The organism is Sinorhizobium garamanticum (assembly GCF_029892065.1).
In the GTDB taxonomy this organism is placed as follows: Bacteria; Pseudomonadota; Alphaproteobacteria; order Rhizobiales; family Rhizobiaceae; genus Sinorhizobium; species Sinorhizobium garamanticum.
Genome location: NZ_CP120373.1, coordinates 1,069,209 through 1,184,551, shown reverse-complemented (window position 1 = coordinate 1,184,551; position 115,343 = coordinate 1,069,209). Strand labels below are relative to the sequence as shown.

General features: G+C 62.0%; 100 protein-coding genes and 1 tRNA gene (2 of these 101 cut by a window edge). 49 read left to right on the top strand and 52 right to left on the bottom strand.

Going from position 1 to position 115,343, the window contains the following annotated elements:
- From PZN02_RS05670 to deoA, 9 genes are all read left to right on the top strand, one after another.
- Window positions 1-526: the 3' portion of a glycosyltransferase family 2 protein gene (locus PZN02_RS05670; protein ID WP_280660627.1), read on the top strand. Its footprint begins 473 nt before the window's first position; 526 of the gene's 999 nt are visible here — the last part of the coding sequence; its start codon lies off the left edge, out of view; its stop codon occupies window positions 524-526.
- A complete protein-coding gene (locus tag PZN02_RS05665; protein WP_280660625.1) occupies window positions 523-2,697 on the top strand; it encodes a glycoside hydrolase in 2,175 nt (724 codons plus the stop codon). Before PZN02_RS05670 ends, PZN02_RS05665 begins: the two co-directional genes overlap by 4 nt.
- Before the next feature lie 201 nt (window positions 2,698-2,898).
- Window positions 2,899-5,157 (top strand): heavy metal translocating P-type ATPase, encoded by a 2,259-nt coding sequence (locus PZN02_RS05660; protein WP_280660624.1) that lies wholly within the window; start codon window positions 2,899-2,901, stop codon window positions 5,155-5,157.
- A gap of 239 nt (window positions 5,158-5,396) precedes the next feature.
- A complete protein-coding gene (locus tag PZN02_RS05655; protein WP_280660623.1) occupies window positions 5,397-6,932 on the top strand; it encodes an ABC transporter ATP-binding protein in 1,536 nt (511 codons plus the stop codon).
- Window positions 6,929-8,062, top strand: coding sequence for an ABC transporter permease (locus PZN02_RS05650; RefSeq protein ID WP_280660622.1), 1,134 nt, complete (start codon window positions 6,929-6,931; stop codon window positions 8,060-8,062). The genes PZN02_RS05655 and PZN02_RS05650 overlap by 4 nt, the downstream gene beginning before the upstream one ends.
- Window positions 8,063-8,066: 4 nt before the next feature.
- Window positions 8,067-9,038, top strand: a complete 972-nt coding sequence (locus PZN02_RS05645; protein ID WP_280660621.1) for an ABC transporter permease — start codon at window positions 8,067-8,069, stop codon at window positions 9,036-9,038.
- Window positions 9,039-9,043: 5 nt separating this feature from the next.
- Window positions 9,044-9,436, top strand: coding sequence for a cytidine deaminase (locus PZN02_RS05640; RefSeq protein WP_210239195.1), 393 nt, complete (start codon window positions 9,044-9,046; stop codon window positions 9,434-9,436).
- Complete coding sequence (locus tag PZN02_RS05635) at window positions 9,433-10,230, top strand: purine-nucleoside phosphorylase (RefSeq protein ID WP_280660619.1); 798 nt, start codon at window positions 9,433-9,435, stop codon at window positions 10,228-10,230. The genes PZN02_RS05640 and PZN02_RS05635 overlap by 4 nt, the downstream gene beginning before the upstream one ends.
- Window positions 10,231-10,238: 8 nt before the next feature.
- Window positions 10,239-11,555, top strand: coding sequence for a thymidine phosphorylase (gene deoA / locus PZN02_RS05630; RefSeq protein WP_280661396.1), 1,317 nt, complete (start codon window positions 10,239-10,241; stop codon window positions 11,553-11,555).
- On the opposite strand, the gene PZN02_RS05625 is transcribed toward deoA, so the two are convergent.
- From PZN02_RS05625 to PZN02_RS05595, 7 genes are all read right to left on the bottom strand, one after another.
- Complete coding sequence (locus tag PZN02_RS05625) at window positions 11,548-12,072, bottom strand: retropepsin-like aspartic protease family protein (RefSeq protein WP_280660618.1); 525 nt, start codon at window positions 12,070-12,072, stop codon at window positions 11,548-11,550. The genes deoA and PZN02_RS05625 overlap by 8 nt on opposite strands.
- Window positions 12,073-12,227: 155 nt before the next feature.
- Window positions 12,228-12,857, bottom strand: a complete 630-nt coding sequence (upp, locus tag PZN02_RS05620; RefSeq protein WP_280660617.1) for a uracil phosphoribosyltransferase — start codon at window positions 12,855-12,857, stop codon at window positions 12,228-12,230.
- Window positions 12,858-12,960: 103 nt separating this feature from the next.
- Window positions 12,961-13,929: an adenosine deaminase gene (locus PZN02_RS05615; protein WP_280660616.1), complete on the bottom strand. Its 969-nt coding sequence runs from the start codon at window positions 13,927-13,929 to the stop codon at window positions 12,961-12,963.
- Window positions 13,926-15,149, bottom strand: a complete 1,224-nt coding sequence (locus PZN02_RS05610; protein WP_280660615.1) for a phosphopentomutase — start codon at window positions 15,147-15,149, stop codon at window positions 13,926-13,928. The genes PZN02_RS05615 and PZN02_RS05610 overlap by 4 nt, the downstream gene beginning before the upstream one ends.
- A gap of 134 nt (window positions 15,150-15,283) precedes the next feature.
- Window positions 15,284-15,871, bottom strand: a complete 588-nt coding sequence (locus PZN02_RS05605; RefSeq protein ID WP_280660614.1) for a TadE/TadG family type IV pilus assembly protein — start codon at window positions 15,869-15,871, stop codon at window positions 15,284-15,286.
- Window positions 15,872-15,878: 7 nt separating this feature from the next.
- Entirely contained in the window at window positions 15,879-16,505 is a 627-nt protein-coding gene (locus PZN02_RS05600; RefSeq protein WP_280660613.1) for a TadE/TadG family type IV pilus assembly protein, read from the bottom strand.
- A 112-nt stretch (window positions 16,506-16,617) separates the two neighbouring features.
- Window positions 16,618-17,031: a pilus assembly protein N-terminal domain-containing protein gene (locus PZN02_RS05595; RefSeq protein ID WP_280660612.1), complete on the bottom strand. Its 414-nt coding sequence runs from the start codon at window positions 17,029-17,031 to the stop codon at window positions 16,618-16,620.
- A gap of 252 nt (window positions 17,032-17,283) precedes the next feature.
- Between PZN02_RS05595 and PZN02_RS05590 the strand changes: the two genes are divergently transcribed.
- From PZN02_RS05590 to PZN02_RS05545, 10 genes are all read left to right on the top strand, one after another.
- Window positions 17,284-17,466: a Flp family type IVb pilin gene (locus PZN02_RS05590; RefSeq protein ID WP_280660611.1), complete on the top strand. Its 183-nt coding sequence runs from the start codon at window positions 17,284-17,286 to the stop codon at window positions 17,464-17,466.
- Window positions 17,467-17,594: 128 nt separating this feature from the next.
- Entirely contained in the window at window positions 17,595-17,777 is a 183-nt protein-coding gene (locus tag PZN02_RS05585; protein WP_280660610.1) for a Flp family type IVb pilin, read from the top strand.
- A gap of 155 nt (window positions 17,778-17,932) precedes the next feature.
- Complete coding sequence (locus tag PZN02_RS05580; RefSeq protein ID WP_280660609.1) at window positions 17,933-18,445, top strand: A24 family peptidase; 513 nt, start codon at window positions 17,933-17,935, stop codon at window positions 18,443-18,445.
- 134 nt (window positions 18,446-18,579) lie between these two features.
- Window positions 18,580-19,392: a Flp pilus assembly protein CpaB gene (gene cpaB, locus PZN02_RS05575; RefSeq protein ID WP_280660608.1), complete on the top strand. Its 813-nt coding sequence runs from the start codon at window positions 18,580-18,582 to the stop codon at window positions 19,390-19,392.
- Between the two features lie 91 nt (window positions 19,393-19,483).
- A complete protein-coding gene (locus PZN02_RS05570; RefSeq protein ID WP_280661395.1) occupies window positions 19,484-20,953 on the top strand; it encodes a type II and III secretion system protein family protein in 1,470 nt (489 codons plus the stop codon).
- Between the two features lie 56 nt (window positions 20,954-21,009).
- Complete coding sequence (locus tag PZN02_RS05565) at window positions 21,010-21,708, top strand: CpaD family pilus assembly protein (RefSeq protein ID WP_280660607.1); 699 nt, start codon at window positions 21,010-21,012, stop codon at window positions 21,706-21,708.
- A gap of 20 nt (window positions 21,709-21,728) precedes the next feature.
- Entirely contained in the window at window positions 21,729-23,015 is a 1,287-nt protein-coding gene (locus PZN02_RS05560; RefSeq protein WP_280660606.1) for a CpaE/TadZ family protein, read from the top strand.
- Window positions 23,016-23,040: 25 nt separating this feature from the next.
- The gene (locus tag PZN02_RS05555; RefSeq protein ID WP_280660605.1) at window positions 23,041-24,507 is read left to right on the top strand and encodes a TadA family conjugal transfer-associated ATPase; all 1,467 of its coding nucleotides are present in this window, start codon (window positions 23,041-23,043) and stop codon (window positions 24,505-24,507) included.
- 62 nt (window positions 24,508-24,569) lie between these two features.
- Window positions 24,570-25,580, top strand: coding sequence for a type II secretion system F family protein (locus PZN02_RS05550; RefSeq protein WP_280660604.1), 1,011 nt, complete (start codon window positions 24,570-24,572; stop codon window positions 25,578-25,580).
- Between the two features lie 70 nt (window positions 25,581-25,650).
- A complete protein-coding gene (locus PZN02_RS05545) occupies window positions 25,651-26,574 on the top strand; it encodes a type II secretion system F family protein (RefSeq protein ID WP_425336285.1) in 924 nt (307 codons plus the stop codon).
- A 264-nt stretch (window positions 26,575-26,838) separates the two neighbouring features.
- Here the strand turns inward: PZN02_RS05545 and PZN02_RS05540 are convergent, their stop codons facing one another.
- Window positions 26,839-27,660 carry a tetratricopeptide repeat protein gene (locus tag PZN02_RS05540; RefSeq protein WP_280660602.1) on the bottom strand — a complete coding sequence of 274 codons (822 nt, stop codon included), beginning with the start codon at window positions 27,658-27,660 and terminating at the stop codon, window positions 26,839-26,841.
- Window positions 27,661-27,791: 131 nt separating this feature from the next.
- Here PZN02_RS05540 and PZN02_RS05535 point away from each other — a divergent pair, with 131 nt between their 5' ends.
- The 3 genes from PZN02_RS05535 to PZN02_RS05525 all read left to right on the top strand — a co-directional run bounded on the left by PZN02_RS05535 (window position 27,792) and on the right by PZN02_RS05525 (window position 30,600).
- Window positions 27,792-29,183: a leucyl aminopeptidase family protein gene (locus PZN02_RS05535; RefSeq protein ID WP_280660601.1), complete on the top strand. Its 1,392-nt coding sequence runs from the start codon at window positions 27,792-27,794 to the stop codon at window positions 29,181-29,183.
- A gap of 203 nt (window positions 29,184-29,386) precedes the next feature.
- Window positions 29,387-29,737, top strand: a complete 351-nt coding sequence (locus PZN02_RS05530) for a MarR family winged helix-turn-helix transcriptional regulator (protein WP_280660600.1) — start codon at window positions 29,387-29,389, stop codon at window positions 29,735-29,737.
- A gap of 8 nt (window positions 29,738-29,745) precedes the next feature.
- Entirely contained in the window at window positions 29,746-30,600 is an 855-nt protein-coding gene (locus tag PZN02_RS05525) for a C40 family peptidase (protein WP_280660599.1), read from the top strand.
- Window positions 30,601-30,787: 187 nt separating this feature from the next.
- Here the strand turns inward: PZN02_RS05525 and PZN02_RS05520 are convergent, their stop codons facing one another.
- From PZN02_RS05520 to PZN02_RS05500, 5 genes are all read right to left on the bottom strand, one after another.
- Entirely contained in the window at window positions 30,788-31,747 is a 960-nt protein-coding gene (locus tag PZN02_RS05520) for a 2-hydroxyacid dehydrogenase (protein ID WP_280660598.1), read from the bottom strand.
- 11 nt (window positions 31,748-31,758) lie between these two features.
- Window positions 31,759-33,387, bottom strand: coding sequence for an ABC transporter ATP-binding protein (locus PZN02_RS05515; RefSeq protein ID WP_280660597.1), 1,629 nt, complete (start codon window positions 33,385-33,387; stop codon window positions 31,759-31,761).
- A gap of 8 nt (window positions 33,388-33,395) precedes the next feature.
- Window positions 33,396-34,538: an ABC transporter permease gene (locus tag PZN02_RS05510; RefSeq protein WP_280660596.1), complete on the bottom strand. Its 1,143-nt coding sequence runs from the start codon at window positions 34,536-34,538 to the stop codon at window positions 33,396-33,398.
- The gene (locus tag PZN02_RS05505; protein ID WP_280660595.1) at window positions 34,538-35,617 is read right to left on the bottom strand and encodes a microcin C ABC transporter permease YejB; all 1,080 of its coding nucleotides are present in this window, start codon (window positions 35,615-35,617) and stop codon (window positions 34,538-34,540) included. The genes PZN02_RS05510 and PZN02_RS05505 overlap by 1 nt, the downstream gene beginning before the upstream one ends.
- A gap of 178 nt (window positions 35,618-35,795) precedes the next feature.
- A complete protein-coding gene (locus PZN02_RS05500) occupies window positions 35,796-37,643 on the bottom strand; it encodes an extracellular solute-binding protein (RefSeq protein WP_280660594.1) in 1,848 nt (615 codons plus the stop codon).
- 204 nt (window positions 37,644-37,847) lie between these two features.
- Here PZN02_RS05500 and mepA point away from each other — a divergent pair, with 204 nt between their 5' ends.
- The 6 genes from mepA to PZN02_RS05470 all read left to right on the top strand — a co-directional run bounded on the left by mepA (window position 37,848) and on the right by PZN02_RS05470 (window position 43,907).
- Window positions 37,848-38,915, top strand: a complete 1,068-nt coding sequence (gene mepA / locus PZN02_RS05495; RefSeq protein WP_280660593.1) for a penicillin-insensitive murein endopeptidase — start codon at window positions 37,848-37,850, stop codon at window positions 38,913-38,915.
- Window positions 38,916-39,040: 125 nt separating this feature from the next.
- Window positions 39,041-39,421, top strand: coding sequence for a methylglyoxal synthase (locus tag PZN02_RS05490; protein ID WP_280660592.1), 381 nt, complete (start codon window positions 39,041-39,043; stop codon window positions 39,419-39,421).
- A gap of 47 nt (window positions 39,422-39,468) precedes the next feature.
- Entirely contained in the window at window positions 39,469-40,488 is a 1,020-nt protein-coding gene (locus PZN02_RS05485; RefSeq protein ID WP_280660591.1) for a glucokinase, read from the top strand.
- A 112-nt stretch (window positions 40,489-40,600) separates the two neighbouring features.
- Window positions 40,601-42,406 carry an ABC transporter ATP-binding protein gene (locus PZN02_RS05480; RefSeq protein ID WP_280660590.1) on the top strand — a complete coding sequence of 602 codons (1,806 nt, stop codon included), beginning with the start codon at window positions 40,601-40,603 and terminating at the stop codon, window positions 42,404-42,406.
- Window positions 42,407-42,425: 19 nt separating this feature from the next.
- Window positions 42,426-43,244, top strand: a complete 819-nt coding sequence (gene dapB, locus PZN02_RS05475) for a 4-hydroxy-tetrahydrodipicolinate reductase (protein ID WP_280660589.1) — start codon at window positions 42,426-42,428, stop codon at window positions 43,242-43,244.
- Window positions 43,245-43,271: 27 nt separating this feature from the next.
- Window positions 43,272-43,907, top strand: a complete 636-nt coding sequence (locus PZN02_RS05470; protein ID WP_280660588.1) for a 2,3-bisphosphoglycerate-dependent phosphoglycerate mutase — start codon at window positions 43,272-43,274, stop codon at window positions 43,905-43,907.
- Between the two features lie 181 nt (window positions 43,908-44,088).
- Here PZN02_RS05470 and PZN02_RS05465 read toward each other — a convergent pair whose 3' ends face one another.
- Together PZN02_RS05465 and PZN02_RS05460 are read right to left on the bottom strand one after the other, a co-directional pair.
- Window positions 44,089-44,961, bottom strand: coding sequence for a bifunctional helix-turn-helix domain-containing protein/methylated-DNA--[protein]-cysteine S-methyltransferase (locus PZN02_RS05465; protein ID WP_280660587.1), 873 nt, complete (start codon window positions 44,959-44,961; stop codon window positions 44,089-44,091).
- A 112-nt stretch (window positions 44,962-45,073) separates the two neighbouring features.
- On the bottom strand, window positions 45,074-45,571 hold the full coding sequence (locus tag PZN02_RS05460) for a DUF2244 domain-containing protein (RefSeq protein ID WP_280660586.1): 498 nt from the start codon (window positions 45,569-45,571) through the stop codon (window positions 45,074-45,076).
- A gap of 22 nt (window positions 45,572-45,593) precedes the next feature.
- On the opposite strand from PZN02_RS05460, the gene nth reads away from it, so the two are divergent.
- On the top strand, window positions 45,594-46,364 hold the full coding sequence (gene nth, locus PZN02_RS05455) for an endonuclease III (RefSeq protein WP_280660585.1): 771 nt from the start codon (window positions 45,594-45,596) through the stop codon (window positions 46,362-46,364).
- Between the two features lie 26 nt (window positions 46,365-46,390).
- Here the strand turns inward: nth and PZN02_RS05450 are convergent, their stop codons facing one another.
- Entirely contained in the window at window positions 46,391-46,984 is a 594-nt protein-coding gene (locus tag PZN02_RS05450; protein ID WP_280660584.1) for a TetR/AcrR family transcriptional regulator, read from the bottom strand.
- A gap of 65 nt (window positions 46,985-47,049) precedes the next feature.
- On the opposite strand from PZN02_RS05450, the gene PZN02_RS05445 reads away from it, so the two are divergent.
- The 3 genes from PZN02_RS05445 to PZN02_RS05435 all read left to right on the top strand — a co-directional run bounded on the left by PZN02_RS05445 (window position 47,050) and on the right by PZN02_RS05435 (window position 49,163).
- Window positions 47,050-47,475, top strand: a complete 426-nt coding sequence (locus PZN02_RS05445; RefSeq protein WP_280660583.1) for a VOC family protein — start codon at window positions 47,050-47,052, stop codon at window positions 47,473-47,475.
- Between the two features lie 125 nt (window positions 47,476-47,600).
- A complete protein-coding gene (locus PZN02_RS05440; RefSeq protein ID WP_280660582.1) occupies window positions 47,601-48,593 on the top strand; it encodes an adenosine kinase in 993 nt (330 codons plus the stop codon).
- Between the two features lie 48 nt (window positions 48,594-48,641).
- Window positions 48,642-49,163: a P-loop nucleotide/nucleoside kinase family protein gene (locus PZN02_RS05435; RefSeq protein ID WP_280660581.1), complete on the top strand. Its 522-nt coding sequence runs from the start codon at window positions 48,642-48,644 to the stop codon at window positions 49,161-49,163.
- Between the two features lie 59 nt (window positions 49,164-49,222).
- On the opposite strand, the gene PZN02_RS05430 is transcribed toward PZN02_RS05435, so the two are convergent.
- On the bottom strand, window positions 49,223-49,774 hold the full coding sequence (locus tag PZN02_RS05430) for an SH3 domain-containing protein (protein WP_280660580.1): 552 nt from the start codon (window positions 49,772-49,774) through the stop codon (window positions 49,223-49,225).
- Window positions 49,775-49,958: 184 nt separating this feature from the next.
- On the opposite strand from PZN02_RS05430, the gene PZN02_RS05425 reads away from it, so the two are divergent.
- Entirely contained in the window at window positions 49,959-50,963 is a 1,005-nt protein-coding gene (locus PZN02_RS05425; RefSeq protein WP_280660579.1) for a 2-hydroxyacid dehydrogenase, read from the top strand.
- Window positions 50,964-51,020: 57 nt separating this feature from the next.
- Here the strand turns inward: PZN02_RS05425 and PZN02_RS05420 are convergent, their stop codons facing one another.
- The 6 genes from PZN02_RS05420 to PZN02_RS05395 all read right to left on the bottom strand — a co-directional run bounded on the left by PZN02_RS05420 (window position 51,021) and on the right by PZN02_RS05395 (window position 60,043).
- Window positions 51,021-51,488 carry a GNAT family N-acetyltransferase gene (locus tag PZN02_RS05420; protein ID WP_280660578.1) on the bottom strand — a complete coding sequence of 156 codons (468 nt, stop codon included), beginning with the start codon at window positions 51,486-51,488 and terminating at the stop codon, window positions 51,021-51,023.
- A gap of 9 nt (window positions 51,489-51,497) precedes the next feature.
- Window positions 51,498-52,262: a molybdopterin-synthase adenylyltransferase MoeB gene (locus PZN02_RS05415; protein ID WP_280660577.1), complete on the bottom strand. Its 765-nt coding sequence runs from the start codon at window positions 52,260-52,262 to the stop codon at window positions 51,498-51,500.
- Between the two features lie 241 nt (window positions 52,263-52,503).
- On the bottom strand, window positions 52,504-53,628 hold the full coding sequence (gene recF, locus PZN02_RS05410) for a DNA replication/repair protein RecF (RefSeq protein ID WP_280660576.1): 1,125 nt from the start codon (window positions 53,626-53,628) through the stop codon (window positions 52,504-52,506).
- 594 nt (window positions 53,629-54,222) lie between these two features.
- Window positions 54,223-55,365, bottom strand: coding sequence for a molecular chaperone DnaJ (gene dnaJ / locus PZN02_RS05405; RefSeq protein WP_280660575.1), 1,143 nt, complete (start codon window positions 55,363-55,365; stop codon window positions 54,223-54,225).
- 264 nt (window positions 55,366-55,629) lie between these two features.
- On the bottom strand, window positions 55,630-57,552 hold the full coding sequence (dnaK, locus tag PZN02_RS05400) for a molecular chaperone DnaK (RefSeq protein WP_280660574.1): 1,923 nt from the start codon (window positions 57,550-57,552) through the stop codon (window positions 55,630-55,632).
- 262 nt (window positions 57,553-57,814) lie between these two features.
- A complete protein-coding gene (locus tag PZN02_RS05395; RefSeq protein ID WP_280661394.1) occupies window positions 57,815-60,043 on the bottom strand; it encodes a transglycosylase domain-containing protein in 2,229 nt (742 codons plus the stop codon).
- A gap of 312 nt (window positions 60,044-60,355) precedes the next feature.
- On the opposite strand from PZN02_RS05395, the gene PZN02_RS05390 reads away from it, so the two are divergent.
- From PZN02_RS05390 to PZN02_RS05380, 3 genes are all read left to right on the top strand, one after another.
- Window positions 60,356-61,144: a hypothetical protein gene (locus PZN02_RS05390; protein WP_280660573.1), complete on the top strand. Its 789-nt coding sequence runs from the start codon at window positions 60,356-60,358 to the stop codon at window positions 61,142-61,144.
- Window positions 61,145-61,571: 427 nt separating this feature from the next.
- Window positions 61,572-62,462 (top strand): DMT family transporter, encoded by an 891-nt coding sequence (locus tag PZN02_RS05385; RefSeq protein WP_280660572.1) that lies wholly within the window; start codon window positions 61,572-61,574, stop codon window positions 62,460-62,462.
- 93 nt (window positions 62,463-62,555) lie between these two features.
- The gene (locus tag PZN02_RS05380; protein ID WP_280660571.1) at window positions 62,556-63,047 is read left to right on the top strand and encodes a hypothetical protein; all 492 of its coding nucleotides are present in this window, start codon (window positions 62,556-62,558) and stop codon (window positions 63,045-63,047) included.
- A 110-nt stretch (window positions 63,048-63,157) separates the two neighbouring features.
- Here the strand turns inward: PZN02_RS05380 and PZN02_RS05375 are convergent, their stop codons facing one another.
- The 3 genes from PZN02_RS05375 to PZN02_RS05365 form a co-directional block, all read right to left on the bottom strand.
- Window positions 63,158-64,108 (bottom strand): lysylphosphatidylglycerol synthase transmembrane domain-containing protein, encoded by a 951-nt coding sequence (locus PZN02_RS05375; RefSeq protein ID WP_280660570.1) that lies wholly within the window; start codon window positions 64,106-64,108, stop codon window positions 63,158-63,160.
- 440 nt (window positions 64,109-64,548) lie between these two features.
- The gene (locus tag PZN02_RS05370; RefSeq protein ID WP_280660569.1) at window positions 64,549-65,940 is read right to left on the bottom strand and encodes a M20/M25/M40 family metallo-hydrolase; all 1,392 of its coding nucleotides are present in this window, start codon (window positions 65,938-65,940) and stop codon (window positions 64,549-64,551) included.
- A gap of 166 nt (window positions 65,941-66,106) precedes the next feature.
- Window positions 66,107-66,547 carry a MarR family winged helix-turn-helix transcriptional regulator gene (locus PZN02_RS05365; RefSeq protein WP_280660568.1) on the bottom strand — a complete coding sequence of 147 codons (441 nt, stop codon included), beginning with the start codon at window positions 66,545-66,547 and terminating at the stop codon, window positions 66,107-66,109.
- A gap of 551 nt (window positions 66,548-67,098) precedes the next feature.
- Here PZN02_RS05365 and polA point away from each other — a divergent pair.
- The gene (gene polA, locus PZN02_RS05360; RefSeq protein ID WP_280660567.1) at window positions 67,099-70,113 is read left to right on the top strand and encodes a DNA polymerase I; all 3,015 of its coding nucleotides are present in this window, start codon (window positions 67,099-67,101) and stop codon (window positions 70,111-70,113) included.
- Between the two features lie 49 nt (window positions 70,114-70,162).
- Here the strand turns inward: polA and PZN02_RS05355 are convergent, their stop codons facing one another.
- From PZN02_RS05355 to PZN02_RS05315, 9 genes are all read right to left on the bottom strand, one after another.
- On the bottom strand, window positions 70,163-70,795 hold the full coding sequence (locus tag PZN02_RS05355; protein WP_280660566.1) for a TetR family transcriptional regulator: 633 nt from the start codon (window positions 70,793-70,795) through the stop codon (window positions 70,163-70,165).
- 53 nt (window positions 70,796-70,848) lie between these two features.
- Entirely contained in the window at window positions 70,849-74,007 is a 3,159-nt protein-coding gene (locus tag PZN02_RS05350) for an efflux RND transporter permease subunit (RefSeq protein ID WP_280660565.1), read from the bottom strand.
- A 10-nt stretch (window positions 74,008-74,017) separates the two neighbouring features.
- On the bottom strand, window positions 74,018-75,226 hold the full coding sequence (locus tag PZN02_RS05345; protein ID WP_280660564.1) for an efflux RND transporter periplasmic adaptor subunit: 1,209 nt from the start codon (window positions 75,224-75,226) through the stop codon (window positions 74,018-74,020).
- A 377-nt stretch (window positions 75,227-75,603) separates the two neighbouring features.
- Window positions 75,604-76,614 carry an ABC transporter ATP-binding protein gene (locus tag PZN02_RS05340; protein WP_280660563.1) on the bottom strand — a complete coding sequence of 337 codons (1,011 nt, stop codon included), beginning with the start codon at window positions 76,612-76,614 and terminating at the stop codon, window positions 75,604-75,606.
- A 16-nt stretch (window positions 76,615-76,630) separates the two neighbouring features.
- A complete protein-coding gene (locus PZN02_RS05335) occupies window positions 76,631-77,644 on the bottom strand; it encodes a Gfo/Idh/MocA family protein (RefSeq protein ID WP_425336284.1) in 1,014 nt (337 codons plus the stop codon).
- 47 nt (window positions 77,645-77,691) lie between these two features.
- A complete protein-coding gene (locus tag PZN02_RS05330; RefSeq protein ID WP_280660561.1) occupies window positions 77,692-78,531 on the bottom strand; it encodes a carbohydrate ABC transporter permease in 840 nt (279 codons plus the stop codon).
- Window positions 78,532-78,544: 13 nt separating this feature from the next.
- The gene (locus PZN02_RS05325) at window positions 78,545-79,495 is read right to left on the bottom strand and encodes a carbohydrate ABC transporter permease (RefSeq protein WP_280660560.1); all 951 of its coding nucleotides are present in this window, start codon (window positions 79,493-79,495) and stop codon (window positions 78,545-78,547) included.
- Between the two features lie 422 nt (window positions 79,496-79,917).
- Window positions 79,918-81,177, bottom strand: coding sequence for an ABC transporter substrate-binding protein (locus PZN02_RS05320; protein WP_280660559.1), 1,260 nt, complete (start codon window positions 81,175-81,177; stop codon window positions 79,918-79,920).
- Between the two features lie 54 nt (window positions 81,178-81,231).
- Window positions 81,232-82,128 (bottom strand): N-acetylmuramic acid 6-phosphate etherase, encoded by an 897-nt coding sequence (locus tag PZN02_RS05315; RefSeq protein ID WP_280660558.1) that lies wholly within the window; start codon window positions 82,126-82,128, stop codon window positions 81,232-81,234.
- 197 nt (window positions 82,129-82,325) lie between these two features.
- Between PZN02_RS05315 and PZN02_RS05310 the strand changes: the two genes are divergently transcribed.
- Genes PZN02_RS05310 through nagA form a run of 4 tightly spaced genes read left to right on the top strand, consistent with a single transcriptional unit; the run spans window position 82,326 to window position 86,192 of the window.
- The gene (locus PZN02_RS05310; RefSeq protein ID WP_280660557.1) at window positions 82,326-83,210 is read left to right on the top strand and encodes a glucosamine kinase nucleotide-binding domain-containing protein; all 885 of its coding nucleotides are present in this window, start codon (window positions 82,326-82,328) and stop codon (window positions 83,208-83,210) included.
- Window positions 83,207-83,971 carry a GntR family transcriptional regulator gene (locus tag PZN02_RS05305; RefSeq protein ID WP_225105919.1) on the top strand — a complete coding sequence of 255 codons (765 nt, stop codon included), beginning with the start codon at window positions 83,207-83,209 and terminating at the stop codon, window positions 83,969-83,971. Before PZN02_RS05310 ends, PZN02_RS05305 begins: the two co-directional genes overlap by 4 nt.
- Window positions 83,972-84,012: 41 nt before the next feature.
- Complete coding sequence (locus PZN02_RS05300; protein ID WP_280661393.1) at window positions 84,013-85,035, top strand: SIS domain-containing protein; 1,023 nt, start codon at window positions 84,013-84,015, stop codon at window positions 85,033-85,035.
- Window positions 85,032-86,192, top strand: coding sequence for an N-acetylglucosamine-6-phosphate deacetylase (nagA, locus tag PZN02_RS05295; RefSeq protein WP_280660556.1), 1,161 nt, complete (start codon window positions 85,032-85,034; stop codon window positions 86,190-86,192). Before PZN02_RS05300 ends, nagA begins: the two co-directional genes overlap by 4 nt.
- Window positions 86,193-86,347: 155 nt before the next feature.
- Here the strand turns inward: nagA and PZN02_RS05290 are convergent, their stop codons facing one another.
- Window positions 86,348-86,617 (bottom strand): hypothetical protein, encoded by a 270-nt coding sequence (locus PZN02_RS05290; RefSeq protein WP_280660555.1) that lies wholly within the window; start codon window positions 86,615-86,617, stop codon window positions 86,348-86,350.
- On the opposite strand from PZN02_RS05290, the gene PZN02_RS05285 reads away from it, so the two are divergent.
- Window positions 86,616-87,338, top strand: a complete 723-nt coding sequence (locus tag PZN02_RS05285; RefSeq protein WP_280660554.1) for a hypothetical protein — start codon at window positions 86,616-86,618, stop codon at window positions 87,336-87,338. The genes PZN02_RS05290 and PZN02_RS05285 overlap by 2 nt on opposite strands.
- A 7-nt stretch (window positions 87,339-87,345) precedes the next feature.
- Here PZN02_RS05285 and PZN02_RS05280 read toward each other — a convergent pair whose 3' ends face one another.
- The 3 genes from PZN02_RS05280 to PZN02_RS05270 are packed head-to-tail and all read right to left on the bottom strand — an operon-like array spanning window position 87,346 to window position 90,349.
- Complete coding sequence (locus PZN02_RS05280; RefSeq protein ID WP_280660553.1) at window positions 87,346-88,083, bottom strand: copper homeostasis protein CutC; 738 nt, start codon at window positions 88,081-88,083, stop codon at window positions 87,346-87,348.
- Window positions 88,080-88,991, bottom strand: a complete 912-nt coding sequence (locus PZN02_RS05275) for an ROK family protein (protein ID WP_280660552.1) — start codon at window positions 88,989-88,991, stop codon at window positions 88,080-88,082. The genes PZN02_RS05280 and PZN02_RS05275 overlap by 4 nt, the downstream gene beginning before the upstream one ends.
- The gene (locus PZN02_RS05270; RefSeq protein WP_280660551.1) at window positions 88,988-90,349 is read right to left on the bottom strand and encodes an amidase; all 1,362 of its coding nucleotides are present in this window, start codon (window positions 90,347-90,349) and stop codon (window positions 88,988-88,990) included. Before PZN02_RS05270 ends, PZN02_RS05275 begins: the two co-directional genes overlap by 4 nt.
- Before the next feature lie 262 nt (window positions 90,350-90,611).
- Between PZN02_RS05270 and PZN02_RS05265 the strand changes: the two genes are divergently transcribed.
- The gene (locus tag PZN02_RS05265) at window positions 90,612-91,343 is read left to right on the top strand and encodes a sulfate transporter family protein (protein WP_280660550.1); all 732 of its coding nucleotides are present in this window, start codon (window positions 90,612-90,614) and stop codon (window positions 91,341-91,343) included.
- A gap of 151 nt (window positions 91,344-91,494) precedes the next feature.
- Window positions 91,495-91,704: a SlyX family protein gene (locus PZN02_RS05260; protein WP_280660549.1), complete on the top strand. Its 210-nt coding sequence runs from the start codon at window positions 91,495-91,497 to the stop codon at window positions 91,702-91,704.
- Between the two features lie 203 nt (window positions 91,705-91,907).
- Here the strand turns inward: PZN02_RS05260 and PZN02_RS05255 are convergent, their stop codons facing one another.
- The 3 genes from PZN02_RS05255 to PZN02_RS05245 form a co-directional block, all read right to left on the bottom strand.
- Entirely contained in the window at window positions 91,908-92,900 is a 993-nt protein-coding gene (locus tag PZN02_RS05255) for a BMP family lipoprotein (RefSeq protein WP_280660548.1), read from the bottom strand.
- A gap of 340 nt (window positions 92,901-93,240) precedes the next feature.
- Window positions 93,241-93,894 (bottom strand): peptide-methionine (S)-S-oxide reductase MsrA, encoded by a 654-nt coding sequence (gene msrA, locus PZN02_RS05250; protein ID WP_280660547.1) that lies wholly within the window; start codon window positions 93,892-93,894, stop codon window positions 93,241-93,243.
- Window positions 93,895-94,037: 143 nt separating this feature from the next.
- Complete coding sequence (locus PZN02_RS05245) at window positions 94,038-94,355, bottom strand: hypothetical protein (protein ID WP_280661391.1); 318 nt, start codon at window positions 94,353-94,355, stop codon at window positions 94,038-94,040.
- A gap of 274 nt (window positions 94,356-94,629) precedes the next feature.
- Here PZN02_RS05245 and PZN02_RS05240 point away from each other — a divergent pair.
- The 4 genes from PZN02_RS05240 to glgB all read left to right on the top strand — a co-directional run bounded on the left by PZN02_RS05240 (window position 94,630) and on the right by glgB (window position 103,941).
- Window positions 94,630-94,719, top strand: a tRNA-Ser gene (locus PZN02_RS05240).
- A 457-nt stretch (window positions 94,720-95,176) separates the two neighbouring features.
- Window positions 95,177-98,410: a maltotransferase domain-containing protein gene (locus PZN02_RS05235; protein WP_425336283.1), complete on the top strand. Its 3,234-nt coding sequence runs from the start codon at window positions 95,177-95,179 to the stop codon at window positions 98,408-98,410.
- 21 nt (window positions 98,411-98,431) lie between these two features.
- Complete coding sequence (treS, locus tag PZN02_RS05230) at window positions 98,432-101,737, top strand: maltose alpha-D-glucosyltransferase (protein WP_280661390.1); 3,306 nt, start codon at window positions 98,432-98,434, stop codon at window positions 101,735-101,737.
- Window positions 101,734-103,941: a 1,4-alpha-glucan branching protein GlgB gene (glgB, locus tag PZN02_RS05225; RefSeq protein ID WP_280660545.1), complete on the top strand. Its 2,208-nt coding sequence runs from the start codon at window positions 101,734-101,736 to the stop codon at window positions 103,939-103,941. Before treS ends, glgB begins: the two co-directional genes overlap by 4 nt.
- A gap of 136 nt (window positions 103,942-104,077) precedes the next feature.
- On the opposite strand, the gene PZN02_RS05220 is transcribed toward glgB, so the two are convergent.
- The 4 genes from PZN02_RS05220 to PZN02_RS05205 all read right to left on the bottom strand — a co-directional run bounded on the left by PZN02_RS05220 (window position 104,078) and on the right by PZN02_RS05205 (window position 105,424).
- Window positions 104,078-104,299 carry a hypothetical protein gene (locus PZN02_RS05220; protein WP_280661389.1) on the bottom strand — a complete coding sequence of 74 codons (222 nt, stop codon included), beginning with the start codon at window positions 104,297-104,299 and terminating at the stop codon, window positions 104,078-104,080.
- A gap of 67 nt (window positions 104,300-104,366) precedes the next feature.
- Complete coding sequence (locus PZN02_RS05215) at window positions 104,367-104,819, bottom strand: HdeD family acid-resistance protein (protein WP_280660544.1); 453 nt, start codon at window positions 104,817-104,819, stop codon at window positions 104,367-104,369.
- Between the two features lie 144 nt (window positions 104,820-104,963).
- Window positions 104,964-105,254, bottom strand: a complete 291-nt coding sequence (locus tag PZN02_RS05210) for a glycine zipper 2TM domain-containing protein (RefSeq protein WP_280660543.1) — start codon at window positions 105,252-105,254, stop codon at window positions 104,964-104,966.
- Window positions 105,255-105,292: 38 nt separating this feature from the next.
- The gene (locus PZN02_RS05205) at window positions 105,293-105,424 is read right to left on the bottom strand and encodes a hypothetical protein (protein ID WP_280660542.1); all 132 of its coding nucleotides are present in this window, start codon (window positions 105,422-105,424) and stop codon (window positions 105,293-105,295) included.
- A 296-nt stretch (window positions 105,425-105,720) separates the two neighbouring features.
- Between PZN02_RS05205 and gltS the strand changes: the two genes are divergently transcribed.
- Complete coding sequence (gltS, locus tag PZN02_RS05200; RefSeq protein WP_280660541.1) at window positions 105,721-106,926, top strand: sodium/glutamate symporter; 1,206 nt, start codon at window positions 105,721-105,723, stop codon at window positions 106,924-106,926.
- A gap of 141 nt (window positions 106,927-107,067) precedes the next feature.
- On the opposite strand, the gene PZN02_RS05195 is transcribed toward gltS, so the two are convergent.
- The 6 genes from PZN02_RS05195 to PZN02_RS05170 form a co-directional block, all read right to left on the bottom strand.
- Window positions 107,068-107,622 carry an HdeD family acid-resistance protein gene (locus tag PZN02_RS05195; protein ID WP_280660540.1) on the bottom strand — a complete coding sequence of 185 codons (555 nt, stop codon included), beginning with the start codon at window positions 107,620-107,622 and terminating at the stop codon, window positions 107,068-107,070.
- 103 nt (window positions 107,623-107,725) lie between these two features.
- Window positions 107,726-110,869, bottom strand: a complete 3,144-nt coding sequence (locus tag PZN02_RS05190; RefSeq protein ID WP_280660539.1) for an efflux RND transporter permease subunit — start codon at window positions 110,867-110,869, stop codon at window positions 107,726-107,728.
- Complete coding sequence (locus PZN02_RS05185; protein ID WP_280660538.1) at window positions 110,866-112,023, bottom strand: efflux RND transporter periplasmic adaptor subunit; 1,158 nt, start codon at window positions 112,021-112,023, stop codon at window positions 110,866-110,868. The genes PZN02_RS05190 and PZN02_RS05185 overlap by 4 nt, the downstream gene beginning before the upstream one ends.
- 49 nt (window positions 112,024-112,072) lie before the next feature.
- Window positions 112,073-112,645 (bottom strand): HdeD family acid-resistance protein, encoded by a 573-nt coding sequence (locus tag PZN02_RS05180; protein WP_280660537.1) that lies wholly within the window; start codon window positions 112,643-112,645, stop codon window positions 112,073-112,075.
- Between the two features lie 65 nt (window positions 112,646-112,710).
- A complete protein-coding gene (gene arcA, locus PZN02_RS05175) occupies window positions 112,711-113,970 on the bottom strand; it encodes an arginine deiminase (RefSeq protein ID WP_280660536.1) in 1,260 nt (419 codons plus the stop codon).
- Window positions 113,971-113,984: 14 nt separating this feature from the next.
- Window positions 113,985-115,343 carry the 3' portion of a basic amino acid/polyamine antiporter gene (locus PZN02_RS05170; RefSeq protein WP_280660535.1) on the bottom strand. It continues 75 nt past the right edge of the window, so 1,359 of the gene's 1,434 nt are visible here — the last part of the coding sequence; the start codon falls outside the window, past its right edge; it ends in the stop codon at window positions 113,985-113,987.

Genomic DNA, 115,343 nt, shown 5'->3' with positions numbered 1-115,343 from the left:
GGACGTCGGCTATCTTTCGGACCGGAATCTTCACGGCTACGAGGAGTTCGAGCTCGGTGTGCGGCTTCGAAGCGCCGGATGGGCTCTCCATCGTCTCGACCGTTGCTTCGTCCAGCATTTCGGTCACACCGTCAATTCCTACCGGCTGCTGGTCCGCCGCTGGAAGAGCAAATATCTCTATGGCATCGGCGAATTGCTGCGCGCTTCGCTCGGCAAGCCCTATTTCCTTCAGGTGCTACGGGAACTGCCGGAACTGAAACTGTGGGCGCTTGTCTATCTCTGGTGGGCGCTTTGCCTCGGCCTGATCCTGTTCCTGCCCGACAAAGGCATGGCGATTGCTTCGGTCTCGGCGATGTTTGCGGCCGTTGTCCTCCTGGTCAGCCTCAAGAAGGGCGACCTCGGCATGGGCCTCTACACGGTCGTGGCCTGGTTCTTCCATGCCGCGGCCCTGCCCGCCGGCTTGGTGAGGTCGCGGCAGCAGCCGGGCGCGCCGATCGAGAGCAGAATCCTCGACAAACCCGCATGAACAGCCGCTCACTGCTCGCTGCCGCGACGATATTTCTCGGCTGCCCAGCATTTGCCGCCTACGCCTCCGACCAATGGCTGCCGGTCCGTGAAACCTCGCTTGAGATGCGCGCGGGCAGTCCGCTCGACTTCTCGTCCATTTTGCCGAACGAGACCATCGATGCGGGCCACCGGCTGATTGCCGGTCCTAACGGTCAACTCGCCTTTGCTGAAGCGCCGGAAAAACCGGTCCGGATGCTCTGCGCCTCGCTCGCCTGGAGCCCGGCCTCCGGCGGCTTTCCGGATCATGACGGCGCCGACCGCTATGCCCGGCAACTGGCGCTGCATGGCTACAATATCGCGCGGCTGCACTTCACCGATGCGAGCCTGATGTTCGGCCGGCAGGAGGATTTCGACTTCGATCCGGAAACGCTTGACCGCATCCACTACCTGCTTGCCGCTCTCAAGCGCAACGGCATCCACTGGATCGTTGACGGCCTGTCGTCGCCGCGCGGGGCTCACGGCGGCTACGACGATCGCTGGGACGCCAACGGCGATCTGAAGCTCCTGCTTCATTTCGATGAGGAAGCTTTTGCCCACTGGACAATGCTGCAGCAGAAATTCCTGGCGCGGGTGAACCCCTATACGGGCGTGGCGCCGATCCGTGACGACGCCCTAGCGCTGGTGATCCTCGCCAACGAGAACGGCATCGAATTCGACGCCGTCGTGCATGATCGCCCGGGCAAGCCGCCCTATGATGCGGCTCTGGCCGCGCCCTTCAACCATTGGCTTGCGAAACGCTACCCGTCGACCGAGGCGCTCGCGGAAGCCTGGGGCGATCTTGAGGACGACGAACGGCTTGAGGCGGCCTCCGTGAAATTGCCCGCCGACCGTTACGCCGATAGTCCCCGCATGCGCGATCTGCAGGCCTTCATCACGGAAGTCGAGCGATCATCGGCGGCGCGGATGAGCAAGACCCTGCGCGACCTCGGATATAGGGGGCTGATCAGCACCTACAACAACTGGCCGACGGTGCAGACGGGCTTGAGCCGGCGCGACCTCGAGGCCGTGACGATGAATACCTATCACGACTGGGTCGGCGGCTATTCTCCAGGCAGCGCGCTCCTGCAGACAAGCTCGATCGCGGACAACGTCAACTATGTGCGGATGATCGCGGCTGCGCGCTGGCTCGGCAAACCCTTCGTCGTCAGCGAATACGATCATCTTTTCTGGAACCGGTATCGTTACGAGGCGGGGCTTGTGATGCCGGCCTATGCGGCGCTGCAGGGCTGGGATGTGCTCTGCAGGCACGGCCATGGGCCGATCACGCTCGCCTACGGCGAACCCTACCCCCACAAGAAGGCGATGCTTCCTTATGCGATTGCGCTCGATCCGATCGCCCGGGCGGGTGAAACGCTTGCGGCACTCGTCTACCGGCGTGGAGACGTCGCGACCTCGGGTATCACGATCCCTTTCGCGGTTCACGGCGAGGAGGATCTTGGCGAGGACATGCAGGCGCGCGAGCCGGAGCAATTGACCGATCTGGCGCTGGTCGGTCGCATCGGGCTCAAACGCTCGGACCCGTCGCGGCTCGACATCGGCGTCGCGCAACCGCGGACCCAGAACAGCGCGGATATTCTCGCCGAGTTCCGCGACATCGGCATCCTCCCCGCCGGCAATGCCACGGACGTCGAAAGCGGGCTCTATGAAAGCGACACGGGGGAGATCGTGCTGCAGCGCGCCGCCGGGCAGTTGCGCGTCTCGACCCCTTTGACCGAAGCCGCCGCGTTTTCCTCCCTTCGTGAGCCGATTGATCTCGGTGTACTGCGGATAGAACGGTCAGACGGGAACGCACTCGTCGCGCTGTCGGCGCTCGATGCGCCCGCGACGCTCGCCGACAGCCGGCGTTTTCTGCTGATCTTTGCGACCGATGCCCAGAACACCGGCATGATCTTCCGTGACAGCGAAGAAAAGTTCATCGAGGATTTCGGCAGTCTGCCGGTCCTGATCCGAAGGGGTGAGGTCGACCTCAGGCTCTCGAGAACGGCGGGGAAATGGAAGCTCTCGCCTGTCGGCCTCGACGGCACCGTTCGCCCCGCGGTCGAAAACGGGAAGGGCGCCATCTCGTTCCGTCTTTCGAACCACACGCCCGGCGGGCCGACGACCTATTTTCTTCTGGAGCTCGAAGACTGATCCGCTGATAGGCCGTCTCGTAAGTCGGAGCGGGATGAGGAAAAGTGTAAACGGTTGTCCGCCCGCATCCCGCTCCAACTTACCAGAACCGAGCGCGACTGTTCACGTCCGCAACCAGGGGACGCCAGCGCGCATTTTTGCGCTTGTACCTCTAGCCGCTAGAGGTCGTAGCCTGCTTCTTGATTTCGCAAGGAGCAAGGAATGGCGGGCAACGTTCGGGAAAGCAGATATCGCGTCGAGGGCATGGACTGTGCGTCCTGCGCAGCAAAGATCGATACCGCCGTGCGGCGCGTGGGTGGTGTCCAAGACGTCAGCGTGTCGGTGACCGCCGGCACGATGACCGTTCGCCATGCGGATGGGCACGAAATCGGTCCGGCGATCGTGCGCAAGGTGGGCGGTCTCGGCTACGGGCTCTTGCCGCTGGCCGGCGCGACAACCGCTGAAACAGCCAGCGCGCGCGATCATGGCTGCTGCGGCCACGCGCACGGGCACGACCACCAGCGGTCAGCGGGTGAACTACCCCATCTGCCTTTCGGCACCGTGCGATCTGGGCTCGGCGAAAGTCATAGCCATGACCATGGATCTACTGCTGTCGGCCCCTGGTGGGGGACCACCAAGGGACGGCTTGTGGTTGCGTGCGGCCTCGCGCTCGCGGTCGCCTATGGTGCCGGCAAGTTTCTTCCCGCGACCGGGCCTTGGATTTTCACGCTCGCCATGCTTGTCGGCCTCGTGCCGATCGCAAGGCGTGCACTGATGGCAGCACTTGCCGGCACGCCCTTCTCGATCGAGACGCTGATGACCGTTGCCGCCGTCGGCGCGGTCTTTATCGGCGCCACGGAGGAAGCGGCGATGGTCATCTTTCTCTTCCTGATCGGTGAACTCCTGGAGGGCGTCGCCGCCAGCAAGGCGCGGGCGAGCATCCAGTCGCTGACGGCGCTCGTGCCGAAATCGGCGCTGATCGAGATTGACGGCCGGACTAGCGAGGTTCCGGCCGAGAGTCTGCCGGTCGGGGCGACGATCCTCGTGCGGCCGGGAGACAGAATTCCCGCGGACGGTGCGATCGTTTCCGGCGAAAGTATGGTCGATGAAGCGCCGGTGACCGGGGAAAGCACGCCCGTTCGCAAGGAAGAGGGCGACAGCGTATTCGCCGGCACCGTCAATGGCGACGGTGCGCTGCGTGTGCGCGTCACCGCCGCTTCCGCCGACAACACCATCGCACGCGTCATCCGGCTGGTCGAGGAAGCGCAGGAGATGAAGGCGCCGACAGAGCGCTTCATTGACCGCTTCTCCCGCTACTACACGCCGGCGGTCGTCATCGCCGCCGCTCTGGTTGCGTTGATGCCGCCGCTCCTTTGGGGTGCCGCTTGGGACGAATGGATCTACAAGGGGCTCGCGATCCTGCTCATCGGTTGCCCCTGCGCGCTGGTGATCTCGACGCCGGCGGCGATCGCCGCGAGCCTCTCGGCCGGCGCGCGGCGTGGTCTTTTGATGAAGGGAGGCGCCGTCCTCGAAAGCATCGGCCGGATCACCGCTGCCGCCTTCGACAAGACCGGTACGCTCACCGAAGGCAAGCCGAGGGTCACCGATGTCGTCGGCTTCGACATGGCGGAAGCGGATGTCCTTCGCTATGCGGCCGCGCTCGAGCAGGGGTCCAGCCATCCGCTTGCGCTGGCGATCCGCACCCGCGCCGATGCGGACGCGCTGCTGCTGTCCCCGGTCGCAAGTGCCAAGGCGATCGGCGGCAAGGGTGTCGAAGGGTCAGTCGACGGGGTCGAGCTTTTCCTGGGGTCGCCACAGGCAGCCGACGAGCGCGTGCCACTCTCCGCGGCTGAGAAGCGGCGGATCGCGAGCCTTCACGACGAGGGAAAAACCGTGTCCGTGCTGGTTGTCGATGGCCGGGCAGCCGGCGCGCTTGCGATGCGCGACGAGCCGCGCGCCGATGCGGCAAAGGGCGTGAAAGCGCTGAGCGACGCCGGTATCCGCGTGGTGATGCTGACGGGCGACAACCGCCGCACGGCGGAGGCGATTGGTCGCCCCTTCGGAATGGAGATCCATGCCGGCCTCCTGCCGGGGGATAAGCAGAGCATCATTCGTCAGCTGAAAGCCGAGGGGCTTCAGGTTGCCAAGATCGGTGACGGTATCAATGACGCGCCGGCGCTGGCGGCTGCCGATGTCGGCATCGCCATGGGCGGTGGAACGGATGTTGCCCTTGAAACCGCCGACGCCGCCTCGTTGCACGCGCGCATTTCCGACATCGCCGCCATGGTCAGGCTTTCGCGGTCGACGATGCGCAATATTTACCAGAATATCGGCATGGCGCTGGGCCTGAAAGCCGTCTTCCTCGTCACGACGATCGCTGGCGTTACGGGACTCTGGCCGGCGATTCTGGCGGATACCGGCGCCACCGTTCTGGTGACCGCGAACGCCTTGCGGCTCTTGCGGCCGCCCGCCTCAATGTGAAGCCCGCCTCAACGTGAAGAATGCGCCCGTCGCCGTTTTGCGGCGACAATCACCTGATAGGGCTGTGTATTATTCACGCTGGACTCTCACCAGCGATCCGGTGAGAGTATAAGGAGATCACGATTGAGGGCTTTCGCGCCCGAAAATCGATGATAAACTTATACCAAATGGTAAAAAAATTGCCGGCACGGTTTGGGAAGAAAACCGAAGCAGGCAAGATTGGGGATCGCAGGGCCAATATGGATGATATTGCCATCGAGTTGCGTGGGATCGACAAGAGTTTCGGCCCCGTCCACGCCAATAAGAATATCAATCTCAAGGTTCGCAAAGGCACGATCCACGGCATCATCGGGGAGAACGGCGCCGGCAAGTCGACCTTGATGTCGATCCTCTACGGCTTCTATCAGGCCGATAGCGGCGAGATCATCGTGGATGGGCGGCCGGTCTCGATCCGCGACCCGAATGCGGCAATCTCCGCGGGCATCGGCATGGTGCACCAGCATTTCATGCTGGTCGAGAACTTCACGGTGCTCGAAAACGTCATGCTCGGTGCCGAAGACAGCCAGATCCTCAACAAGGGCATCGCCAAGGCGCGGCAAGAGCTGAAGCGGCTGGAGAAGGAATATGCGCTTGAGGTCAATCCGGATGCGCTGATTGAGGAACTGCCGGTCGGTCTCCAGCAGCGTGTTGAAATCCTGAAGGCGCTCTATCGCAAGGCCGACATCCTAATCCTAGACGAGCCGACCGGCGTGCTGACGCCGGCCGAAGCCGATCACCTCTTCCGTATCCTCGGACAGCTGAAGGATCAAGGGAAGACGATCATCTTCATCACGCACAAGCTTCGCGAAATCATGGCGATCACGGACGAGGTTTCGGTGATGCGTCGCGGCGAAATGGTCGCAACCCGCACGACCGGCGAGACGTCAGTCGAAGAACTTGCGGAACTCATGGTTGGCCGTCGCGTGCTGCTGCGCGTCCAGAAGGGCGAGGGCACGCCCGGCGACGTGAAGCTTTCGATTCAAGGCCTGACGGTCAAGGACAGCCGCGGCGTGACCATGGTCGACGACGTCTCCTTCGACGTTCGGGCGGGCGAGATCGTCGGCATTGCCGGCGTGGCCGGCAATGGCCAGTCGGAACTGCTCGAAGCGATCGCCGGCATCCGCAAGGCGACCTCCGGAACGGTGCTGCTCAACGGCGAGTCCGTCGATGTGACGGGCCATAGGGATCCCGCCGCGCTCAGGGCTCGCGGGCTGGCGCATGTGCCGGAGGATCGCCATCATGTCGGCCTGGTCCTGAAGTTCGAGGAGAGCGAGAATGCCATCCTCGGCTACCACAACGACCCGCGCTACCTAAACGGTACCTTCTTGAATATCGATGCGATCCGCAAGGATGCCGAGGAGAAGATCGCCAAATATGACATCCGCCCGCCGAACGCGCGGTTGAAGACCGCCAATTTCTCCGGCGGCAATCAGCAGAAGATCGTGCTTGCGCGCGAAATGGAGCGCGGACCGGACGTGCTGATCATCGGCCAGCCCACTCGCGGCGTCGACGTCGGCGCCATCGAATTCATCCACAAGCGGATTATCGAGATGCGCGACCAGGGCAAGGCCGTCCTGCTCGTCTCCGTCGAACTCGATGAGATCCGCGCGCTTTCCGACCGCATTCTCGTGATGTTCGCCGGGCGTGTCGTCGGCGAGCGCAGCCCCGATGCGACCGAGGGCGAACTCGGCCTCTTGATGGCCGGTGTCGAGGGCCGCAAGGAGGCCGCAGAATGAGCACCCCTTTTGCGAAGCTTCCCGTCTGGGTCGAATACGGTCTGGTCCCGCTGATCAATCTTGCCGTCGCCTTCATCGTCGCCGGACTTGTCGTGCTGCTCGTCGGCGAAAATCCGTTCGAGGCGGCCTATCACCTGATCAACGGCGCCTTCGGTCGCGGCGAATATATCGGCTTCACGCTCTACTACGCGACGACCTTCATCTTTACCGGTCTTGCCGTCGCCGTGGCGTTCCACTGCGGGCTCTTCAATATCGGCGGCGAGGGGCAGGCCTATGTCGGCGGCATCGGAGTGGCGCTCGCCTGCCTCTGGCTGGATCAGACCATGCCCTGGTATGTGGTCTTCCCGATCGCGATCGTCGGTTCGGCCTTCTTCGGCGCGCTCTGGGCGTTCCTGCCCGGATGGCTGCAGGCAAAGCGCGGCAGCCATATCGTCATCACCACCATCATGTTCAATTTCATAGCCTCGAGCCTGATGGTCTACCTATTGACGCGCGTCCTGAAGCCGCTCGGGTCGATGGCGCCGCAGACGCGGACTTTCGCCGAGGGCGGGCAACTGCCGAAACTCGACTGGCTGCTGTCGATCTTCGGTCTGAACATCGGTACGGCGCCGTTCAACATCTCCTTCCTTTTGGCGCTGGCGGCGGCCTTCGCCGTCTGGGTGCTGATCTGGCGCACGAAGCTCGGCTACGAGATGCGGACCATGGGCCACAGCCCGTCCGCGGCGCGCTATGCCGGTATCCGCGAAAGTCGCATCACCGTCATCGCCATGATGCTCTCGGGCGGGCTTGCCGGTATGATGGCGCTGAACCCGATCATGGGCGAACAGTTCCGCATGCAACTGGACTTCGTCCAGGGCGCAGGTTTCGTCGGCATCGCCGTGGCGCTGATGGGGCGCTCCCATCCGGGCGGCATCATTCCCGCCGCCGTCCTCTTTGGCGTACTTTATCAGGGCGGGGCGGAAATCGCCTTCGAAATGCCGTCGATCTCGCGCGACATGATCGTCATCATCCAGGGCCTCGTTATCCTTTTTGCCGGCGCGCTCGAAAACATGTTCCGCCCCGCGATTACACGTGCCTTCGCGATGCGGGGCCAGCGCGCGGCCGCCGTCGTGCAGACCAAGGGAGCCTGAAGCCATGGATTTCTTCCACGTCCTCGTCGTGCTCCTGGAATCGACGATCCGGGTCTCCGTGCCGCTGGTCTTTGCAGCGCTCGCCGGGCTCTTCACCGAGCGGGCCGGCGTGTTCGATATCGGTCTCGAAGGCAAGATGCTCGGTGCAGCCTTCGCCGCCGGCGCCGCCGCCGCTGTCACCCAATCGGTCTGGATCGGCCTCATCGCCGCGATCCTGATCTCGGTGCTCCTGTCGCTCGTCCACGGTTATGCCTCGATTACCCAGCGCGGCAACCAGATCGTCTCGGGCGTCGCGATCAACTTCATCGTCGCCGGTTCCACCGTCATCCTTGGCGAGGCCTGGTTCCGCCAGGGCGGCCGCACGCCCGCGCTTGCCGAAGGCGCCAGGTTCCAGATCGTCAATTTCCCCGGGGCCGACGCGATCCGGGAGGTGCCGATCCTCGGGCCGATCTATGCGGATCTGCTTTCCGGGCATTTCCTGCTCACTTACCTTGCCTTCGCGATGGTGCCGATAAGCTGGTGGATCCTCTATCGCACGCGTTTCGGCTTGAGGCTGCGCGCTGTCGGCGAGAATCCGGGAGCGGTCGATACGGCCGGCATATCGGTGATCTGGCTGCGCTATCGCGCGGTCATCTGCTGCGGGATTCTCTGCGGCTTCGCCGGCGCCTACCTGTCGCTGGCGATGACGGCCGGGTTCGTCAAGGGCATGACGGCGGGCAAGGGCTACATCGCGCTTGCCGCCCTCATCTTCGCCAAGTGGCGACCCAAGAACGTCATGCTCGCTTGCTTGCTCTTCGGTTTCCTCGATGCCCTTGCCATCCGTTTGCAAGGCGCGCCGCTGCCGCTTGTCGGCCAGGTACCGGTGCAGTTGATGCAGGCGCTGCCTTACATTCTGACGGTCATCCTGCTTGCGGGCTTTATCGGCAAGGCCATTCCGCCCAAGGCGGGTGGCGTACCTTACGTGAAGGAGCGCTAACCATGATGGAGAACGATCTGTTCATCGCGGCGCGGGAAGCCATGGCAAAGGCGCATGCGCCCTATTCCAAGTTCCCGGTGGGTGCCGCCATCCGCGCGGAGGACGGCAAGATCTATACCGGCGCGAATATCGAAAACCTGTCGTTCCCGGAAGGCTGGTGTGCCGAGACGACGGCGATCAGCCACATGGTCATGGCCGGTCAGCGCAAGATCATGGAAGTTGCCGTCGTCGCCGAGAAGCTCGCCCTCTGTCCGCCCTGCGGCGGCTGCCGGCAGCGGTTGGCGGAGTTCTCCGGCGCAAGCACGCGCATCTATCTTTGCGACGAGACGGGTGTGAAGAAAACGCTGGCGCTCTCCGACCTTCTTCCGCACAGCTTCGAAACAGAGATCCTCGGATGAACGACGCGGCGGAATTCCTGAAGACCAAGCTCAGCGGGTTTGCACCGCGATATGGGATTGTGCTCGGCTCCGGGTTGGGTGCGCTGGTCGAGGCCGTGGAGGAACCGGTCCGCGTCCCCTATGCAGAGATCCCGGGCTTTCCCCTGGGGGGCGTCTCGGGCCATGCCGGCGAGTTGGTGGCAGGCAAGCTTGGTGGCGTGCCCGTCGCAATGCTCTCCGGCCGGGTGCATTACTACGAACGCGGCGACGCCAATGCGATGCGCGCGCCGATCGAGGCGCTAAAGCGGCTCGGCATCCGAAGCCTCATCCTGACCAATTCGGCCGGATCGCTGCGGGAGGATATGCCGCCGGGCTCGGTGATGCGCATCGCCGATCATATCGGCTTTTCCGGCTCCAACCCGCTGATCGGCGTCGAGAGCGACGACCGTTTCGTCGGCCTGACGAATGCCTATGACGCAGAGCTTGCCGAGCGGATGCAAAAGGCTGCAGCCCGTCTCGCCATTCCGCTCCAGAGCGGCGTCTACATGTGGTTCTCCGGCCCGAGCTTCGAGACACCGGCCGAAATCAGGATGGCGCGCATTCTCGGGGCGGACGCCGTCGGCATGTCCACCGTTCCCGAAGTCATCCTGGCGCGCTTTTTCGGATTGCGCGTTGCCGCTGCCTCCGTGATCACCAATTTCGCCGCGGGCATGACCGGCGCGGAACTCAGCCACCACGAGACGAAGGATATGGCGCCGGTCGGCGGCACGCGGCTGGCCGCGATCCTCAAAGAGATGATTGCAAGCGAAGCCTGAACGGCGGCCTGACCATGCTCCCACAGGAAGTGATCCGGCAGAAGAGGAACGGCGGCCAGCTCGACGCGGCCGAGATCGCCGCCTTCGTCAAAGGCATTGCCGACGGTTCCATCTCGGAAGGCCAGGTTGCCGCCTTCGCGATGGCCGTCTGGTTTTCCGGCATGAGCCGCGACGAATGCGTGGCGCTGACGCTGGCGATGCGCGATTCCGGCGACACGCTCGACTGGAGTGCTCTCGGCCGTCCGATCGTCGACAAGCATTCGACCGGCGGCGTCGGCGACAATGTTTCGCTGATGCTGGCACCCATCGTTGCCGCCTGCGGTGCCGCGGTGCCGATGATTTCCGGGAGAGGCCTCGGTCACACCGGCGGCACGCTCGACAAGCTCGAATCGATTCCAGGTTACGACATCCAGCCTGCCCCGGCGCTCTTTCGCAAAGTGGTCGACGAGGTCGGTTGCGCCATCATCGGTCAGACGGCGAACCTCGCGCCGGCGGACAAGCGCCTCTACGCCATCCGCGACGTGACTGCGACGGTCGATTCGGTGCCGCTGATCACCGCTTCCATTCTCTCGAAGAAGCTTGCCGCGGGGCTCCAGTCGCTGGTGCTCGACGTGAAATTCGGCAACGGCTCTTTCCTCACCGATGCCGACGAGACGGAGATTCTCGCGCGCTCGCTCGTCGATGTCGCGAACGGTGCCGGCGTGCGCACATCCGCGTTGATCACCGACATGAACGAGCCGCTTGCGGATGCGGCTGGAAATGCCCTCGAAGTCGACAACTGCCTTGCTTATTTGCGCGGCGAGAAGAAAGGCACGCGCCTTGACGCAGTGGTCATGGCGTTTGCAGCGGAAATGCTCGTCGCCGCCGGTCTGGCGCCCGGTCCGCAGCAGGGCGAAGCGATGGCGCGCCACGCGCTTGAAAGCAGTGCCGCGATGGAACGTTTCGGCCGCATGGTCCATCTGCTCGGGGGACCGGCGGATTTTGTCGACCGGCCGCAGGCCTATATAAGAAAGGCGCCGGTTGTGGTGCCGGTGGAGGCAAGCCGGGACGGCTATCTTGCGACCTGCGAGACGCGCGAACTGGGAATGGCGGTGATTGCGCTTGGCGGCGGACGGACTCGTCCCGACGACAGGATCGATCACAGCGTCGGGCTTGCGGGTCTGCGCCCGCTCGGGACGAAGGTGAGCAAGGGCGAGCCCATCGCATTCGTTCATGCAGCCGATCGCAAGACGGCCGAAGACATGGCGAAAAGGGTCGCGGCGCTCTACACGATCGCGGGCCAAAGACCGGATCCGCGTCCGATCATTGTCGCCCGCATCACCTGACGAGATGCAGCGCGCCATTCTCGACGCGATAGGACGATAGCCGGCTCAGGAAACTCATGCCGACGAGCATGCCGGAAAGCGCCTTGTCGGGAAGGACCATGGCATCGACATTCTTGAGCGTGATGCCGCCGATCTCGACGCGATCCAGACTGACATAGGCTGCCTCGACGATTCCGTTGGCCGTCTGCACCCGCGCACTGAAAGCGAGGCCGGCGACGGAAATGCCGAAGCGGCGGGCGGCCGAAGTGTTGATGGCGATCGTGCTCGCGCCAGTGTCGACCAGGCCCCGTTCCGCGCGTCCATTGACGCGAAACGTGCCGAAGAAATGGCCAGTTGGATCGGCTTCGAGAACGATGCTTTTGCCGCTCGCATACTTGGCGGCGCTAACGGGCGCGGCGCGCTGAGCGTCTTGCGCCGTCGCTTCGTTCTGTCGTTCGAGATAGGTGGACGCGAGATCGGGAACAACCAGTGCGACAAGAGCGAGGCCGCCGGCAAAGACAAGTAGACGTGTAATCATTGCTCAGGCCTCCGGCCGTCGATTGTGTAGTCTGCGTCGAAGGTGACCACACGCGCTCCACCATCTGAACAGATGATGGCTAACGGGATGCAAAAAAGCCGCCGGAAAATCCGGCGGCCGTGTAGATGCCCGATCCTGTGGTTAAGAAAGGGAAACTATTTGGTCCCATACATGCGGTCACCCGCATCACCCAGACCGGGCATGATGTAGCCCTTTTCGTTGAGGTGGCTGTCGATCGCGGCCGTAAAGATGGCGACATCCGGATGGGCGGACTGAAAGTTGCGGATGCCTTCCGGCGCCGCGAGCAGGCAGAGAAAGCGGATATTCTTCGCACCGCGCTCCTTCAGCTTGTCGATGGCGGCGATCGAGGAATTGCCGGTGGCGAGCATCGGGTCGACAACGATGACGAGACGCTCCGAGAGGCTTTCTGGCGCCTTGAAATAATACTCCACCGGCTGCAGCGTCTCATGGTCGCGATAGACGCCGATATGCGAGACGCGCGCCGAAGGCACGAGTTCCAGCATGCCTTCGAGCAGGCCGTTGCCGGCGCGCAGGATCGAGGCGAAGACGAGCTTCTTGCCCTCGAGAATGGGCGCGTCGGTCTCCATCATCGGCGTCTCGATGCGCTCCATGGTGAGTTCGAGGTCGCGCGTCACCTCGTAGCAAAGCAGCGTCGAGATTTCCTTAAGCAGCCTGCGAAAGCCTGCCGTCGACGTTTCCTTCTTGCGCATGATGGTCAGCTTGTGCTGCACAAGCGGATGATCGATCACTGTGACGCCGTTCATGGCTCTTCCCTCGAAATTTGCGTATCTGCCTCTTTTTCCATGGAAAGAGCCGAAGCTGCAAGGGTATTGCAGTGCTCTTTCCGGTCTTCCCCGATCGGAACGCTCAGAGAGCGGCCAACAGCATCTGCCTTGTCGGCTCGTCGACGAAGGCGGCCTCGATCGCCGTTCTCGTCATCCCGTTTATCTCGCTGTCCTCGAAACCCATGACCGTCGATGCGATGTCGTATTCCTGCGCCAGCGACGTGTGGAAGAACGGCGGATCGTCGGAGTTGAGCGTGACGCGGACACCAGCCGTGTACAGCGCCTTGAGCGGATGCGATGCGAAGTCCGGGAAGACCTTGAGCGAAATGTTGGAGCCGGGGCAGACTTCAAGAACGACGCCTTCGTCCGCCAGCCGCTTTACAAGGTCCTCGTCCTCGATCGCCCGCACACCGTGGCTGATCCGAGTTGGCCGCACGTGATCCAATGCGTCGCGCACGCTGAAAGCGCCGGAAAGTTCGCCGGCGTGAATCGTCAGCCCGAGGTCCGCGTCGCGGACGATATCGAAGGCGCGAGCAAATTCGGCAACGCTGTGCATCCTTTCCTCGCCCGCCAGATTGAAGCCGGTAACGAGCGGATGCCGCAGCCTGGCCGCATATTCTGCGGTCCTGATGACTGCCTCCGGCCCGAGGTGGCGGATGCCGGTGATCAGCATGCGCGATTCTATCCCGGTCTTCGCCTTCGCCGCATCCATGCCGGCGGCAAGACCTTCAATGTAGGCGTCAGCGCCGAGGCCGACCGTGTTGCCATGGTCCGGCGAAACAATGATCTCGCTGTAAATCGTGCCTGCTTCGGCGAGCTCGGTAAGGTAAGCCTCGGCCAGAAGCGCGTAGTCGCCTTCAGTCCGGAACAGCGATGCGACGCTGTCGTAGCACCTGACGAAACTGGTGAAATCGTCCCAGACATAGGCTTTGTCGCGGATGATCGCACTGGTATCGACCCCGTATTTTCTGGCCTGCCTCAACGCAAGTTCCGGCGGCGTTGCGCCCTCGATATGGCAATGCAGCTCGGCTTTCTTCAGATGAAAGGTCAAATGAGGCTTCTCCCATGCGGGCCCGGTGCGATGCCAAGGTGTCTGGCGACGGTCTCGCCGATATGCGCGAATGTGTTTGCGACGCCGAAGGAGCGGCTGCGCAAAGAGGGGCCGAACATCAGCACAGGCACGCGTTCGCGCGTGTGGTCGGTTCCCCGCCAGGTCGGGTCGCAACCGTGATCGGCCGTCAGGATGACGATATCGCCGGGTTTGAGGCGACGGTCGAGGTCCGGCAGGCGCTGATCGAAGGCTTCGAGCGCGGCGGCGTAACCCGGCACATCACGGCGATGACCATAGAGCATGTCGAAATCGACGAAGTTGGTGAAAACGAGATCGCCTTCCTCGGCCTCTTCGATCGCCGCGAGGCTCGCATCGAAAAGCGCCATGTTGCCATTGGCCTTGGTGAGCTTCGTCACGCCCTGATGCGCGAAGATATCGCCGATCTTGCCGACGGCATGCACCTTGCGTCCGGCCTCTTTCAGCCGGTCGAGAACGGTCGGCTCCGGCGGCAGCAGCACCGAATAGTCGCGACGGTTGCCGGTGCGAGTGAAATTTTGCGCATTGTCGCCGAGGAAGGGACGGGCGATGACGCGGCCGATATTGTAGTCGTCGACGAGCCGGCGGACCACCTGACAGAGTTCAAGCAACCGATCGAGCCCGAAGCTGTGCTCATGCGCGGCGATCTGGAAGACGGAATCGGACGACGTGTAGCAGATCGGTTTTCCGCTCTGCACATGCTCCTCGCCGAACCGGGCGATGATTTCGGTACCGGAGGCATGGCAGTTGCCGAGGATGCCGGGAATATCGCCCTCGCGGCAGATCGCCTCGACGAGCTCGGCGGGAAAGGCGTCTCCCTCCGAGGGGAAGTAGCCCCAGTCGAACATCACCGGCGTGCCGGCGATTTCCCAATGGCCGGATGGTGTGTCCTTGCCGCGCGAGGTTTCGCTGGCGGCGCCATAGACGCCGTAGACCCGCTCCGGCAGCGGCATGCCGGCGGGCAGGCGCCCGGTTGCGAGCTTCGCGGCATGCATCAGCCCGAGCGCGGACATATTCGGCAGTTGCAGCGGCCCTTCGCGCAGGCCCGCGCGATCACCGGCGCCGGCCGCGCAGAACTCGGCGATATGGCCGAGCGTATCAGCTCCAAGGTCGCCAAAGGCCTCCGCATCCGGCGCGCCGCCGATGCCGAAGGAATCGAGTACGAAAAGGAATGCACGCGCCATGAAACACCCGGTTATCCGGAGCGCGTCATGAGGAGCCGCGATCCGGTGCTGCTTGCTGCGCGGGTCTCACCCGCGCAATCCGGGAGGAATAGCGCGGCGAGGCGCGCATTGCAATTGACGCCGTCAAGCGGCCGTCAGCAGTCCGTGCATTTGATGGTGTCGCCAAAGCGCTGGCGATAATAGGACGTTTTTGAGAGATCGATCGTCTTCAACGTGCTGCTCTCGAGCCCCGGGGCGAAGAACAGGAGGTCGTGTGGCACGACCAGTTCCGTGCGTATGACGAAGGCGTTCACGGCGTCGAGTTCGGCAGGGACGGTGGCGGTCGAGTCGACCGCATAGGGCGTCGCGCCGTTCTGATCGCGCGACCATACGACTTTCCCGCTGGTCGTGCCGGTGACCTGTATGCCGGTGATCTTCAGCGTATAGCCCGAACCGTCGTAGGGCGCCATGATGCTCAGGGCGACATGCTTCATGTTGTCCAGCAGGGCTTTGTTGACGTCGGTCTGTTGGGAGACGATGTCAGCGACGGCGCTCGATGCACGCGCGACCTTGCGGGCCACGGTGAAACCGAGCGAGATCTCGAAGGATCCGATATAGAGCATGATCAGCAATGGCGCGATGATGGCAAATTCCACGCCGCCGACGCCGCGCCGGTCCCGAATGAGCGCTGACAATGATACCAAGGAGCGCCGAGCAACCGAAAATCCACGCAAGCGTCTCATGGCGTCCTCAGTAATCTTCGTTGCGGAAAGTGGCGGTTGCGACCATCAGGAAATCCCGCGGCATGCTGCTTCCGGCGGGGCGCAGGTCCGTGACATAGGGCCGGACGAGATCGGTGATCACCTCCCATCGGTAGTAGGCGCGTACCATCGTGAAGGCACCGGCACCTCCCGGCGCGAACTTGAACCCGCTGGTGTCGAGATCGGAGGATGAGGAAGAACCGACCCTCGGAACCGCGGGCGGAAATTGAGTGAGGTCGGTGATGTTGCGGACATCCAGATAGAGCTTGTCGCGCTCCGCCGCCTCGGTCGCCGAGCAGGGCATGAGGATGGCGATTTCGTCGCAAAAAGCCTGGCGGAATTGCGTTTCGGTCATGAAACCGGGCTTGCTGCTGTCGTCGAAGGTAATTTCACCGGTGCGGATTTTTCGCGCCAGCGTGTCCGTCGCGTTGGCGAGCAGTTGCTCGCCGGCAAAGGCAACGAAAGTTTCGATCGATGCGAAGACGATGACGAAGAAAGGGAGAGCCAGGAGTGCGAATTCGATCGCCGTCGCGCCCTTCCTGTCACCAAGAAGGCGGCGAAACGGGCCGCGAAGTGCGCGGCTCTTCCAGAATGATGTCTTTCGCTCAGTCGTCATATAGCGCCGTTCCGTCATGCAACGTCCGATCGGCGAAAAATAAAGCGGGATCGTTGAAATTTCGTTTGCAACGATCGGAAGAATTTTAGCGATCTTGAATTTTTCAATCGCGCTAGTTTGCGCTTGCAGCCGATACCTGGCGTTCGGCATGACGCTCGCAATTGGGCGTGCAGGAAAGGACCGTACGCGAAGTTTGTTTGTAAACCCGTACGGTATTGCCTTCGTCGATCGATACCAGAATGCGTTCGTCGACAATGGCGTTCCCGTCCTGGTCAAGGATCACCAGATTGGTCGTGCCGAAGTTGCGCCCCGTCAGCACGATCGTCTTCGAGTCCGCCACCGTCGCATCGGCGACTTCAGAATTGCCGATGATCACCTTGCTCACCGGCCGGTCGAGCTTCAGTACGCGCGCGTGATCCATGTAAACGCGCATCATCTGTTCCTCAGCATGCGTGGCAACCGGCGCGAGCGCAGCGCTGGCGAATGTGAGCGTGACGATCCACTTGTGCGGGAGGAACGTGTCCATGGTGTTTCCTAATGAGATATCTGGCGCATCTTCGCGTCTTTTGGTGAATGAAACGTTACGTGGATGCGCGGTGATTTAAGGCATCCCTTTCTCGAACATTTACCCAAGAAAGCGGGATCGTCGCTTAACTTCACGGTAACCGGTTTCCTTAAGCCGATGGCAATTCGCTCCCTGTAGCGTCCTCACATCCGATCAACGGCAACAGTTGGCGGAAGTGCTGACAACAAACCACGTGAAGTAGGAGAAATCACCATGAAGACCATTTTCGCTCGCCTGATGAAGGACGAGTCGGGCGCGACGGCAATCGAATACGGCCTGATCGCGGCTCTGATCTCCGTCGCTCTGATCACCGGTGCGACGTCGCTTGGCGGAACGCTGAACACGCTCTTTGTCGATTTGGGCGGCAAGATGACCACCGCTGAAAAGGCGTTCTAAGCTGCGGCAATAATCAGTCAGCTACGAATGCGAATGGCCGCTTTAACTGGAATGGCTTCGTGTCATCCGACCTGCGGCAAGGGTGTTTGGTGGAAGTACTGAACAACAAGTGAAGTAGGAGAATCACCATGAAGACGATTTTCGCTCGCCTGCTGAAGGACGAATCCGGTGCGACGGCAATCGAATACGGCCTGATCGCAGCTCTCATCTCTGTTGCTCTGGTCGCCGGCGCAACTACGCTCGGCGGACAGCTGAACACGCTCTTTGTCGATCTCGGTGGCAAGATGACCACCGCCGAAACCGCGTTCTAAGCAACGGCAACCATTAAGCTATGAGTGCGGAGAGTCGCTTCTTCTGGAGCGGCTCTCCTGTTAATGGAAGCCGTATTGAGGCTGCGCCGACCGACGGTGACGAATTTTAGAGGGAATGAACAGCAGCATGCGTTCGTTCCGATGGAGATGACGTCATGATAGTCGCATGCATTTTGGTCATTTTTCCGTTTTGTCTCACCTTTGCGGCTTTCACCGATCTCTTCACAATGACGATTCCGAACCGGGTGTCCGGTATTTTGCTTTGCGCTTTCGTTGTCGTTGCGCCGCTCGCCGGGCTCGGTGTTGGACAGATGGGAATTCACATCATGGCGGCGACTTTGGTTTTCGCCGTATGTTTTTGCCTTTTTGCTCTTAAGGTTATGGGCGGTGGCGATGCCAAGCTTTTGACCGCGAGCGCCATCTGGTTCGGCCTCAACCTGTCGCTCGTGGAGTTCCTTCTTTACGTGTCCATTTTTGGTGGCATGCTGACACTCGCCGTTCTGCTCCTCAGAAAGCAGGAGAACACGATCCTCGCCACCGGCATCCCGGTGCCGGCCCTGCTTCTGACTGCCAAGAAGATCCCGTACGGCATAGCCATCGCGCTTGGCGCCTTTGCAGCCTATCCCTCATCGCCGCTGATGCAGGCCGCGTTCGCGCGGCTTTCGTAAAAGCCCGTCTGCCGTTCGCGCGATCGATCCGCGCAAGCATTCGTTAACCACGTCCGTATCCCGCTCGTTAACCATAATTACACCAATTCCTGATCAATCTGGCCAAGGGGCATTCTTGGGGCTTGGGGACGATCATGAAACCGGTGCGCATCATCATTCTGGCGGTGGCCGTGATCTCGGCTGCCATGGCCGGGCTGCTCGCGATGAAGCTGACCCGTGGCCCCGGACCGCAAATCGCCGAACCGGTTATCGAGCAGGCGCCGACGGTCAATGTGCTGGTCGCCAGCAAGAGCCTGCCAGTCGGTTCGCGGCTTGGGGCAGACTCGATCCATTGGATGGCCTGGCCGAAAGACGGCATGGTCGAAGGACTGATTACTGAGGAAAACCGTCCGGGCGCGGTGGACGACCTTTCAGGTGCCGTCGTGCGGCTGCCGATCTTTACTGGCGAGCCGGTACGACAGGAAAAGATCGCTGATCCTTCGAACCGCATCATGTCGTCGCTTCTTCCTGCAGGCAAGCGGGCGGTCGCGACGGAAATCACCGTTGCGACTGGCGCGGGCGGCTTCATCCTTCCGAACGACCGCGTCGACGTCATCATGGTGCGCAAGTCCGAGAACGACGGCGTCTACCTGACCGAGACGGTGCTCAGCAACGTCCGGGTGCTGGCGATCGATCAGCAGGTCGAAGAGAAGGACGACGGTTCGAAATCGGTCGTCGGTACGACCGCGACACTGGAACTGACGCCCGATCAATCCAAGGTCATGACCGTTGCACAGCAGATGGCCGAGCGCATTTCGCTGGCGCTTCGCAGCGTCGCCGATGCGCAGGAGGCCGATACGAACGCTGCCGACTATCTTTTGAGCGGTGACGGCCAGCCGAGCATTCAGCTCATCAAATCGGGCTCCATCGTCAAGAGCGACGGTGTCGCAGTCCAGAACCAGAAATAGAGATCGAACGGGGCGCAAGGTGAAGCGGAACGGAAACATATTGCGGACGTCGATCGCAGCCGGTCTGTCGTTCTGCCTGACCTTCTCGGGCATGACGTTGCCGGTGGCGCCTGCCGCGGAGGCGGCCGCATCGTCGGTCGTGAGAATCGCAAACAGCGGTCCGGGCGTAAAAAAAACAATCAGTCTGGGCCTTAACAAGGCCGTCGTCGTCGATCTCCCGACGGATGCTCATGATATCCTGGTGGCCGATCCGTCGCTCGCCGATGCCGTCACCCGCACCTCCCGGCGCATCTATCTGTTCGGCAAGGCCGTCGGACAGACGAACATTTTTGTGTTCGGGCCGAACGGCGAGGAAATCATCAGTCTCGATATAGCGGTCGAGCGCGATGTCGCCGGCCTCGAGGCGAATCTCCGCCGCTTCATTCCGGATGCGGATATCAATGTCGAAATCATCTCCGACAACGTCGTCCTGACTGGTACGGTCCGCACCCCGCTCGACTCCACCAAAGCCGTCGAATTGGCGCAGGCCTTCCTCAAAGGCGGTGAGGCGACGACGCGCAACATCACCGCACAGGGCAACAACGGCGATGCGGATATTTTCGCCGAAGACCGCCAGACCTCCCAGATCGTCAACCTGCTGACGATCGAGGGTGACGACCAAGTAACGCTGAAAGTCACCGTGGCCGAGGTCAGCAGGCAGGTGTTGAAGCAGCTTGGCTTCAACGGCAGCGTCGGGGATGGCGAAAGCGGCATTGGTTTTCGCAACCCTGCCAATCTAGGTGACGCAGTTGGCGTGTTCGCCAATGCGGCCATCAAGGGGTCTATCGGCGGTACCACGATATCGAGCTATATCAACGCGATGGAACAGGCTGGAGTCATGAGAACTCTCGCCGAACCAAGCCTGACGGCCATTTCCGGTCAGGAAGCAAAATTTTATGTCGGGGGAGAATTTCGCCTCGCCGGCGTCCAGGAAGTCGCTGGCAAGGACGGCAGCGTTGAAGTTAAGCGCGAAGTGAATGACGTCGAATACGGCATTCGTTTGAATTTCAAGCCCGTGGTTCTTGGGCCGGGTCGTATTAGCCTTCAGGTTGAGACGGATGTGTCGGAGCCGACCTACGAGGGTTCGGTTGTGACCGGCAACAACTGGGGTAGCAACAATCCCGGTGTCCCCGGCAATACTTTCCTCGGCATTCGCCGGCGCGAAGCCTCGACCAGCGTCGAACTGCCCTCGGGCGGATCGATCGTCATCGCCGGTCTCGTGCAAGACAATATCCGCCAGGCGATGTCGGGCCTGCCGGCTGCATCGAAGATCCCGATCCTCGGCACGCTGTTCCGCAGCAAGGATTTCCAACGCAACGAGACGGAGCTCGTCATCATCGCGACGCCCTACCTGGTGCGGCCGGTCGCCCGCAGCGCGATTTCGCGTCCCGACGACAATTTCAATCCGGCCAACGATCTCGAGAGCTTCTTTCTCGGCCGCGTGAACCGGATCTACGGACGCCCGGAGGCGCCGGCGCCTGTCGGTCGCTATCACGGCAACGTCGGCTTCATCTACAAATAGGTCGGGTCATGAACAAGCGAAACACAACGCAGAACAGTCCTGAAAGGCAGACCCGGATGTTCCTCGACCGAAGCCGTCTTCCCGCCCGCTCGACGGGTCGCGTGGTAGCGCTCGCCATCGTTGCCGGGCTACTTGCAAGCTGCGGCACCAAGGACAAGCTGGCGACCGGCGCGATCCCCGATGACTACCGCACACGGCACCCCATCGTCATCGCCGAGGCCGAGCGGACGATCGACATTCCTGTCGCATCCGGCGACACGCGGTTGCCCCAAGGGACGCGCGACGTCATCCGTGGGTTTGCCGCGGAGTATCGCAACGCGTCGAGCGGCGTCATCCAGATCATGCTGCCGCGCGGATCGGCCAACAGCCATGCCGCCCAAATCGTCCGTAAGGATATCCGCCGTCAGCTGGCGGCGGTTGGTGTGCCGGCGAAGAGGGTGATCGAAACCGGCTATGAAGCGGGTGCAACCGGCGACGCGGCGCCCATTCGCCTGAGCTATGTCGCGATTGCCGCGCAGACCGCACCCTGCGGGGAGTGGCCGGAGGATCTGACGCTCAATACGCTCCAAAACCGCAACTACTACAACTTCGGTTGCGCCACGCAGTCCAATCTCGCCGCCCAGATCGCGCACCCGACGGACCTCATTGGCCCGCGCCAGATGTCGCCGATCGATGCCGTGCAGCGTGGTCAAGTGATCAACTCCTGGCGCGGCACGGACACGGGCGACGGCGGCACGACAATCATCTTCAATTGATGGGTCCCCAAGGAAAAGCGATGAGCGCCATTGAATACAGCATAGACAGCGGCGGGGCAGCGGAATTTTCCGCCGACGCAGCGCGCCCGGGCGACCTCGACCAGCTGAGACCGCTGCCGCGCATCTCGATCCATGCGTTCTGCGAGAGCGACGCCGTGCAGCGGCTCATGGAGCGCTGCGGTCAGGATCGCCGCATGGCGAAGGTCAGTCTTCGGATCACCGGCGGCAGCATTGCTGCCGCCGCCAACATGTTCGCCAGCGTATCCACCCCAAACCTGATCATCCTGGAAACCGGCACCGAACCGCGCTCGTTGCTCGCCGAACTCCTGCCCTTGGCGGAAGTCTGCGATCCGAGCACCAAGGTGATCATCATCGGCCGCCACAACGACATCGCGCTCTATCGTGATCTGATCCGCCACGGTATCTCCGAGTACATGGTGGCCCCGGTGTCGATGGCGGATGTCCTGGCGGCCGTTTCGGCGATCTTCGTTGACCCAGAGGCCGAGCCTTTGGGTCGCAGCCTTGCTTTCATCGGTGCGAAGGGTGGCTGCGGCTCGTCGATCATCGCCCACAATTGCGCCTGGGGCATTTCCAATCTGTTTTCGACAGAGACAATTCTCGCCGATCTCGACCTGCCTTATGGAACGGCGAATATCGATTTCGATCAGGATCCGCCGCAGGGCATTTCGGAAGCGGTCTTTGCGCCCGACAGACTGGACGAGGTCTTCCTCGACCGTCTTCTGACGAAATGTTCCGAGCATTTGTCGTTGCTCGCCGCACCTTCGATGCTCGATCGCGCTTACGACTTCGAGGCGGGCGCCTTCCATCCGATCCTCGAAATTCTGCAGCGCAGCGCGCCCGTCTCGGTCCTTGACGTGCCGCATGTCTGGTCTGATTGGGCACGCTCGGTTCTGGCCGAGGCCGACGAGGTGGTCGTCACGGCCGTTCCGGATCTCGCCAGCCTCAGAAACACCAAGAACCTCTTCGACGCGCTGAAGAAAATTCGTCCGAACGACAAGGCGCCGCACCTGATCTTGAACCAGGTGGGCATGCCGAAGCGACCGGAAATCGCGCCGAACGAGTACTGCGAGTCGCTCGAGCTGGAGGCCGCCGCCATCATCCCCTTCGACGCGGTTCTCTTCGGCAACGCTTCCAACAGCGGACGTATGATCGCGGAAATCGACAAGAAGTCTCCGGTCGCAGAGACCTTCTCGCAACTCGCGCATCTCCTGACTGGACGCGCGACGATCAAGAAGGCGCGCAAGGGGGGACTCGGCAAGGTGCTTGCCCGGCTCCGCGGGCGGTAGGCAATGAAGCAACCGGATTGAATTGATGTTTGGAAAGCGCGGAAATGAAGGTTTTGGCAAGGCTGGCGTAACGAGCCCCGTGGTTCCGCTGCCCATGCCGGCTGCGCAGCCGATTGCTGCAGAGCGACCGGTAGCACCCGTCCTCGCCGAACCCGTTGTCGCCCCGGTCCGTCCGCAGCCGGCGGCTCCGCCGGCGCGGCGGCGCGCGGCCAGGGACGAGGACTATTACGACACCAAATCGCAGGTCTTTTCCGCGCTGATCGACACGATCGACCTCTCGCAGCTCTCAAAGCTCGACACCGAAAGTGCGCGCGAAGAAATTCGCGATATCGTCAACGATATCATCACCATCAAGAATTTCGCGATGTCGATCGCCGAGCAGGAGGAACTGCTCGACGACATATGCAACGACGTGCTTGGATATGGGCCGCTGGAGCCGCTGCTTGCGCGCGACGATATCGCCGACATCATGGTCAATGGTGCCGGCCAGACCTTCATCGAAGTCGGCGGCAAGGTTCAGGAATCGGAAGTCCGCTTTCGCGACAACTCGCAATTGCTGTCGATCTGCCAGCGTATCGTGAGCCAGGTGGGCCGCCGCGTCGACGAATCGAGCCCCATCTGCGACGCGCGCCTGCCCGATGGATCGCGCGTCAACGTCATCGCACCGCCCTTGGCGATCGATGGCACGGCGCTCACGATCCGCAAGTTCAAGAAAGACAAGCTGACGCTGGAACAACTGGTGCGCTTCGGATCGATCACGCCGGAGGGCGCGGTCCTCCTTCAGATCATCGGCCGCGTCCGCTGCAACATCGTCATTTCCGGCGGCACCGGTTCGGGTAAGACGACGCTGCTCAATTGTCTCACGCGCTATATCGACAGCGACGAGCGGGTCATCACCTGCGAGGATTCGGCCGAACTGCAACTGCAGCAGCCGCACGTGGTGCGCCTCGAAACCCGTCCGCCCAACATCGAGGGCGAGGGCGAGATCACCATGCGTGACCTGATCAAGAACTGCCTGCGCATGCGCCCCGAGCGCATCATCGTCGGCGAAGTGCGCGGTCCGGAGGTCTTCGACCTGTTGCAGGCGATGAACACCGGTCACGACGGTTCGATGGGCACGATCCACGCCAACACACCGCGGGAGTGCCTGAGCCGCATGGAATCGATGATTGCCATGGGCGGCTACACGCTGCCGGCGAAGACCGTTCGGGAAATCATCGCGGGCTCGGTCGATGTCATCATCCAGGCCTCACGCCTGCGCGACGGATCGCGCCGGATCACGCACGTCACCGAAGTGGTCGGCATGGAAGGCGACGTGATCATCACGCAGGACCTGATGCGCTACGAGATGGACGGCGAGGACGCCAATGGCCGGATCATCGGCCGGCACGTTTCGACCGGCATCGGCCGGCCGCATTTCTGGGACCGCGCGCGCTATTTCAACGAGGACAAGCGGCTCGCCGCGACGCTCGACGCGATGGAAAAGAACTAGAGCGGCAGGGCGAAGAGTTGCTTCGCCATCGCGCCCGCTAACGTAAGGAAACAGGTTCGACGATGTTCGGCATAGACATCACCGTTTTGGCACTGGCTGGCCTCGTCGCGGTCGCGGCGGCGGCGCTCGCCTACGGTGTGCTCTTCTCGCGCATCGAGAACGAGAAGAAGGCCGAAGGCCGCTTCCGCCGGGTCAGTGCTGCCGAGACGGACCGAACCCAGATCAAGGCCGCTCGCGATCGCGTCAACGAAATGTCGAAGCGGCGCAAGTCCGTTCAGGATTCGCTGAAGGAGCTCGAAAAGAAGCAGCAGGAAAAGTCGGCGAAGGCCGCTCCGTCGATGAAGCTGCGGTTGGCGCAGGCCAACCTCTCGATGTCCGTGCCGCAGTTTTATTTGTTCAGTGCCATCTTTGGCCTGTTTGCCCTTCTGTTGACATTCGTTGCCAGTGGCAAATTGCTGATTGCCGTTGGCGTCGCGCTGATCGCTGCTGCCGGCTTGCCGCGCTGGATCGTCGGCTTCATGATCAAGCGACGCTGCAAGAAATTCCTGGAAGAATTTCCGAACGCGCTCGATGTCATGGTCCGCTCGATCAAATCCGGTCTGCCTCTGAACGACGCGCTCCGGCTGATTGCCAGCGACGGACAGGAGCCGGTCAAGACGGAATTCCGTCGCGTCGTCGAATCCCAGCAGGTCGGCCTCACCGTGCCGGAAGCCTGCGCCCGCATGATCCAGAACATTCCCCTGCCGGAAGTGAATTTCTTCGCGGTCGTGATCGCCATACAGGCGCAGGCGGGCGGCAACCTTTCGGAAGCGCTCGGCAACCTCTCCAAGGTCCTGCGCGAGCGCAAGAAGATGAAGGCGAAGGTCAATGCCTTGTCCATGGAGGCCAAGGCATCCGCCTGCATCATCGGCGCGTTGCCCTTCATCGTCGCGACGCTCGTTTATCTCACGTCGCCCGACTACATGATGGTTCTCTTCACCGACCCGCGCGGCCACCTCATCATGGGTGCCTCCGCCGTCTGGATGAGCATCGGCATCTTCATGATGCGCAACATGATCAATTTCGACATCTGAGGGTGCTTCGGTGGATGCCTGGGTAAAAACGCTGACCGATCCGAACATCATAATCGCCGTCCTCGTCTCGATGGCGGTGATGGCGACATTCTATTCGCTTGCCGTCCCCTTCTTCGAAAGGGGCGATCTGACGAAGCGGATGAAATCGGTGGCGACGGAACGCGAACTGATACGCGCCCGCGAACGCACCCGACTGAATGCCGAAGCCGCGAGTGGCAAGGGAAGTCTTCGAGCGCAGAACAACACGTCGGTGCGTCAGATCGTCGAGCGGTTGAACCTGAAGAAGGCGCTCGTCGACGACAACACAGTCAACCGCCTGAAGACGGCGGGCTATCGATCGCAGAACGCGCTCAATACCTTTCTCTTTGCCCGCTTCTGCCTGCCTTTCCTGTTTCTGATCATTGCAGTCGTCTACATCTTCGTCCTGGAGAATTTTGCCGACAAGCCGCTGATGCTCAGGCTGCTCTTCGCTGTGGGCTTCGCTTATCTCGGTTTCTACGCGCCGAATATCTTCATCGCCAATGCCGTCTCCAAGCGCCAGCACTCGATCCGCCGTGCCTGGCCCGACGCGCTGGACCTTTTGCTGATTTGCGTCGAATCGGGCGTCTCCATGGAGCTTGCCATGCGTCGTGTTGCCGACGAGATCGCGACGCAATCGCCGCCGCTCGCCGAAGAGTTGGTGCTGACGACGGCCGAGCTTTCGTTCCTGCCGGAACGCCGCGTCGCACTTGAGAATCTCGGCCTGCGCACCGGCATCGAGGATGTGAAGTCAGTGACCCAGGCGCTGATCCAGGCCGACCGTTACGGAACCCCCGTGGCGCAGGCCCTGCGCGTGCTGGCGCAGGAAAGCCGTGACCAGCGCATGAATGCGGCGGAAAAAAAGGCGGCGGCGCTGCCGCCGAAGCTAACCGTCCCGATGATCCTTTTCTTCCTGCCGGTTCTCGTCGCCGTCATCCTTGGCCCCGCGGGGATACAGGTTGCGGATAAGTTTTAGGGCGCATCGGTTTCATGTAAGGCGCTTCGTCCTACAAAGATCGCCGTAGCGCCTTGAACTGCCATCGGAATCCGTTGTTCACGCGGCCCCTCAGAGGCGTCATCCTCGGGCTTGACCCGAGGATCCAAATACCAGCACCGTTCTGCATGGTGTAGGTCCACGCTGGTGCATATCTTCGAGCTCTGGTGAGGCTTGCGCATGGATCCTCGGGTCAAGCCCGAGGATGACGGTGCAGGGGTGGCAGCGAGGCGTGAGAAACCCGCGCTAATTGGTATTCCCGTCATCTGCCTTGGCGAGCTGCTTCCAGGCGCCCTGCTGTGACAGCATGGACCTGAGATAGGCGACGTTCGCTTCGGCCTGCTCTGCGGTCAATTCCTGGCGGGCGATCGCCTCGGCTTCCTGGAAACGCCCCTGGAGACCGACGGCGAGCGCGAGGTTCTGCCGCACGCTGCTGTCGGCGCCGGGCTGGTCAGCGGCCGATTTGAGATAGGTTTCGGCGGTCCTGAGATCCTTCGTCAGCAGGTAGGACATGCCGAGATTCGAGAGCACGGACGGCTCGTTGGGGCGCAGGTCCAGGGCCTCCCGGTATCTGAGACGCGCTTCCGACGACCGGCCGAGCTGGTCGAGAACCGCGCCCTCCGCGGATTTCAGCTTCCAGTCCGGTCGGTCCGGCGTTTGCGCTCGGCTGATCGTCGTCAATGCCTGTTCGAGCTGGCCGGCAGCGGCCTGCGCCTTGCCGTAGGCGCCCAGAACCTCGCGGTCCGAAGGATGGTTGATCGCCACCTGTTGCATGACGGCAAGCGCCTGCTCGTTGCGGCCGGTCATGCGCAACAGGTTGGCGTAGTTGAGACCCGCCTCGCGATCCTTGGGGTTGCGTTCATAGGCCTGTCCTATGCTTTCCGCCGCCTGTGACAACTCGGTTGCGTTCATCGACTGCACAGGTTTAGAGAGCGTCGGGATCGAGCCGGTGGTGAGCTCCTTATTCTGTTGGCCGGCGCAGCCGGCGAGCGACAGCGCGACAAGCGCGACGGCGGTACCCTGAACCAGACGAGGGAGTAAGGACGAGCAAGTGGCGTGAGCGGTCATAAGTGGTGTCCCCAGCATGCGTTCGCACCGGAACTCCCAACATCAGCGGCGCAACTTTCACTCCAGCAATAATCTGTTAACCCTAACGGAGCGTTAATCGCGCAATCTGTATCTGTCAGTCGAGGACTTCCATGGCTCCCTATCAGTTCATTGAGCGGCCGTCGCCGTTCAACACCAGCACCGGCAAGACGCTGCCGATCTTCGCGGTCACGCCGGCGCATATCGAAACGGGGAGCATCGATCCGATCGCGCTCGACTGGGCGAAGAAGGCGGGGTTCAAGGCGGAATCCGGCGCCGTTCTGCTCATTCCGTCGTCCGACGGTCAGCTCGGCGGCGCTCTGTTCGGTCTCGGCGCCAATCCTTCCGAGGCGCCGTTCCTGACCGGAAAGCTCGCCCGCGCACTGCCGGCCGGCAAGTGGCATATCGAAACGGCCCCGTTGACCGCCAACCGGCTGGCGCTCGGCTACGGCCTCGGTTCCTATCGCTTCGAGCGCTACAAGTCCGCCAAGGCGGCGGCGCCGACGCTGCTCATCCCCGCCGACGCCGATGCGACCGACATCAAGAGGCAGCTCGCCGGGGTCTTTCTCGCACGCGACCTCATCAACACGCCGACCAACGACATGGGGCCGGAGGCGCTGGAAGCAGCCTTCCGGGCGCTTGCCGGCCACTACAAGGCCGATGTCTCGGTCATATCGGGCGAGGCCCTGCTGGCGCAGAATTTCCCGCTGGTCCACACGGTCGGCCGCGCCAGCGCCGAGGCGCCACGGCTTCTCGAGATGCGTTGGGGCAAGAAGGGCCACCGACGCGTGACGCTGGTCGGCAAGGGTGTCTGCTTCGACACCGGCGGCCTCGACATCAAGCCGGCCGCTTCGATGCTGCTTATGAAGAAGGACATGGGCGGTGCCGCCAACGTCATGGGCCTGGCGCTGATGATCATGGACGCCAAGCTGAAGGTCGATCTGCGCGTCATCGTTCCCGTGGTCGAGAATTCGATTTCCTCGAACGCCTTCCGTCCGGGCGACATCTACCGGAGCCGCAAGGGTCTGACGGTACAGATCGACAACACCGACGCCGAGGGTCGGCTGATTCTCGCCGATGCGCTCGCCTATGCCGACGAGGAGCAGACGGATCTCATTATCGACATGGCGACGTTGACGGGTGCTGCCCGCGTCGCGCTCGGCCCCGATCTGCCGCCGTTCTTCACCGATGACGGTGCGCTTGCCCATGATCTTGCCGAGGCGAGCCTCAGCGTCGATGACCCGATGTGGCGGATGCCGCTCCATATGGGCTACGACAAGGATGTTTCCGCTCGGATCGCCGATCTCACCAACGCACCCGCAGGCGGCATGGCCGGCGCGATCACGGCGGCGCTCTTCCTCAAACGCTTTGTCACCAACGCGAAGAGCTGGGTGCATTTCGACATTTTCGGCTGGGCACAGGCCGAACGCCCGCATTCCCCCATCGGTGGCGAAGCCCAGGCAATCCGGGCGCTTTATCATCATATCGGCCGCATCGCAGGGTAGCCTTTCACCCATATTTGCCCCTCATCCCGCCGCACCGGCTGTGCGGCGGGATATCGAGGGCGCGCCGCGAGTTCTTCTCCCCATCAAGATAGGGGAGGTGCCGGCAGGCGTATGATGGCGCCACCAATCGGCATACAAAAGAAACGCTTGCGTAACGATCGCCTGGCTATGCTGCCGCGACGTCGTCAACGCAGGAGTTTCCATTGCCGGTTGAGCTTACCCCCTCTCAGGCACTCGGTCTCTGGCATGCTGTGTCGCTCGAGCAGGTGCGGGTCGATAGCCGCGACCTGACGCTGCGCCAGATGGCGATCCTCTTGCAGATCTATCTCGTTCCGCCGCCGCACACGGTCAGAGGGCTTGCCGCGACGCTCGGTGTCACGAAGCCGGTTATCACCCGCGCGCTCGACACGATGGGCGCGCTCGGCCTCGTCGACCGGGTGCGCGACGAGTGCGACCGGCGCAACGTCGTCATCAAACGCACGGTCGAAGGTGCACTTTATCTTGAAAAGTTCGGCGATCTGATCATCAATCAGGGTCGAAACCTGTCCTTGTGAGTTTACCCATGCCGCAATTGCCTGACCGCCGCCTCAATGCCTATCGCGATGATCTCGCAGAGGAGCGCCTGCGCGGCGTTGTAGAAGCCCAGCGCTATGTCGAAGGAACGCCTGCGACCGTCTCCGTTTCCGTGACGCCGCTACGGGCAAGGCCCGACCTTGAATGTGGGACCGACACGGAATTGCTTTACGGAGAGACCGCGCGTGTGCTGGACGTTGCGGGCGGCTGGGCATGGGTGAAGGCCGATCTCGATGGCTATGTCGGCTATGTGCCTGAGGCCGTGTTGAGTTCTTCGAATGCGCGGGCAACACACATCGTCGCGGTGCCGCGAACAATCGTCTATCGGGGTGCCGATCTGCGCTTCCCCCAGGCCTTTGCTCTTTCCATGGGGAGCCGCGTGCATGTTGTCGGCGAAACCGAAACCCGTGGCACGCGGTACTTCCTGTTGGACAGCGGATTGGCTGTCATCGCCAATCATTGCGCTCCGGCCGGCGAAGCACTCGCCGGCGACTATGTCAGCGTCGCGACGCGCTTTCTCGAGACCCCCTATCTCTGGGGCGGCCGATCCGGTTTCGGCATCGACTGCTCCGGCCTCGTGCAGCTTGCGATGCAGATGGTGGGAGGCAATGCGCCACGCGACTCCGACATGCAGGCGAGTGGCCTCGGCCGGGCCATAAGTCGCGAGGAACTCGGGCGCGGCGATCTGGTCTTCTGGAAGGGCCATGTGGCGATCATGGAGGACGAGCGCACGCTGATTCATGCCAACGGCCATACAATGACGGTTGCGCGCGAAGGGCTCGAGGATGCGATCCGCCGCATCGGCTGGCTCTACAACCAGCCGACCGGCTATCGCCGGCCGTAGGTCGGGATGATTTGTCGGGTTTTTTTGACAACTTGGTTGCCCCTCATCCGCCTGCCGGAACCTTCTCCCCGCAGGTGGGTAGAAGGGGATGTGCCGCAACGCCTTGGTCCCCTCTCCCCGCCTGCGGGGAGAGGGTTAGGGTGAGGGGGCAATCCGCTGCGTCGGGCCCGGTCGTGCAATGTCGATATCAATAGCCGGCTAATCTATCAACAACATGCTCGAGCGGCATGCCGCTTTCGAACCGGGCGATCTGCTGCTCGACATGGGCAAAGAGCGCCTTGACGTCGGAAGAGGCGGCGACATGGGGCGTTACGTAGACGTTGGGCATGGTCCAGAAGCGGCTGTCCGGTGAGAGGGGCTCCTCCTCGAAGACGTCGAGCGACGCCGCTCCCAAGACGCCGGAATCAAGGCATTCCAGGATGTCTGCTTCCACCTGGCTGCCGCCGCGTCCGGCGTTGATGAACACCGGCGCGCCAAAAGGCCCCTTGCGGCTGAGCTTTGCGAACAGATCGGCATCGAATATGCCTTTGGTTTCCGCCGTCAGCGGTAGCAGGCCGACGAGAAAGTCGGTGCGTGCCAGAAAGGCATCGAGGTCGCTAGCGCCGTAGCTGTCCATCCCCTCGATTGCCCGCATGGTTCGCGACCAGCCGATCACATTGAAGCCCATGACCGCGAGCTTTCGCGCGGCGTCCTGGCCGAGTACGCCCATGCCCATGATGCCGACGGTGACGTCGGCAGCCTCCGGCTGGATGAGGTCGCGCCATTCCCGCTTCTGGGCCAAGGCCTCGTAGGCGCGATGCTGGCGCAGATGCAGGAGGCACTGCATCACCACCCATTCGCTCATGCGTGTGGTCAGCGTCTGGTCGACGAAGCGCACAAGCGGTACGTCCGGCAGACCCGGCAGTGTCAAGACGTGGTCGACGCCGGCGCCGCCGGAAAACACCACCTTCAGGTCGGGTGCGCGCGAAAAGAGATCCGGCGCCGATATCCAGACCACCGCGTAATCGATGCCGGAGAGATCTCGATTCCTTTGCGCCGGATCCGCGCGATTGATCACCTCGCGATCGGGAAATGCTCCTTGCAGAGCGGCCTCCACCTCCTCCGGAATGAATTTCAGGTCGACGATGACGGGACTCTTGGCGGGCATTCTTAAGAACTCTATTGACGGATGGCGGAGAGATTGACGGCCTCGAGATCGAAGGCGGCGGCCATCAAAGCCTTGGTGTAGTCTTCGCCCGGCGCCTCGAAGATGCGCTCGGCCGGTCCCTGTTCGACCACCTTGCCGAGGCGCATGACGATCATCTCGTTGGCAAGCGCGCGGACGACCTTGAGATCGTGGCTGATGAACAAATAAGCGAGATTGTGTTTGCGCTGAAGCTCGCGGAGCAGGTCAACTACCTGCGCCTGCACGCTCATGTCGAGCGCCGAGGTCGGCTCATCGAGCATAACGAATTGCGGCTTCAGCACCATGGCGCGGGCGATTGCGATGCGCTGCCGCTGGCCGCCGGAAAATTCGTGCGGATAGCGCCAGCGGGTTGCCGGATCGAGCCCGACCTCCTGAAGGGCGGCGGCGACGCGCGCGTCGCGTTCTTCGCCGGAGAGGGCGCTTTCGTGGATCTTCAGCCCCTCGCCGATGATGTCAGCGATCGACATGCGCGGGCTCAGCGAGCCGTAAGGATCCTGGAAGACCACCTGCATCCGGCTCCTGAGCGGCCGCATTTCGCGGAAGCTGTAGGCCTCGATGTCCTTGCCTACGAAAGCGATGCGGCCCTTCGAGGAGATGAGGCGCGTCAGCGCCAGGCCCAGCGTCGTCTTGCCCGAGCCGGACTCGCCGACGACGCCGAGCGTCTGGCCGGCACGAAGCGTCAGGTCGACGCCGTCCACCGCTTTGACGTGGTCGACGACACGGCGCATGAAGCCCGCCTTGATCGGGAACCAGACCTTCACGTCCCTGGCCTCGATGACGATCGGCTTCGAGGTATCGGAAGGCGGCGGCTCGCCCTTGGGCTCGGAGGCGAGCAGATGGCGGGTATAGGCGTGCTGCGGGTTGGCGAAGATCTCGGCTGTCGGTCCGGTTTCGACGATCTTGCCCTTGGTCATCACGCAGACCCGATCGGCGATCTTGCGGACGATGCCGAGGTCGTGCGTGATGAAGAGCATGGACATGCCGTGCTCGTCCTTGAGCGACTTCAGAAGTTCCAGGATCTGCGCCTGCACGGTCACGTCGAGCGCCGTCGTCGGCTCGTCGGCAATCAGCAGTTCCGGCCGGTTGGCGAGCGCCATGGCGATCATGACGCGCTGGCGCTGGCCGCCGGAAAGCTGGTGCGGATAGGCGCCGAGGCGCTTTTCCGCTTCGCGGATGCCCACCTGGTTCAGGAGATCCAGCGTTTTCGCCCGCGCGGCGGCGCCCTCGATGCCCTGGTGAAGATCGAGGATCTCGCCGATCTGCTGCTCGATCGTGTGCAGTGGGTTCAGCGACGTCATCGGTTCCTGGAAGATCATAGTGATGTCGTTGCCGCGGACGTGCCTGAGCTCGGCATCGCTTGCCTTCAGGAGATCCTTGCCGTTGAAGAAGATCTCGCCGCTCGGGTGGCTCGCGGCCGGATAGGGCAGCAACTTCAAGATCGAATTCGCCGATACCGACTTTCCCGAACCGGACTCGCCGACGAGCGCGACCGTCTCACCGCGCTTGATGTCGAAGGAAATGTGGTCGACCGCGACCGACGTTTCGCCGCCCTGATGGAAGGCGACGGAGAGATCGCGCACGGAAAGAAGGGTCTCTGTCATCGTTGCGCTCACCGGAATGTCTTTCTTGGGTCGAAGGCATCGCGCGTCGCTTCGCCGACGAAGATCAGCAGCGAAAGCATCACCGACATGGCGCAGAAGGCCGTCAGCCCCAGCCACGGCGCCTGGAGGTTGGACTTGCCCTGGGCGATCATCTCGCCAAGCGAGGGCGAACCCGGCGGCATGCCGAAACCGAGAAAGTCGAGCGACGTCAGCGTGGTGATCGAGCCGGAGAGAATGAAGGGCAGGAAGGTGAGTGTGGCGACCATCGCGTTTGGCAGCAGGTGACGGTACATGATCGTGCCGTTGCCGACACCGAGCGCGCGTGCGGCGTTCACATACTCGAAGTTGCGGGCTCTCAGAAACTCCGCCCTGACCACGCCCACGAAGCCGACCCAGGAGAAAAGCAGCATGATGCCGAGCAGGATGAAGAAGCCGGGCGGCAGGATGGCGGCGATGATCAGCAGGATATAGAGCACTGGCATCGACGACCAGATTTCTATGAAGCGTTGCAGCAGGAGGTCGGTCCAGCCGCCGAAGTAGCCCTGGACGGCGCCGGCCGAAACCCCGATCACGGCGGAGGCGATCGTGAGCAGCAGGCCGAAGAGCACCGAGAGACGGAAACCGTAGATCATCCGCGCCATCACGTCGCGCGCCTGGTCGTCGGTACCGAGCCAGTTGAGGTTGCCGAGCGTGCAGCCCGGATCGGCGGCACCTTGCGGGTAGGCGGAGCAGCGCTCCTCCTTGCTCATCAGCCAGAAAGGCGGCGTCGGCGCCGAATGGGGAATGTTCGAGTTGACCGTCTGGTAGGAATAGCGGATCGGCGGCCAGATCATCCAGCCATTGGCCTCGATCTCGTCACGGATGAAGTCCGATCGGTAGTCCGTTTCGGCAAGAAAACCGCCGAACTTCTCCTCAGGATAATTGACCAGAACCGGAAAAAGAATCTCGTCCTTGTACGAGGCAACGAGCGGCTTGTCGTTGGCGATGAATTCGGCGCAAAGGCTAAGGCCGAAGAGGACAAGAAAGATCCAGAACGACCAGTAGCCGCGGCGGTTGGCCTTGAAGTTCTGCCAGCGCCGCCGTCCGATCGGTGTCAGCCAGCCTTTGGCGGGAGCTCCGTCTTGGCGGGGAAGGGTCGTGACTGTACTCATCAGACGTCCCTCCGCTCGAAGTCGATGCGCGGATCGACCCAGGTGTAGATCAGATCGGAGATCAGACTGACGAAGAGGCCCATCAGCGAGAAGATGTAGAGCGTCGCGAAGACGATGGGATAGTCGCGCTTGACGACGGCGTCGTAGCCGAGCCGGCCGAGCCCATCGAGGGAGAAGATGTATTCGATCAACAGGGAACCGGTGAAGAAGGCGGAGATGAAGGCGCCGGGAAAGCCGGCGATGATGATCAGCATGGCGTTGCGGAAGACGTGGCCGTAAAGCACTTGCCGCTCTGCCAACCCTTTCGCCCGCGCCGTCGTCACATATTGCTTCTTGATCTCGTCGATGAAGGAGTTCTTGGTGAGCAGGGTCGTCGTCGCGAAGGCCGAAAGCAGGAGCGTGATCAGCGGCAACGTCATGTGCCAGAAGTAGTCGAGGATCTTCTGCCACCAGGGGAGCTCATAGAAATTGTCCGAGACGAGACCGCGCAGAGGGAACCAGTCGAAGAAGGATCCGCCGGCAAAAACGACGATCAGCAGGATGCCGAACAGGAAACCCGGAACGGCATAGCCGATGATGATGATGCCGGACGTCCAGACATCGAAGGTCGAACCGTCGGTGACGGCCTTCCTAATGCCGAGCGGGATCGAAATGGCGTAGGAAAAGATGAGGATCCAGACGCCGAGCGAGATGGAGACCGGCATCTTGTCGACGATGAGGTCGACAACGGACGTGTTGCGGAAGAAGCTTTCGCCGAAATCGAAGCGGGCATAGTTCCACATCATCGTCAGGAAGCGTTCGAGCGGCGGCTTGTCGAAGCCGAACTGTTTCTCGAGCTTTGCGATGAACTCGGGATCGAGGCCCTGCGCTCCGCGATATCGGCCGCCCTCGTCGCCGCCGCTTTGGAGCAGATCGCCGCCGCCGGTCAGCCGGTCCGATCCGGCGGCGTTCGTCAACTCCGATATCACCTGCTCCACCGGCCCGCCCGGCGCGAACTGCACGACGGCGAAGGAGATGGCCATGATCCCGATGATCGTCGGGATCATCAAGAGCAGTCGACGCAGGATATAGGCACCCATCAGGCGAACCTCGGCATCGTTTTGCCGCCGATCGCGTCGATCCGCGGTGCTTCGGGTTGCCGTCTATTTCGTCTCAATCCCTGATACTCCTTGCCGTGCGTTTCGAGCCCGGCCACTGCCGTATTTAAGTGATTCGCTATTTGCATTTGGAATCGAGAGCCAGCTCGAGCGCAAGGTCTCATTGCTTGGCGGCGGCCGACGACCACCAGATGTCGGGAAAGCCGATCGCGTATTTCGGCAGCTCCGGCGGCCTGCCGATCGTATCGCGGTAAGCGATATTTGCTGCCTTCGGGTAGTAGAGCGGCACGACATAATGGTGGGCGAGCAGAACCCGGTCGAGCGCCTTCGTGGCGGCAACGAGCGTCTCGCGGTCCTTGGCGAAGATGACGCGATTGATCAGAGCGTCGACGCCCGGATCGCTGATTCCGGCGTAATTTCTCGAACCCTCCCGCGAGGCCGATGTCGAACCCCAGAAGTCCTCCTGTTCATTTCCCGGGCTCAGTGTTTGTCCCCAGACTTCCCAGGTCATGTCGTAGTCAAAGGCCCGCTCCCGGTTCGTATATTGCGACGGGTCGACGGTGCGCACGCTCGCCTCGATGCCGATCCGCTTGAGGTTCTGGGCATAGGGCAGCGCCACCCGCTCCAGCATCGGACTGCTCAAGAGAATCTCGAAGGAGAACGGCCTGCCGGTCGCCGTATTCACCATGCGGTTGCCTTTGAGCTCGAAGCCAGCCTCCTTCAAGAGAGCGACCGCCTTGCGCAGATTGTCGCGCGCGTTCTGCGGTGTGCCGCCGACCGGATTGGCATAGGGCGTCGTGAAGACCTCGGGTGGGACCTTGTCCTTGACCTCCTTCAGGATTTCCAGCTCGAGACCCTCCGGCAGGCCGGTGGAGGCCAGCTCCGTCAGGAAGAAATAGCTGTCCACGCGCGTGTACTGATTGAAGAAGACGGTGCGGTTCAGCTCCTCGAAGTCGAGGGCATAGTTGAGGGCCTCGCGCACACGTTCGTCATCGAACGGCTTGCGGCGCATGTTCGGCACCAGCGCCTGCATCACGCCGGTCGCCCGGAACGGCACCTCCTCGCGTTTTATGTGTCCTTCCTTGACGGCCGGAAAATCGTAACCGGTCGCCCACCGGCGTGCCTGGGTCTCGCGCCAGAAATCGATGTCACCGGCCCGGAAGGCCTCGAACTCGACTCCGCTGTCGCCGAAGAAGGTGTAGGTGATGGAGTCGAAATTGTTCTGGCCGACATTGACGTTGAGGTTTGCGCCCCAATAGTCGTCCCTCCGCTCGTAACGGATCGTCGATCCGGCCGAAAACGAGGCGATTCGATAGGGGCCCGAGCCGATCACCGGCTCCAGCGTCGTGCGATTGATGTCGCGCGGCTTGCCATCCGGGCCAGGCCCTTCCCACCAGTGCTTCGGGACGATCAGGAGCTGGCCCAGGATGTGCGGCAGCTCGCGATTGTTCTTCTCGTCGAAGCGGAACGTGACTTCGTGCTCGCCTATCTTCTCCGCTCCGACGACATGCTTGTAATAGCTCTGGTAAAGCGGATTGAGCTCCTTGCCCTTCTCGAAGCTGAAGATGACGTCTTCCGGTGTCACGGGTTTTCCGTCCGACCACTTCGCTTCCTTCCTCAGGCGGAATGTGGCGGACGAGATGTCGTCCGGGAACGAAACGCTTTCGGCAAGCAGGCCATAGGCCGTTGAAATTTCGTCATCTGCCGGCTTCATCAGAGTGTCGAAAACGAGTGCCAACCCCACGGCCGCCTCACCCTTTTCGAGCAGCGGATTGAACGTGTCGAAGGTCCCCGTCTGGGAGAGCCGGACGTCGCCGCCTTTCGGGGCGTCGGGGTTCACATAGTCGAAGCGTTCGAAGCCCGGTGGATATTTGAGCTCGCCGACGAGCGAAAGACCATGGTGCCAAACGGGCTGCTGTTGGGCGCGCGCCCCAATCGGTAAGAGCAGAGGTATTGCCAGAAGTGCGGTCGCCAGTCTCGTCTTCACAATACCGCTCAAATCCAGCATCCAGTTGCTTCCCCTTATCGTTCGATGATCTTTCGGACCAGAATAGGCGAAATCGGGGCAATTGACAGGACTTGCCCAAAATCAGGCGAAATTTTTGAGTCACATCCGGGTGATCCGCTAGCTTCGGGCAAGTGCGGTGATTCGGGATAGGGGTGAAGGCAGACCGTGTGGGATACCGATGCTGCCGCCGATCGGGGGACTGGAATGGGACTTGAAATAGCGGCTGCCTTTCGACGCTGCGGTTCGGCAATGCTGGGCCTGATTGTGGGGGCGAGCCTTCTGGCCACCGACGCCGCTTCGGCCGACGGAACGCCTGCGAAGGAACTCTTTGGCGCCAAGGCGTTGCCGGCGGTGATGACACCATCGGCATATGGCTCTTATGCAAAAGGCTGTCTTGCCGGCGGCGTCGCGATCCCGACCGACGGGCAGACCTGGCAGGCGATGCGCCTGTCGCGCAATCGACGCTGGGGCCATCCGCAGATGGTTGCGCTGATCGAGCGATTCTCCCGTGATGCGGCCGAAAAGGTCGGCTGGCCGGGGCTTCTACTCGGCGACATCTCGCAGCCGCGCGGTGGCCCGATGCTCTCGGGCCATGCCTCGCACCAGATCGGACTCGACGCCGATATCTGGCTGACACCAATGCCGCAAAGGACGCTCACCTATGAGGAGCGCGAGACGGTCTCGGCGACGTCCATGCTCGACAAGAGCAAGTTTTTGACAGTCGATCCATCCATATGGACGCCCGCCCACGCACGGCTGATCATGATGGCGGCAAGCTATCCCCAGGTAGAGCGTGTCTTCGTCAATCCGGCGATCAAGAAGAAGCTCTGCGACACCTGGAAGGGCGATCGGTCGGCGCTCGGCAAGGTCCGGCCGATCTATGGCCACGATTACCATTTCCACATTCGCATAAAGTGCCCCGAGGGTTCGGTCGGCTGCAAGGGTCAGGCGCGTGTTCCAGCGGGTGACGGCTGCGACAAGTCGCTCGCCTGGTGGTTCACCGACGCGCCATGGGCGAAGCCGAAGAAGAAGCCCGGCGAGAAGCCGCCAAAGCCGAAGTTTGCGAAGCTTTCGGATCTGCCGAAGGCTTGCGCCATGGTGCTCGACGGTCCGGCGCCAACTTCCGAACAGGAAGCGACCTACGGCACGGCCTACCGCTCCGCGACCGCCGCTCCCGCCGCCGCGACGAGCATCGAAGCCGTCATCGGCGCTGCGGCCGCGGCGCCATTGGAAAACATTCCGGTTCCGTTGCCACGCCCAGCACTGCAATAACCGGTCGGACGGGGTGCCTTCAATGGACCGACAAAACGATCCGCTGGCCCCGCCGCCTTTCCAATTGCGCGGTGCTCATGTATAGGGCTTTCAAATCGATTTAAAGTTGACGCTGGAGAGGCAGCATGGCCGATCGGAAATGTCTTGCCCTGATTGCCCACGATCAGAAGAAGGATGATCTTGCCGCCTTTGCCAAGGCAAACGAGGCGGTGCTGTCCAAATGGAAGATCGTCGCTACGGGCACGACCGGCGGTCGCGTTCTCGAGGCTTGTCCCGGGCTCGATATCACGCGCCTCAAAAGCGGACCGCTCGGCGGCGACCAGCAGATCGGCGCGATGATTGCCACCGGCGACGTGGATTTCCTCATCTTTTTCGTCGATCCGCTGACGGCCATGCCGCATGATGTCGACGTCAAGGCGCTGATGCGCCTGGCGATCGTCTACGACATCCCGATGGCGCTCAACCGCGCAACGGCGGAAGAGTTGATCGCCTTCCGGCGTAACTGATACACAGTCTCGAAGATTCCATGACCGCGATCAGGACGGATTTTCCAATGCTCAGTGCGAGTGACCATGGCTTTCCCTTTCCGATATTGATCGGCGACATCGGTGGAACGAATGCTCGCTTCGCGCTGCTGATCGATACCTATGCCGAACCGAAGCAACTGCCACCGATCAAGACGGGCGATTTCGCGACGATCGAGGAGGCGATGCAGAAGAGCATCCTCGACAAGACGTCCCTTCAACCGCGCTCGGCGATACTGGCTGTCGCAGGGCCGATCAAGGGCGACGAAATTCCGCTGACGAACGCCGGTTGGGTGATTCGGCCGAAGGATATGCTGGCGAGCCTTGGTCTCACCGACGTGCTGATCATCAACGATTTCGAGGCACAGGCGCTCGCGGTCGCCACACCCGCCGACGAGGATCTCGTCCAGATCGGCGGCGGCAGTATCCGTCCCTCGACGTCGCGCGTCGTGCTTGGTCCGGGAACGGGGCTCGGCGTCGCCGGCCTGGTTTTCGCGCAGCACACCTGGATCCCCGTGCCCGGCGAAGGCGGCCACGTCGATATCGGCCCGCGCACCGAGCGTGATTTCCGGATCTGGCCGTTCCTGGAGCCGATCGAGGGCCGCATGGCGGGCGAGCAGATTTTGTGTGGGCGCGGCATCATGAACCTTTATCGGGCGGTCTGCGCCGCCAATGGCGAGGAGCCGGAGCTCGCCGACCAGGCAGCGGTCACGACCAGCGCGCTTTCAGGCTCCGATCCGGCGGCGATCGAGACCATATCGCTCTTCAGCACCTATCTTGGCCGCGTCGCCGGCGATATGGCGCTTATTTTCATGGCCCGCGGCGGCGTGTTCCTGGCGGGCGGCATCTCGCAGAAAATATTGCCGGCTTTGATGCGGCCGGAATTCCGAGCCGCGTTCGAGGACAAGGCGCCGCATTCGGCACTGATGCGAACGATCCCGACTTTCGCCGTCGTCCATCCGATGGCGGCACTTTCCGGTCTCGCCGCCTTCGCGCGCACACCGAGAGACTTTGGTGTTGCAATGGAGGGACGGCGCTGGAGAAGCTGACCGGCCGAATGTTCGCAAAGACTCGCCAAAGCGGCATCAAAGCACTATAGAGCGCCGGACGGGCGATGCCGGTACACGGAACGCCGCACCGAGCTCAGGGAAGACGGGCTTTTTGGACGCCAAGAATAGAAAACAGCGCGCAGTCGATTCCGACACGATTACCGGAATCCTGAGGCGCGTCATTGCCGAAAACGGCCGCGACCACATCCGGGGCTATGCCTTTGCCATCGCCTGCCTGATGGTCGTGGCGGCGACGACCGGCTTCACCGCCTGGATCATGGAAACCGTGATCAACGAGGCCTTTGCCAACAGGCGCGCCGATATCGTGCTGTGGATCTGCGCCGGAATCTTCGCGGCCTTCGTCCTGCGGGGTCTGGCGACCTACGGGCAGGCGGTCGCGCTCTCGAAGATCGGCAACAATATCGTCGCCCGCTATCAGCGCCGGCTTTACGCCCATCTGATGGCGCTCAGCGTCGGCTATTTCCACGACATGCGCTCGGCGCAGCTTGCCGCCAAGATCAGCCAGAATGTCAGCGGCATTCGCGACGTACTCAACATGACGGTGACGTCGATCGCCCGCGACTTTCTGACCCTGATCGGGCTCATTGGCGTCATGTTCAGCAAGGACTGGCTGCTCTCGCTCATCGTCTTCTTCGTCGCGCCGCCGCTGCTTCTTGGCCTGCGTTATGTCTCGAAGCGCCTGCGCCTGGCGACGCGCGAGGCCGTCGAGGTCAACAGCCGCGTGCTCGGCGCCATGCAGGAAACGATCCAGGGCATTACCATCGTCAAGGCCTTCACGATGGAAAACGAACTGCGCCGCAAGGTCGAGGCCATCATCGAGCGGGCGGAAAACCGGGCAAACCGGATCGCGCGGCTCAGCGAACGCACCGCGCCGATGACGGAAACCTTTGCCGGCCTGGCGATATCGTCGGTGCTCGCTTACTCGGCTTTCCGCACGATCTACGGCAACGTCCCGCCGGGCGCGTTCTTCGCCTTCGTCACCGCGCTCTTGATGGCCTACGACCCGGCACGGCGCCTCGCGCGTCTGCAGGTGTCGCTGGAGCGCGCGGCCGTCAACGCGCGCATGATCTATGAGATTCTCGACACCGTGCCGCATCAGCGCGACCGTCCCAATGCAACCGAAATCAAATTCGGCGAAGCGACGATCGAACTGCGTGACGTGCGCTTCGCCTACGGCACCGGCGACGAGATCCTGAAGGGGGTCAGCTTCCGCGCCGAGGGCGGCAAGACGACAGCGCTGGTCGGTCCTTCGGGTGCCGGAAAGTCGACCATCATCAGCCTTATCCCGCGCTTCTACGACCCCAAGTCGGGGCAGATTCTTATCGACGGACAGGATATCGCCGGGATCACCAAGCAGTCGCTGCGCAATGGACTTGCCTATGTCTCGCAGCAACCGTACCTCTTCGAGGGCTCGATCCGCGACAATATTCGCTATGGTCGGCCGGAAGCCACGGACGCGGAAATCGAGGAAGCGGCGCGGCTCGCCTACGCCCATGATTTCATCCTGGCGCAGCCGCAGGGCTACGATACGCCGGTCGGCGAGAACGGCGTCACGCTGTCGGGCGGCCAGCGCCAGCGGCTTTCGATTGCCCGCGCACTTGTGCGCAATGCGCCGATCCTCCTTCTCGACGAAGCGACCTCCGCCCTCGACACCGAGTCCGAGGCTGCGGTGCAGAAAGCACTCGATCGGGCGATGAGCGGCCGCACGGTCATCGTCATTGCTCACCGGCTTTCGACCGTCGTCAACGCCGACAAAATCATCGTCATGAAGGACGGCGGCGTCGTCGAGGAGGGCACGCATGAGGAGCTTGCGCAGCGTCCGGACGGTCTCTACGCTCGGCTGCACAATCTTCAGGGCAGCGCCTCGGACATGACGGCGGAAGACGCCATTCTATAGAAGCCAAGGGAATTCGATAATGAGCGAAACGGATATGAAGCTCGTGGTGGTCGGTGCGGCCGGCCGTATGGGGCAGACGCTGATCCGGATCGTTCATGGCATGGCTGGCGTGCGTCTCCACGCCGCGGTAGGACGGCCGGGCTCGCCGTTGATTGGCCGTGACGCCGGCGAACTCGCCGGGCTTGGGCCGATCGATGTCGCCATCACCGACAAGCCACTCGAGGCTTTTGTCGAGGCGGATGGCGTTCTCGATTTCACGACGCCGGCCACCACGGTCGAATTTGCCGGGCTGGCAGCGCAGGCACGCATCGTCCACGTCATCGGCACGACCGGCTGCTCAGCGGACGACGAGGCGAAGATCCGGGCAGCGGCGCGGCACGCGCGCGTCATCAAGTCGGGCAATATGAGCCTGGGCGTCAATCTTCTCGGCGTGCTGGTGCAGCAGGCGGCGCGCGCGCTGAAGGCGGCGGACTGGGACATCGAAATTCTGGAGATGCACCACAAGCACAAGGTGGATGCCCCGTCGGGCACGGCGCTCCTGCTTGGGGAGGCGGCGGCCAAGGCTCGCGGCATCGCGCTTGCGGATCATTCGGTGCGGGTCAGGGACGGCCACACCGGAGCACGGCCGGAAGGGGCGATCGGTTTTGCCACTTTGCGCGGCGGCTCCGTCGTCGGTGAACATTCCGTCATTCTCGCGGGCGAGGGCGAGCAGGTCACACTTTCCCACAGCGCCACGGATCGCTCGATCTTTGCGCGCGGCGCGGTCACGGCGGCCCTTTGGGGTCGCAACCAGAAGCCTGGCTTCTATTCCATGCTCGATGTTCTCGGGCTCAACTGACACTCAAATCTTTCAAGAGGAAATGAAATGAGCGGCACCCTCGTCCTCGTTCGGCATGGTCAGAGCGATTGGAACCTGAAGAACCTGTTCACCGGCTGGCGCGATCCGGACCTGACCGAGCTCGGCGTCGAGGAAGCGAAAGCTGGCGGCAAGGCGCTCGCCGAGTACGGCATCAAGTTCGACATCGCCTTCACCTCATCCCTTATCCGCGCCCAGCGCACCTGCCAGTTCGTTCTCGACGCCGTCGGCCAGTCCTCGCTCGAAACCATTCGCGACCAGGCGTTGAACGAGCGCGACTACGGCGACCTTTCCGGCCTCAACAAGGACGACGCGCGTGCCAAATGGGGCGAGGAGCAAGTGCATATCTGGCGCCGCTCCTACGACGTCCCGCCGCCGGGCGGCGAGAGCCTGCGCGACACCGGCGCGCGCGTCTGGCCTTACTATCTTACCGATATCCTGCCGCGCGTTCTTTCGGGCCAGAAGGTGCTGATCGCTGCCCACGGCAACTCGCTGCGCTCGCTCGTCATGGTGCTCGACAAGTTGACTAAGGAACAGATCCTCAAGCTCAACCTCGCGACCGGGGTGCCGATGGTCTACAAGCTGAACGCCGATTCAACGGTTGCGTCGAAGGAAGTGCTCGGCGACATGTCCGCCGCGCATTAATGCATTGAGGAGCGATTGCCCCTCACCCTAGCCCTCTCCCGGCAGGCGGGGAGAGGGAACTGAGACGAGGCCGCGAGTTTCCTTCGCCCCGCGTGCGGGGAGAAGGTGCCGGCAGGCGGATGAGGGGCGATCCGCAGGCGGAAAGACGTATCCTGCATTCGGCCGCTGGTACCCTATCACGTCACGCCTTGCCCGCTTCCCAGCCGAGGATCGCGCGCTTGCGCGTCAGGCCCCAGTGGTAGCCGGTGAGATCGCCGCTCTTGCCGAGCGCGCGGTGGCAGGGCACGACGAAGGAAATCGGGTTGCGTCCGACGGCCGCGCCGACGGCGCGCGACGCGGTCGGCTGGCCGATCTCGTCGGCGATCTTCGAATAGGTGGTCGCTTTCCCAAGCGGGATGTTGAGCAGTGCCTGCCATACCCGGATCTGGAAATCCGAGCCGATGAGGAAGATGCGCAGCGGCTCCTCCGCACACCAGCGCTCCGGATTAAAGATGCGGGCGGCATAACGCGCCGTTGCCGCACTGTCCTCGACATAGCTCGCCTGCGGCCACCGACGGGCCATGTCGTCGAAGCTCGACCGTTCCTCGCCGGAATCGGCAAAGGCAAGTCCGGCAAGGCCACGTTCGGTGACCATGACGAGCGCGGTTCCGAAGGGCGAGGGATGGAAGCCGTAGCGAATGGTCAATCCGGCGCCGCGCGCCTTCCATTCGCCGGGCGACATCGCCTCGTGCGTGACGAAGAGGTCGTGCAGCCGGCTGGGACCGGACAGGCCCACCTCGATGCTGGTCTCGAGCAACGGCATGTCCTCCTGGCGCAGCAACCGTTTGGCGTGATCGAGCGTCACCGCCTGGAGAAAGGCCTTGGGCGACAGGCCCGCCCAGCGGGTGAAGGTTTTTTGCAACTGCGTCGGCGACTGGCCGAGGCGTCGGGCGACGGTTTCAAGCGATGGCTGATCGCGGTAGTCCTCCGTCAGCATCTCGATCACGCGGCTGACCGTATCGTAATCGGTGCCTTCGGGAGTGATATCGGTCGGAATGGATGTAACAACGTTCATGATCGCCTCCTGTCAGCCTACAGGTAATCATGTGGCGAGCGGATAACCACCCGATTCTTGTGCGCGTCGGTGCAGAGCAGCGCCAGGAAGAGCCCGCAATTGCGTTTCAAAGTCAGCGCCCGCGGGCAGTCGCGAGCGCACGGGCAAAGGCCAGCGCGAAAGTTTCGCGGTCGTCACGATTGAGGAAGGAGCCGATGTCCGTCTGGCGGCCGCCGCCGCCGATCCACATCGAGACGATGCCGATCTCCTGGTGCCGCTTGATGCTGAATCGTGCCCAGAAGGGATTGAAGCGATGCTCGGTCATTCTCCCCGATGGGGTGAATTTCTTGACCGACACGTCGGTCCGCGAGACGCTGACTTCTTCCCGGGCGCGTGCGGAACGATAGTTGAGCCAGAAGGCGCCGAAGAGCAGGACGAAGTCCAGGCCGAAAAAGAACACGATCGGCCATGCACCGATGACCAGGAACACGAATATGTGCATGAGGCTCATCGCGCCTGCGATCATCAGAAGGACCTTGAAACCCTTGAGGCCGAGCGAACGGTAGGGCGTAAGCTCGGCCGCGAAGATCGGCTGGTCGTTGATGGAGGTCTCGGCGTTGCCTTCGGTCATGACCAATGACTATAGATGCAGCATGAAAAACGTGAAGCTGAAATCGCCGAAACAATCGTCAAAATCGAACGCTGCGCCGGTCCGCCTGGCGCGGCAGCGCAGTGCCTACAGCGCTGCCGAGGTCGAAGAGATCTTTCGCCGTTTCTCGGTGCAGCGCCCGGAACCGAGGGGCGAGCTCGAACACGTCAATCCGTTCACGCTGGTGGTGGCGGTCGCGCTTTCGGCCCAGGCAACCGACGCCGGCGTCAACAAGGCGACGCGCGCGCTCTTTGCCGTCGCCGATACACCGCAAAAGATGCTGGCATTGGGCGAGGAAAAGCTTCGGGACTATATCAAGACGATCGGGCTTTACCGCAACAAGGCGAAAAACGTCATCGCGCTCTCGGAGAAGCTGATTGCCGATTTCGGCGGTGAGGTACCCCGGACACGGGAAGAACTGGTGACCCTGCCGGGCGTCGGGCGCAAGACCGCCAATGTCGTCTTGTCGATGGCTTTCGGCCAACCGACGATCGCCGTCGACACCCATATCTTCCGCATCGCCAATCGCATTCTCCTGGCGCCGGGCAGGACGCCGGACGAAGTGGAAGCGCATCTGCTCAGCGTCATCCCCGAGGCCTATCTTTACCACGCCCACCATTGGCTGATCCTGCACGGCCGCTACGTGTGCAAGGCACGCCGGCCGGAATGCGAGCGTTGTGTCATCGCCGATCTCTGCAAGTCTCCGGAAAAAACTTGCGATATACCGGCCCCATTGGTCGAACTGCCGCCGCAGGTCGTTCCCATTGCCGGCTGATATCTCACTGCGGCGAGGCAGCGATTTCAGGGTGCGATCAGACGGTCGATCAGATCGGTGATTACATTCATATAGACCGCACGGGCGGCGCCCCCCTCGATCTCGACTGCAGCGCGATCGAAGGCGGCGGAAAGCAGTATTGCCGTCGCGGTCAGGACCGTGCTGTCGATGCGGCGCGGCGCAATCGCGGCCTTCAGGCCTTCCTCCAGCGTGCGTCGCGCGTGTGCCGCGTCGATCGCCGCCGCCTCGTTCGCTCCGAGAACGGCAGGGCCGTCGAGCAACAACAGGCGCACCCTGCCCGGCGTCGCCATCGCGTCGAAATAGGCGCCGGCGCCGGAGACGAGCGCGTCGCGCGGCGAGAGACGGGTGTCGCCGGATTGTTCGATTGCCGCGGCGACCTCCCGTGCCTCGCGTTCAACGACAGCCCGAAACAACGCCTTCTTGTCCTCGAAGTGGTGATAGAGCGCGCCGCGCGTCAGCCCCGCTGCGGCAACGACGTCGGGTGTTGCCGTGTCTGCGTATCCGCGGACGACAAAGAGGTCGCGGGCCGCGTCGAGGATTGCGGTTCGTGTGGCGTCGGATCGATCTCGGTTGGAGCGTCGAGTTGATCTCTGTTGCATACATGCAGCCTGTATGTTAATTAGATACAGACAGATTGTATGAAAAAGAGGGCAGGAGGGAAAGTATGAAATCGACGAGCTATTATCCGGTCATCATGACGAACGACGTTCAGGCGACGTCGGATTTCTATATGAGGCACTTCCGCTTCGAGGCGCTTTTCGCGAGCGACTGGTACATGCATCTCCAATCAACAGAGGACGAGCATGTGACGCTCGCCATTGTAGACTATCGCCATGAAACCATACCGGAAGCGTCGCGGGCGCCGGTTCGTGGCTTGCTACTGAACTTCGAGGTCGACGATCCCGACCAGGTCTATACCGACGTGCAGGCCGCAGGGCTTCCCATACTCAAGCCGATCTGCGACGAGGACTTCGGCCAACGTCATTTCATCACCGCCGACCCAAACGGCGTCATGATCGATATCATCAAGCCCATTCCGCCGACTGCGGAATTTGCTGCCGCCTACGACGTCGGGGCGCTGCCGGCCTGATTACATGCATTTTCGCCTACCGCATGTGCCTTAAATCGGAGGCGCGCGGCGCAGTAGTGACTTCCAAATGGCCGGAAAACCGGTATTAACGGAAACCGGTCATTTCAGGAAACCGGACGGAGTTCATGACAAAATACGATGTGCTGACGATCGGCAACGCGATCGTCGATATCATTGCGCGCTGCGATGACAGCTTTCTTGTGGAGAACGGCATCATCAAGGGCGCGATGAACCTCATCAACGCGGATCGGGCCGAATTGCTCTATTCGCGGATGGGCCCGGCGGTTGAGGCTTCCGGCGGTAGCGCCGGCAACACGGCGGCCGGTGTCGCGAGCCTGGGCGGGCGGGCGGCCTATTTCGGCAAGATCGCCAGTGACCAGCTCGGCGACATTTTCACGCACGATATCCGGGCGCAGGGCGTCTATTTCCAGACGAAGCCGCTGCAAAGTCTACCGCCGACCGCACGCTCGATGATCTTCGTGACGGAAGACGGCGAGCGGTCGATGAACACCTATCTCGGCGCCTGCGTCGAACTCGGCCCTGAAGACGTCGAGGAGGATGTGGTCGCCCAATCCAAGGTCACCTATTTCGAAGGCTATCTGTGGGACCCGCCGCGCGCCAAGGATGCGATCCGCGCGGCGGCTCGAATCGCTCACGCCAACGGCCGCGAAATGGCGATGACGCTCTCGGACAGCTTCTGTGTCCATCGCTATCGCGACGAGTTCCTCGACCTGATGCGCTCCGGCACCGTGGACATCGTTTTTGCCAACAGGCAGGAAGCCCTGGCTCTTTACGAGACGGAGGATTTCGATCTCGCGCTCAAGGCGCTCGCGAAGGACTGCAAACTGGCGGCGGTGACGCTCAGCGAAGAGGGCTCGGTCGTCATTCGTGGAGACGAGCGTGTGCGCGTCAGGGCAAACGCCATCGAGCAGGTGGTCGACACGACCGGTGCCGGCGATCTCTATGCGGCCGGGTTCCTCCACGGTTACACATCGGGGCGCTCGCTGGAAGTCTGCAGCAAGCTCGGCAATCTGTCCGCCGGCATCGTGATCGGGCAGATCGGTCCGCGTCCGATGATATCGCTTGCCACTGCCGCCAAGGAAGCGGGCCTCGTCTGATACGTGTCGGCCAAGTGCGGTCTTCACGATCGTTGGAAGCATCTATCCATGCTCATTATTTTGGGTGGCCTGCCGGGAACCGGGAAAACGACAATTGCTCGTGCCTTAGCGAAGCTGCTGCGCGCAGTGCATGTGCGCGTCGATACGATCGAGCAGAGCATTCGGGCTTCGGGTGCCGCAAGCTCGGACGTCGGACCGGCAGGATATATGGCTGCTTACGGGGTGGCTGAGGACAATCTCAACCTCGGCCACACGGTCATCGCGGATTCCGTCAACGGCCTACGCGTGACTAGAGACGCTTGGCTATCGGTAGCAGAGCGATCGGCGACACCAGCCGTCGAGGTGGAGGTCATTTGCTCGGACAAGGCGGAACATCGCCGGCGGGTAGAGACTCGGGTGACCGATGTTGAGGGGCTATCAAAACCAACGTGGAAAGAGACAATCGATCGAGTCTACGAAGATTGGGGGCCGCGTCCGCTCGTTATAGACACTGCGACGAAGGGCGTCGATGAAGTCGTTGCCGACCTGATTTCGAAGCTCGAATCTGGCCGAAAGTCAACAAAGCCATAACTTTCGACGCGCCTTGCTCGTTTTACGCGAACTGACGGCCATCGCCGGCCTTAAGCGTTCTACTTGAACGCTTCGCCCGGATAGGCGCCCCAGATCTCGCCTTGAGCGATCCAGCCTTCGACGCCTTGCGTTTCAGCATGGCACCAATCGCCATTGCATTCGCCGATCTGCAGCATGACGCCCGGCTCTATCCGCGCCACGATCGGCGCCGTGCTTTGAGGATCGCGGCGGAGGTTGACGAATATGCCTTCGCCCTTGCCGCGCATCCACGGGGCGGCCAGTGCGGTCCGGTCGCCGGAAAGAAGCGCCTGGTTCACCCAGCCCTCCGTCCCGTCCGCGTCGCGGATGCGGCGCCAGTTGTCGTATTCCTGGATGATTTCCACCGGCACGCCCGACTTGAGGTAGCGGAAGGCTACTGCGTAGTCGAGGCTTGGTCCGATTCGTAAGTTGACGCTCTTCGCCTTCAGGCTGACGAAGCGCGGCAGCGGCAGGCCGCTCGCACCTTTCGCCGCCTGTGCGAAGGCGCCGGAGGTCATCATGGCCATCCCGATGCAGGCGGCTACCAACACGGTCGAGAAGCTGGAAACGACATCACGCATGACGAAGCTCATTTTTCGATAGCAGCGAAGCCTTGAAGGCGCACTTTGATCTGGCCCGTCGGCTTGGGGTGCAAATCCGGTGTCAGGCAGTGACTTTCAATTGTCTTCGCCACCGGGTCTGGTAGAAATTGCGACTACAGGGAGAAACTATCACCCAACTTGGTTAAGGACCCGTGAACGAGGGCCGCGCATAGCGATGACAAGCAAGAAGAAGCCAACGGTCTACATCACCCGGAAACTGCCGGATGTCGTCGAAACCCGCATGCGCGAACTCTTCGACGCAGAGCTGAATGTCGACGACACGCCGCGCACCCAGCCGGAGCTGGTTGCCGCGGTCAAGCGGGTCGATGTGCTCGTGCCGACGGTGACGGACCGCATAGACGCTGCGTTGATCGAGCAGGCGGGGCCACAGTTGCGGCTGATTGCCGCCTTCTCGAACGGTGTCGACAACATCGATGTCGACGCGGCCGCTCGAAGGGGCATTACCGTCACCAACACCCCGAATGTGCTTACCGAAGACACGGCCGACATGACCATGGCGCTCATCCTCGCGGTGCCGCGGCGTCTCGCTGAGGGTGCGCAGATCCTGACCGATCGCAAGGGGGAGTGGGCGGGCTGGTCGCCGACCTGGATGCTTGGCCGCCGTATTGCCGGCAAACGCATCGGTATCGTCGGCATGGGCCGGATCGGCACCGCCGTCGCCCGCCGCGCCAAGGCCTTCGGACTTTCGATCCACTATCACAACCGCCACCGGGTCAAGCCCGAGACCGAGGAAATGCTCGAGGCGACCTATTGGGACAGCCTCGACCAGATGCTTGCCCGCGTCGATATCGTCTCGGTGAACTGCCCCTCGACGCCCGCGACGTTCCATTTGCTGTCGGCGCGCCGCCTCGCGCTGATGCGGCCGGACAGCTACATCGTCAACACCGCGCGCGGCGGCATCATCGACGAGACGGCGCTGATCAAGTGCATCAGGGAAGGCAAGATCGCCGGGGCCGGGCTCGACGTTTTCGAGAACGAGCCGGCGGTCAGCCCCAAACTCGTCAAGCTCGCGGGCGAAGGCAAGGTGGTGCTCCTGCCCCACATGAGCTCCGCGACCCTCGAAGGCCGTATCGACATGGGTGAAAAGGTGGTGATCAATATCCGCACCTTCTTCGACGGTCACCGCCCGCCGGATCGCGTGCTGCCGGGGCGGGATTAGAGCAAATCCAGGAAAAGTGTGTAACGGCTCTCCGTCCGGATTTGCGTCGTCCCAACGCTACAGGCTTTTCCGCATTTCGATCGACGTCGGGCGGGTGAAGCCCGGATGGGCCGAACGGCCGGTCTCGACGAAACCCCAGGCCGCAAACGTCCCGTGATTCTCGGAAAGCTCGATGCGCGTCTGCAGCCGCAGGGCGGGAAGTTTCAGTTCGCGCGCCGCTTCTTCGGCGGCGGCGAGAAGCAGCCGCCCCGCGCCCTTGCGTTGTGACCAGGGCGCGACGGCGAGCTTGCCGATATAGAGGCAATCCGGTTCCGGCTTGCAGAACACGCAGCCGACGAGATCGCGCTCGGCGAGGGCAACGAAGGCAATCTCGTCTTCGACCTTTCGACGGAGCGTTTCCGGCGTCAGCGCACGTGCCGAGGAGGGTGGATCGATCCGTCCGTCCATATAGGCGAAGGATGCGAGGATCAGCGCCAGCAATTCTTCGAAGCGATCGAAGTGACCGTCGATGCGAATCACCTTCATGGGTGCCCCTCAAGCCGCGCCACGCCGATAGCGGATCGTGCTGAACTCAGCCGCGAGTGCATCGTAGAGCAGCAGCCGGCCAATGAGCGGCTCGCCGATCCCGGTGATGAGCTTGATCGCCTCCATCGCCTGCAGCGTGCCGATGACCCCAGTCAAGGCGCCGAGAACGCCAGCCTCGGCGCAGGACGGAACCACGCCCGGCGGGGGAGGGGCGGGAAAGAGGTCGCGATAGGATGGGTTTGGATGGCCTTCGGCATCGGATTCGTAGGGTTTCAGAACCGTGACGGACCCGTCGAAGCGGCCGACGGCGCCGGTGACCAGCGGAACCTGCACCGCTTCGGCCGTGTCAGCCGCGAGATAACGCGTATCGAAATTGTCCGAGCCATCGATGACGAGATGGTAGTGGCGGAAGATTTCCTCGGCATTGCCGGCCTCGAGCCGCGTGTGATGCATCGTGGCCGTCACATGCGGGTTCAGCGCATTGATCGCCATCACGGCGCTTTCGACCTTGGGTCGGCCGATATCCGCGGTCGCGTGAATGACCTGCCGCTGCAGGTTCGACAGCGACACGACATCGTCGTCGACGACGCCGAGTGTTCCGACACCGGCTGCGGCAAGGTACTGCAGCACGGGCGCGCCGAGGCCGCCCGCGCCGATGACGAGCACGCGCGCGGCTTTCAGCTTCTGCTGCCCCGCGCCGCCCACTTCCGGCAAGACGATGTGGCGCGCGTAACGGGCGATTTCCGCGGTGTCGAGCTTTGCGTCGATCGTCATTCGGAGTCCCTTTTCGCTAGATCACGTTGATTTTGAATTGCTGCAATCCGAAATCATTGTGATCTGTCCCAAGACATTGAACGCAGGATGCGGGCGTTACTGCATGTTTCCTTAAATCGTAGCCGATTTAAGGATAAAAACATGCCGCGGTTCAAAGTGCTACAGCGTCCCTTGCGCGTCTGATAAGACGCGCGGCGCTGTAGAGTGTCGATGCTTCTCCGCGTCCTTTCCAAGACGAGTCTCACCCGGAAACCTGCCCGTTGGCAACGGTCAGGAAGCGGCCACGTTCGCCAAGCGCCGCAAACATGGTCCGGTCGGTTCCGGTCATGAAGGCCTGGCCGCCGAGGCCGTCTACCAGATCGAAGAGCGCCGCCCGCCGCCCCTCGTCGAGATGGGCAGCGATTTCGTCGAGCAACAGCACGGGCGCATGGCCGGTCATGTCTCCGACAAGCCGGGCATGGGCGAGCACAAGGCCGACCAGCAGCGCTTTCTGCTCGCCGGTCGAACAACGTTCGGCTTCCATGTTCTTTTCGCGGTGGCGAATCAAAAGGTCGCTGCGATGCGGACCATCAAGCGTGCGGCCGGCCGCGGCGTCGCGGCCCCGGCCTTCCAGCAGCATCGCCAGGTATCGCTCTTCGAGATCATAGGCCGGCAGGCCCTGCAGGTCGTCGAGAAAGCCCGAGAGCGCCAGCGTCGCGGAAGGAAATGTGCCCTCGCTTTGGCTTCTTTCGACAAGGGCTGTCAGCAGGCCCAGCATTTCGAGGCGTGCCAGCGCCATGGACACTCCGAGCCCGGCCATTTCGCGCTCGATCGCCGAAAGCCAGGCAGGGTCCGGCCGAAACTCCGTCAGCAGCCGGTTGCGGCTGCGCATCGCGCGCTCGAACTCGCTGGCGCGGCGCCCGTGCCCGGGATCAAGCGAAAGCACCAGCCGGTCGAGAAACCGCCTGCGATCGGCGGACGGGCCGGTGAAGAGGCCATCCATCGCCGGTGTCAGCCAGAGCACGCGCAGATGGTCGGTCAATTCATCGACGGTCTTGGCGGGCGTACCGTTGAGCCGCAGACGGCGCGCTTGGCCATCCTCGGTGCCGGCGGTGCCCGTGCCGATTTCCACGGGTCCTTCCATGCCATTGACCGCCGCAAAAACCGAAAATCCGTCGGCCGCTCCGACGCGCGCGACGTCGGCATAGGCCGCACGGCGCAGACCGCGGCCGGGCGACAGAAACGAAACCGCTTCCATAAGGTTCGTCTTGCCCGCGCCGTTCTCGCCGGTCAGCACGACATGGCGCGCGTCGAGGTCGAGCGCCAGCGTCGCATAGTTGCGAAAGTCAGTCAGTTTCAGGCGGTTGAGGAAGACCTTGTGCGGCATCTCTGGTCCGGATTCGACATTGCTGTCAGGTAGGCCGAAAGCGAGGCCAAGGCAAGGCGAAAGGGCATTTGCCCCTACCTACCAGCACGTTCTCGCCGCAGGCGGGGAGAACGCTATTGCATGTTTCCTTAGGCAGCCGATCTAACGAAAAACATGCAGCAATTCAAAGTGCTACAGCGTCCTTTGCGCGTCTGATAAGACGCGCGGCTCTGTAGATGAGGGGCGAAATGTGGCACCCGCCCTGCAACATGTTCCTTGCCTGCCTAATTCCCCGGGGAAGCCTCAGTTTTCGTCGGCTTGAGAACTTTCCCCAAGCGCGCAGCTGCAATATGACAGTTTTGTGACAATCGCCAGTTGGATGGATCTGTCGCGGGAAGAAGCTTGCGAAACAGGCCGAGCATTGTTGCTGCATGTTTGGTTCTTAAATCGGCTGCGATTTAGGGAAACATGCAGCAGGAAAGCGCATAACAGTTTCGATCCGGAACAGCGTCGGTTCAAAAGAATTGGGGCGTTTCACCGTTCTAACGAAACGGTGAAACGCCCCAAAGCGTCCGCTCGTGGACGGCGGTGCTTTCCGCCGTGTTCGAACCGGTATCAGTCGCTGAGTGTGTCGAAGAAATCCTTCATCCGGGCGAAGAAGCCCGTCGACTCAGGATTGTTCTCCTTGGACGAGATCTGCTCGAACTCCTGCAGCAACTCGCGCTGACGCTTGGTCAGCTTCTGCGGAGTCTCGATCTGAATCTGGATGTAGAGGTCGCCGCTCTGGGTGGAGCGCAGCACCGGCATGCCCTTGCCCTTCAGACGGAACTGTTTGCCGGCCTGCGTGCCTTCCGGCACGGTGACGCGGGACTTGGTGCCATCGAGCGTTGCCACGTCGAATTTGCCGCCGAGCGCTGCCGTCGTCATCGAGATCGGCACACTGCAATAGAGGTCGGCACCGTCACGCTGGTAGAATTCGTGCGGTTTGACCGAAAGGAAAATGTAGAGGTCGCCCGCCGGCCCGCCGCGAAGGCCCGCCTCTCCTTCGCCGGAGAGGCGAATGCGCGTCCCGTCCTCGATACCGGCCGGAATGTTGACCGAAAGCGTACGCTCCTCCATGACTCGGCCCTGGCCGTGGCATTTGGTGCAGGGGTCGGTGATCGTCTGGCCGCGGCCGCCGCAGGTCGGGCAGGTACGCTCGATCGAGAAGAAGCCTTGCGCTGCGCGCACGCGGCCGGCGCCCTGACAGGTCGCGCAGGTTTTCGGGCTCGTGCCGGGCTTGGCGCCGCTGCCGCTGCAGATGTCACAGGTGATCGATGTCGGCACGCGGATCTGCGCCGTCTTGCCGGAATAGGCCTCTTCGAGCGAGATTTCCATGTTGTAGCGGAGATCGGCGCCGCGCTCGCGCCCGCCGGAGGAGCGCCGCTGGCGCCCGCCGCCCATCATCTCGCCGAAGATGTCCTCGAAGATGTCGGAGAAGCCGCCGGCGCCGCCGCCCGCAAAGCCGTTGCCGAAGCCGCCGCCCATGCCGCCCTGCTCGAATGCGGCGTGCCCGTAGCGGTCGTAGGCCGCGCGCTTCTGCGGGTCCTTCAGCGTCTCATAGGCTTCGTTGATCTCTTTGAAAGACTTTTCCGCTTCAGCGTCGCCCGGGTTCTTGTCCGGGTGATATTTCATCGCCAGTTTGCGGAAGGCGCTCTTCAGCTCCTTCTCATCCGCACTTCTTCCAACGCCGAGCGTTTCGTAAAGATCTCGTTTCATGCTTCAAAGAATGTCCCATTGACAAAGCGGCCAGCACGGGGTCCGGCGGCTGCTGCCGATTATCTTGCCACAGGATTTAGTAAACCTTGAAGCTCGATACCATAGCCAACTCGGGGTACGCGTGGTTTTTTGTCGAAAATCAGCACTCGTGCGGCCTGTTGCGTCGTCGCTGTCACCGATCGCTCGCATGCCGGCGGTCGCACGGGCATGAAAAAAGCCCGGGATCGCTCCCGGGCTCCTTTGCTGTAGCGATGGAAAGAGGCCTCATGCCGACCGCTTGCGGCCGTCTTCGTCCTTGACCTCTTCGAAGTCGGCGTCGACGACGTCGTCGTCGCGAGCTGCGTCCGCCGCGGCATCCGCATGGGCGGCTTCGGCCTGCTGTGCCTCATAGATCGCCTGACCAAGCTTCATGGAAACCTCCATGAGCGTGTTGGTCTTGGCCTTGATGTCCTCGGCGTCCGGCTCGGAAGCTTCGGTCGCGGCCTTCAAGGCGGCGATCGCGTCGCTGATTGCCTTGCGGTCGGTTTCCGAAACCTTGTCGCCATATTCCTTCAGCGACTTCTCCGAAGAATGGATCAGGCTCTCCGCCTGGTTCCGGGCTTCGACCGTTTCGCGGCGCTTCTTGTCGACCTCGGCATTGGCCTCGGCGTCCTTGACCATCTTCTCGATGTCGGCATCGGAGAGACCACCGGATGCCTGGATGCGGATCTGGTGCTCCTTGCCGGTGCCCTTGTCCTTGGCTGACACCTGCACGATGCCGTTGGCGTCGATATCGAAGGTGACTTCGATCTGCGGCACGCCGCGCGGTGCCGGCGGAATGCCGACGAGATCGAACTGGCCGAGCAGCTTGTTGTCGGCGGCCATTTCACGCTCGCCCTGCGAAACGCGGATCGTCACGGCGGACTGGTTGTCTTCAGCCGTCGAGAAGGTCTGCGACTTCTTCGTCGGGATTGTCGTGTTGCGTTCGATCAGGCGGGTGAAGACGCCGCCGAGCGTTTCGATACCGAGCGACAGCGGGGTCACGTCGAGGAGCAGAACGTCCTTGACGTCGCCCTGCAGAACGCCAGCCTGGATCGCGGCGCCCATGGCGACCACCTCATCCGGGTTGACGCCCTTGTGCGGCTCCTTGCCGAACAGCTGCTTGACGGTTTCCTGGACCTTCGGCATGCGGGTCATGCCACCGACGAGAACGACTTCGTCGATCTCCGCCGCCGAAACGCCGGCATCCTTCAGCGCGGCCTTGCAAGGCGCGATTGTCTTCTGGACGAGATCATCGACCAGGCTCTCGAACTTGGCGCGCGACAGCTTCATCGTGAGGTGCTTCGGACCGGAAGCATCGGCCGTGATGAACGGCAGGTTGATTTCGGTCTGCTGCGAGGACGACAGCTCGATCTTGGCCTTTTCGGCAGCTTCCTTGAGGCGCTGCAGCGCAAGCTTGTCGTTCTTGAGGTCGATGCCCTGTTCCTTCTTGAACTCGCCGGCGAGGTATTCGACGAGACGCATGTCGAAGTCTTCACCGCCGAGGAAGGTATCGCCGTTGGTCGACTTCACCTCGAAGACGCCATCGCCGATTTCGAGCACCGAGATATCGAAGGTGCCACCGCCCAGGTCGTAGACGGCGATCGTCTTGCCTTCCTTCTTGTCGAGGCCATAGGCAAGCGCGGCAGCGGTGGGCTCGTTGATGATGCGCAGCACTTCGAGACCGGCGATCTTGCCGGCGTCCTTGGTGGCCTGGCGCTGTGCGTCGTTGAAGTAGGCCGGAACGGTGATGACGGCCTTTTCGACCTTCTCACCGAGATAGGATTCGGCGGTTTCCTTCATCTTCTGAAGGATCATGGCCGAAATCTGCGACGGCGAGTAACCCTTGCCGTGCGCTTCGACCCAGGCGTCGCCGTTGTCAGCCTTGGTGATCTTGTAGGGGACCATCCCCTTGTCCTTCTGGGTGGTCGGATCCTGGAAGGTACGGCCGATCAGGCGCTTGATTGCAAAAAGAGTGTTTTCCGGATTGGTGACGGCCTGGCGCTTGGCCGGCTGGCCGACGAGACGTTCGCCGTCGTCGGTGAATGCCACCATCGAGGGGGTCGTACGCGCGCCCTCGGCGTTTTCGATCACCTTCGCGTCCTTGCCGTCCATGACGGCGACGCAGGAGTTGGTCGTTCCCAGGTCAATACCAATAACTCTAGCCATGTCGTTCTCTCCTTGCAGCGGACTGTCGGAACCCGGTCAGGCATTCGTGGGACAGCCCCTAACGGGATGGTCTTTGGATTTCATTGCAGCCGAGGCTGCGTCGATGCGGCGTATATAAGGACCGGCGTTTCGGACTGCAAGGCATTCTGCGGGGGGATCAGGGGCAAAAGCAAGCGCTCTTGATGGCGGGAAGAAGCGATATCGGCACCGCGGCTTGGCGCCGTCCGCGAATCCGGTCGAAAGAGGCGGCCGGCGCCGCGGCTCAACCGCCCGTCAACAGCTCGAAAAGGGTCGTCCGGCGGGTCGCGCCGGTCGTCTCGCCGACACCCGCGGGTGGGATAGGCCCGGCGCTCTCATCGTTGACGGGTCGCACCTGCTCGATGGCGGCCGTACCGTCCACGCTTGCCGGCGGTTCGGGAAACGCATCGGGATTGGCGGTTGCGAAACCGTCCGGGATGGGGCCGGGGCCGGCGACCGCTCCGCCGTTGTCGAACACAGGCTGCACGCCGGTCGTCCCGAACAGCGGCGAGGGCGACAGGCCCTCGTGGGCGGCGGTCATGAAATCATGCCAGGCCTTGGCCGGGAGCCCGCCGCCGGTGACCTTCTTCATCGACTTGCCGTCGTCGTTGCCGAACCAGACGCCTGTCGTCAGGTTCGACGTGTAGCCGACGAACAGCGCGTCGCGGAAGGATTGCGTCGTGCCCGTCTTGCCGGCCGCCTCCCAGCCTTCGATGCGAGCTTTTTTGCCGGTGCCGTTTGTCAGCACGCGCACCATCATCTGGTTCATCTCGCTGACGATCGCCGGGTCGAGCACGCGCGGTGGATTGTCGTAGGTATTTTCGTAGAGCACGGTACCGTCGGCGGTGGAGATGCGGCGGATGACGTGCGGCGTCGCCTTGAAGCCGCCATTCATGAAGGGTGCGTAGGACGAGGTGAGTTCGACGAGACTCACTTCCGACGTCCCGAGCGCAATCGAGGCGTTCGCCTGCATCTCCGAATCGATCCCGAGCCGATGCGCGAGCTTGACCACATTCTGCGGACCCACCTCCATGACGAGCTCAGCCGCGATCGTGTTCAGCGAATTGGCAAGCGCGTAAGCGAGCGTGACCTCGCCGCGGTATTTCTGGTCGTAGTTTTCCGGCGTCCAGTTGCCGATCCTGACCGGCGCGTCGTTTCTGACCGACATGGGCGTGCGGCCGATTTCGAGGGCTGCCGCATAGACGAAGGGTTTGAAGGCGGAGCCCGGCTGGCGCTTGGCCTTGGAAGCGCGGTCGAACTGGCTTTCGGCATAGTCCCGGCCGCCGACCAACGCCCTGATGGCGCCGGTGCCGTCGATCGACACGAGGGCGGCCTGCGAGGCGTTGAGCTTGCCGCCGTCCGCATCGAGTGTCGCGGAAATGGCTTCCTCGGCCTTTTTCTCGAGCGTCAGGTCGATCGTCGTGTCGATTACCAGGTCCTGGTTGATTTCACCGATCATGCCGGGAAGCTGGTCCATGACCATATCGGCGACATAGTGTTCGGCGCCCGACCAGAAGCTCTTGGCCTTGGTCGGGGTCTGCGACATGGCCGTCTTGATCTCGGCGTCGGTGATGAAGCCTTCCTCGCGCATCGCGCCGAGCACCACTTGCGCGCGCTCCTCGGCGGCTTCAGGGTCGCGCGCCGGCGAGAGGCGAGAAGGCGCCTTGAGCAGCCCGGCGAGCACGGCCGCCTCGCCGAGATTGACGTCGCGCGCCGACTTGTTGAAGTAGCGCCTGGACGCCGCCTCGACGCCATAGGCGTTTGAACCGAAGAACACGCGGTTGAGATACATCGCGAGAATCTGGTCCTTGGAGTATTTCTGCTCGAGCCAGAAGGCGAGCAGCACCTCCTGCACCTTGCGCTCCAGCGTGCGCTCGGGCGAGAGGAACAGATTCTTGGCGAGCTGCTGCGTCAATGTCGAGCCGCCCTGGACCATTCGGCCGCTCATCAGATTGGTCAGCATGGCGCGGGCAAGCCCGAGCGGATCGACGCCGAAATGCGAATAGAACCGCCGATCCTCGATGGCGATCACCGCTTGCGGGATATAGGGCGACATGTTTTCGAGCGACAGCGCCTCGCCGCCCGTCGCGCCGCGATTGGCGATGATGTCGCCGCTGACCGAAAGGATTTTGACATTCGGCGGCCGGTCCGGGATCGACCAGCTGGTCGCGCTCGGCATGCGCGCGCCGTAATAGAGCACCAGGCCGCCGGCGCCGATGGCACCCCATATGCCGAGTACGATGCACCAATAGGCGAGCCTGCGGACAAGGCCGAAAAAGCCGCCGCCGCTGGAGCCGCGTCGGCCGCCGCGCTTGCCGCCTGTCTTTCGCTTGCCGGCTCCGGACTTGCCGCGGGCGGGCCGGCGGGCACCTCCGCTCACGCGATCGCTCGCCTCGACGCGCAACTCGTCGTCATCGCTGTTGCCGCCGAAGGAAGGTTCGATCCGTTGTCCTGATTTGCCGCGTGCTGCCATGCCGGAAGGATCTATCCCTTTGAGGTCCCGACCCGTCATCGCGCGAAAGCGATTCCCGGCGGCGCGATTCCTGTCGTGCGGTTCCAACGCATCTGCCCGCACGTGCCGATGCGTTGGACTCTAATTGCGGCAATTTAAGGAGGGGTTAAGGACGAGACCCTGAAGATTGTTAACATCTTCAACTCGTTACCGCGTGCAATCTGTTCGGAACTCGGTCCGGGAAAGCGGTATTTCCCGCTTGAGAGGGGATTGCAGTCAGCCTGAAAAGTTGCGAATCAGATTATGCAGATGTCGGGGCAGGTTGAGGGCGATATGGCAGAACTGACTGATCCAGCCAAGGAACTAGCGGAGCTGTGTCAAAGGCTATCCCTTCCGAATAAAAGTCGAGGAGACGTTTACCTCGCATCGCAATTTGGCGTTGGTCCCTGGTCGAGTGATTTTTACCGAATTGTTTTCAGTATTGTAGAGCGCGTAGATTTTGTTGCCCGCATTATCGAAGCTTTAGATCTCGATGATGACATCAAGGCAGAGGCGCAGCAAAGCCTTGAACATATTAAGAACGCATTCGGTCAAACATCGCTAATGAACACATGGAACACAGCGGGATATGGATATGCATTGCTCGGCCCAGAGAACGCGCGCGCTATAAAGATGCTTTCTAGTCAAGTTAGGCAGAAAGTTTCATATCCCAAACTCTCGAACGAAGACGTTGAAAATCTCTTGGTCGAAGTTGGGGAGCTTGAAAAGTGGCTCGCTGAGCATCAACTTCACGAGCAAGACTTTATACGCCAAGCAATCATCGAGGGTGTTTCTCAGTTCAAGTTTCGCCTCGAGCGCCTATCATGGCTGGGTTGGGGGTACACGGTATCCTCTTTGCGGGATGTAATCGGAGCGTACTATGCGCTTCATTCAACAGTTCCAAAAGATAATAGCGCACCGGTAGCTGAAGCGCTTTTAGGCAAAGTCCAAGCTTTGGTGCGAAAGGTATACCAAAAAGCATCCACGACGAAAGATATTTACGAAACTGGCGAATTCATGCTCAAAGCCTATGGCGCGTATAGTATTGCACTGCCCAACGGGATCAGTGGGCTTCTAACATAGAGCGACCCTACTACAGTCTTCATCTAAGCTGTTCCGTGAGGCACCTTAGCGTTTCTCGACCGTCGAAGGGAATGGCCTCCTGCCGCCTTGCATCTCACGCATTGCTGCATTGCAGCATTAGCGGTATTAAATCAGACTAAATGATTTATCTTGAAGTCATCGAAGCGCTGCACCTCCTCCCGCGGCGCCCGATCACGGATCGGTTTCACTCCTCCTCCCAGGAACCGATCAAGTTCAAAGACCCCGAGCCACCTCCTCCCGGCTCGGGGTCTTTTTGTATCGGGCTACTGCATGTTCCCTTAATCCCCGGCGCCGGTATATCAGCCTACGGCGCCGCGCGTCTTATCAGACGCGCAAAGGACGCTGTAGCACTTTGAATTGCTGCATGTTTTTATCCTTAAATCGGCTACGATTTAAGGCAGCAGTCATGAAATCCAGGGCAAACGGCTACGTCTTCGCGCTTGTTGCGATCGTCATCTTCGCGATCCAGGACGGCATCTCCAAACATCTTGGCGCCCTCTATCCGCCGGTTTTCGTGTCGATGATCCGCTATTGGGCCTTTGCCGCATTCGCTGTAGTGCTGGCGGCGCGGGGGCCCGGCGGGCTGAAGGTGACGATCGTGACGAAGAAGCCGGCGCTGCAGGTGCTGCGCGGCGTGTTGCTGCCGACGCAGATCGTGGTCGTCATCACCGCCTTCACGATCGTCGGCCTGGCGCATTCGCAGGCGATCCTGGCGGCCACTCCGCTCTTCGTTGCGCTCCTGTCCATGCCGCTTCTCGGCGAGCGGGTCGGCTGGCGGCGCTGGCTGGCGATTTCGGCGGGTCTAGTCGGCGTGCTCCTGATTCTGAAGCCGCAGCAGGGCACCTTCGACATGAGCTTTCTGCTGCCGCTCTCGGCGGCGTTGATGTTTTCCATCTACATTATCGCAACGCGACTAGTCAGCCGTGGCGGCGATTCGGCGATGACCAGCTTTTTCTATACCGGCATCGTCGGAGCGGTTGCGATCAGCTTGGTCGGCCCATTCTTCTGGACGGCGCTGGCGCCGACCGATTGGGTCTGGATGCTCCTGCTCTGCATCACCGGGACCTCCAGCCACTATTTCCTGATTCGCGCCTATGAAATGCTCGATGCCGTTGCCGTCCAGCCGCTCAGCTATCTGCAACTTGTCTTCGCTTCGATCATGGGCGTCACCATCTTCGGCGAGACGCTGACGGCCAACATGATTCTAGGCTCCATCCTGGTGGTCGCGGCCGGCATCTTCACGGTCTGGCGCGAGCACGTCGTTGCAAGGCGCAAAGCCGGCCTGCCGCCGAGGTAGCGGAAATCGGCCGCCGCGATCGGGCGAAACTCGTCTTGCCTTCTGGCTGCCACTTGCAGGGCCTTGAATAGGCGTCGGGTAAAGGAGAAGGCGATGAAGGTATGTTTCACGGCAGCGATCGCATTTGCAGCCTTCGCGATGATCAAAGCCGACGCCTCGGCCGAGGAGGTGCTCGCCTATATCGACGATCGCTCCGACGGCGCCGCGCTCGTGCGCTCGCTCTACAACGCCATCAACCGCAAGGAATATGCCCGCGCCTATGGTTATTTCGCCGACACGCAGCCGGTCGGCGGTTTCTCGGATTTCTCGCGCGGCTATGCGAATACCGTGTCGGTCGAGGTCAGGATTGGAAAGGTGACGACTGAAGGCGCTGCTGGCAGCGTCTATGCCGCCATTCCCGTTGCGGTAAAATCCGTCGAGCAGCCTCAAAAAATTCGCTTGTTTGCCGGCTGCTACGTCGCCCGCATCATCAATCCGGCGCAGCAGGCGCCGCCTTTCACGCCCTATCAGATCGAGGCGGCGCGGCTCAAGGAGGTAGAGGGGCCGATCGAGCAGGCAATACCCGCCGTTTGCGACGCGCCCTGACGGCTCGCGACAGGGCGCAAGGTCGATGTAGCACTTTGAATTGCTGTATGATTTTGTCCTTAAGTCGATTCCGATTTGAGGAATCATGCAGTGGAAGAAATTGCGCCTGGCTACGGAATGCCGCTGTCTCGCTGCGCCAGGAAGCGCGAGCGCTCGTAGATCAGGATGACGACGAGCGCCATGACGAACGGCACGAGGAGGTAGAGCAGCCGGAAGATCGCAAGCGCCGCCAGCACGTCGGCCGGATCGACCTCCGGCAGCGCCGCAATGAAAACGAGCTCGAGCACACCGAGGCCGCCGGGAGCGTGCGACAGCAGCGCTGCCGAGAAGGACGCGAGGAAGATGCCGAGAATGACGACGTAGCCGGGATTGCCGGCCTGCGGCAGGGCGAAATAGATGATGCCGGCCGCGCCGAGGAGTTCGACGGGACCGATCACCAGCTGCCTGAGGACGATCGCGGGCCTTGGATAGTGAACCTGGAACCAGCGCGTGCGAATCGGGCGAAGGCCGATCAGGCTGCCGAGCACGTAAAGGCCGATGAGCGCGAGGATGATGACGCCGGTGGTCAGCGACATCTCGATCGGCAGGAATTCCGCGAACCGCTCGATGATGTCGGGCTTCACGAGCAGAACGATCGCCGACAGCGTCAGTGTGCCGAGCGTGAAGGTGAAGGAGCAGAAGGCGACGAGGACGCCGACCTCGCCGGGCGTCAGGCCCTTCGACCGGTAGGCCCGGTAGCGCACTACGGCGCCTGAAAACACCGACGCGCCGAGGTTATGCGAGAGCGCATAGGTCGTGAACGAGCAGACCGCGATGAACCAGATGGAAATGTGGTGGTGGCCGAGATGGTCGAGTGCGAGCTTGTCATAGGCGGCGAGCGCCGCATAGGCGACGAGGGTCGAGCCGATGGCAAGCATCCAGCTTGCGAGCGATATCGCCTGAAAGCTTGCGACGAACTCGTCGACCGAAAGGCCTCGCAGTTCGTGGTAGAGCGCATTGACCGAGAGCAGAATCGCCGCCACACCGACGACAGGCCAAAAATAGGCTTTCAACCTTTTCATGCCGGCGCCAGGGTGTTCCTGGAGGCGAGGTTGGCAGGGGACCTTGGGGGATGGCGAAGAATGCCATCCCAATCTCGCATTCTAAAAGCACCGCGTCCGGAACGTGATGTCTCGGTCCTCGACCTTGCCAACAGCCCATTTCCCCATTCTGTTTGTTTTGTGAAAAGGGAAACATCCCACAGCCACGAGGTCAAGCAGCGATGACGGGATATTCAAGACTGATCCGGCAAATGCGCGACAGGGCCGAAGGCAGGGGTGAGCAACATGAAGCAAGGCGGCGTTTGATTGACGCCTAAAGCGCTTCGCGTTCAATCCGACTCATGCGACGCGTTTTAGGTCCTTTTTTATGCATGTCGTTGTCCCAAAACCGCTGCACTCTTTTGGGCGACACGCATAAGCCAACCGTGGCGGAACTTCCGCCACGGTTCGCGAGAGCAAAATCAGGCGGCGAGCGCGTCGAGAATGCGGATCCACGAGCGGATGCCCTTGTGGAAGGACATGAGTTCGTACTTTTCGTTCGGTGAATGAATGCGGTCGTCGGAAAGACCGAAGCCGACGAGCAGCGATTCGATGCCGAGCATTCTCTGGAAATCGCCGACGATCGGGATCGAGCCGCCCATGCCGATGACGACCGCCGGTTTCGGCCATTCGTCGGAAAGCGCCATCTTCGCCGTGTTCAGCAAGGACGAATCATAGGGCAAGTGGATCGCCGGCGAGCCGCCATGGGCGTGGAACTCCACCGAGCAGTCCGCCGGCACCTTCGACCGGACATAGGCGCGGAAGGTTTCGCGGATTTTTGCTGGATCCTGATGGCCGACGAGACGGAATGACACCTTGGCCGATGCCTGCGCCGCGATAACCGTCTTGAAGCCTTCGCCCGTGTAGCCGCCGGTGATGCCGTTGATCTCGGCCGTTGGGCGTGCCCAGGTCAATTCAAGCACGGAGCGCCCCTTTTCGCCGGAGGGGATCGACAGACCAACCTGACCGAGGAACTTCTCGGCCGTCTGACCGAGCGTCTCCCAGGCGGCCTTGATCTGGGCGGGCGTCTCCTCGACGCCATCGTAGAAGTTTTCGAGCGTGACGCGGCCCGTCTCATCGTGCAGACCGGCAAGGATGTCGGTCAGGATGTGGATCGGGTTCGCTGCCGCGCCGCCAAAAAAGCCGGAATGCAGATCGCGATCTGCCGCCTTGATGACGATCTCCTCGCCGACGAGACCGCGCAGACCTGCGGAAATTGCCGGCGTCTCGCTATCCCACATGCTCGTGTCGCAGACGAGCGCATAGTCGGCTTTGAGTTCAGCGGCATTGGCCTCAAGGAAGGGCTTCAGCGACGGCGAGCCCGATTCTTCCTCACCCTCGAAGAGAATGGTAATCCGGCAGGGAAGCGCATCATGGATCTCCTTGTAGGCGCGCACCGCTTCCAGGAAGGTCATCAACTGGCCTTTGTCGTCGGACGTGCCGCGGCCGGTGATGACCTTGCGCCCCGGCTCGATTTCCTTGATCGCCGGTTCGAAGGGAGGAGCGTCCCATAGGTTCAAGGGATCGACCGGCTGCACATCGTAGTGACCGTAGAACAGCACGTGCGGAGCATTGGCCTTTGCGCCGACGTGATGGGCGACGACCATCGGATGGCCGGGCGTCTCGCGCACGGAGGCAGTGAAGCCGAGCCCGTTCAACTCCGCTACCAGCCACTCAGCCGCCTTGCGGCACTCCGCCTTGAAAGCCGGGTCCGTGGAAATGGACTTGATGCGGACGAGGTCGAAAAGCCGATCGAGGCTCTTCGGAAGATTGGCGTCGGCGCGCTCCAGAACAGGGGTGATATCTGCCATCATGCGAATCCTTACGTGGGTTTCGCGCGGAACGTAGCCCATAACCTCGAAAATCGAAATCGGTTTCACAGAAGGATCTTGTACATCTCACGGTATTACCGCGTCCGCTTGGGTGCGCGGTGCGCGGGCAGTTTTAGCCGATGCAGCGAGAAAGGGGTCGTTCGCGGATTCAGACGTCGCTGTTGCGAGCGGTATTGGCGAGCGCCATGCGCATGTATTCGAGCATCAGTTCCCTTTCGAAGCGGCGAAAGCCCGATAGCAGGGATTGCTCCGCCGCGAGTGCCGCTTCCTTCGCCGCCGCCTCGATCTCTCTCGCCCGTTCCGTCAGGAAGATCTGTTGCGAGCGCCGGTCGCTCGGGTGCTTGCGGCGGGTGATGAGGCCGTCGCGCTCCATGCGGGCCAGCGTGTTGGCCATGGTCGCCTGCTCGATGTCCAGCCGATCGAGGAGCTGCTTCTGCGTCAGGCCCTCCTCCGACCAGAGTTCGAGCAGAACCGGAAACTGGCCGGGCGCGAAGCCGAGCTTCTGGCCCCGCTCCTGCAGGGCGCGCGAGAAGCCTTTTGCCAGCAGGCTGGCCAGGTACGTCGCAGACTCCATACGATTGAAGGCCATGCCTATGGGTACGCGTGAACCGGTGCGAAGACAAGTTACAAAGCTGGCGATGGAACTGATTTACCGTGACTTCACAGTGATTTGAGCCTCTGCATGTTTCCTTAAATCGTAGCCGATCTAAGATAAAAACATGCAGCACTTCAAAGTGCTACAGCGTCCTTTGCGCATCTGATTAAGACGCGCGGCGCTGTAGGCGCGCGGCCGGAAAACCGGGCAACAAAAAACCGTCGCGGCGCGGAGGCGGCGCCGTGACGGCTCTTTGAAAGCAGGACAAAGGCCCGGAGAGGGGGATAAGGCCTTTGTCCACATCTGGTGCGGGCGGGGGACAGGCCAATCACCAGACGACGGCATCATTTCAGTGCCGTTCATCATAATTTGAGGAGCCAAATGTGGCTTTTCAAGGATTGTCCGACTGAATCGCACATTACAAATGTGTAACGTTTCCGTGAGCCTTCTAGCGGCGTCGGCGTCTGCCGGTGATAGCCGCAGATAGGCACTGCCGGTGAAAACCGCAATGGACGTTTGCCTCACCCCGCGCTATCCATGACCGCATGAAAAACGGTGATCACCTCTTCCTCGTCGACGGCTCCGGGTTCATCTTCCGGGCTTTCCATGCCATCCCGCCGCTCAACCGCAAGTCCGATGGTCTTCCGGTCAATGCGGTTGCCGGCTTCTGTAACATGCTCTGGAAGCTCCTGACCGATGCACGCGATACGTCGGTCGGCGTGACGCCGACCCATTTCGCAGTGATCTTCGACTATTCCTCGAAGACCTTCCGCAATGTGCTTTACGACCAATACAAGGCGAACCGCACCGCGCCGCCCGAAGATCTGATCCCGCAGTTCGGCCTGATCCGGCATGCCACCCGCGCCTTCAACCTGCCCTGCATCGAGAAGGAAGGCTATGAGGCGGACGACCTGATCGCAACCTACGCCCGGCTTGCCGAAGAGGCGGGCGCCGATGTCACGATCGTTTCCTCGGACAAGGACCTCATGCAGTTGGTGACGTCCAGGGTATCGATGTACGACAGCATGAAGGACAAGCAGATCACGATCTCCGACGTGGTCGAAAAATGGGGCGTGCCGCCGGAGAAGATGATCGATCTTCAGGCGATGACGGGCGATTCGACCGACAACGTGCCGGGGATTCCCGGAATCGGACCGAAAACAGCGGCCCAGCTGCTCGAAGAATACGGCGATCTCGATACGCTGCTTGCACGCGCCGGCGAGATCAAGCAGCAGAAGCGGCGCGAGAGCATTATCGCGAACGCCGAACTTGCGCGCCTTTCCCGCGAACTCGTCACCTTGAAGAACGATACTCCCCTCGACGTTCCGCTCGAGGACCTGAGGCTCGAGCCGCAAAACGGCCCGAAGCTCATCGCCTTCCTGAAGACGATGGAATTCAACACGCTGACGCGCCGCGTCGCGGCGGCGACGGATACGGACGCCGAAGCAATCGAACCCGCTCCAGTGCCGATCGAATGGGGCATCGAGGCACACGGACCGGATCTCGATGTCGGCGAGGCCGCCGGCCCGCCGCCCTCTGCCGAATCATCGAGCACCGCCCCGCCGCGCGGAACGGCAGCCAAGGCGGCCGTTTCCTTCGTTGTGGGCGCCGAGGATGCGGACGTCACCGGCGCGACACCGCAGGGACTTGCGCGGGCGCGCGCTGAATTCTTTGCCAAGGCTTCCTTCGATCGTTCCGGTTACGCCGCGATCCGCGATCTTGCGACGCTCGACCGATGGATCGCGGATGCGCGCGATGCCGGCGTGGTTGGTTTCGACGCGGCAACGACATCGACCGACGCCATGCAGGCGGATCTGGTCGGCTTTTCGCTGGCGATTGCCGATTACCGCGACAATCCCTCCGGTGCGAAGATCCGGGCGGCTTACGTGCCGCTGATCCACAAGAATGGCGCCGGCGATCTGCTTGGCGGCGGTCTTCTCGAAAATCAGGTCCCCGTCCGCGAGGCGCTGAGCCGGCTAAAGGCGCTGCTCGAGGATCCGTCGGTGTTGAAGGTCGCGCAGAACCTGAAGTTCGACTATCTGTTGATGAAGCGGCACGGCATCACCATGCAAAGCTTCGACGACACCATGTTGATGTCCTATGTCATCGATGCCGGCAACGGTGCTCATGGCATGGATTCTCTGTCCGAGCGGTGGCTTAATCACAAGGTGACTGCCTACAAGGACATCACCGGCAGCGGGCGGTCTTCGCTCACGTTCGACTTCGTCGATATCGACAAGGCGACGGCCTATGTGGCGGAAGAGGCAGACGTGACGTTGCGACTCTGGCACGTCCTGAAGCCGCAACTCGCAGCCAAGGGGCTGACGCGCGTCTACGAGCGGCTCGAAAGACCGCTGGTCGGCGTTCTTGCCCATATGGAGGAGCGCGGTATCACCGTCGATCGGCAGATTCTTTCTCGCCTCTCGGGAGAGCTTGCTCAGGGAGCTGCGGCGCTCGAGGACGAGATCTATCGCCTGGCCGGGGGAACCTTCACGATCGGCTCGCCGAAGCAACTCGGCGACATTCTCTTCGGCAAGATGGGATTGCCGGGCGGCTCCAAAACAAAGACCGGCCAATGGTCGACTTCGGCGCAGGTTCTGGAGGAGCTTGCCGCCGAAGGCCATGAGCTGCCGCGCAAAATCGTCGACTGGCGCCAACTCACCAAACTGAAATCCACCTATACCGATGCGTTACCGGGTTTCGTGCATCCGGAAACACGGCGCGTACATACATCGTATGCGCTGGCTGCGACGACCACAGGCCGCCTCTCTTCGGCCGACCCCAACCTGCAGAACATTCCGATCAGGACCGCCGAGGGCCGCAAGATCCGGACGGCCTTCATCGCGACGCCGGGACACAAGCTGGTTTCTGCCGACTACAGCCAGATCGAGCTTCGGGTGCTCGCGCATGTGGCGGATATCCCGCAGCTCCGCCAGGCCTTCGCCGATGGCGTCGACATCCACGCAATGACCGCCTCCGAAATGTTCGGTGTTCCCGTCGACGGCATGCCGAGCGAAATCCGCCGCCGTGCCAAGGCCATCAATTTCGGCATCATCTATGGCATTTCCGCGTTCGGCCTTGCCAACCAGCTTTCGATCGAGCGCTCGGAGGCGGGCGAATATATCAAGAAATATTTCGAGCGTTTCCCCGGCATCCGCGACTATATGGAAGGCACCAAGGCCTTTGCGCGCGAGCACGGCTATGTCGAAACGATCTTTGGCCGACGTGCCCACTATCCGGATATCCGCTCCTCCAACCCGTCGCATCGCGCCTTCAACGAACGCGCGTCGATCAACGCGCCGATCCAGGGCTCTGCCGCCGACATCATCCGCCGCGCCATGGTGAAGATGGAGCCGGCGCTTGAAGCGGCGAAGCTGTCCGCACGGATGCTCCTGCAGGTGCACGACGAACTGATCTTCGAGGTCGAGGACGGCGAAATCGAGCGCACCATTCCGGTGATCGTCTCGGTGATGGAAAATGCTGCCATGCCGGCGCTCAGCATGAAAGTGCCGCTGAAGGTCGACGCCCGCGCCGCGCACAATTGGGACGAGGCGCATTAAATCACGATGATTTTGGGTCGAATCGACCCAGAGTCACGCTCCGGTCCGCTCAGGCAGCGGACTCTGCGGGGTGTATCGGCCTGAAGCTGGCGAAGAGGTGCTTGAGTGCGTCGCGTCCCTCGGCCGCCAGATCGAACCGACGTCCGAACAGCAGCCATTCGGTGCATAGCCCCATCATCATCCAGCGCAAGGCGCGCGCGGCGGATGCCGGCGTCCAGGTGACTTGCAGTTGCCCTCGTTCGAGCGCGCGCGCGAAGGCGCGTTCGAGCAGTGCCTCGTGTCGCTCGTCGATTTCCTTCTGCCGGTCGAGCACCGCGGACATGTCGCTGTCGTAGTCGCACCGGAGCATGATCGCGAGGATGCGCTGCCGCTGCTCGTCCTTGGCCAGCATGTCCAGCCAATCGGCGGCGGCGCTTTCGACGATCGCGAGCGTGTCGGAAGCCTCGGTCTCGATCTCGCGGGCGATCATGTCTTCCTGCGGCAGCGGCACGGCATCGTAGAGCGCCAGGAACAGATCGGTCTTGTTGGCGAAGTGCCAGTAGATGGCGCCGCGCGTGACCCCCGCCGCCTTGGCCACCTCATCGAGCGTCGTATTGGAAACACCCTTGGCGTAAAACATCCGCTCGGCGGCGTTCAATATCCGGCTCCGTGTAGCCTCGGCCTCGGCCTTGGTTCTGCGCATGCGTATCTCCTTGCGCGACGGCCCGCCGGATGAGGCGGGCCGTCGATGATTGATCACTCGGCAGCGTCGGCGATTTCGGGTGCGGTATCTTCAGCCGGGACCGCTTGCGGTCCGGCCGCACTCTTCCGCCCGAAGATCTTCATGATGAACACGAAGAAGATCGGGACGAAGACGATCGCCAGCACCGTTGCCGAGATCATGCCGCCCATGACGCCGGTGCCGATGGCGCGCTGGCTGCCGGAGCTTGCTCCCGTCGCGATCGCCAGCGGCAGAACGCCGAGGGTGAAGGCGAGCGAGGTCATCAGGATCGGCCGGAAGCGCAAGTGCGCCGCCTCGAGCGTTGCGTCGATCAGCGACTTGCCCTGATCACGCAGCTCCTTGGCGAACTCGATGATCAGGATGGCGTTCTTCGCCGAGAGGCCGATGATCGCGATCAGGCCGACCTTGAAGTACACATCGTTCGGCATGTCCCGCATCATGACCGCGAGCACGGCGCCGATGACACCGAGCGGCACGACCATGATCACCGAGACGGGAATGGACCAGCTCTCATAGAGCGCCGCCAGGCACAGGAAGACGAGCAGGCAGGAGAGCGCAATCAGGAGCGGCGCCTGCGAGCCCGACTGAATTTCCTGCAGCGATTGACCGGTCCACTCGTAACCGAAGCCCGCCGGAAGTTGGGCTGCCAATCGTTCCATTTCGGCAATCGCATCGCCGGAGGAGTAGCCGGGAGCGGCTTCGCCGCTGATGCGGACCGCCGGATAGCCGTTGTAGCCCACCGTCTGGGTCGGAGCCTTGATCCACTCGACGCTTGCAAAGGCAGAGAGCGGAACCATGCCGCCGTTCGAGTTGCGAACGTTGAGGTTCAGCAGATCCGCAGTCTGCATGCGCTTCGTCTCGTCCGCTTGCACCGTCACGCGCTGCATGCGGCCGGCATTCGGGAAGTCGTTGACGTAGGACGAGCCGAGATTGGTCGAGATCGTCGAGTTGATATCGGCAAAGGTCACGCCGAACGTGTTGGCCTTCTCGCGATCGATGTTGACGGTCACCTGCGCCGCGTCGGGCATGCCTTCGAAACGGACGCCGGTCAGTACCTTGCTCTGGGAGGCAAGGCCGAGCAACTGGTCGCGTGCCTTGGCAAGAGCTGCTTCGCCGAGCCCGCCGCGATCCTGCAAGCGGAAGGAGAAGCCGCCGGTCGTGCCGAGGCCCTGGATCGCCGGCGGCGACAGAGCGAAGCTGATCGCGTCCTTGATCTGGCTCATGGCCATCGTCGCACGGCCGGCGATCGACTGCGCTGCGTTGTTCGCGTCACGCTCGCTCCAGTCCTTGAGCGTCACGAAGGCAAGGCCCGCATTCTGCCCGGTGCCGAAGAAGGAGAAACCGTTGATCGCAACGATCGTGTCGACAGCCTGCTCCTGGCCGAAGATCTTCTCCGCCTGCTCGATGGCCTCGGTCGTGCGGTTTCCGGTCGCTTCCGAAGGCAATTGCATCATGACGATGACAAAGCCCTGGTCCTCGTCCGGAAGGAAGGACGAGGGCAGCTGCAGGAAGGCCCAGCCAAGTCCCGCGAGCAGCGCCAGGTAGATGACCATGAAGCGGCCGGTGCGGTGGACCACGCCTCTGACGAGGCGGGTATAGCCATGGGACGTCCGGTCGAAACCCCGGTTGAACCAGCCGAAGAAGCCGCGCTTGGCGTGATGATGACCCTTCGGAACCTGCTTGAGAAAGCTCGCGCAGAGCGCGGGCGTCAGCGAGAGGGCGAGCAGCGCCGAGAACAGGATCGAGACGACCATGGTCAGGCTGAACTGGCGGTAGATCACACCGACGGCGCCCGGGAAGAAGGCCATCGGGATGAACACGGAAGCGAGCACCAGTGTAATGCCGATCACCGCGCCGGTGATCTGCTTCATCGCCTTGCGGGTGGCATCCTTCGGTGTCAATCCCTCTTCCGACATGATGCGCTCGACGTTCTCGACGACGATGATCGCGTCGTCGACGAGGATGCCGATCGCCAGCACCATGCCGAACATTGTCAAGACGTTGATCGAGAAGCCCATCGCCAGCATGACCGCGCAGGTGCCGAGAAGGGCAACCGGCACGACGATCGTCGGGATGATGGTGTAGCGGACGTTCTGGAGGAACAGGAACATCACCAGGAAGACGAGGCCGACGGCCTCGACAAGGGTATGCAGCACCTTCTCGATCGACACTGCGACGAAGGGCGACGTGTCGTAGGGGATGGAATATTCCAGCCCCGGCGGGAAGAATTCCGCGAGTTCGTCCATGCGCGCCTTGATCGCGGCCGAGGTCGACATCGCGTTGCCGCTCGGCGAGAGCTGCACGGCGATGGCCGCCGAGGGCTTGCCGTTGAGGCGCGTCGTGAACGAGTAGCTCTCGCCGCCGATCTCGAGGCGCGCGACGTCGCGCAACCGTACGGCCGAGCCGTCGGCATTGGCGCGTAGCACGATGGCGCCGAATTCCTCGGGTGTCGAAAGCTGACCCTTGATGATGACCGGAGCGGCGATCTGCTGCGTGATCGGGTTCGGCTGGGCGCCGATCGAGCCCGAAGCGATCTGGGCGTTTTGTGCCTGGATCGCCGCCGTCACGTCGGCCGCCGTCAGATTGAGGCCGAGCATCTTGGCCGGATCAAGCCAGACGCGCATCGACCGCTCGGTCGCAAACAGCTGCGCCCGGCCGACGCCAGGCACGCGCTGGATCTCGCTCAGCACGTTGCGGCTCAAATAGTCGCCGAGGCCCGTCGCGTCCAACGACCCGTCGGTCGAGGTAAGCGAGATGATCAGGAGGAAGCCGGAGCCAGCCTCGTCCACCTGCACGCCCTGCTGCCTGACCGATTCGGGCAGGCGCGGCTCGACGCGCTGTACGCGATTCTGGATGTCCACCGAGGCCTGGCTTGGATCGGTGCCCGGTGCGAAAGTTGCGTTGATTTCGGCCGAGCCGGAAGAACTCGTCGTCGACTCGAAATAAAGCAGGCCTTCGACGCCGTTCAGTTCATCCTCGATCAGACGCGTGACGCTCTGATAGGTGTCCTGCGAGGAGGCGCCGGGGTAGCTCGTGTTGATCGAGATTTGCGGTGGCGCCACGTCCGGATATTGCGAAACCGGCAGGAGCGGAATCGCAATGATGCCGGCGAGCATGATGAAGATCGCCACCACCCAGGCAAAAATCGGCCTGTCGATAAAGAAACTGGGCATGTTCAAGCTCTCACTTCACTTCGGTGGCGGGCTTTTCGCCGGCGGCTGCCGAAGCGCTGGCCTGTTCGGCCGGAGGCTTGGCGTTCGGGTCCCAGGCGGACGGCTGCACAGGCGCGCCCGGGCCGACCTTCTGGAAGCCCTCGACGATCACCTTTTCGCCGGCCTTGAGACCGGAGGTCACCTGCCAGCGCTCGCCGACGGTCCGTCCAAGCGTGACGTTGCGGAATTCGACCTTGTTGTCGGCGTTTACGACGTAGACTTGGGACTGGCCGGCATTGTTGCGCTGGACAGCCTGCTGCGGCACGGTGATCGCATCCTTCTCCAATCCCTGCTGGATCTGCACGCGCACATACATGCCCGGCAGCAGATCGTTGTTCGGATTGGGGAACTCGCCGCGCAGCGTCACCTGACCGGTGGTTGCGTCCACGGCCGCTTCGGAGAAGAGCAGCTTGCCCTTCAGCGCATAAGGCGTTCCGTCATCAAGGATGAGTTGGACTTGGGCTTCGTTGTCGGAGCTCATCATCTGACCGTCCTTGAGCGCTTTGCGCAGGCGGATGAGGTCAGTCGCCGATTGGGTGAAGTCGGCATAGATCGGGTCGAGCTGCTGGATCGTCGCGAGGTTCTGCGTGTCGGTCGCGCTGACCAGAGCGCCCTCGGTGATGAGCGCCCGGCCGATCCGGCCGCCGATCGGCGCCGTGACATTCGCATACTGCAGATTGAGCTTCGCCTCGGCGAGACCGGCCTCGGCGATGCCGACATCGGCCTCTGCCTGGGCGACCGCCGCGATCGCATCGTCGAACTGTTGAATTGCCGTGAACTGCGCGTCCTTCAGCCGAGACTGCCGATCGGCGGTCCGCTTGGCTTGGTCGAGCACCGCATGCGCCCGCTTGAGCGTGGCCTCGGCGCTATCGACCTTCACCTGGAACGGGGCCGGGTCGATCCGATAGAGCACATCGCCTTCCTTGACGATGGTGCCCTGCTGGAACACGCGCTCGACGACGATGCCGGAAACCCGCGGCCGAACCTCGGCGATGCGCGTCGCGGTAATGCGGCCCGGCAGTTCATTGGTGATCGGCAAAGCTTCCGCGGCCGTCGTGTAAACGGCCACGGCCGAGGGTGGGAATGCCTGGGCGGCCTGTTGTTCTTCGTTCTTCTGGCAGCCGGCGAGAAAAATCACGGTTGCCAGGGTCGCGGCCAGTGTCGGTCGTGTCATGCGCATCGCAATGTCCATAATCAAAGGACCGCCCGCAGCCGTTGCACCTTGCAGTGTTGCGCGGTCCGAAAGTGAGATGAAGCGGATCCGGTATCGGCGTGGGAACATACCGGAAATCTAATATACAGACACAAATGTATGTTAATTTCTCCCGCAGTGCAACAGGATTCCGATGCCGCACCGGACGGGCAAAAAAGTGAAGAGCCGCAACGCCTTAGGCATTGCGGCTCGTCACAATCACGCAGCCGTGATCCCTGTCGAAGGGCATGTCGAGACCGGTGTCTCCCACGAATCCGCCTGCCGGCACCGTCTCCCCGGAGAGGCTAGGGTGAGGGCCAATTCTCCGCGCGTGCGCCGATTTTGCAGGGCCGCGCCCGCCAGTATCACTGACCGGAATTGATCACGCGATCGTCCGCGTCGAAACGGTGCATGCCGCCGATGATCGGCGTTGCATAGACGATGTCGTCCTCGGCATAGCGATGTTCGCCGAACAATCGCACGGTGATCATGCCGACCGCTTCCGAATCCAGATAGACGATCGTGTCGGCGCCGAGATGTTCGACATGGATGACCTTGCCCTTCCAGTCGCCGCTCTCGCGGGAAAGCCCGATATGCTCGGGCCGGATCCCGATCGTCTTGGCTTGCGCATCGCCGAGCCGCTCGCCTTCGATGAAATTCATCTGCGGCGAACCGATGAAGCCTGCGACGAAGAGGTTGGCCGGGCGATTGTAGAGTTCCATCGGCGAACCGACCTGCTCGACCTGGCCGGCATTCAGAACGACGATCTTGTCGGCAAGCGTCATCGCCTCGACCTGGTCATGGGTGACATAAATCATCGTCGCCTTGAGGCTGCGGTGCAGCCGGGCGATCTCCAGCCGCGTATTGACGCGGAGCGCCGCATCCAGATTCGAGAGCGGCTCGTCGAAGAGGAACAGCTTTGGCTCGCGAACGATCGCACGGCCGATGGCGACACGTTGGCGCTGGCCGCCGGAAAGCTCGGCCGGACGACGCGCGAGATAAGGCTCGAGCGACAGCATCCCGGCCGCCTTGGCGACCTTCTCGTCGATTTCTTTCTTCTGTACGCCCGCCTGTTTGAGGCCAAGCCCCATATTGTCCTTGACCGTCAGATGCGGATAGAGCGCGTAGGACTGGAATACCATGGCGATGCCGCGCTTGGCCGGAGCGACGTGGCCAACCTCCGCGCCGTCGATCTGCACGCTGCCGGAGGTGGCATCCTCGAGACCGGCAATCGTGCGCAACAGCGTCGATTTTCCGCAGCCGGAGGGGCCGACGAAAATGACGAACTCGCCGTCCTTAACCTCGAGGTCGATGCCTTTCAGCACTTCATGGCCGGCGAAGGCCTTGCGGATGGATTTGAGCTGCAGTGATCCCACGTCTTGCCCCTCTTGGTTAAAGCTTGACCGGCATGCCGGTGCGCACGCTTTCGTCCGCTGCCAGGCAGATGCGCAGAGATTGCACGGCGTCGTCCATGTGGCGGTCGAGATTGATGTTTTCGCTGATGGCCTTGAGCACGAAGGCCTGCTCGCGGTCGCAGAGTTCCTGATGTCCCGGTTCCCCTTCCATCGTCAGGTCCTCGTCGGACTTGAGGAAGCGGCCGTTCGGGCCGGTCGCGGCGTTGTGCACGCGAATGACGGCGGTCTTGGTATGCACGTCGATGTCATCGGATTTCGCGTTCTGGTCCATCACGATTGACACCGACCCGTTCGGCGAGATCACGTCCTTCACGAAGAAGGCAGTCTCCGAGATCATCGGTCCCCAACCGGCTTCGTACCAGCCGACCGACTTGTCGTCGAAGATCACCTGCAGGTGCCCGTAGTTGTACATGTCCGGGGCCACCTCGTCGGAGAGGCGCAGGCCCATGCCGCGGACCTCGACCGGCCTGGCGTCGGTGATCTGGCACATGACGTCGACATAATGCACGCCGCAGTCGACGATCGGCGGCGTCGTCTGCATCAGCGACTTGTGCGTCGCCCAGGTCGGACCGCTGGACTGCTGGTTCAAGTTCATGCGGAAGACGTAAGGACCGCCCAGTTTCCGCGCCTCGGCGATCAGCCGCATCCAGGACGGATGGTGACGCAGGATGTAGCCGATTACCAGCTTGCGGCCATTGGCGCGAGCGCAGGCGACGACCCGCTCGGCATCGGCGACGGTCGTTGCAAGCGGCTTTTCAACGAAGACATGCGCACCGGCTTCCATGGCCATGACGGCATAATCCGCATGGCTGTCGGAATAGGTGTTGATCGAGCAGAGCTCCGGCTTGAGCTCGGCGAGCGCCTCCGGAAAGGACGGCAGGATCTCGTAGCCCGCAAGCGCGTCGGGCAAAGCGACCTTCGAGCGGTTGACCAGAGCGGCGATCTCGAAGCCGGGGTTTTGGTGATAGGCGAGCGCGTGGCTGCGCCCCATATTGCCGAGGCCTGCGCAAAGAACGCGGACCGGGTTGACGGTTGAACTCACTTGACTGCTCCTGCCGTGATGCCGCGGATCAGTTGCCGCGAGAAGATGACGTAGAGGACAAGAACCGGGAAGATCGCCAGCGACAGGGCGGAAAGGACCGCGTTCCAGTTGGTGACGAACTGCCCAATGAAGATCTGCGAGCCGAGCGTCACGGTCTTGGTCGCTTCCGCCGGCGCCAGGATCAGCGGGAACCAGAGGTCGTTCCAGATCGGGATCATGGTGAAGACGGCAACGGTCGCCATCGCCGGGCGCACCAGCGGCAGCACCAGCCGGAAGAAGATCGCGTATTCCGAGAGCCCGTCGATGCGTCCGGCATTCTTCAGGTCATCCGATACGGTGCGCATGAATTCGGAAAGAATGAAGACGGCGAGCGGCAGGCCCTGCGCCGTGTAGACCAGGATCAGTGCCGTCAGCGTGTTGACGAGGCCGGTTGCGACCATGCCCTGCAGAATGGCGACGGTGCCGAGGCGGATCGGGATCATGATGCCGAGCGCCAGGTAGAGGCCCATCAAGGCATTGCCACGGAAGCGGTATTCGGAGAGCGCGAAGGCGGCCATGGCGCCGAAGAGCAGGACGAGCGCGATCGAGACGACCGTGACGATCGTGCTGTTCTGGAAATAGCCGACGAAGTCGCCCTGCTTCAGCACGGTCTGGTAGCCGATGAGGCTGAAGGTTTCGGGCGTCGGCAGCGCCAGCGGCTCGCGAAAGATTGCGTTGCGGCTCTTGAACGAGTTGACGATCGTCAGGAACACCGGGAACAGCGCGACAAGCGTGTAGGCGATCAGCGCGATATGGACGCCGGCAGTCCGGCCAAGAGAGGCGCGTGCTTTCGACATTTCGGGTCCTCCCTTAGAACTGGTAGCGGCGCATGCGGCGCTGGATGACGAAGAGATAGAGCGAGACGCCGGCGAGGATGATCAGGAACATGATCGCGGCGATTGTCGCGCCCATCGACCGGTCGCCGAGCTGCAGCTGGAAACCGAAGAAGGTTCGGTAGAGCAGGGTGCCGAGAATGTCGGTCGAGCCGTCTGGGCCGGCAAGCGCCCCCTGGACCGTGTAGATCAGGTCGAAGGCGTTGAAGTTGCCGACGAAGGTCAGGATCGAGACGATGCCGATCGCAGGCAGGATCAAGGGCAGCTTGATCTTCCAGAACTGGCTCCAGCCGGTGATGCCGTCGAGTTCCGCCGCCTCGATCACCTCGTCGGGAATGTTGAGCAGGGCGGCGTAGATCAGCATCATCGGGATGCCGATATATTGCCAGACGGAGATCAGCGAGACCGCGATCAGCGCGGTGTCCGGCTTGCCGAGCCAGGGCGCGAACAGCCATTTCAGGCCGACGGTATCGAGGAGGAAAGGGGCAACCCCCCAGATCGGCGACAGGATCAGCTTCCAGATGAAGCCGACGATCACGAAGGATAAGAGCGTCGGCAGGAAGATGGCCGTGCGATAGAAGGCGCTGAAGCGCAGCTTCGGGATCGACAGCATGGCGGCGAGCGCAATGCCGATCGGGTTCTGCACCACCATGTGGATCAGGAAGAAGACGAAATTGTTCTTGAGCGCATTCCAGAAATCAGCCGCCCAGCGCGGGTCGCCGAAAAGCACCTTGAAATTGCCGAGGCCCACGAAGGTGTACTGACCCTCGACTGTGTTGAAGAAGGACTGCCTGAGCGTCTCGATCAGCGGCAGGATCATCACCGCGGTATAGACGATCAGCGCGGGCAGCAGGAATACGAGGATGTGCCAGCGCCGGGGACGCTTGATCTCGCTGATGTCCATCGTTTTGGTGTCGCTTGCGTTCATCGGCCTCTGGCCCGCTCTCAAATTGGCTGGCCATTATTGGCACAGCTCCGATTTCGTCCGAAATGCAGCGCTCCCGCATGACGCGCCAAGACGTCCCGGTCCCTTGATTCAGGCTATCCCTTCACGTTCGGCGATCTTGCCCGAACGCGGGATTTCCCGGTCATTGATCGGTTCGCCCTAGCGCCCCTCCAGTGGAGCTTGGCGCGTGCCCAGCCGGGCCAGGCATGAGGGTGCGGCGCAGGCGAAGCACCACCGTGACCATGGGAAAATGCCGGCTAAGCCAGGCGCCCGGGTCCCTTCACGTCCGGCTTCGCACCGGACATCCAAACACAAATGCGGCGTCGTTCACAGCGCACGACTGAAATTTCGTGCGAGAAGAAAGGGCGCGCGAGCCACGCGGGGACCACGCGCCTTTCCAAGGTTTATTTGGCCGGTTTGAACCAGCTGTCGAGGCCTTCCTGAAGCTTCTTGGCAGCGTCTTCTGGCGTCTTCGTGCCGTTGATGACGTTGGCCGATTCGACCCAGGTCTCGTTCTCGAGGTTCGGCGTGCCGCGCGACAGGATCTGGTAGGTCGAGCGGATCGTCGGCTTGCACTTCTCACGCCAGGAGACGAACTCTTGCGCCAGCGGATCGGACATCTTCACCGGCTTTGAGTTCAGGCTGAAGAAGCCGGGAAGCGCGTTGGCATAGATCTCCGCGAACTCCGGCGAAGCGACCCAGGTGAGGAAGGTCTTGGCGGCTTCGGCATTCGGGCTCTTGGCATTGAGGCCGATGCCGATGTCGGTGTGGTCGGAGATGTAGCAGGTGTCGCCCGCCTTCTTCACCGGCGGCGGGAAGGCGCCCATCTTGAACTGCGCCTGGGTGTTGAAGCCGGAGATTTCCCACGAGCCCGCCGGATAGATCGCGGCGCGGCCGAGCGTGAAGAGGTTCTGGCTGTCCGGATAGGTCTGGGCCTCGAAGCCGTCGCCCAGATAGTCCTTCCACTTTGCGAGCACGCGGTAAGGTTCGACCCAGGGCTCGTCCGTCAGCTTCTGTTCGCCCTTGATCAGCGCCAGGCGGCCTTCCTCGCCCTTCCAGTAGTTCGGGCCGATGTTCTGGTAGCCCATGGTTGCGGCCTCCCAGAGATCCTTTGTGCCCATCGCCATCGGGATGTAGTTGCCGTCCGCCTTGATCTTTTCGAGGACGGCAAAGAACTCTTCTTCGGTCGTCGGGACGGAGAGGCCGAGCTGGTCGAAGGCGTCCTTGTTGTAGATGAAGCCGTGGATGACCGAAGCCATCGGCACGCAGAAGGTTGTCTTGCCGTCATCAGTCGTCCAGGCGGCTTTGGCGACATCGGAGAAGTTTTCCATGCCGGGCAGGTCGGTGAGATCGGCGAGGTGCTTCCTGTTGTAGACTTCGAGCGAAGGGTCGAACGGGCGGCAGGTGATGAGGTCGCCGGCGGATCCGGCGTCGAGCTTGGCGTTGAGGGCGGCGTTGTATTCGGTCGGGGCGGATGGTGAGAAGACGACCTTGATGCCCGGGTTCTTCGCCTCGAAGGCGGGGATCAGCTTTTCCTGCCAGATGGCCAGATCATCGTTGCGCCAGCTCTCGATCGTCAGCGTCACGTCCTGGGCCTGGGCAAACCCGGCCGAGCCGAGGATGCTCGACGCGAGCAGCAAGCCTTTCATTGTTGTGCGGGTCATGCATGTTCTCCCTTTTATAAGCGCCGCCAAGGCGCGGTTTGGATCCCAGTTTTATCAGCGCGAGACGGTTTCGATCGCCCGGCGCAAGTTCTGATTGGCGTTGTTGAGCGCAGTTTCGGCGGCGGCAACATCGTTAGCCCCGGAAGCGAGCAGGATCGCGACCTTGACAGAGCCTGAGGCCGCCTTGATCAGCCGGCCAGCCTCGGCAGCACTGACGCCAGTGATCTCGCAGACGATGCGCATCGCGCGCCCTTGCAGCTTGATGTTGTCGGCGCGCAGATTGACCATGTGGCCATCGAGCACATGGCCGAGATGGATGCCGACCAGTGTCGAAAACATGTTGAAGGCGATCTTCTGCGCCGTGCCCGCGCCCATGCGCGTCGATCCGGATACGACCTCCGGGGGTGTCTGCAGCAGAATAGAAACATCGGCGCCCTTGAAAAGGGGAGCGCCAGCATTGTTGGCAATGGCGATGACCTTTGCGCCGCGCTTCTTCGCCTCGTCGGCGGCGGCGAGCGCATAGGGGGTCGAGCCGCTGGCGGAGACAGAGATGAGGCAGTCGCCGGCCGCGATTCCGGCATTGCGCACATCGGAGCGCGCAAGATCCATGTCGTCTTCATAGCCACCGGCGAGATCGGCGAGGCTTGCCGCACCGCCGGCGAGAAGAATGACGATCTGCTCCTGCGGAATGCCGTAGGTACCGGGCAGTTCGAGAGCGTCCGCCATGGCCATCAGGCCAGAGCTTCCGGCACCCGCATAGGCGAGCCGCCCGCCGGCGGAAAGGACTTGCGCTGCAAGCGCTGCCGCCGCCGAGATCTGCTCGATCGCCGTGTCAACTGATTTCGCCGCCGCCTGTTGTCCGGAGGCAAGCAAGCGAAGCGCGAGTGCCGGATGCATCACATCCAGGCCCTTGGCATTATTGTGGCGCTCTTCGGTCTTTGCTGACGGCATCCGCTGTGTCTCCTCTCCGTGAATTAATGCCAAAAAAATACCAATTGTCTAGGAGAATTTTAATTTTTGTGACTTGAAGCGGTGAGCGCTGAAAATATGCGCGGAAAAACAATGATTTATTTCAAATGTTAGGTGCTGCGGAGAAATCCCGCTTGGTTATTGGTCTTTTTTTGGTATCTTACCTGACGGAGGTGCCCATGACGTCTTATCTGATCGGAATTGATGGCGGCGGAACGAGTTGCCGGGCGGCCGTGGCCGCGCCGGACGGTCGAATTCTCGGCCGCGGAAAGGCTGGCGCCGCAAACATCCTGACCGATCCGGAGACGGCACTCGGGAATATAGCAGATGCCTCGCGAGCCGCCTTTGAAGATGCCGGACTCGACCCGGCCGGGATCACCGCGGCCAGCGCGGTCGTCGGCGTTGCGGGCCACAATGTCGGCGATGCCGTGCATTACGTGAAGCGGCGCCTTCCTTTCGCGGCGGCAGAGATCGAGTCCGATGGACTGATCGCGCTCCAGGGCGCGCTCGGCGACAAGGACGGCGCAGTCGCCATTCTCGGAACGGGCACCATCTATATCGCGCGCCACGGCGAGACCGTGAGCTATATCGGCGGCTGGGGCTTCACGATCGGCGACCATGGCAGCGGTGCGCGCATCGGCCATGCGCTGCTGCAGGAAAGCCTGCTCGCTTTCGATGGTATCCATGAGGGCTCGCCAGTAACCGATTCCGTCATGGCTGAATTCAACCACGACCCGAGGGATGTCGTCGACTTTGCGCGGCTGGCCAAGCCCGGTGAATTCGGACGCTACGCCCCGCGCGTCTTCGAACACGCCGGAAACGGCGATGCCGTGGCATTGCGCTTGCTGAAGGCTGCTGCGACCACGGTCGACGAGGCGCTCGACGTGGTTGTATCGAGAGGAAGCGAGCGGCTCTGTCTGCTTGGTGGCCTGGCACCACTTTATCGCCCGTGGCTCGCCGAGCGCCACCAGAAGCATTTTGTCGAAGCGGAGGCGGACGCCTTGACCGGAGCGGTGGCGCTCGCTGCCCAACGCTTCGGTTCCAAGCCGGAGGTTGGCGCATGACCCAGCAGCTTGCCGCCATCCTGCCGCTGGAAGGCCTGCAGTCGGGCGGGGCGGGCCCGCTCTATCTGAAACTCAGGCAGTCGCTCGAGGAAGCGATCCTCTCGGGCAAGCTCAATCATGGTGATGCGCTGCCGCCGGAGAGGGATCTCGCGGACTATGCCAACATCAGCCGGGTGACCGTGCGCAAGGCGGTCGATGACCTTGTGCGCGATGGCCTGCTCGTGCGCCGCCATGGCTCCGGTACCTTCGTCGTCAGGCCCGTCTCGCGCGTCGAGCAGTCGCTTTCGAGGCTGACGTCCTTTACCGAGGACATGGCCCGGCGCGGTCTGAACACGCGGGCGGAGTGGCTGGAGCGGGGACTGTTCCATCCGTCGCCCGACGAAATGATGACGCTTGGACTTCCTGCCGATGCCCTGGTGGCGCGTCTCGGCCGCCTGCGTATTGCCGACGGCATGCCGCTCGCGATCGAGCGCGCCAGCATCTCGACCGAGTTCCTGCCGGATCCGCTGGCGGTGACTTCGTCGCTCTATGCCGCCCTCGACAAGACCCGGTCCCGGCCTGTCCGGGCGGTGCAGCGCATTTCGGCCTGCAATATCAAGGATCCTGACGCGTCGATGCTGGGCGTTGCCGTCGGCGCCGCCGGCCTTTCCATCGAGCGTGTCTCCTATCTTGCGTCGGGGCGCGTCGTTGAATTCACCCGCTCGCTCTATCGGGGCGATGCCTATGATTTTGTCGCGGAACTGACGCTTTCGGAGTCCTGATCCGCCCTTGCCAGCAAATGGCCAACAAAAAGGAATGGATGATGCAAACCAACATGCGGCGAGAAATCGATGAGATCCCGGAAGCCGCTGCGCGGTTGCTGGACGGTTCGTCCGATGCCCTGAAGGCGGCGGGTGCGGCGCTCAAGTCCAAGGATCCGGCGTTCCTGGTGACGATCGCTCGCGGTTCCTCCGATCATGCGGCGCTGTTCCTCAAATATGCGATCGAGCTCACGGCTGGCCGCCCGGTCGCGTCGCTCGGACCGTCGCTCGCTTCGATCTATGGCGCCAATCTGAAGCTCGGCGGTGCGGCGGCGATCGCGATCTCCCAGTCCGGCAAGAGCCCGGACATCGTGGCGATGGCGCAATCGGCGACACGTGCCGGTGCGGTGTCGATTGCGCTCACGAACACGGTGCCCTCGCCGATCGCCGAGGCTTGCACCCATCCGCTCGATATTCTTGCCGGCCCAGAACTCGCCGTCGCCGCGACAAAGTCCTATGTTAACTCGATTGTCGCGGGCCTCGCGGTACTCGGCGAATGGACGGGAGATGCGGCGCTCAAGCGTGCAGTCGCCGATCTGCCGAACCAGTTCGCCAAGGCTGTGAAGCTCGATTGGCAGGATTTCGCCGCCGATCTTGGCGTGGCCGAATCGCTTTACGTGCTCGGCCGCGGCCCGGCGCTGGCGATCGCCAGCGAAGCGGCGCTGAAGTTCAAGGAAACGTCCGGCATGCATGCCGAAGCCTATTCCTCGGCGGAAGTGCTGCACGGTCCGGTCGCGCTGGTCGGCGCAAAATTTCCGGTGCTGGCGCTTGCCGCCCGCGACGCGGCCGAGGCCTCGGTGGCCGAAAGCGCCGATGGCATGAGCAACAAGGGCGCGGTCGTGCATGTCACTTCGGCTCGGGCTCAGAAGGCGAAACGCCTGCCCTTCGTCGAAACGGGACATCCGATCACCGATGCACTGACGTTGATCCTGCCGTTCTACGGTTTCGTCGAAGCCTGGTCGCGCTCGCGCGGCCTCAATCCGGATGCACCGGCAAGCCTCAGGAAGGTAACGGAGACACGATGACTGCGAAGAAGAAAATCACCGGCGCGCGGATCTTCGACGGCATCGACTGGCATGACGGCGCGGTCCTGATTGTAGAGGCGGGCCGGGTCAAGGCAATCGTTTCGGCGCCCGCCGCGCCGGCCGATGCCGACGCCATCGACGCGCATGGCCTGCTTCTCGTTCCGGGTTTCATCGACCTGCAGGTCAATGGCGGCGGCGGTGCACTGCTCAACGAGCAGCCGACGCTCGACGGCATTCGGCAGATTTGCGCCGCCCATGCGAAGTTCGGCACCACGGCGCTCCTGCCGACCCTCATCACGGATACCCGCGAGGTGCGGACCGCAGCCATCCAGGCCGGCCTCGAGGCGAAGAAGGCCGCCGTCGCCGGCTTCCTCGGCCTGCATCTCGAGGGGCCGCATCTGTCGATCGCGCGCAAGGGAGCCCATGACCCGTCGCTCATTCGCCCGATGGACGATGCCGACCTGGCGGAGATGCTTGGTTGTGCTCGGGCACTGGGCTGTCTGATGGTGACGGTCGCTCCGGAAAATGCCACGCGACGGCAGGTGCGCGCGCTTTGTGACGCCGGCGTCGTCGTCAGCCTGGGGCATACCGATGTCGGCTATGACACGGCTTGCAGCTACGCCAGGGCCGGCGCTCGAACGGTCACCCATCTCTTCAACGCGATGAGTGGTCTCGGCCACCGCGAACCCGGCGTCGTCGGCGCGGCGCTTGCGACGGGCACGCTGCATGCCGGTTTGATCGCCGATGGCTTCCATGTCGATCCGGCGTCGATGGGCATCGCGCTTAGGGGCAAGAAGGGTCCGGGACAGATTTTCCTGGTGACCGACGCGATGTCGCCGATCGGTACCGAGATGACCAGCTTTCACCTCAACGGCCGCGAAATTCTGCGTCAGGGCGGCCGCCTGACGCTTGCCGACGGGACGCTCGCCGGAGCAGACATCGACATGCTGTCCTCGGTCCGCTTCGTGCACGAGAAGCTCGGCCAGCCGATCGAGGAGGCGATCCGCATGGCCTCGGCCTATCCGGCCGATGTCATGGGCATCGCCTCCCATAAGGGGCGGTTGCTGCCCGGGACGGACGCCGATTTCGTGCTGCTGACGCCGGAGCTTGGCATGAGCTCCACCTGGATTGCCGGGGAGGCGGTTTTCTCCGCTTGAGCTACCGCGCGGGGTGCTGACATGGTGACACCGCCGAAGTCTCTAATTGGAACAGCTTCGCCGCTATCCTTTTGCCAGCCGTGGCTTTTCTGCCTCTGGCACGCGCCGCGATTTAAACAGGTGTAGCGTTTGTGCCTCAACGGCTCGCTTCTCGGTTAGCTGGGCGTGGGAAGGCCGTTGCCAGCGTTCAGCTTAAGCGACCCCCAGAGGTCAACAAGCCGGTATGCGGCCTCGAGAGAGGCGACTTTGGCAAGAACGGAGATACCGCTCGCCGGTAGCCTGTCATCGTGCTCGCATATGAAATAACCACGGTCATTGGGGAAATATTCAGACGCCGCTTCTTCAAAGGTCGTCTTTGAGATAGATGAAATACAAATGCTACGATGTTCATCTATCTGAGTCGAAACGAAGAAGTCGTCGTCCATGGCAGTTCCTCATATTATCTATCATCAAACTCCACGCATAACTGCTAATGAATTAGCTCGGTTTATGGTTACTGGAGATACTGGTCGGCTAGGCATAATTAAGAGGTCTCGCGAAAAGAAAGCCGCGGTAGCGATTAGATATTCAGATGTTAAAGATTCTATTGCTGCCTCCATGTGCTCTCCCGTTAACGCCAAATCTTTGCTTGCGTCTGCTTACGAAGCATTCCAACAAAAAAGCCAGGACGCTTCGTTGTCGGTTTGGACGAAGGAGGATGCTTCGAAGTCGCTCGACGTCCTTTATGCCTTCGACGGCATGAAGAACCAGTTGGCTGGTTACGACTTCGTGGTAGCTCCGCCGAAACAGCCACCACTAATAATCAGCGGCGTATCTGTAATCGTGACCTGCGATGTCATGATTCATCAGCCAGTAAAAGGCGTGGAATCCATCGGCGCAGCCCTCTTCCGTCTAACCAAACCAGATGAAGAAGAGACAGACACCGCAAAATCAAAACGTGAGCATATGGGCCGTTATGTGGCCACATTGGTAATGATGCAAGTTGGCGCCAACCTTGCGGGAAATCGTCAGCCGGTGTCAGACCTGTGCTGGTCACTCGACATACAATCCAGGGAAATCCATAGAGCGCCTAAGAACACAAAGACATTGATCGGTAACCTGGAGAGCGCCTGCACCTTTATTTCCGCCATGTGGGACAAAGTCTAGCGCCCGCTTAGGGCCTTGCCGAAAGCGCGTTCAGCCGCGCCTTCAGTGCCCTGACCGTCGCCGCATCCGTCCTGCGCCGGTCTCCCGAGACGAAGCCCATTGCCATCAGCCGCGGATCTTGAGCCGGCTCACGAACGGAGCAGGAGGAATGGACCTCCTTGATCGCGAACCGGGGCAGCAGCACATCGATCGTGTCGACGGTAATGCCGGAGCCGGGCATAATGGAGATCCTGCCCGGCGCCATTTCGATGAGGCGCGCCAGGGTTTCGACCGCCTCCAGTGCGCTTCGGGCGCCGCCTGCGGTCAGAATCCTTTCAAATCCCAGATCTTCTGCGATTACCATAGCCTCGGCGAAATCCGGAACGAGATCGAAAGCTCGATGAAGTGTCAGTCCCAGTCCTGCCGCGTGGCCGGTAAGCTTGCGGAGCATCTGCGCATCGAGTCGGCCATCCGATAGCGATGCGCCGAGGACGACGCCGGCAAGGCCGGCGTCGCGGGCCGCATCGATGTCCCGGCGCATGGCATCGAGATCGGCCGGGCCGTAGACGAAATCGCCGGGTCGGGGGCGGATCATCGCGTAGACCGGCACCGGCGGCGGGCCGGCGAGCGCCATCAACCCGCGGCTTGGTGTCAAGCCGCCGACGGCAAGGGCCGAGCAGAGTTCGATACGGTCGGCGCCGCCCTCGATTGCCGCCATCAAGCCATCCGGGTCGTCGACGCAGACTTCGAGCAGGATACCGCTCATGCGCCCCTTCCTCCAAAGCCGAGCAGGGCAGCGCCGATCAGGCCCGGCTCCAGCCGGCATTCCCCGCGCACGACCAGCGGCCGCTCGAACTGCCGGAGGATGCGGCTGCGCACGGCGCCGTCGATTTCGGCGAGCAGGGCTTCCGAGTTGGAGAGGCCGCCGCCGACCGGCACGATCGTCGCACCGGTTATGTTGATGACGAGCGCCAGGGGCGAACTGATGAGATCGACAAAAATGTCGATGGTTCGCGTCGCCTCTTCGTCGCCGTTCTGCCAGGCCTCGATGATCTCCTGGCTGGAGAGGGACTTACCGTGCACCGTCGTGTGCAGCCTTTCGAGCCCGCGCGCGCCGCCGACGGTGTCGACGCATCCGCGTTGCCCGCAACCGCAGTCGAAGATCGGTATGGAAACGGGCGGATGTCCCGCCTCCGAGGCGACGGCGGGCGCATGCCCCCATTCGCCGGCAAAGCCGCCATCGGCGTTGATCAGCTTGCCGTCGACCACCAGACCGCCGCCGACCCCGGTGCCAAGGATCGCGCCGAAGACGATCCGGTGGCCGCGCCCCGCGCCGATGCCCGCTTCGGCAAGCGCAAAGCAATCGGCGTCATTGGCGATCACCACGGGCAGGTGCAACGCGGCCTCGAGCTCGGCGGCAAGCTCCCGGCCGTCGATACAGGGAATATTGGCGCATTTGATCCGGCGGGTTTGCGGATCGATGACGCCGGTGACCGAGATCGCCACCCTTTGCGGCAGGCCGCCCGCCTCGTCGAGTACGGACTCGAGCGTTGCGACGAAGCGGCGAAAGTCGTTTAGCGGCGTGGTCCGCCGCGGCAGAGGAAATATCCGCTCCGGCGAATGGGTGATCGCGCCCTTGATCGCGGACCCGCCAATGTCGAAGCAGATGATCATGCCTCACCCCGTATGGTCGCCTCGGCAGCAAGGGCCGCGCTCAGCAGCCGGTCGTCCTGATGGTGTGGCGCGGACAGGAGGAAGCCGACAGGCATGCCGGCGGCGCCAGTGCCGCACGGGATGGAAACGCCGCAGAAATCGAGGAAATTGCCGATCAAGGTGTTGCGCAGCGTCTTCGCGTTGACCTTGAAGAAAAGATCGTCATCGGCAAGAAGCGGTGCGATCGGCGGAGCGACATGCGGCAATGTCGGATGCGCGATCAGCTCGCCAGGCCCAAGGCTTTCCACCGTTTCATGGATCAATTGATCGCGTGCATCGAGAAGGGCGATGTAATCACTGAGGGTGATCTTCTCCCCGAGCCGGGTGCGGGTGACGACGCGCGGATCGATCTTCGCCGCTTCGGGACCGGCAAGGCGCTCGCGGTGGAGGGCATAGGCTTCCGCCGTCACCAGTGCGCCATGGCGCGCCATCAGATCGAACACAGCGGCAAAGCTCGGGAAGGGCGCGCGCCTCACCCTCACGCCCGCCGCCTGCAGCCTCTTGATCGCCGCCTCGAAGGCCGCGACAACCTCCGGTTCGGCCTCGTCGAAGACGATCGTTTCCGGAATGACAAGCGACAGATCGGCAAGCCCGGCACGGCGGATCACCGGCGCCGTCAGGCTGTGCATCGCGGCATCCGCCCACACGGCGTCTTGCACCGTATGGCAGAGTGGGCCGAGCGAATCGAGGCTCTCGGCGAGCGGAAACACGCCTTTCATCGCATAGCGCCCGCGCGTCGCCTTGTAGCCGACGATGCCCGTCATCGCCGCCGGGATGCGCACCGAGCCGCCCGTGTCCGAGCCGATCGCGAGCGGTACAAGGCCGGCCGCGACAGCCGCGGCCGAACCGGAGGAGGAGCCGCCGGGGATCCGATGCACATCCGGCGATGCCGGATTGCGCGGCGTTCCATAGTGCGGATTGATGCCGAGACCGGAAAAGGCGAATTCGCTCATGTTCGTGCGGCCGACGCTGATCATGCCGGCGGCGGCGAGCGCGCCTACGACGGGCGCGTCTGCCACGGCAGGTGGATTGTCCTTGAAGACGACGGACCCCGCCGTCGTCACGCTGCCGGCAAGGTCGAAAAGATCCTTCCAGGCGACGGGCAGCCCGTCGAGCAGGCCGAGCGAGCGCCCGGCCTTGATGCGGCTTAATGCAGCTTGGGCTTCCTTGACTGCACGTTCGCGCGTCAGGCCGACGAAGATCGACTGGTCCGGATGGCTTTCGATCCGCGTCAGCGTTTCTTCTGCGAGCGTGACCGGATCGAGTTTACCCGATTGCACGAGAACGGCGAGGCTCGCGAGCGTTTTCTGATTGGTCATTTCGTCTCCCTGGCTCGCCGCGCGGCATTGCCGACGCGACGCAGCCTGCATCGATTTTAGGCATAGCATATCGTCCTCCGTCTCGTTTGCCAGCAGTTGCGGGCAATGACCTGCGCGATTTTGCCGGCGGCGAGGCGGCACGATGCGGAGCGGCTTGCTATGCAGCCGAAGATCGGCCGCTGAAACTGCTGCCTGTCTTGTTGTTTCCAGTGGACCTGCCTACATGCCGCTTGAACCACCTTGCTGTTGACGGAGAGCGGTCATGATTCTCGATGCGGCGCGGCTTGCCTTCGCCAATCTCTTCGCGCCGGAGACCCGCTCGGTCTTCTGGAAGGTCATCGGACTGACGCTGCTTGCGCTCGTCGCGCTCTGGTTCGCGGTGCGCGAGCTGTTCGTCTGGCTTGCGCTGCCATGGTTCGACACGCTGATGCCGGGCACGCCCGAATGGGCCGGCTGGCTCACATTCATCGTCGGCCTCTTCGCGAGCCTAGGCCTGGCCCTGGCGCTCGCCCTTCTGCTCGCGCCGGTCACCGCGCTCATCGCCGGCTTCTTCCTTGATGACGTTGCCGAGGTGATCGAGACGCGCGACTATCCCGATAGCGCGCTGGGCAAGCCGCTGCCACTCGTGGCGGCAATGACCGGATCGGCGAAATTCCTCGGCGTCGTCATCCTCGGCAACATCATTGCACTCCTGCTGCTGCTCGTGCCGGGGGTCAATCTTATCGCCTTCTTCCTCGTCAACGGCTATCTGCTCGGGCGGGAATATTTCGAGTTCGCCGCCATGCGTTATCGTCCGACCGCCGAGGCGCGGCTCTTTCGTGTCAAACACCGCTCGACCGTGTTTCTCGCGGGGCTCGTGCTGGCGGGCTTCCTGGCTGTGCCGCTGCTCAACCTGCTGACCCCGCTCTTTGCCGCCGCCATGATGGTGCACCTCCACAAGATGCTTTCGGCGCGCGATCCCGGCTTTTCGGCGGCTCAAATGACGACCGCTTGACAGCGCGATCGTCCACAGCGCCGCGCGTCCAATCCGACGCGCAAAGGTCGCTATAGCACTTCGAGTTGCTGCATGATTCTGTTCCGATTTAAGGAATCATGCAGTAGGACGACTTGCCGACCAACCAAACGCCAGACGCAGGAGCGATCACATGAGCGACGCAGACGACCGGATCACTCGTCTCGAGGAAATGCTGGCGCACCAGGCGAAGACCATCGAGGAGCTTTCGGACCAGCTCGCAGAGCAGTGGAAGGTGCTCGAACAAACCCGGGTGAAGCTCGACCGCTTGACGGAGCGCTTCCTGAGCCTCGAGGAGCAGACGCGCGATGCGATACCGGTGTCCCGCCCGCCGCATTACTGAGTCAGTCAAGAGATAAGAATGCGGGCGGAAGCCGCGTTTCATGATGTTCCGCCGACGGCGCCGCCGTCTTTTGAGACGCGGAAAGGTCGCTGTAGCACTGCATGTTTCCTTGAATCGTACCCGATTTGAGGAAATGCAGGAGAAACGAAAAGGCCGCCTGCTTCACTTGAAGCAGGCGGCCTTTTGATGTCAGGTCACCGCAATTAGTAGGGGCAGGATTCGGTGCTCATATAGTCGTGCACCTGCACCTTGCCGGCAATTATGTCGGCCTTCACCTTTTCGACCGTGTCGTGCATCTCCGGCGTGATCAGGGCCTTGTTGTTGTCGTCGAGGGCATAGCCGACGCCATCTTCCTTGAGGCCGAGATTGGAAACACCAAACTCGAACTTGTCGTTCTTGGCGGCCATGAAGGAGTCATAAACGGCAACGTCGACGCGCTTCAGCATCGAGGTCAAGACCTTGCCCGGCTGCAGCATGTTCTGGTTGGAGTCGACGCCGATGCCGAGCTTGCCGGCATCCGCTGCCGCCTGCAGCACGCCAACGCCGGTACCGCCAGCAGCGTGATAGACGACGTCAGCGCCCTGATCGATCTGGGACTTCGCGATTTCACCGCCCTTGACCGGATCGTTCCAGGCGTCCGGCGTGGTGCCTGTATAGGCCTCGAGCACCTTGACGTCCGCGCCGACCGACTTGGCGCCGCCGACATAGCCGCAGGCGAACTTGTGGATCAGCGGAATGTCCATGCCGCCGACGAAGCTGACGGTCTTCGACTTGGAAGCGAGAGCGGCGAGCACGCCGACCAGATAGGAGCCTTCCTGCTCCTTGAACACGATCGATTTGACGTTCGGCTTTTCAACCACCATGTCGATGATCGCGAACTTCGTGTCCGGATATTCCGCAGCGATCTTCTCGAGCGATGCCGCCCAGTTGAAGCCGGCCATCACGATCGGGCTATTGCCGTCGCTGGCGAAGCGGCGCAGCGCCTGTTCGCGCTGGGCATCGTTGGCGATCTCGAATTCGCGGTATTCGATACCTGATTCTGTCTTGAACTTTTCGGCGCCGTTAAATGCCGCTTCGTTGAAGGATTTGTCGAACTTGCCGCCGAGATCATAGATGATCGCCGGCTTGATGTCGGCGGCCAATGCCGTGGCGGACATCATGGAGAAAGCAAAGAGACCAAGAATGGTTTTTTTCATCGTGCAGCCCTGTCGTCGCTATTGATCTTATCGGGTCTGGCAGTAGGTCCCCATGGGCCCGTCCGCGCAACCCGCCCCTCTCTTGCTAAGGCTTGGGTGGCCGCATCCTTGCATGGCTTCCGCAAAAAAACACTCAAAATTTTTCGGATGGTAAAAAAGATACAGCGCCCGACGCGGAGCCGTCGGACGCCCGTTCCAAGGGGCAATCGGCACGCCGTTCCCGCTACTGCGCCGCGCGTCCAATCGGACGCGCAAAGGTCGCCGTAGCACTTTGAATCGCTGCATGATTTTGCCCTTAAATCGGCTCCGATTTACGGCATCATGCCGTAGGCGACCAAGCCTAGCGGCCGATCGGGCAACTCACTCCGGTGCCGCGAAGGCTGCAGTAGCCGTCGGGGTTCTTGGCGAGATATTGCTGGTGATAGTCCTCGGCAAAGTAAAGCGGCCCGGCCATGCCGATTTCCGTGGTGATCTCGCCGCCGTGGTTGAAGGCCGTCAACGCCCTCTGGAAGGCGTCGCGAGCAGCGTTCGCCTCGCGAAGCTGATCCTCGTCATAGACATAGATCGCTGAGCGGTAGGTGGTGCCGATATCGTTGCCCTGCCGCATGCCCTGGGTTGGATCGTGTTCCTCGAAGAAGGTCTTGAGCAGCATTGCGAAGGAGAGCTTGGTCGGGTCGTAGACGACGAGCACGACCTCCGCGTGGCCGGTGAGCCCGGTCGTGGTCTCCTGATAGGTCGGGTTCGGCGTCAGCCCGCCGGAATAGCCGACGGCGGTCACGTAGACACCAGGAATGTTCCAGAGCAGCCGCTCGGCGCCCCAGAAGCAGCCCATGCCGAAAAGCACCTGCGTCATGCCTTCGGGGTAGGGGCCCTTGAGCGGACGTCCGGAGACGAAGTGTGTCTCTGCCGTCGGAATTTCCTCCTCGCGCCCGCGAAGCGCAGTCTGTGCGTCGGGCAGGATCGTCTTCTTGTTGAACATGTTGATCAGAAACATCTGCGGCTCCTTTCGTGCGCGCGGAATGCGTCGAGGACCGGCTGCTGCATGTTTCCTTAAATCGGAGCCGATTTAAAAATATGCAGTAATTCAAAGTGCTGCAGCTGGTGCGTCTCAAAAGACGTACGGCGCTGTAGTAGTGATCAGGCGGCAAATCGCCCGGCGGCGGGGCGTTTCTTGTAGCCCGCCATCCACAGGAGCAGCGCGAGCGCCAAGAGCACCGCGAAAGCGGGCCGGGCAAGGAGCCATTGCAGCGCCGTCAACCAGATGGCAGGGCCCGCGCCGGTGCGCTGCAAGCTATGCACCCAGTTGAGTGCCTCCGGGCCAAGGGCGGATATGGCATCGGCGAGCGAGGTCATCGCCGGCTCCGAGGCGGCAACCGACTGGATCGCGTCGACGGTTCCGGCCAGCACCGCCACCGCCAGCGCGAGAAAGCTTGCAAGCTTCAGCAGCAACCGCATCTTCGTCCTTTCGCCGCCGTGGCCCGATGCGCGTCCGATGCGCGCTTCTCCGATCATTTACGCTTGTGCGCCAAGAGATAGGCGCCGCAAGTTTCGAGCGCAATGGTCGACTTCGCCAAGACCATCGCACAAGATGTCAATAAACTGTCAGAAAGCAGTTGATCCCGCGTGGATCATCGGTATATATCGCGCCCGTCCGCCGCTTCGTCCGGCGCACGCCGGAAGAGCTTGCTCTTCCCCATCCAGCCGGATTAACCAGCGGCTGCTTAAGGATGGACAGGTGGCCGAGTGGTTGAAGGCGCACGCCTGGAACGCGTGTATACGTGAAAGCGTATCGAGGGTTCGAATCCCTCTCTGTCCGCCATTAGCTTCTTGTCCGACCCGCAGCAGAGAACCTTCAAACCATCGACAACCCGTTCCGCACGAGGTTGTCACCGATGTCTTAGGTACGTTCTGTTACCTATCTCTCAGGTCGGGCATCTCCCAACGATACCGATAGACACTCACGCGGTCTTGATTTGTTGCGGATTTTTGCTTTGCGTTTCCGATCGGTTCCCACCGATCGCGACTGTAGCCCAACCATTTGCGGGTATCTCTGTGGGTACCGAAATCGGAAAATGTGGGTATCAGCGGAGCGCAAGAGTGCTGACGGACATTCCGATGACTTCCTGTGCTGACCGATGACTTTCCGAGCTGAATCCATGCCCACAGTCGGAGCAGACGGCCAATTGCGCCAGTTTCGAAGGAACAAGCATGGCGGCCTTGCCGTTAGGCCCTAATACCGTGCAGCGGAGGCAATACCGTTGGACACGCGCCCTCAAATCGCTTCGCGAATCTCGATTTCGCAACCGCCACAGATTTACTACGTGCATCCTTTGATGCTGAAGGGATACGACGCGTGGAGAGAGCTGTTCACGCACGCCAAAGACCTAGGTTTTGATACAGTCCTAACGGCACCCCTTTTTGAGCGCGGCCATAATGCGAGTGTCTTCGTCACCGGGAACTTCGATCGGCTCGATCCTGACCTGGAGCTCGGTGAGTCCGTCGAGGATGGCATCAAGGCACTGGTCCAGGCGGCTGGGGAAAATGATCTCAAACTAATGCTCGACCTCGTCGCGGATCGGGTGGCCATCGATCACAAGCCTGCGGGGTCCATCATCGCCGATCCGCGCGTGGCACCGCAGGAAAGCTGCAGCCGGCGCATCGATTTCAGGGACGAAGTCAGGCACATCGAGGACTGGCGCAATCGTATGACTTGGCTCACGGGCCTCGGTATTGCGGGCTTTCGCTGCTTAGGCATCGGCCGCCTGGCGCCGGAGGCCTGGTACGATCTTATCGCCTCGACCCGTAAGTTGGCGCCAGAAACAATCTTTCTTGCCTGGACGCCGGGCAGCGCGTTCGAAGACCGTAAAGCGCTTGACGGGGTGGGCTTTGACGGCAGCTTCTCCTCGCTTGCCTGGTGGAACCTGGAGGAACGGTGGATCACAGACGAATATCAGATCCAGCGGCAGATCGGGTATCAAGTCACCTTCCCGGAGGCGCCGTTCGGCAGGCGGATCGCCCACGGCACCGATGGTTGTGAAGTGCTGCAGCGCAAGGCCGTCCGCGCGCTGAGACTCGCTTCCACATTTGCCAGCGGCCTGATGATTCCAATGGGCTTCGAATACGGTGCTGCCACGCCGCTCGATCCGTTGCATGGCGACGGAACCGGCCTGCTTGGCCTTCGCAAACAGGGCTCGTTCGATCTTTCCGACGATATCCGCGCCGTGAACGGCGGGACCAACAAGACGGCCGCCGGCTTCGCGCGGCAACCGCTCAAGCTTATCTCCGCCAGCCAGACTCCGGCCGTCGCTCTGATGCTGACAGACGAGGCCGACATTCGCACCTCGCAGAAAGTCCGCGTCGTTGTCCTCAACCGCGACTTGCGGCGCGTCGTCAACGCACCGTTCAATGTCTTGCGGGAGGCTGCGTCCCTATTCCTCCCGCTCTCCGACCCGCAGGCCGAAGACGAGGTTCTTGACGCCCATCTCAAGCTGAAGCCGGGCGAGTTGCGCATTTTCGAAGGACAGTCATCCGTTCCGATCGTTGATGCGATTCAAGTACCCGATGCCAACGAGGCGGCCGCGTCTTCGAGATTGGCAATCGAGAAGATCACGCCGGCGGTCGATGAGGGCCGTTTCGTGGTCAAGCGCGTTGTCGGCGAGACGGTGAAGGTCGAGGCGGATATTTTCGGCGACGGCCACGACCCCCTTTCGGCTGTCCTGCGCTGGCGAGCGATCGACGAAAACGGCTGGAACGAAGTTCACATGGAGCTGGTCGAAAATGATCGCTGGCGTGCGGAATTCACGCCCAAGCGCTTGGGACGGCACGAATTCGCGATCGAAGCCTGGCGCAGTCACTTCCAGATCTTCCGCTACGAGTTCGTTAAGAAGCACGATGCGCGGCTCGATCTCAGGCTCGAAATCCAGGAGGGCATCAACTTCGTGCTGGAGGCACTCGATTACGCGGAAGGCGAGATCAAGACGCGACTCAAAACCCTCTTCGACAAGCTGACGGCGGTGCAGGATGCCGAACGCATCGAAATCCTGCTGGCGGCAGAAACCGCCGAGCTGATGGCGATGGCGGATCGACGCCCCCATCGGCTCCGATCGCAGACTATCCCTCTTGATGCAGAGCGTCCGGCCGCCGCCTTCGCAAGCTGGTACCAGATATTCCCACGCTCACAGAGCGGCGACCCGAACCGGCACGGCACATTCGACGACGTCATCAAGCGGCTGCCGGCCATCCGCGCCATGGGCTTCGACGTGCTCTATTTCCCGCCGGTTCATCCTATCGGCAAGACAAATCGCAAGGGCAGGAACAACAGCCTGCGCGCGGCGCCGGAGGATCCGGGCAGCCCTTATGCCATCGGCTCGGCGGAGGGCGGCCACGACGCGATCCATCCGGAGCTTGGCACGTTCGAAGACTTCCGTCGTCTGGTGGACGCCGGCAAGCGCGAGGGCCTGGAGATAGCGCTCGACCTCGCCATCCAGTGCTCGCCCGACCACCCGTGGCTGAAACAGCATCCGGGCTGGTTCGACTGGCGGCCGGACGGAACCATTCGTTACGCGGAAAATCCGCCCAAGAAATACGAAGACATCGTCAATGTGGACTTCTATAGCTGGGACGCGATCCCGTCGCTCTGGATCGAGCTGCGCGATATCGTGCAGATGTGGGTCGACAACGGCGTGAAACTCTTCCGCGTCGATAATCCGCACACCAAGCCTTTCCCCTTCTGGGAGTGGCTGATCGCCGATATCAGATCGCGGCATCCGGATGTCGTCTTCCTGTCGGAAGCTTTCACGAAGCCGAAGGTGATGTATCGGCTCGCGAAGATCGGCTTTTCTCAGTCGTACACCTATTTCACCTGGCGCAACACGAAGTGGGAGCTCGAGCAATACATGCGCGAGATCACCACGCAGGAACCGAAGGAGTTCTTCCGTCCGCATTTCTTCGTCAACACGCACGACATCAACCCAGACTTCCTGCAGAACGCGCCGCGTCCGGCCTATCTGATCCGTGCGGCACTTGCCGCGACGCTGTCAGGACTCTGGGGTGTCTACAATGGTTTCGAACTCTGCGAGGGTCGGCCGGACGCCAAGCGTAAGGAATATGCCGACTCCGAAAAGTATGAGATCCGCGCCTGGGACTACGATCGGCCGGGCAATATCAAACCCGAAATTACTATGCTCAACCGGATCCGAAAGGAAAACCCGGCTCTGCATTCGCATCTCGGTCTCCAGCTTCTCAACGCCTGGAACGACAACATCATGTTCTATGAGAGGACGAGTCCGGGGCGCGAGAACGCCCTACTGATCGCGGTCAACCTCGATCCCTACAATGCTCATGAAGCGGATGTGGAAATCCCGCTCCGGTCATGGAGCCTCCCGGACCGTGGCACGCTTGACCTCGAAGACCTGATCGCCGGTCACACGTTCAGTTGGACCGGCAAGGTTCAGCATCTTCGGCTCGATCCGCATGTCGGTCTGCCGTTTGCGATCTGGCGCGTGAGATAAGGCAGGAGAAACAAAATGGACATGGTGATCACACGTCGCGACCAGGAGCATGATCAGACCAGCCCGCAAGAACCTGATCCGCTGTGGTATAAGGACGCGCTCATCTACCAGCTTCACATCAAGTCGTTCTTCGATGCCAACAGCGATGGCATCGGGGACTTCAAGGGCCTTCACGAGAAGCTCGATCACATCGCTTCGCTTGGCGCCAATACCATCTGGCTCTTGCCCTTCTTTCCATCCCCGCGTCGCGACGACGGATACGATATCGCCGATTACACCAATGTCAGCCCGGACTATGGCACGGTGGAGGAGTTCAAGTCCTTCGTGGAAGCCGCGCATCAACGCGGGCTCCGGGTGATCATCGAGCTCGTCATCAACCATACGTCCGACCAGCATCCGTGGTTCCAGCGGGCACGGCATGCGCCCCCCGGCTCGCCGGAGCGGGACTTCTATGTCTGGTCGGATACAGACCAGAAGTTCCCGGAGACCCGCATCATCTTCCTCGACACCGAAAAATCCAACTGGACTTGGGATCCCGTCGCCGGCGCTTATTATTGGCACCGGTTCTATTCCCACCAGCCTGACCTCAATTTCGACAATCCATCGGTGCTGGAGGAGCTCTTGAGTGTGATGCGCTTCTGGCTGGAGACCGGCATCGACGGTTTCCGGCTCGATGCGATCCCCTATCTGGTCGAACGAGAAGGCACGATCAATGAGAATCTGCCCGAGACGCATGCGATCCTGAAGAAGATCCGCGCGGCCCTTGATTCCACCCATCCAGGCAAGATGCTGCTTGCCGAGGCCAATCAATGGCCGGAGGATACGCGCGACTATTTCGGCGACGGCGATGAATGCCACATGGCCTTCCACTTCCCGCTCATGCCGCGCATGTACATGGCGATAGCCAAGGAAGACCGCTTCCCGATCACCGATATCATGCGGCAGACGCCGGAAATCCCGGAGACATGCCAATGGGCGATCTTCTTGAGGAACCATGACGAGCTGACCCTGGAGATGGTGACCGACGAGGAACGCGACTACCTCTGGAACATCTATGCGACCGACCGTCGAGCCCGCATCAATCTCGGAATCCGGCGTCGTCTTTCGCCACTCATGGAGCGGGATCGTCGCCGCGTCGAGCTGATGAACGCGCTGCTATTTTCCATGCCCGGCACGCCTGTGATCTATTACGGCGACGAGATCGGCATGGGCGACAATATCTATCTCGGCGACCGCGACGGTGTGCGCACGCCCATGCAGTGGTCGCCGGACCGCAATGCCGGTTTTTCCAAGGCCGATCCGGCACGGCTGGTGCTGCCGCCGATCATGGATCCGCTTTACGGCTATGAGGCGGTCAATGTCGAAGCGCAGGGCGCCGATGCTCATTCGCTGCTCAACTGGACACGGCGCATGTTGGCGCTGCGCAACAAGCATTCGGCATTCGGGCGCGGTTCCCTAAGGTTCCTCTCGCCCGGCAACAGGAAGATTCTTGCCTATCTTCGCGAATATCGTGACGACACGATCCTCTGCGTCGCCAACCTGTCGCGCCTGCCCCAGGCTGTCGAGCTCGACCTTGCGAACTTTGCCGGCCGCGTTCCCATCGAGTTAACTGGCATGTCGCCATTCCCGCCGATCGGTCAGCTCACCTACTTGCTCACGCTGCCCCCCTATGGCTTCTTCTGGTTCCTGCTTGCCCAAGAGGCAGACGGCCCGGCCTGGCGCGCTGAGCCGCCGCAGCAGATGCAGGACATGGTGACCATGGTGGTGCGTCGCGACCTGCAGGAACTGGTCGATGAGCCACGGCTATCCGGCATGCTCTCGAACGAGGTACTGCCGGCCTATCTCGACAAGCGGCGCTGGTTCGGCGCCAAGGGCGAGAGGTTAAGACATGCCTCGCTCATCACCGCCACGCCGCTTCCGTTCGCCCACAACCTTTTGCTCGGAGAGTTGGAAGCCGAGCTCGACGGCCGCAAGGACACGTATCTGCTGCCACTTGCGGTGTCGTGGGATGACAGACAGCCAACGGCGCTTGCGCAACAACTCGCCCTTGCTCGCCTCCGCCAAGGCCGCCGCGTCGGATTTTTGACCGACGGATTTGCCATAGAGGACCTGGCACGGGGGATCCTCCGCGGGCTCCGCGAACGTGCGGTGATCTCCGGCCGGGCCGGCACGCTTGAATTCCTCGGGACGGACCAGCTCGACCGCATGAGCCCGACCGACGACCTGCCGGTGCGTTGGCTCTCAGCCGAGCAATCCAACAGCTCGCTCATCATCGGCGAGATCGCGATGGTGAAACTCATCCGCCACGTCCAGCCGGGTGTCCATCCGGAGGTGGAGATGACCCGCTATCTGACGAAAGTCGAATACGGGAACACCGCACAACTGTTCGGCGAAGTCGCACACACGGCGCCGGATGGCAGCCGTTGCACATTGATGGTCGTACAAGGAGCGATCCGCAATCAAGGCGATGCCTGGGACTGGATGCTCAGCAACCTGCGCCGCGCGATCGACGAGGTGATGGTTACCGGTGTCGAAGTGGACATGGCGAATGAGTATTTCAGGCCGTTGGTCGATTTCGCTGCGACGATTGGCAAGCGGCTCGGCGAATTGCATGTGGCGCTGGCGCAGCCGACCGACAACGAAGATTTCAAACCGGTACGCATGTCCAACGAGGATGCCGAACGATGGGGTGATGCCGCGAAGAAGAAAATTCAGGAAAGCCTCGCCATCCTCGAGGAGGCCCGGGACCGCCTCGCCCCGGAGATCGCTCTGCAGATCGGACCACTCGTCGAACGACGCGAGAAGCTTTTGAATGTGGCCGAGTATCTTGCAAAGTCTGCGGCGGGCACGTTGATGACCCGCAATCACGGCGACTTCCACCTAGGCCAGATCCTGGTTGCGGAGGGTGATGCCTATATCATCGATTTCGAGGGCGAACCCGCCCGCGATCTCGCTGAACGCCGCGCCAAGACCAATCCGCTGCGGGATGTCGCAGGGCTGCTGAGATCACTTAGCTATCTTGCGGCAGCCGCCGATCTCGAGCGGGAACTGGTGAGCGAGGTGGACGATCGAAGACATGCCGCGCTCGTGACGCGCTTCATCGAAATGGCGGAACCTGCCTTCCTCGAAGGTTATTTCGACGCAATCGGCAAAACGCGAGGACTCAACTTACGTCCGGTTTCGCGCGACCGCATCCTCGACCTGTTCCTGCTGGAGAAGGCGGCCTACGAGATCGCTTATGAAGCGCGCAATCGCCCCAACTGGCTACCGCTCCCGCTTGCCGGCTTCTCGGCTATCGCATCGAGACTCTTGGAGAACGTCGCATGAGATATGAGCGCGCAGACCTGATGATCGGCACCGTCGCTGAAGGCCTTCAGGCTCTCGTCGAAGGTCGGCATGGCGATCCTTTCTCTATCCTCGGTCGCCATCGATATGACGATCTCAACGTCGTAAGGACCTTTTTGCCCGGCGCCGTCTCCGTGGACGTGGTTGAGTCCGATACCAAGCGAGCGCTCACGAGGCTGGAGATGATTCACGACGGCGGACTTTTCGCCGGTGCAATCGGTGGCGCGGCCAGTTACCGCCTTCGCATCCATTGGCCCGATGCCGTGCAGGAGACGGAGGACCCCTATTCCTTTGGCCTGCTGCTCGGTGACCTGGATCTGCATCTGATCTCCCAGGGCACCCATTACGATCTCGGCCGTACACTGGGTGCCATTCCGATGGAGGTCGATGGTGTCCAGGGCGTGCGTTTTTCCGTATGGGCACCCAATGCGCGGCGCGTTTCCGTCATCGGCGATTTCAACAGTTGGGATGGTCGCCGACATCCTATGCGATTGCGGCCATCGGCCGGTGTATGGGAAATCTTCATTCCGCGCCTCACGCATGGAGAGCGCTACAAATTCGAGCTGCTCGACGCTCATGGCAATCTCCTGCCGCAGAGAGCGGATCCGGTTGCCCGCGCCAGCGAAGCCGCACCCTCGACGGCTTCGATCGTCGCTTCGTCGAAACCTTTCCGCTGGAGCGACGAGGACTGGATGCGCGCCCGCCGCGCCGAACAGTGGGGCGAAGGCGCGATCTCGGTCTACGAGGTGCATCCCGGGTCCTGGCTGAGGCTCGCTGAGGAGAGAAACCGGCCGCTCGACTGGGTCGAACTCAGCCAGCGGCTGATCCCCTATGCGCGGGATCTCGGCTTCACGCACATCGAATTCCTGCCGATCATGGAGCATCCCTTCGGCGGCTCTTGGGGCTACCAGCCGCTCGGCCTTTTCGCTCCCACCGGTCGTTACGGCACACCGGAGGATTTTGCCTATTTCGTTGACCGCTGCCATGCCGCTGGCATCGGCGTCATCCTCGACTGGGTGCCGGCGCATTTTCCCACCGATGTCTGGGGGCTCGCCTGTTTCGACGGCACCGCACTCTACGAGCATGAGGATCCACGCGAGGGTTTCCACAGGGACTGGAACACGCTGATTTACAATCTCGGCCGCAACGAGGTGAAAGGGTTCCTGATTGCGAGCGCGTTGGAATGGCTGGAGCACTATCATGTGGATGCGTTGCGTGTGGACGCAGTCGCCTCGATGCTCTACCGGGACTACAGCCGCGAGGAGGGTCAATGGATACCCAATCAATATGGTGGTCGCGAGAACCTTGAAGCGGTGGAGTTCTTCAAGCACTTGAACAGCATCATCCATCAGCGCTGCCCGCATGCCTTTACCGCCGCGGAAGAGTCGACCGCCTGGCCGGACGTTACCAAGGCGCCCGAGGAGGGCGGCCTCGGCTTTGATTTCAAATGGAACATGGGCTGGATGCATGACACGCTGCACTACATGCAGGAGGAACCGGTCCACCGCAAATACCACCACGGCGCGATGACCTTCGGCATGATCTACGCCTATTCCGAACGGTTCATGCTGCCGCTCTCCCATGACGAGGTGGTGCACGGCAAAGGCTCTTTGCTCGGGAAGATGCCCGGCGATCAGTGGCAGAGGCTTGCGAACCTGCGCGCCTACTACGGCTTCATGTGGGGGCATCCAGGCAAGAAACTGCTCTTCATGGGCGGCGAGCTTGCCCAGGAAGGCGAATGGAGCCATGACGGCTCTGTGCACTGGGACCTGCTTGACCGGCCCGAACATGCGGGCATTCAGCAGTTGATCCGCGATCTCAACGGGCTCTATGTGCGAGAACCTGCGCTGCAGTTCGGCGACCTTAACCCGGCTGGCTTCGAATGGGCGGTCGCTGACGATGCCGAAAACTCCATCTACGGCATGCTCCGCAGTTCGCAAGACCGCTCCTCGCAATTCCTGATTATGTCCAATCTCACCCCGGTGCCGCGGCACGATTATCGTGTTGGCGTGCCGATCGACGGGCGCTATGAGGTTGTGCTCAACACCGACGCGGCGATCTATGGAGGATCCAATCTCGGGCAGGCTGAAGCCTGGACTGAACGTCAGCCGGCGCACGGCAAGGAATTCTCCATCCTTCTCACACTGCCGCCGCTTGCGACGGTCTTCCTGCGGTGGAAGCGGTAGGGGCCATTCGTCCCTCTTGTCGACGTCTGCGAACGACTGCGTGCGGGTTTGCCAGTGCGTCTCCGTTGTTAGGTAACCCCCAGTCAGGAGTTGACGCCGCCCTTTGCGGTTGACGGAGCATCCTTCGGCAATCAGGTCATACGGGCGGTGGTACCGCGTTGTCTCCACCCGTATTCGGCCGAGGGAAAAATGCAAATCTCAGCCACGCCGCGCCATGCGCCAGGAAATCGATCCCGAGCAAGAGCGCAAGGACCCAAAGAGCCATTTTCGGGAACCCGGCCAAGATGACCAACCCTGCGCCGGCGCCGAAGGCTCCCGACAGCATCATGGTCCATCCTGCCTCACGCCAGTGGCTTATGCTGAGCAGGATCCTAACGATGCCCGAGAATATAAACAGCAGGCCGATCGCGTAGGTTTGAAACAGTTCATGTGTGCGTGCAGACCGGGTCGCGAAGGATGCTACTGCATGTTTCCTTAAATCGTAGCCGATTTAAGGATAAAAACATGCAGCAATTCAAAGTGCTACAGCGACCTTTGCGCGTCCGAGAAGACGCGCGGCGCTGTAGGAACTGCATCACACTCGATCCGGCGACGTCGGTGAGCATCAAGCCGAGAGCGATATAGAGAAATCCCAGCAGCGTCTGCCATGACAGGGCACCCCATCTTCTCGCCCAGAAGGCGTAGATGACTTCGAATGTGCCGACCAGGATCGCAGCGGTTCCGATGAAGACTGGAGTAACGATCGACGCAAACGCCACATCCGCTAGGACGACCAATCCCGCCGGAATCATGACGCCGCCCAGCACGACGCGAACCGAAGCCGGGGGGCTGCTCGGGTCGCCACCTGCATTGCGCGGCATGGTGTCGTAAGATGCCATGGCTTCCTCGTCGCTCCGGCTGCTCGTTCCCGTTATGATGCGGGCACAGGCAAGAGCGGTGCACGACGATCAGCGCAGGCACTCGACGGCAATCCGCTCGCCGTCCCTCATGTGAGATTGCACCGAGCGCGAGGCGGGGCGGTTTTACCGGCACCGCGCGATGATGATTGTGCCGTCCGGTTGTCTGTATCTGCAGTTGCCACGATTGTAGGACGGGGTTGTCGCAGTCCCGATCGCGGCTCCCACCAGAGCTCCGCCAGCCGCACCGGCAACCGTGCTCGTTGTGTTCCGCCCAATCAGCTGGCCCGCAACCGCCCCTGTTCCGGCACCGATCAGAGCTCCGCTCAAGCCGCGTTGATTCTGTTCGGTCGCGCAGCCAACGGCAATGGCGGCCACTGTCGCAAGTGTGAGAGGAAGTATTATCCTTCTGATCATGGCATGCTCCTTTGTGAGAGTGGCCAATCTCTGCAAGATCACGCGCCGAACGGCCCTGTCGCAATGCCGAATGTCCGCGGGAGCGAGAAGATGCCTGCGCCGACCATCGAGCCGACAACCATCGCGGTCAGAGCGAACAGGAACAGCTTCTGCTCAGCTTTGGTCGCCATCGCGCTACTCCCTGGTTGACCGATGTAGGGGCCGTCCGCGCCGGTGCGGACGCCGATCAGATCTGGGTACCGCTGGTGATGCCGGATGAACTTGTGGAACTTGCCTATGACTTGAAGCGGTTATCCGCTCCTGGCACCACTTCCATAACATGCTTGGATTGCCCGAGCGCAATGCTAACGTGTAATCTTCAAAATTCCTAGAGGGAATCGATTGTCTCGCGGCCCGGCCGGCACACGACGCCCCTCCCGGAGGAGTGCACGCGGGGGCTTGAAGCGCGACCACACGGGGAAAGAATATGTCGGCATTGCAGGTTCCCGCTTTCCTGACGTTCACCATATCGATCCTGGTTTTCTTCGTCGGCAGTCGGCTAAACAGGTCGGTCACGGCCCTTTCGCGTTGGAACATCCCGGAGGCTGTCACCGGAGGCCTCATTTCCGCGTTTCTGACATTGCTGGCATACGCACTATTTGACACCGAAATACACTTTGCACTCGGCGCGCGCGACCTACTGCTATTGTACTTTTTCACCGGCGTGGGGCTGAATGCGCGGCTCTCCGACCTGATCGCCGGCGGGCGGCCCTTTCTCGTCCTCCTGGCGCTGACGCTCGCTTTTCTTTTCATCCAGAGCGTGGTCGCCGTCGGCGGCACGGCGTTGCTCGGCCTACCTGCCGGTTTCTCGATCCTGCTCGGCTCAGCCTCGCTTGTCGGCGGGCACGGCACCACCATTGCCTGGGCACCGACGATCTCCACCCGCTTCGGCCTCGCCAATTCAATGGAAGTCGGGATTGCCAGTGCGACGCTCGGCCTCGTGATCGCGAGCATTCTGGGCGGACCGATTGCGCGTCATCTCGTCTCGCGCAATGGCCTTCACGGGAAAATGGATGAGGAGTTGATCGTCGGGGTTTCCAACGAACAGGCCGATCGGCACGCAGACGAGGTGAGCTACCAATCCGTGCTGCAAACGTTGCTTGTGATGAATATTGCGGTCATTGGCGGCTACCTGCTGCACGAACTGGTCGTCGAGCTTGGCATCAAGCTTCCGCTCTTCGTCGTTTGCATGTTTCTTGCAATCCTGTTGACCAACACGGTCCCGCTCCTCGCACCGCGGCTGCCCTGGCCAACGAGGACCCGGCCGCTTTCGCTGATATCCGATCTTTCGCTGAACATCTTTCTCGCGATGTCGCTCATGAGCCTGCAGCTCTGGACGCTGCAAGGCCTCGGATTGTCGATTCTTGTTGTGCTGGCACTGCAGACCGTGACCGCGGTCGCCTACATCTTGTTCGTCGTTTTCCCGGCAATGGGGCGCAGCTACAACGCCGCGGTGATTTCGGCGGGCTTCGCCGGCATCTCACTCGGTGCGACCCCAACCGCGATTGCCAACATGGCCGCGGTGACGAAGACCCACGGCGCTGCTCCAATCGCCTTCATCATTCTGCCGCTGGTATCGGCATTCTTCATCGACATCGCCAATGCCGGAATCATCACGTTTATGGTGAGATAGGGGGTCCGGACGCCTGCTGCGCGCACAAGCCGTCCGCCTCCGGATCGGCGCGCTCTCGTCCGCAGCGCTCTTGTCCGGGTCGACGGCGGCGCCGATTTGCCAGGGGCGGTGACGTGCTTGCAAGGGCCGGTCGAGGCCCCGTTACGCCGGCTGCGTCGACGGTGACCACGCGTGGGTCAACCATGCAAGTCCGTGGAAAATAAGGTCGATCCCCAGCAGAAGCCCGAGTACCCAAATGCTTGTCGCCGGCCAGCCCGAGACGATGATTAGCCCGGCCAGAATGCCGAAGATTGCTGAGATGAGCATCAGCCAGCCGCCACCGCTCCAATGCCTGACGGCGACAATCACCCGCACGATGCCCGACGCCAGGAACACCAGCCCGAGGATGAAGGTAAGGACCAGAGCGCCCGAGATGGGTTGGTTCACCACCATCCAGCCGAAGATCACGTAGAGAACCCCGAGCAGGATCTGCCATAAGAAGCCGCCCCAGCCCTTCGTCCAGAAGGCGTGAACAATTTCGAATGCGCCGACGGCAATCGCCGTAAAGCCGATGAGCAGTGTGCTGACGAGCGTGGCCAATGCGACGTCACCCAGCACGAATATGCCTCCGAGGAGCAGGACGATCCCGAGTAGGACACGAAGCCAGGTCGGCGGCGCGGAGAGAGTCGTGGACGTTCCAGAATCGTAGGTGGTCATGTCTTCCTCCTCTGTTGGGTTCAAATCTTCCATCGCTCGCGGGCGCCCACCCGCCGTCCTGTGTGGTGACACACCTCCAAGCCGCGCTGGTCCGGTGTTGCGGCTATGTCACGGGCGGCTCCGTCGCGGCCTTCGTTCGCGTGGAAACCCATTCCGCAACGCGCTCGGTCACGGCAAACAAGGTCGGGATGATGAAGAGGCCGATCGTCGTTGCCCCCACCATGCCGCCCAGGATGGTGACGCCGACCGCTCGACCGGCGCCGGCTCCCGCGCCCGTCGCGACCGCGAGGGGCACGATGCCGAAGATGAAGGAGACTGCGGTCATCATCACCGCGCGGAAGCGCTGTTCGGCGCCGAGCCGTGCGGCATCGGCGATAGACTGCCCTTCCTCGTGGCGTTCCTTGGCGAATTCGACGATCAGGATGGCGTTCTTCGACGCGAGCCCGATCAAGAGCACGATGGCGATCTGCGCGTAGAGGCTGTTCTGCAGCCCGAAAAGCATGAGCGCTCCGGTCGCGCCGAACAGGGCGGCGCCGAGTGACAGGATGACGGCGATGGGCAGCGTCCAGCTTTCGTATTGTGCGACGAGGAGCAGGTAAGCGAACAGAAAGGCTAGCCCGAAGATGATGGGCTCCTGTCCGCTGCTGCGCCGTTCCTGAAACGACAGACCGGACCACTCGAACCCGTATCCCGCCGGCAGTTCCTGTGCCGCCACGCGTTCGATCGCGTCCATGGCTGCTCCCGAGCTGCCACCGGGCGCGGCTTGCCCGTTTATCTGGGCTGCCACCGACAGATTGTAACGGGAGATGACGAAGGGCGCGAGAACAGTCGTTGTCGACACCACTGTTCTGAGCGGCACCATCGCGCCCGTGCGGTTGCGGACATGGAGATTGAGGATGTCCTGCGCATCCGCGCGGTGCTCGGCGTCAGCCTGGAGATTCACCTGGAAGACGCGCCCCTGCAGTGTGAAATCGTTCACGTAGCGAGAGCCGAAGCTCGCGCCGATCGTCGAATAGATGTCGGCTACGCTCACGCCCAGGGCCTCTGCGCGGATGCGGTCGACGTCAACATATATCTGCGGCACGTCGGCGCTGAAGGTCGTCGTCGCACCGGCGACTTCCGGCTGCTGGCTTATCTCGGAAACGAATGCGCGCACCACCTGGGCGATCTCTTCCGGCCGCTGCCCCTCCAGCGCCTGCAGGCGCAGGTCGAGACCGCCGACCGCGCCGATTCCGGCAATCGCCGGTGGTGCAAAGGCGGCGATATTGGCTCCAGGTATGGTCGAGAACTGCGCCCGCAACTTTGCAAGGATGGCGTTGAGTTGCAATTCCGGCGTCTCGCGCTCACCCCACGGGTCGAGGGCCGCGATCACCATCGCTCCATTGGGGGAGGCGGTGCCTTGCAAGATACTGAAGCCGGCGACGGAGACGACGTTTTCGACGCCGGCCGTCGTCGACAGCACACGCTCGACCTCATTGACGACCGCCCGCGTACGATCAAGCGAGGCGGCGTCCGGAAGCTGGATGTCCATGAACAGGGCGCCCTGATCCTCGTCGGGGATAAAGGTGGTGGGCAGGAGGGTGAACAGCAGGAAGGCGCCGAGGAAGCAGGCGGCAAGCGCGGCGAGGGGGATGATCCACAGGCGCACCAGGAAAGCGACTGCGCGGCCGTAGCCGTCGCGCGTCGCGTTCAGGACGCGTGTGAACCAGCCGAGCGGACCGCGCCGGTAACCGCCCTGTCCGCGTTTCAAAAGGATTGCGCTGAGTGCCGGACTGAGCGTCAGCGCCACTATGGACGAGAGAACCAGCGCGGCCGACAATGTGACCGCAAACTGACGATAGAGCTGGCCGTTGATGCCCGACAGGAATCCGGTCGGTGTTACGACGGCGAGCAGCACCAGCGTCGTCGAGATGATCGGCCCCGTGATCTGCCGCATCGCCTTGCGGGTCGCACCCGCCGTATCGATGGCGGGGTCGTCTTCCATGACGTGTTTGACGTTCTCGACGACAAGGATTGCGTCGTCGACGACCAAACCGATCGCCAACACCAGGGCGAGCAGCGAGATCGTATTTATCGAGTATCCGAAGGCCAGCAGAACGGCCACGGCGCCGAGCATCGAAACCGGGATGGCTACCGCCGAAACCAAGGTGGCGCGCCAATCCTGCAGGAACAGGAATGTGATGAAGAGCACGATCAGGAAAGCCTCGATGAGGATCTCGACGATCAGCGACAGGCTTGCCCGGACGAACCGCGTCGCATCATAAACGACTTGGTATTCAAGGCCGGCTGGGAACCTTGGAGCAAGGCGTTCGAGCTCGGCGAGCACCGCATTGGCCGTCTGGATCGCGTTGGCGCCAGGCGCCTGGTTAATCTGCAGCATCGCCGTTTCGCGCCCGCCGAAATACGCGCTCGATGAATAGCTCCGTGCACCGAGTTCGATTCGAGCAATGTCTTTGAGCCGCACGACGGCGCCCGCCCCACCGGTACGCACGACGATATCGCCGAACTCCTCGGCGCTCATGAGCCGCCCTTGGGCGACCAGAGTATACTGCAACTCTGTGCCCTCCTGCGCCGGGGGCGCGCCGGCCTGCCCGAGGGAAGCCTGGATATTTTGGCTCTGGATCGCAGCTGCCGCATCGTCGGCTGTGATGCCGAGCGCATCCATGCGTGTCGGGTTGAGCCACACACGCATCGAGTATTCGGACGCGCCGACGACGGTGGCCTCACCGACGCCCGACACGCGCGAGAGCCCGTCGACGAGCGTTGTCGCGGTGAAATTGGTGATCTCGAGCGCGTCGAGCTTGCCGTCCGGCGAATAGAAGGCGATGCCGAGCACGAAATCGGGCGAGCGCGACCGCACGGATACGCCTTGCTGGGCTACAGCGGACGGGAGCTGTGAAATCGCCAGTTGCGCCCGGTTCTGCACGTTTACCTGCGCAATGTCGGGATCGGTGCCCACTTCGAAGGTCACGGAAAGCGAATATTGCCCGGCATTCGAGCTTGTCGACGACATGTACATCATGTCGGCTACGCCATTTATAGCCGTTTCCAACGGGCCGCCCACGACATCGGCAATCACATCGGCGCTAGCGCCTGGATAGGTTGCCGAGACGCTCACGGTTGGCGGTGTGATCTGTGGATACTGCTGCACCGGCAGCGCAAAGATGCTGATCGCGCCGGCAATTGAAATGATGATCGAGATGACGATCGCCAGCCGGGTCCGGGTAATGAACAGATCGGAGATCATGGGCCGCCATCCAGGGGTTGGCCCTCGCTCGGCTGTACCGTCATACCCTCGGCGAGACGCTGGATTCCCTGGACGACGACCTGCTCGCCGCCGTTGAGACCCGTAGTAACCGCCCAGCCGTTGCTTACACGCGCGCCCGTATCGATCCGCCGTTGCGAGACGGTGTTGTTCTGGCCGAGCAGATAGACGAAGCGCCCCTCGCGATCCTGCAACACCGCCGTTTGCGGTACCACCGGCAGTTTGGGTATCTCCTTCTCCTCTATGGAGAGGGTGACGAACTGTCCCGGGATCAGCACGTGATGAGGATTGGGAAAGACCGCGCGAGCGGTGACTGTTCCGGTCTGCGGGTCGACCTCATTCTCGACGAACTCGATTCGACCAGCCTCGTCGTATTCGGTCCCGTTCGCGAGACGCAGCGAAAGTTTGAATGCACCCGGATCCAGCGGGCCTCCGCTTGCTTCCTCTTGCCGGGCAGTGACAAGCAGGCCCTCGGTCATGGCAAAGGCCACGCGAATCGGATCGAGACTTACGATTCGCGCCAGCGAACCGGAATCGGGCCCGACCAGGTTGCCGACCGTGAACATCGCGCGGCCGATGCTGCCGGAGATCGGCGCCGTGATACGGGTATAGGACAGGTTGAGTTCAGCAGTGTTCAGAGCCGACGCGGCCACCAGCGCGTCCGCGGCGGCGACATCGAAGGCGGCCTGGGCATCATCCAGCACGGCCCGCGAAACGGTGTTGCGGGCGAAGAGGTCCCGATTGCGCGCAAGGGTCCTTTCGGCCGATTTCCGCGTCGCTTCCGCGCGCGCGACCTGCGCCCGCGCCGAAGCGACCGAGGCCTCGAGTTGATCCGGCTCGATTTCAAACAGTGTGTCCCCGGTTTTGACGGCCTGGCCATCCGTGAATTCCGCGGCACGCAAAAAGCCGGTGACGCGCGCCCGGATGTCCACCGCATCGATCGCCTCGACGCGCGCCGTAAACCGCGCGGGGTTACTTACCTGCTGAACCTCGACCTTCTCGACGACGACCGCAGGAGGCGGCGTTGCCTGACCTGCTCCCTGCTGCTGGGAAAATGAAGGCGAAGTGACGCACAGGACCGCAGTCCCTGCCAGGCAGGCAAGCATCAGGCGAATGCAAGAAACAGGTCCGATCATCGTGCCGTTCCGATTGCGCGATATTGCTGAGAGCTTTCATACGACGTCCTCATGGCCGTGCTCTGCGTATCGTGAGAGCAATGGCGATATACGCACCGCCAGCAACAAGCAGTGAAATGCCTGCGATGGTTCCTGACGGGAAGAGGCTGGTGTAGGGCAGCTTCAAGGCGAGCGCAGCGCTGGCTGCCAGCGCAACCAGGCCCGAAATCGCGAACCAGTGCCAGCCATCCTGCTTGCGCACCACTGCTGCCAGCGCGATTTGCAGAATCCCCTGCACGAGAAGCACCAGGGCGATCAGGAGGGTGACCGCGAGGGCGCCCTTTAGCGGGTTGAAATAAATCAAAACGCCGCCGACCACCTCGACCGCGCCCGTCAGCTCCTGCCAGATGAAGCCGTTCCAGTCCTTGACCTGCAAAGACTGGACCATCTTCGCAACACCCGCGAGCACAAGGACCGCTCCCAGGACGACGCTCGCCGCGAATTCGGAGACGGTAGGAAGCGCGACAGCCAGTGCTCCGCCCAGCGCCAGAGCAATACCCAGTGCAAGAAACCACCCCCATCTTGAATGTAGGGACTTTGCCCGGCGCTCGTAATCGACTCCTTCTTCGGAGGAACCGCTCATCGGCGCTTGCCCAATTGGAGTTCCTGCCATGGCTGGCGCCTTTCACAGGTCGTCGCACCCGGACGTTAGTAGTCAACCGCATCGCGGATGATTGGGCAGGTCATGCAGTGGCCGCCACCGCGTCCACGACCGAGCTCGGCCCCGGTGATGGTGATGACTTCAATACCCGCCTTGCGCAGCAGCGTATTGGTGTAGGTATTGCGGTCGTAGGCAAGCACCACGCCGGGCGAGAGGCAGACGAGATTGGCGCCGCTGTCCCATTGCGTGCGTTCGCGCACATAGGCATTGCCGCCGGTCTCAACCACGCGCATCTCCTTCAGCCCAAGGGCGTCACGCACCGTTTCAACGAACGTGCCCCCGTCCTTGTGCAGCTCGACGGAGCCCGGTTTGTCACCCGGCCTGTAGGAGAAAGCCTCGATACTGTTCACGATATCAGGATAGATCAGAACGCAGTCGCGGTCGGCGAAGGTGAACACCGTGTCGAGATGCATGGCCGCACGCAACTTGGGCATTGCGGCGACGATCACGCGATCCGCTGCGCCCTTTTCGAACAGGGTCGCCGCGAGCTGGCTGATTGCCTGCCGCGACGTACGCTCACTCATGCCGATCAACACGTTGCCCTTGCCGATCGGCATGACGTCGCCGCCCTCAAGGGTGGCAAGACCCCAGTCCTTGGTAGGGTCGCCCCACCAGACATTGACCTTGCCGGCGAAGTCCGGGTGGAACTTGTAGATGGCGGTGGCGAGAATGGTCTCCTCGTGGCGCGCCGGCCAATAGAGCGGATTGAGCGTCACCCCGCCGTAAATCCAGCAGGTGGTATCACGCGTGTAGAGCGTGTTGGGCAGCGGCGGCAGGAGATACTCTGCGACGCCGGCAGCGTCCCGGATCAGCTCCAACATCTCGCCGCCAAGCGTCTCGGGAAATTCATAGGTCGACAACCCGCCTATCAGGGTCTCCGCGAGCTCACGGTCAGGCAGCCCTTCGAGGTAGCTGCGGATCTCATCCACGAGCCCAAGCCCGACCTGGTTCGGCACGACCTGGTTGTCGAGAATCCACTTCCTGGCTTCGGGGATCGCCACGGTCTGGGTCAGCAGGTTGTGCATCTCGACAACCTCGACGCCGCGGTCGCGCATCTTGGTCATGAAGTCGAAATGGTCGCGCTTGGCGTTGTCGACCCATAGGACGTCATCGAACAGGAGGGCGTCGCAATTGGTGGGCGTCAGCCGTTGATGAGCACGCCCCGGCGCACAAACCATGACCTTGCGCAACTGGCCGACCTCGGAGTGGACGCCGAAAGTCTGCTGGGTCGAGATTTGAGAAGACATGGCACATCTCCTTTTCAGATCGTCAGGTAACCGGTGGACAATCCGATGATCGCGGCGATGCAGCCGATGACTGCAGCCGCGAAAATCAGCCAGTCGACGGAAGTGTTGAAGACCTGTTTGCCCTGCTCGCGCCTGGCCCAGAAATAGAGGGCCGTGCCAGGCGCATACAGAAGCGCCGACAGCAGCACGAACTTCATGCCGCCGGCGACAATCATGAAAAACGTGTAGACCGCGGCGATGCTGGCGATGATCAGGTCGCGGTTGCGTTCATGCGGCCTGACTTCGTAGGTCTCGGCGCGTCGCGCCAGCAGGAACCCGAAAGCGGCCACGAACATGTAGGGGATCAGAGACATCGCGCTTGTCAAATTCAGCATCAGCGCGAACGCGTCCTGCGACCAGTAGGTGCTGATGACGAACAGCTGGACGACGATGTTGGTCAGCCATAGCGCCGCTGCAGGGACCTTGTTCTGGTTCTCGGTGCCGAAAAGCCGGGGCATGTCGTCCGTGCGCGCGGCCACATAGAGCACTTCCGCGCACACCAGAGACCAGGCGAGATAGGCGCCAAGCACCGAGACGATCACGCCGATGCTGATGAAAACCGCACCCCAGGGGCCGACGACGGCAGCAAGCACGCCGGCCATCGAAGGCTGGCTCATGGCGGCGATCTCGGGGCGCGTCAGGGCCGCATAGGGCAGCAGCGTGACCAGCACCATCAGCGCGCTGACCCCAACAAAGCCCATGATCGTGGCCGTGCCGATATCGGAGCGCGCCTGCGCATAACGCGAATAGTTGCTCGCGCCTTCGATGCCGATGAAGACGAAGACCGTCGCCAGCATCGTCGCCTGGATCTGTTGCAGCAGGGTTGCCTCCGGCATCCCCTCGCCGCCCCAGAAGTTGAGCCGGAGCAGGTCGAGCTTGAAAAAGAAGAAGAGGATGATGATGAAGGCGATGATCGGAACAACCTTCGCGACGGTCACGACGGTGTTGATGAAGGCCGCCTGCTGAATGCCTCTCAGGATCATGAAATGGAAGAGCCAAATTCCGATCGAGGCGACGAGGATGGCGATCACGGTGTTGCCGTCGCCGAAGGCGGGAAAAAAATTGCCGAGCGTGGACTTGATCAGCACCCAGTATGACACGTTGCCGATGCAACTGCCGATCCAGTAGCCGAAGGCGGAGAGGAAGCCCGGATAGTCGCCGAAGCCTTCCTTGGCATAGGCGAAAACGCCGGCGTCGAGATCGGGCTTACGTTCGGCGAGCGACTGGAAAACGCGCGCCAGCATGTACATGCCGCCGCCCGCAATGCACCAGGCGATAATTGCGCCGAACGGGCCCGTCGCGATGCCGAATGTCCGCGGGAGCGAGAAGATGCC

Bases quoted from the DNA above. Each gene is read 5' to 3' on its own strand.
- PZN02_RS05665 (WP_280660625.1), top strand. From the start codon at position 523: ATGAACAGCCGCTCACTGCTCGCTGCCGCGACGATATTTCTCGGCTGC.
- PZN02_RS05660 (WP_280660624.1), top strand. From the start codon at position 2,899: ATGGCGGGCAACGTTCGGGAAAGCAGATATCGCGTCGAGGGCATGGAC.
- PZN02_RS05655 (WP_280660623.1), top strand. From the start codon at position 5,397: ATGGATGATATTGCCATCGAGTTGCGTGGGATCGACAAGAGTTTCGGC.
- PZN02_RS05650 (WP_280660622.1), top strand. From the start codon at position 6,929: ATGAGCACCCCTTTTGCGAAGCTTCCCGTCTGGGTCGAATACGGTCTG.
- PZN02_RS05645 (WP_280660621.1), top strand. From the start codon at position 8,067: ATGGATTTCTTCCACGTCCTCGTCGTGCTCCTGGAATCGACGATCCGG.
- PZN02_RS05640 (WP_210239195.1), top strand. From the start codon at position 9,044: ATGGAGAACGATCTGTTCATCGCGGCGCGGGAAGCCATGGCAAAGGCG.
- PZN02_RS05635 (WP_280660619.1), top strand. From the start codon at position 9,433: ATGAACGACGCGGCGGAATTCCTGAAGACCAAGCTCAGCGGGTTTGCA.
- PZN02_RS05625 (WP_280660618.1), bottom strand. From the start codon at position 12,072: ATGATTACACGTCTACTTGTCTTTGCCGGCGGCCTCGCTCTTGTCGCA.
- upp (WP_280660617.1), bottom strand. From the start codon at position 12,857: ATGAACGGCGTCACAGTGATCGATCATCCGCTTGTGCAGCACAAGCTG.
- PZN02_RS05610 (WP_280660615.1), bottom strand. From the start codon at position 15,149: ATGGCGCGTGCATTCCTTTTCGTACTCGATTCCTTCGGCATCGGCGGC.
- PZN02_RS05605 (WP_280660614.1), bottom strand. From the start codon at position 15,871: ATGAGACGCTTGCGTGGATTTTCGGTTGCTCGGCGCTCCTTGGTATCA.
- PZN02_RS05600 (WP_280660613.1), bottom strand. From the start codon at position 16,505: ATGACGACTGAGCGAAAGACATCATTCTGGAAGAGCCGCGCACTTCGC.
- PZN02_RS05595 (WP_280660612.1), bottom strand. From the start codon at position 17,031: ATGGACACGTTCCTCCCGCACAAGTGGATCGTCACGCTCACATTCGCC.
- PZN02_RS05590 (WP_280660611.1), top strand. From the start codon at position 17,284: ATGAAGACCATTTTCGCTCGCCTGATGAAGGACGAGTCGGGCGCGACG.
- PZN02_RS05585 (WP_280660610.1), top strand. From the start codon at position 17,595: ATGAAGACGATTTTCGCTCGCCTGCTGAAGGACGAATCCGGTGCGACG.
- PZN02_RS05580 (WP_280660609.1), top strand. From the start codon at position 17,933: ATGATAGTCGCATGCATTTTGGTCATTTTTCCGTTTTGTCTCACCTTT.
- cpaB (WP_280660608.1), top strand. From the start codon at position 18,580: ATGAAACCGGTGCGCATCATCATTCTGGCGGTGGCCGTGATCTCGGCT.
- PZN02_RS05570 (WP_280661395.1), top strand. From the start codon at position 19,484: ATGACGTTGCCGGTGGCGCCTGCCGCGGAGGCGGCCGCATCGTCGGTC.
- PZN02_RS05565 (WP_280660607.1), top strand. From the start codon at position 21,010: ATGTTCCTCGACCGAAGCCGTCTTCCCGCCCGCTCGACGGGTCGCGTG.
- PZN02_RS05560 (WP_280660606.1), top strand. From the start codon at position 21,729: ATGAGCGCCATTGAATACAGCATAGACAGCGGCGGGGCAGCGGAATTT.
- PZN02_RS05555 (WP_280660605.1), top strand. From the start codon at position 23,041: ATGTTTGGAAAGCGCGGAAATGAAGGTTTTGGCAAGGCTGGCGTAACG.
- PZN02_RS05550 (WP_280660604.1), top strand. From the start codon at position 24,570: ATGTTCGGCATAGACATCACCGTTTTGGCACTGGCTGGCCTCGTCGCG.
- PZN02_RS05545 (WP_425336285.1), top strand. From the start codon at position 25,651: ATGGCGGTGATGGCGACATTCTATTCGCTTGCCGTCCCCTTCTTCGAA.
- PZN02_RS05540 (WP_280660602.1), bottom strand. From the start codon at position 27,660: ATGACCGCTCACGCCACTTGCTCGTCCTTACTCCCTCGTCTGGTTCAG.
- PZN02_RS05535 (WP_280660601.1), top strand. From the start codon at position 27,792: ATGGCTCCCTATCAGTTCATTGAGCGGCCGTCGCCGTTCAACACCAGC.
- PZN02_RS05525 (WP_280660599.1), top strand. From the start codon at position 29,746: ATGCCGCAATTGCCTGACCGCCGCCTCAATGCCTATCGCGATGATCTC.
- PZN02_RS05520 (WP_280660598.1), bottom strand. From the start codon at position 31,747: ATGCCCGCCAAGAGTCCCGTCATCGTCGACCTGAAATTCATTCCGGAG.
- PZN02_RS05515 (WP_280660597.1), bottom strand. From the start codon at position 33,387: ATGACAGAGACCCTTCTTTCCGTGCGCGATCTCTCCGTCGCCTTCCAT.
- PZN02_RS05510 (WP_280660596.1), bottom strand. From the start codon at position 34,538: ATGAGTACAGTCACGACCCTTCCCCGCCAAGACGGAGCTCCCGCCAAA.
- PZN02_RS05505 (WP_280660595.1), bottom strand. From the start codon at position 35,617: ATGGGTGCCTATATCCTGCGTCGACTGCTCTTGATGATCCCGACGATC.
- PZN02_RS05500 (WP_280660594.1), bottom strand. From the start codon at position 37,643: ATGCTGGATTTGAGCGGTATTGTGAAGACGAGACTGGCGACCGCACTT.
- mepA (WP_280660593.1), top strand. From the start codon at position 37,848: ATGGGACTTGAAATAGCGGCTGCCTTTCGACGCTGCGGTTCGGCAATG.
- PZN02_RS05490 (WP_280660592.1), top strand. From the start codon at position 39,041: ATGGCCGATCGGAAATGTCTTGCCCTGATTGCCCACGATCAGAAGAAG.
- PZN02_RS05485 (WP_280660591.1), top strand. From the start codon at position 39,469: ATGCTCAGTGCGAGTGACCATGGCTTTCCCTTTCCGATATTGATCGGC.
- dapB (WP_280660589.1), top strand. From the start codon at position 42,426: ATGAGCGAAACGGATATGAAGCTCGTGGTGGTCGGTGCGGCCGGCCGT.
- PZN02_RS05470 (WP_280660588.1), top strand. From the start codon at position 43,272: ATGAGCGGCACCCTCGTCCTCGTTCGGCATGGTCAGAGCGATTGGAAC.
- PZN02_RS05465 (WP_280660587.1), bottom strand. From the start codon at position 44,961: ATGAACGTTGTTACATCCATTCCGACCGATATCACTCCCGAAGGCACC.
- PZN02_RS05460 (WP_280660586.1), bottom strand. From the start codon at position 45,571: ATGACCGAAGGCAACGCCGAGACCTCCATCAACGACCAGCCGATCTTC.
- nth (WP_280660585.1), top strand. From the start codon at position 45,594: ATGAAAAACGTGAAGCTGAAATCGCCGAAACAATCGTCAAAATCGAAC.
- PZN02_RS05450 (WP_280660584.1), bottom strand. From the start codon at position 46,984: ATGCAACAGAGATCAACTCGACGCTCCAACCGAGATCGATCCGACGCC.
- PZN02_RS05445 (WP_280660583.1), top strand. From the start codon at position 47,050: ATGAAATCGACGAGCTATTATCCGGTCATCATGACGAACGACGTTCAG.
- PZN02_RS05440 (WP_280660582.1), top strand. From the start codon at position 47,601: ATGACAAAATACGATGTGCTGACGATCGGCAACGCGATCGTCGATATC.
- PZN02_RS05435 (WP_280660581.1), top strand. From the start codon at position 48,642: ATGCTCATTATTTTGGGTGGCCTGCCGGGAACCGGGAAAACGACAATT.
- PZN02_RS05430 (WP_280660580.1), bottom strand. From the start codon at position 49,774: ATGAGCTTCGTCATGCGTGATGTCGTTTCCAGCTTCTCGACCGTGTTG.
- PZN02_RS05425 (WP_280660579.1), top strand. From the start codon at position 49,959: ATGACAAGCAAGAAGAAGCCAACGGTCTACATCACCCGGAAACTGCCG.
- PZN02_RS05420 (WP_280660578.1), bottom strand. From the start codon at position 51,488: ATGAAGGTGATTCGCATCGACGGTCACTTCGATCGCTTCGAAGAATTG.
- PZN02_RS05415 (WP_280660577.1), bottom strand. From the start codon at position 52,262: ATGACGATCGACGCAAAGCTCGACACCGCGGAAATCGCCCGTTACGCG.
- recF (WP_280660576.1), bottom strand. From the start codon at position 53,628: ATGCCGCACAAGGTCTTCCTCAACCGCCTGAAACTGACTGACTTTCGC.
- dnaJ (WP_280660575.1), bottom strand. From the start codon at position 55,365: ATGAAACGAGATCTTTACGAAACGCTCGGCGTTGGAAGAAGTGCGGAT.
- dnaK (WP_280660574.1), bottom strand. From the start codon at position 57,552: ATGGCTAGAGTTATTGGTATTGACCTGGGAACGACCAACTCCTGCGTC.
- PZN02_RS05395 (WP_280661394.1), bottom strand. From the start codon at position 60,043: ATGGCAGCACGCGGCAAATCAGGACAACGGATCGAACCTTCCTTCGGC.
- PZN02_RS05390 (WP_280660573.1), top strand. From the start codon at position 60,356: ATGGCAGAACTGACTGATCCAGCCAAGGAACTAGCGGAGCTGTGTCAA.
- PZN02_RS05385 (WP_280660572.1), top strand. From the start codon at position 61,572: ATGAAATCCAGGGCAAACGGCTACGTCTTCGCGCTTGTTGCGATCGTC.
- PZN02_RS05380 (WP_280660571.1), top strand. From the start codon at position 62,556: ATGAAGGTATGTTTCACGGCAGCGATCGCATTTGCAGCCTTCGCGATG.
- PZN02_RS05375 (WP_280660570.1), bottom strand. From the start codon at position 64,108: ATGAAAAGGTTGAAAGCCTATTTTTGGCCTGTCGTCGGTGTGGCGGCG.
- PZN02_RS05370 (WP_280660569.1), bottom strand. From the start codon at position 65,940: ATGATGGCAGATATCACCCCTGTTCTGGAGCGCGCCGACGCCAATCTT.
- PZN02_RS05365 (WP_280660568.1), bottom strand. From the start codon at position 66,547: ATGGCCTTCAATCGTATGGAGTCTGCGACGTACCTGGCCAGCCTGCTG.
- polA (WP_280660567.1), top strand. From the start codon at position 67,099: ATGAAAAACGGTGATCACCTCTTCCTCGTCGACGGCTCCGGGTTCATC.
- PZN02_RS05355 (WP_280660566.1), bottom strand. From the start codon at position 70,795: ATGCGCAGAACCAAGGCCGAGGCCGAGGCTACACGGAGCCGGATATTG.
- PZN02_RS05350 (WP_280660565.1), bottom strand. From the start codon at position 74,007: ATGCCCAGTTTCTTTATCGACAGGCCGATTTTTGCCTGGGTGGTGGCG.
- PZN02_RS05345 (WP_280660564.1), bottom strand. From the start codon at position 75,226: ATGCGCATGACACGACCGACACTGGCCGCGACCCTGGCAACCGTGATT.
- PZN02_RS05335 (WP_425336284.1), bottom strand. From the start codon at position 77,644: ATGGGGCGCAGCCACGCGCTCGCCTATCACCAAAACCCCGGCTTCGAG.
- PZN02_RS05330 (WP_280660561.1), bottom strand. From the start codon at position 78,531: ATGTCGAAAGCACGCGCCTCTCTTGGCCGGACTGCCGGCGTCCATATC.
- PZN02_RS05325 (WP_280660560.1), bottom strand. From the start codon at position 79,495: ATGAACGCAAGCGACACCAAAACGATGGACATCAGCGAGATCAAGCGT.
- PZN02_RS05320 (WP_280660559.1), bottom strand. From the start codon at position 81,177: ATGACCCGCACAACAATGAAAGGCTTGCTGCTCGCGTCGAGCATCCTC.
- PZN02_RS05315 (WP_280660558.1), bottom strand. From the start codon at position 82,128: ATGCCGTCAGCAAAGACCGAAGAGCGCCACAATAATGCCAAGGGCCTG.
- PZN02_RS05310 (WP_280660557.1), top strand. From the start codon at position 82,326: ATGACGTCTTATCTGATCGGAATTGATGGCGGCGGAACGAGTTGCCGG.
- PZN02_RS05305 (WP_225105919.1), top strand. From the start codon at position 83,207: ATGACCCAGCAGCTTGCCGCCATCCTGCCGCTGGAAGGCCTGCAGTCG.
- PZN02_RS05300 (WP_280661393.1), top strand. From the start codon at position 84,013: ATGCAAACCAACATGCGGCGAGAAATCGATGAGATCCCGGAAGCCGCT.
- nagA (WP_280660556.1), top strand. From the start codon at position 85,032: ATGACTGCGAAGAAGAAAATCACCGGCGCGCGGATCTTCGACGGCATC.
- PZN02_RS05285 (WP_280660554.1), top strand. From the start codon at position 86,616: ATGGCAGTTCCTCATATTATCTATCATCAAACTCCACGCATAACTGCT.
- PZN02_RS05290 (WP_280660555.1), bottom strand. From the start codon at position 86,617: ATGGACGACGACTTCTTCGTTTCGACTCAGATAGATGAACATCGTAGC.
- PZN02_RS05280 (WP_280660553.1), bottom strand. From the start codon at position 88,083: ATGAGCGGTATCCTGCTCGAAGTCTGCGTCGACGACCCGGATGGCTTG.
- PZN02_RS05275 (WP_280660552.1), bottom strand. From the start codon at position 88,991: ATGATCATCTGCTTCGACATTGGCGGGTCCGCGATCAAGGGCGCGATC.
- PZN02_RS05270 (WP_280660551.1), bottom strand. From the start codon at position 90,349: ATGACCAATCAGAAAACGCTCGCGAGCCTCGCCGTTCTCGTGCAATCG.
- PZN02_RS05265 (WP_280660550.1), top strand. From the start codon at position 90,612: ATGATTCTCGATGCGGCGCGGCTTGCCTTCGCCAATCTCTTCGCGCCG.
- PZN02_RS05260 (WP_280660549.1), top strand. From the start codon at position 91,495: ATGAGCGACGCAGACGACCGGATCACTCGTCTCGAGGAAATGCTGGCG.
- PZN02_RS05255 (WP_280660548.1), bottom strand. From the start codon at position 92,900: ATGAAAAAAACCATTCTTGGTCTCTTTGCTTTCTCCATGATGTCCGCC.
- msrA (WP_280660547.1), bottom strand. From the start codon at position 93,894: ATGTTTCTGATCAACATGTTCAACAAGAAGACGATCCTGCCCGACGCA.
- PZN02_RS05245 (WP_280661391.1), bottom strand. From the start codon at position 94,355: ATGCGGTTGCTGCTGAAGCTTGCAAGCTTTCTCGCGCTGGCGGTGGCG.
- treS (WP_280661390.1), top strand. From the start codon at position 98,432: ATGGTGATCACACGTCGCGACCAGGAGCATGATCAGACCAGCCCGCAA.
- glgB (WP_280660545.1), top strand. From the start codon at position 101,734: ATGAGATATGAGCGCGCAGACCTGATGATCGGCACCGTCGCTGAAGGC.
- PZN02_RS05215 (WP_280660544.1), bottom strand. From the start codon at position 104,819: ATGGCATCTTACGACACCATGCCGCGCAATGCAGGTGGCGACCCGAGC.
- PZN02_RS05210 (WP_280660543.1), bottom strand. From the start codon at position 105,254: ATGATCAGAAGGATAATACTTCCTCTCACACTTGCGACAGTGGCCGCC.
- PZN02_RS05205 (WP_280660542.1), bottom strand. From the start codon at position 105,424: ATGGCGACCAAAGCTGAGCAGAAGCTGTTCCTGTTCGCTCTGACCGCG.
- gltS (WP_280660541.1), top strand. From the start codon at position 105,721: ATGTCGGCATTGCAGGTTCCCGCTTTCCTGACGTTCACCATATCGATC.
- PZN02_RS05195 (WP_280660540.1), bottom strand. From the start codon at position 107,622: ATGACCACCTACGATTCTGGAACGTCCACGACTCTCTCCGCGCCGCCG.
- PZN02_RS05190 (WP_280660539.1), bottom strand. From the start codon at position 110,869: ATGATCTCCGATCTGTTCATTACCCGGACCCGGCTGGCGATCGTCATC.
- PZN02_RS05185 (WP_280660538.1), bottom strand. From the start codon at position 112,023: ATGATCGGACCTGTTTCTTGCATTCGCCTGATGCTTGCCTGCCTGGCA.
- PZN02_RS05180 (WP_280660537.1), bottom strand. From the start codon at position 112,645: ATGAGCGGTTCCTCCGAAGAAGGAGTCGATTACGAGCGCCGGGCAAAG.
- arcA (WP_280660536.1), bottom strand. From the start codon at position 113,970: ATGTCTTCTCAAATCTCGACCCAGCAGACTTTCGGCGTCCACTCCGAG.